The organism is Enterococcus sp. LX10, assembly GCF_023539285.1.
GTDB lineage: Bacteria > Bacillota > Bacilli > Lactobacillales > Enterococcaceae > Enterococcus > Enterococcus faecalis.
This window is the reverse complement of the sequence record NZ_CP092784.1, coordinates 2,071,274-2,186,616: the sequence shown is the minus strand read 5'-3', so window position 1 is coordinate 2,186,616 and position 115,343 is coordinate 2,071,274. Positions and strand designations below refer to the sequence as shown.

The window sequence follows — 115,343 nt, the reverse complement described above, 5'->3', positions numbered from 1 at the left end:
TTTCTTAGGTGTACATACCGGACACTTGGGTTTCTATACAGATTGGCGTGATTATGAATTAAAAGAACTAGTTGAAAGTTTATGTATTCATCGTGAAAAAAGTACAAGTTATCCATTATTAGATGTGCGGATTCGGTTTAGAGATGGGAAACCAGATAAACATTTTTTAGCATTAAATGAATCGACAATTAAACGAGGAAACCGGACGATGGTAGGCGATGTGTTTATTAAAGACGAACTGTTTGAACGATTTCGTGGTGACGGGTTGTCGATTTCGACCCCAACCGGCTCTACTGCGTATAATAAAAGTATTGGTGGAGCTGTTTTGCATCCTAGCATTAATGCGTTTCAGTTAACCGAAATCGCCTCCTTAAACAATCGTGTCTTTCGAACATTGGGTTCACCGATTGTAATCGCACATACGGAGTGGCTGGAGATTAAATTACAGGAAAGTGATGATTATTTTGTCACGGTGGACCAATTAGATATTTATCAAGAAAATATCGCTTCTGTCTGCTATCGAATTGCAGACGAACGGATTCATTTTGCCTCTTATCGGCACATGCATTTCTGGCATCGAGTGAAAGATGCCTTTATTGGTGAGGATTAATTAAACGATGGAATTTCAATGGACATATGACAAAGAAACAACACAACAAGTGAAATATTTTTTAAAGGAACAAGGCGTTTCAAAAGGGTTATTAGCTAAGGTGAAATTTCAAGGTGGTAAAATCCAAGTGAATGGGACCGTTCAAAATGCCATCTATCCTTTACAAACTGGCGATGTCGTTAAAATGACGATTCCAGATGAAGCGGAACATGAGACATTATTAACAGATGATGAACCGATTGAAATTGTGTTTGAAGATGATCATTTTTTAGTAGTTAATAAGCCCGCTGGCATTGCCTCGATACCTGCTCAGTATCATCCTTCAGGAACGATGGCGAATCGTGTTAAGGGCTATTACAAGCGTCAAAATTACGTGAATCAAGTTATTCATGTCGTGACTCGTTTAGATCGAGATACTTCTGGGCTGATGTTATTTGCGAAACACGGCTTTGCTCATGCTTTAATTGATCAAGAATTACGAGAAAAAAAGGTGACAAAAATTTATTATGCTCTTGTTGGTGGAGCGATTGAGCAGTTAAACGAGCATCAATTGATTGAAAAGCCAATTGGGCGCGACTTGTCCTCTTTATTAAAACGTCAAGTTATCGAAACGGGTCAATTTGCTAGTACAGAATATTGGCTCGCAAAAAGAGGAGCCCAAGCAGCAGCTGTGCGCATTCAGCTTCATACAGGACGAACACACCAAATTCGGGTACATTTTGAAGCAATTGGCTGTTCATTATTAGGGGATGAGATGTATCATGGAGAGATGGATCAAGGAATTGAGCGGCAAGCGTTGCATTGCATGGAACTAATTTTTACTCATCCTTTTACCAAAGAAACGGTTCATCTGATTTCCCCACTAGCGGAGGATATGAAAAGTGTAGATGATACGTTATAATAATAAAGAGGCAGGAGGGGAAAGTGTAAGATGAATGAAGGCCAAGAAATGGAAGAGCAATTTGCCCTTCTTTTAGAAACGCTAAAAAATCAACAAATGAACGAATTTCGTGAGCTATTTTTAGCGTTACACATTTATGAACAAGGACAATTTTACCAATCGTTAGATGAAAAAGACCGACAACATTTATACAATTACCTATCTCCGAAAGAACTAGCGGATATGTTTGATGTTATCGAAGAAGATAATGAGAATATGAAAGATTATTTAGCTGAAATGCGCCCAAGTTATGCAGCAGATATGTTAGCTGAGATGTATACCGATAATGCGGTGGATTTACTAAATATGTTAGATAAAAGTCAAAAGGCGAAATATCTTAGTTTGTTAAGTAGTGAAGAAGCAGGCGAAATTAAAGAGTTACTTCATTACGAAGATGAAACTGCTGGGGCGATTATGACCACCGAATTTGTTTCGATTGTGGCGAATCAAACAGTGCGTTCTGCGATGTACGTCTTAAAGAATCAAGCGGACATGGCGGAAACAATCTATTACGTTTACGTAGTCGACCAAGAAAATCATTTAGTCGGCGTTATTTCGTTGCGGGATTTAATTGTTAATGATGATGATACCTTGATTGCTGATATTTTGAATGAACGGGTTATTTCAGTTCATGTTGGCGATGACCAAGAAGATGTCGCGCAAACAATTCGTGACTATGACTTCTTGGCTGTGCCAGTTACAGATTATGATGATCATTTGTTGGGGATTGTAACAGTTGATGATATTATTGATGTTATTGATGATGAGGCCGCTAGCGACTACTCTGGTTTAGCCGGGGTCGACGTTGAGGAAGTTAGTGAGAACCCTTTAAAAGCCGCTTCTAAACGATTACCTTGGTTAATTACGCTGCTGTTTTTAGGGATGTCTACGGCCTCGTTAATCAGTAATTATGAGTCTTTAGTTAGCGAAGCGAGTATTTTAGCCGTTTTTATTTCTTTAATTACCGGAACAGCCGGCAATGCCGGGACACAATCATTGGCGGTCGCGGTACGCCGTTTGGCTATGAAAGATGAAAAGGATAGTAATTTTGGTCGCTTAATCTTAAGTGAAGTGCTCACGGGACTAGTGACGGGGGCTGTGACAGGTTTAACCATTATGATTGTGGTTGGCGTGTGGCAACATAATCTTCCGCTTGGATTTGTGATTGGGATGGCAATGCTCTGTGCAATTACTGTGGCGAATTTAGCAGGGAGTTTAATCCCAATGTTAATGGATAAATTAGGGTTTGATCCCGCAGTTGCCAGTGGCCCGTTTATTACTACCTTAAGTGATTTAACCAGTGTATTAATTTATTTCAATATTGCCAGCATGTTTATGCGTTATTTTGTTTAAAAAATTGCACTTATTTATCATGAGACTGAGGTAAAAGGATTCGTTGGTTTGCTTGAAATCAAAAAAGTGAGATAGCCGTTGCTACGACGGCTACCTCACTTTTTTAGATACAAGAAATTAAACAATTTTTGTGCCATGGACTTCTGTGACTTTTAAAGTGTCCATCACAGTTTGAACGTTTTCTGTGGAAATGCCGCCACCTGGTAAAATAAGAATCCGTTGATCTGCGTAGGCAATTAATTCTTTTAAATGATCAAAGTTGTCTTCGATAGGGGTACCAGCTGGCCCACCATGAGTTAAAATACGCGTCACACCACGCTCAGCTAACCAGTCGATCGCCTTAAATTGGTTTTCTTTCGACAAGGCATCAAAAGCCATATGGAAAGTGATTTGCAAGCCTTCAGCTGTTTCAATGAATAAGTCCAAAGCTTCTTCATCTAACCAACCGTCCTCAGTTAAACAGCCAATAACAATGCCGTCGGTTCCTAATTTCTTTGCTTCGATTAAATCGGTATGCATAATTTTTAATTCAATATCATTATAGACAAAATTGCCGCCACGAGGACGAATGATTGTCATCACTGGTACAGAATGTTCGCCAGCGTATGCTAAGACTTCTTCAATAACACCAGTACTTGGCGTCGTTCCACCTACGGCTAAGTTATCGCATAATTCGATGCGATTCGCACCTTTTTGAATGGCTTGGGGAATCTTAGTGAAATTTTCGGCACAGAATTCTTTAATCATTTCTTATCGCTCCTTGCTTTTTCTTCACAGGCATTGTACCATAATTCTGCTTACTACCATAGCCCTGAAAAAAAGAGTGCAACTTTTTATAAGAGAAAATGTTCATTTGATGAACGTAAGGAGTTTTAAATGTTAAAGAAAATTGAACGAGCACAACAATTATTGAAAAAAGAAGCAGCCGTATTTCGCTGTCCAACTTGTCATGAACCAATGCATGTAGAAGGGGTTGGTCTGATTTGTCAACAGAGGCATCAATTTGATTTATCCAAGAAAGGCACGCTATACTTTCTAAATCATGGCGTTCAGACAGAATATAATAAAAAAATGTTTACTTCTCGAGGAAAAATGATTCAAAGTGGCATGTACGCGTCTGTTTTAAACAAAATTATGCACTATCTTCCTCAAAATAAAACAGTAGTCGATGTTGGTTGTGGTGAAGGGAGTTTTCTAGCTGAGTTAAGTCAAGCAGGCTTATCTGGACTGAAAATCGGGTTTGATTTATCAAAGGAAGGAATCTATTTAGCAAGTAATCAGCCAATTGATGCGTTTTGGTGTGTGGCGGATTTAACGAATTTGCCATTTGCGAATGAAGGGCTTGATACGATTTTAAATATTTTTTCTCCTTCACATTATCAAGAATTTCGGCGAGTACTAAAATCTGACGGGACTGTGATTAAAATTATTCCTGAAGAGAATTATTTAAAGGAATTACGAGCGGCTTTTTATCCCAATGACGAAAAGAAACAAAGTTATTCCAATCAAAAAGTAGTCCAACGTTTTGCAGAGGAATTAGCTGTGGAAGTAGATGAACGAATAACTTATTGCTTTGACATTCCCGAGGAAAGACGGTTGGATTTATTAGAAATGTCGCCATTAGAGTGGCAAGTTTCTCAAGAAGTTAAAGCCGAGCTACAACAGCGACCATTGGAAAAAATCACGATTGACGTCCGCTTGTTAGTAGGTCGTAAAAGATAGACTTTTTTGTGAAGAAAATCCTAAAAAAGTCTTGCAATAAAGTGACATTGGTGTTATATTACTTACAAGTTGTTTTTTCATTGGTTTTTATCAGGGTCCTGTTCTGATAAAAGTTAGTGAAGAGACCTTCACTAACGTAACGACTCGCCGTGCTAGACACCGAGACGGTACGTTTTTTTTATTGGTTAGAATAGCTGCCGCCTGACATCATCGCGTCATGCGGTTTTTTTTTGAAAATAAGTATTGTGGGCGCTATTTATTTTGAATTTATGCTAAAATGAACACGATTGATATTTGAGGAGCTGAAGATAGTTGACGAACCATATTGTTTTATTTGAACCACAAATTCCAGCAAATACTGGAAATATTGCACGGACATGTGCAGCGACGAATACACCGTTGCATTTAATTGAACCTTTAGGATTTTCAACAGATGATAAACACTTAAAACGTGCCGGATTAGATTATTGGAATGATGTAAATATTACGTATCATAAAGATTTGGCTGCCTTTTTAGCCCATGTGGCAGGCAAACACTTGCATTTAGTAACCAAATTTGCTCACCAAACATACAGTGAGGTCAATTATAATGATGGCGAGGACCATTATTTCCTTTTTGGAAAAGAAACAACGGGCTTACCAGAAACGTTTATGCGAGAAAACGAAGAAAAGTGTATCCGAATTCCTATGAATGATGAACATGTGCGCTCACTGAATCTTTCTAACACTGCCGCACTAATTGTTTATGAAGCCTTACGTCAGCAAAATTTTCCGAACTTAGAACTGACGCATCATTATGAAAATGATAAATTGGATTAAAAAAAGTTAAGACAGTAACGCTTTTTTTCAAAAATGTCAGAAGAAAGTGGTTTTATTTATACTGTTGCCCAATTTTCAAGCCTAGAACAAAAAACAATTTAGATTTTTGTTCTAGGCTTATTTTGCTTGGATTACTAGAAACTTCCATGGATATTTTCGCAGGGAAGTGATAAACTAGAAAGACATATGAAGAGATAAAGAAGTTTGGAGAAGTTACATGAAATTATATTTTACACGACATGGAAAAACTGAATGGAATCAACAGAAACGATTTCAAGGAATGACAGGAGATTCGCCGTTATTATCAACTAGTTATGACGAAATTAAACAATTAGGCCAATATTTACAAGATATTCCGTTTGAAAAAATTTATTCTAGTCCGCTATTACGTGCCAAAAATACTGCGCGGGGAATTCAACAAGAATTGACTCATCCAGTTGAAATTGTTTATACAGATACCTTAAAAGAATTAGGTTTAGGGCGTCTAGAAGGACAATATATTGAAGAAATGCGTAATTTTTATGGAGAAGAATTAGATCATTTACGGCATCGTTTAGATTTGTATGATCCAACAATTTTTGATGGTGAACCAATCGAGCAAGCGATTCAACGGATTTCAGATACAGTTGCTGAAGCGGCGAAGCAGCACGAAGGTCCAGTTCTATTTGTCGGACACGGAGCAGCCTTGACAGCGGCAATCCAAGCGATGGCTGGTAAACCATTATCAGAATTACGGACAATGGGCGGGCTGTTAAACAATAGCCTTTCAATCCTTGAAACCAAAGAGGCATCAAGGAACATGCCGTACGACTTAACGTTATGGAATGATACGTCTTTTTTAGCTAAAGAAAAAGCACAATAAGCGCACAACAGAAAGGAGGGCTTGTAGTGGTAACACTTTTTGGTGAGGACGAAGAAAAAGCCTTTATTGTTGGGACTGTACAAGCAATCTTTTTTGAAAATCCCAGTAATTTTTATAAAGTTGTTCTTGTAAATGTGACCGATACAAATACAGATTATTTAGAAAAAGAAATTGTAGTAACTGGAAGTTTTGGCCAAGTTCAAGAAGAGGAACCCTATCGTTTCTTTGGTCATTTTGTGGACCATCCTCGTTATGGCAGACAGTTTCAGGTGGATAGTTATCAGCAAGAAAGACCGACTTCGGCTAGTGGGGTGGTTAACTATTTATCAAGTGACAAATTTCCTGGCATTGGTAAACGAACAGCTGAAAAAATTGTTGAAGTATTAGGGGAAAGTGCGATTGACCGAATTATTGATGACCCGAGTGTTTTGGAAGAAGTTACTGTTTTAAATGAAAAAAAACGTCAAGTAATCGTCGAAACAATTCGCTTGAATCACGGGATGGAGCAAGTGATTGTGGGACTAAATCGATACGGCTTCGGTAGTCAGTTAGCTTTTTCAATTTATCAAACGTATCAAGAAGAAACCCTTTCTGTGATTCAAGAAAATCCTTATCAGTTAGTTGAAGATATTGAGGGAGTCGGATTTAAACGAGCGGACAATATTGCTGAACAAATCGGCATTCAGGCGGATTCTGCTGTTCGAATTCGAGCGGCGATTTTACATGAAGTGTTTGAACACTCTATTCGTTCAGGCAATACGTATGTTCAAGCAGATGTTTTATTAGAAGAAGCGATTCGGACCTTGGAAGCAAGTCGCCCAGTGGAAATTTCACCTGATCAAGTGGCCAATGAAATCATTACGTTAGTCGAACATGGAAAAATCCAACAAGAAGAGACTAAACTTTTTGAGAACAGTCTCTATTTTTCTGAATGGGGCATTGGTACTTCGATTCAGCGTTTACTTTCTCGTAAAAAAGAAATTCATTACGAGGAAGAAGAAGTCCAAAAAAATATCCGAATGATTGAGAAACGTTTAAATATTCAGTATGGCGACTCGCAACAAGCAGCGATTGAAGAAGCGATTAAATCGCCGTTATTTATTTTAACTGGAGGGCCCGGAACAGGGAAAACAACTGTTATTAATGGGATTGTCTCGTTGTTTGCGGAGCTAAATGGTCTTTCATTAGATCTCAAAGACTACACGCAGGAGATGTTTCCAATCTTGCTAGCGGCGCCAACTGGGCGAGCAGCGAAACGTATGAACGAAACGACAGGTTTACCTGCAAGTACCATCCATCGTTTGTTAGGCTTGACAGGTCGTGAAAAAAATCCGAGTTTAACCGCCAAAGAATTAGAAGGTGGTTTGCTAATTGTAGATGAAATGTCAATGGTGGATACTTGGTTAGCCAATACGTTATTAAAAGCTATTCCGACAAACATGCAAGTGATTTTTGTTGGTGATAAGGACCAGCTACCGTCTGTCGGTCCAGGTCAAGTCTTACATGACTTATTGCAAATTAACGAAATTCCCAAATGTGAGCTAAACGAAATTTATCGTCAAGGAGACGGTTCAAGTATTATTCCTCTTGCCCATGAAATTAAAGAAGGAAAGTTGCCTGCTGATTTTCAAAAAAATCAAAAGGATCGCTCGTTCTTTGCAAGTGATATTGGTCATATCGAAGAATACATTCGACAAATCGTCACAAAGGCAAAAGCAAAAGGGTTTACGCCACAAGATATCCAAGTTTTAGCGCCAATGTATCGTGGCGCAGCCGGCATTGATGCCTTGAATAAGATGATGCAAGAAATCTTCAATCCAAATGATGGTAAGAAAAAAGAAGTCAAATGGAATGACACCGTCTATCGGATTGGGGACAAAGTTTTGCAACTAGTCAATACGCCAGAATTAAATGTGTTCAATGGAGATATGGGAGAAATCGTCGGAATTACTTTAGCCAAAGACTCAGAGGACAAAGTGGACGAGTTGGTTTTACAGTTTGATAATAATGAAGTAACGTATAAAAGAAATGAATGGAATAAAATTACGTTATCCTATTGTTGTTCGATTCATAAAGCGCAAGGTAGTGAATTCCGCATGGTGTTACTGCCAATGGTTCATCAGTATAGCCGAATGCTGCAACGAAATTTGTTGTATACAGCAGTGACACGTAGTAAAGAATTATTAATTCTATTAGGTGAGGTTTCTGCTTTTGAAACATGTGTCAAAAACGAATCGGCTAGTCGCATGACGATGCTAAAAGAACGAATCGTGAACGCAGAACAAATGACCTTAACGACTAGAACCCAGTTAGAAGCCTATGAAGAAGGTTTAACGGCAGACCATCCATTTACTGAAACGGAAACAAAAGCTGTCTCTTATGAAACTGAACAGCAATCAACGAAAGCCAATCAGATAAAAGAAACAGACGAGCAATTAGTTGACACAACGGTACAAGAAGTTTCACTATTTGCTGATGAAGGGGAAGAGTCAACCCCAGAAACAGCAAATAAAGCGACAAAAGTTGTCGAAGAACCATTACCAAAAGAACCACGACTAACAGTCGAAATTATTCAAACAAATGCTGTTGATCCAATGATTGGAATGAAGGATACGACGCCTTATCAATTTATGTGAGAAGAGGAAAGAGGTCGGGACAGAAGCGTTTAACTCCGAGAAATAAGAAGGAATTTCCGAAAATTGTTCTATAATTTTTGGAGAATTTCGGCTTATTTCCGAAGGAGTTGCTTCTGTTCCCGCCGTTTATCAATTTTTAAGCCTGGGACAAAAATCCAAAGTGATTTTTGTCCCAGGCTCTTTTTCAACCTTAAGGGACTCAGTTAAAACCAAAACAAACGTTTTTGTGTGGTATAAACCATATCAATACTTCGTTTGCCTAAAATCTCGCCATCTGCGTGAATGGTTTGTGGAATCGTCGAAACAATTCGAATTTTACTTGATTGAAAATGATGAAAATGCTTAGATTTCCCTTGTTTTTGACGAAGCAATAGGAAAATAAGCCACAAAATTTTAAAAATATTGATTCGTTCCACGACAACTAAGTCCACGACTGCTTTGCGAGGATTGGCCGTCGGCATAATTGATACGCCCCCGCCAAAATAAGGATGATTTGTGACCGTACATAGGAAAGCACGATTAAATGTGTATTGTTTACCATTCATTTCAACTAAAATTGGAAAGCCTTTTTGTTTAAAAAAGACATGAATGATTGAAGAAATATAGGAAAGCGAGCCAAGCTTAAATTTATTTAAGGCTTTTTTTGATGACGATTCGTTGGTTTTTTCCACGATTGCCGCATCTAATCCTAAGCCAACATTATTGGTGGCTAAGCCGATTTCTTCTTGGTTGGCTTCTACATAATGAATCGTTTGAATTTCTTTTGGTCGTCTGGTGCGCAGGATTTGATGCAATGCTTTATCAATATTTCTTGATAATCCCACCCCTCGTGCAAAATCATTTCCAGAGCCGCATGGAATATAGCTTAAAGGAATAGCTGAATCATATGGAAGTAATGAATTAATGACATTATGTAGTGTGCCATCGCCGCCTAGCACGACTAGGATTGGAAAAGTTGAAACGTCTAAGTCTTCAGACCAAGGAAGTAAAGTTGTTTCTGCAAGTTCCTTCGTCAATTCTTTTTCATGTCCAGCGTAATCAGTGTAAAGAGCCGTATATTTAAGTTCTTGTTGCTTGAGTTGTTGAATCACTTTTCTAGCGACTTTTCGGCCATTGCCGCTACTTGCTTGCTCGTTGATAATAAGATAGTAGTGAATGTTCATTGAGCTCCTCCTTTGAATCGCTATTGTCCATTATACCAGAGGGAGGAACTTCTGCGAATAAAGATTGCTTAAAAAAGTAAAAAATGACTAGAAAAAGGCACGAAACAATGCATGAGAGGTGAAAACTGCAAATAAGTGCAAAGTAAAACAGGGCTTTCATTGACTATTTTGACTTTCCATATTAGAATGTGAACTGTTGCAATTGTAACCAAGGTTCATCAACCATCCCTTGTAAAAAAACTCGGAGAAAGAAGGAAAAAGTATGCAAAATTCGTTTCAAGCCAATCGAAAGCTAAGAACAGTCTTAGCCAATGGTATCATTATGGGCTTATATATTGTCCTCTCTTTATTGGTTCGGCCAGTTTCTTCTGGTATGATTCAATTTAGAATTTCAGAAAGTTTGAATCACCTAGTCGTTTTCAATCGCAAATTGATGTGGGGTGTTTTAGGCGGCGTTATCTTTTTTAACTTATTTTTTGGTTTCGGTGTAATGGATGCTCTGTTTGGTGGAGCGCAAACATTATTTGCGTTGAGCTTAACAGCTTTTTTACAAAAAAAGGTACCAAGTATTCCTGTTAGAATGTGTCTAAATAGTCTATTTTTCACTGTAAGTATGTTTTTTATTGCCTTTATGCTAGTACCAAGTGGCGGTCAAGCATTTTGGACAACTTATGGTTGGTTAGCATTAAGTGAAGCGATTATTATGACGATTTCAGCACCAATCATGTACTTTATCAACAAGTCATTAAAATTTGAAACACGTATTTAATTGAAAAGATGTGGATAGAAATGATTCATCCTTTGAATGGCAGTGAAGAAAAGTGTCGTTGCTATTAGTGAACTAAGTGATAGAATGAACTGTTTCTACCTCGTCTTTTTTACATAAAGAATAAGATCTACATTTTTTCTAAAAATTTTCATGTAAAACTTTACTAGTCTGTTGGAATACACTATGATAGTGTAAGATAAACGGACTATTGGAAAGTCACAGCAGAGGAGTTTGAACATGTACACATTTAAAATCGGTATTCCGGCAGAAGTACACGATACATTTGTTAAAAATCACCCATTATGTAATTTACTACAGTCATCTTCATGGGCAAAAGTCAAGGATAACTGGGGTTCTGAAATTGTTGGGGTTTATGAAAAGGATACATTAGTTGCATCAAGTTTAGTTTTAATCAAACCATTACCAGCCGGTTTTACGATGTTATATACACCAAGAGGTCCAGTAATGGACTATACAAATGAACGTTTGGTCAACTACTTTATGGCTGAATTGAAAAAATTTGGCAAGAAAAAACGAGCTTTATTTATAAAAATGGATCCTGCGGTTCACTATCAAGATTTCCATTTGGGAGAAGAACATCAACCGCATGCTGAAGCGACATCTATTATTGAGACCTTGAAAAAAGCAGGGGCCAAATATCAAGGACTGACAATAGATATGGGGGCCACCATCCAGCCCCGCTTCCAAGCGAATATTTATCGTGAAGATTTTAGTGAGGAACAATTGTCAAAAAGTACCAAGAAAATGATTAAAACAGCTGAAAAAAAAGGGGTAGTTGTGCAGCAAGGGCATGTTGACTTTGTTGATGAATTTGAAAAAGTCATTCAATCAACCATGGAACGCCAACATATTTCTTTGCGGAATAGTGATTACTTTAAGAAGCTGTTGAACATTTACCCAGAAGACTCCTTTATTATGCTGGCGCAAGTCAATTTAAAGGAACGCTTAGATAGCACGCAACAACGCTATGACAAAAATCAAAAAGACTTGAGTAATTTGAAAGAAAATCAAGTGAAAAAGCGCCATAATTTAGAAGAATTAGATGCTTCCTTGACTCGGGAACTAAAAGAATTAGAAGAAAATATCGCAGAAGCTGGTGAAATCGTCACGGTTGCTGGCGCCTTGGCTGTGACATTTGGTCCAACAAGTGAAATCCTTTATGCTGGCTTAGATGATCGTTATAAACGCTACATGCCAACATATGTGACTTGGCGAGATGCCATTGAAGAATGTTTTAACCGTGGCTGCGAAAGCTGTAATATGGGCGGCTTAGAAGGTAGTTTAAATGATGGCTTAATTAAGTTTAAAGCAAACTTCAACCCAACGATTAATGAATTTATTGGGGAATTCGATTTACCAGTTAATAAATTATTATTTAAAGCCAGTGAATATGCCTATAAATTACGAAAACAAAAAAAATAAATAAAAACCACAGGGGCTAAAAATCAAACTTGATTTTTAGCCCCTGTGGTTTTTTCTATAATTTTTGCGTTGCATTCCGTTTCATTAAGCGAAGCAAAACGCTAGCAATTGCTGAAGCAGCTACACCAGCAACAAGAGCTTCTGGCACACCAGAACTGAAAATCGTTGCAATAATGGCTAAGTAAACAGCAGTTCCAGCTTTACCAATAATTTCAGCATAAGCTGAATTAAAAAGAAAATAAATCATGTTCATGACTAAAATGGTATTCGTTGCTGAGCCTAAAACACCAGCCACAAATAAGGAGACAGGTTGCGCTTTTTCCTTCGTTAATTTATTTAGCCATTTGTAAGCGAAATAAGGAACGACTCCAATTAAAATCCGCGGAATGAGCACAATTAAAAGAGCCTTCCAACTACCATGATCGGTACCAATCACAGGAATAAATGGAGAAAAAACAAACGACAAAGGTGTTGGTGCTGTCGTATTTTTAATTAAGCTAATGATCCCAAACGTGCCGCCCAACATACTACCGATTTTTGGCCCTAAAACAATGGAACCAATAATTACAGGAATATGCATCGTGGTCGAATTTAAAGGACCTAATGTGATAAATCCTAGCGGGGTTAAAGCCAGTAAAAGTAAGATAGCTAAGAACATTGCTGTTAACGTAAATTTTTTCGTGTTATTCATAAATTACTCCTTGTTATCAGATGCTAAAATTTTCATCACTGTTTGAAGGATATCTTCAACAGTGGCAAGTGCGCCACGACCATAATCGCCACAAGCTAATAGAGCTTCACGTGGGATTATTTCTTGATAGCCGACTTCTTTTAAAATGCCAATATTTCGTTGGACAATGGGGTTTTGGTACATATACGTATTCATCGCGGGCGCAATAATTTTTGGTGTTTCAGGATAAAGTGCCAAAGCAACTGTTGATAATAAGTCGTCGGCAATCCCATGGGCTAATTTCCCAATTGTATTGGCCGAAGCAGGTGCTACTAAAAATAGATCCGCTTTTTTAGCTAACTCAATGTGATTAATTTTACTGGGATCAATTTCCATCATGACATCCGTATGCACTGGATTCTTAGAAAGTGATTGTAACGTCAGCGGAGTGATGAACGCTGTGCTGCTTTTAGTCATTAAAATTTCCACATTGTAGCCAAGCTTAGCTAGTTGACTTGTAATATCTGCTGCTTTATATGCAGAAATGCTGCCAGAGACGCCTAATAAAATAGTTTTCATTGTTGTTCTCTCCATTTCTTTTCAACATTTTTAACGATCATTGAACCAATCCCTTGTTTTGAACAAGCTTCTTGGACAATGCCCGTTTCGTTAATTAATAATCCTTCGTGTTCTGTTTCATGAACATTCATCAAGTCATTGGCTAAGACAAAGTCACACCGATTTTTAATCAAAGCGGCTTGTGCAACTTGGACAAGTTCTTCTTGTGAAACGTCGACAAGTAATTTAAAGCCCACTAAAACAGTTTGGGGTTGTTTGTCACGAATCATTTGGATGACTTTAGGATTTTTCTTTAGAAAAATTAATAATCGGTCCGTATCAGATGAAATTTTTGTTGCTGTTTGAGGAATATCAGCAATCTGATTCAATGTGTTTTGAACGATAGTTGCCAAGGCTTCTTTGGTCTTTGGCAATGTTTGTTCGCTTAATTGTTGCGCAAAAGAATCAATAAATTGTTCTTCCGTTTGCGCGGTTTCCGTCGTAAAATCACTGACTGCCATTGCGTGAACAATCGCATCAAATTGCTTTTCAGCAAAGAGTTGTTCTAACGTAGTGGCTAATTCAACCGTTGTTTCTATTTCTTTAATTGATAAGTCCAATTGTTGGGTTGGACGTAATGCATGTTTGGTTGTTACGTAGGTTACGGTGTGTCCAGCAGCTAAAAAACTTTCAGCAATTGTTTTTCCTAGTCCGCCAGAAGAATGATTGGTAATCGAACGAACATTATCAATCGGTTCTGACGTTCCGCCAGCAGTAACTAAAACATCCATAATCAAAACGCCTCCTTAAGAAATTCGGACAATGGTCCGTCCAATATGTTGGCCTGCTTGTAATGCTTCAAAAACAGGGGGAAGTTCTTCTAAAGTAATCTCTTGATACACAGCTTTTTCAGTGATGTCTAAATCAGTGGCCAGACGTTGCCAAACTATTTTTCGTTTGTCCATACCAACATTAACCGAATCAATGCCCAATAAATGAACGCCCCGTAAAATAAAGGGTAAAACGGTTGTCTCTAATGTAATTCCAGCAGCGCGGCCACAAATGGCTGAACGGCCATCATAACGAAGTTGTGGTAAAACAGCAGAAGTAATTTCCCCACCAGTGGTATCAATTGCAAAAGCAAAACGCTGTTTCATCAATGCTTTAACAGGAGTTGCTAAGAAATCTTCTACTAATAAGCATTCGCTAACACCTAACTCTTTTAAAAGCTCAAAAGAATCTGGCTTTCTAGTTAATGCAGTGATTGAAGTGTAGCCTAATTGATGCAACATCGCAATAGACAATGTCGCAACACCGCCTGTCGCACCAGTTACAATAATGGGGGCTTCTTTGTCGTCGCGTAAGCCATCGTCTTCTAAAGCTGTGACAGATAATCCTGCCGTAAAGCCAGCAGTTCCGAAGATCATTGCTTCTTTGAGACTCATTTTTTCAGGAAGTGGAACTACCCAATCGCCAGGAACACGCACATATTCAGAATAACCACCAGTATGAGTAACCCCTAATTGATAGCCTGTTACGATCACTTTATCGCCTTCTTTGAAACGAGGATCTTCCGATGTGACAACGGTGCCACTGACATCAATTCCTGGAATCATTGGATAATTGCGAATCACACCGCCGTCTTTTTTTGAAGCTAAAGAGTCTTTAAAGTTAACTGAGGAGTAGGCTGCTTTGATTACTACAGTGCCTTCTGATAAATCGTCTAAAGTAATGGTTTCTAGTTGACCAATAACAGATGTATCTTGTTCTCTTAACGTAAATGCTTGAAATGAATTCATATAAAAACTCTCCTTCCAATTATGTAAAAAAGCAACTCGTCTTATTTTATCATATTCTGATTTTTTCGTATCATTTTTCTTCTTATAAACAGTAAGTTATACAGAAAAGAAAGATTGTGTGACAATTAGACTAGAAAAATAAAGAAAAATGGTTGAAATTTTTCAAAAAGTTCGTATACTAAAAAAGGTAAAACTAAACTGTAAGTTTAGTATTACAAAACTTTTGTTGAAAAGATTAGCTGAAAATAGAAACGAGGTGTGCCATGGAAATTGGTGAGAAGTTGAGAAATTTACGCATTCAGAAAAATTTGACACAAGAAGAATTAGGCGAAAGAACGGATTTATCCAAAGGCTATATTTCCCAATTGGAGCGGGATTTAAGCTCACCATCAATGGAAACATTTTTCTCAATTTTAGAAGTACTAGGCGTGACGCCAGAGCAGTTTTTTAGTCAGCAACCGCTTGAACAGAAAATTGTCTACAATGAAGAAGAAAGTACCCTCTATTATGATGAAGAACATGGATATGAACTAAAATGGTTAATTCCAGCCTCAAATGAAAAAGAAATGGAACCTGTCATTATTACTTTTGATAAAAATGGCGAATACAAAACGTTTGAACCTTCTCTATCGGAAACATTTATTTATGTGATTGATGGCTCCATTCGTTTGACATTAGGGGAAGCCACGTATATTGCTAAAAAAGGTCAAACCATGTATTACCAAGCAACAGAACCTCACCAAATTAGCAACAATGGTCGAGGAAAAAGTCGTGCGTTAATTGTGGCGACAGAATCGTATTTATAAAGGACGAAATGGAGGAGTTTATCCAGTGAGAAACCATGTGATTTCATTTGAAAATGTTGTCAAACAATTTGACGATGAACCAGTATTAAAAAATGTCAGCTTTGAAATTGAAGAAGGAAAATTTTATACCTTATTAGGACCTTCAGGATGTGGCAAAACCACGATTTTGCGTATTATTGCGGGATTCAATGACGTGACTTCTGGTGATGTTTATTTTGATGGTAAAAGAATAAATGATGTACCTGCCAATAAACGCCAAGTCAATACCGTGTTTCAGGATTATGCTTTGTTTCCTCACATGAATGTTTTTGATAATGTTGCATTTGGTTTAAAAATCAAAAAACTATCCAAAGCAGAAATTGAAAAAAAAGTGAAAGAGGCATTACGTTTGGTTCAATTACCGGGCTACGAAACACGTGAAATTAGTGAAATGTCTGGGGGCCAACGTCAGCGGGTCGCAATTGCACGAGCGATTGTCAATGAGCCAAAAGTATTGCTTTTAGATGAGCCGTTATCCGCTTTAGATTTGAAATTACGCACAGCGATGCAATATGAACTACGTGATTTACAACAACGTTTAGGAATTACTTTTATTTTTGTGACCCATGATCAAGAAGAAGCATTAGCGATGAGTGATGAAATTTTTGTCATGAATAAAGGTCATATCGTGCAAAGTGGCACACCAGTCGATATTTATGATGAACCGATTAATCACTTTGTTGCTGACTTTGTAGGGGAAAGTAATATTGTGGATGGCGTGATGCTGGAAGATAATTTAGTTTCATTTGTGGGCAAAAAGTTTGAATGTGTCGATGGCGGCATGCGGAAAAATGAACCTGTAGAAGTCGTTTTACGTCCAGAAGACTTAACGATTACCACGCTTGAAAAAGGCAAGCTAACTGTAACGGTGGACACGCAGTTATTCCGCGGCGTTCATTATGAAATTATTTGTTTTGATGAACAAGGAAACGAATGGATGGTGCATTCCACTCGAAAAGCCAAAGAAGGTGCTCAAGTAGGTCTCTCTTTTGAGCCAGAAGATATTCACGTGATGCGCTTCAATGAATCAGAAGAAGACTTTGATGCCCGTTTAGAAAGTTACGACGAGTAAACGAAAGGGGAAAATAAAATGAAAACAATGCGTCGAATTTATTCGATTCCCTATGTAATGTGGTTACTTTTATTCGTCATTGCGCCAGTGCTAATGATTATTTATCAATCATTTTTCGATATGAATGGCCAGTTTACTTTGGCGAATTACCAAACGTATTTTACATCAGGAACGTACTTAAGTATGACCATTAATTCGGTTTGGTATGCTTTTCTGATTACCATTTTTACGTTATTGGTAAGTTATCCTACGGCTTATTTTTTGACAAAGCTCAAGCATAAACAGTTGTGGTTAATGCTCGTTATTTTACCAACATGGGTGAATTTATTATTAAAAGCTTATGCCTTTATTGGGATTTTCAGTATTCATGGGAGTATCAATCAGTTTATGAGTTTTATGGGTTTGGGCACGCACCAGATTCTGTTTACAGATTTTAGTTTTTTATTTGTCGCAACGTATATAGAAATTCCATTTATGATTATGCCGATTTTTAATGCCTTAGAAGAGATGAATCCTTCATTGATTAGTGCTAGTCGGGACTTAGGAGCTAGCAGTGCGGAAACGTTCCGCCGTGTCATTTTTCCTCTCTCCCTAAACGGTGTGAAAAGTGGCGTTCAAGCTGTCTTTATTCCTTCGCTCTCGCTCTTTATGTTAACGCGTTTAATTGGCGGCAATCGGGTGATTACGTTGGGAACGGCGATTGAGGAACACTTCTTAGTAACGCAAAACTGGGGCATGGGTTCAACAATTGGTGTGATTTTAATTGTTGCCATGTTTATTGTGATGTTGCTGACGGGTGAGAAGAAGAAAGGGCGTGGCAAATAATGCAAAAGAAAAAGTTTAAATGGTCTTATGTGTATTTATTCGTTGTCTTTGCGCTACTGTACGCGCCAATCTTTTATTTGATTTTTTATTCGTTTAACGACACGCAAACGATGAATCAGTTTACTGGTTTTACGTTAGATAATTATCGGAACGTTTTTGAAGACACACGTTTGTTAACCATTGTTCTGAATACGTTTTTGTTAGCTTTCTTATCGGCTTTAATAGCAACCATCATTGGAACATTTGGTGCGATGGGGATTTATTATACAAAACGTCGTAAAAACCGGAACACATTGCTTAGCTTTAATAACATTTTACTCGTTTCACCAGATGTTATTATTGGAGCCAGTTTCTTAATTTTCTTCACGGCAGTAGGGTTTATCAGTTTAGGTTTTACAAGTGTGTTATTGTCGCATATTGCCTTTAGTATTCCGATTGTTGTTTTAATGGTTTTACCAAAACTACAAGAGATGAACGATTCTATGGTAGATGCGGCACGGGATTTAGGGGCCAATAATGTTCAAGTGATTAAAAATATTATTTTGCCTTTTTTAGCGCCAGGAATTATTGCTGGCTACTTTATGGCCTTTACTTATTCGTTGGACGATTTTGCCGTAACATTCTTTGTGACAGGCAATGGTTTTTCAACATTATCTGTTGAAATTTATTCACGAGCACGTCAGGGAATTAGTTTAGAAATCAATGCCTTAAGTGCGTTAGTGTTCCTATTTTCAATGATTCTAGTGGTCGGTTATTACTTTATCAGTAAAGACAATACACCAAAACGTTTAAAGAAAATGCGTCGGGAACAAAGTGAGGTGGCCAAGTTAAAATGAAAAAATTACAGTCACTTTTTATTGGAATTATCGCTATTATTGTCATCTTGTTTTTTGGCGTGCGCCAATTGGAGAAAGCAAGTGGCATGGCAGGAGCAGATACCTTAACCATTTACAATTGGGGAGACTATATAGATCCGGCCTTGATTAAGAAATTTGAAAAAGAAACAGGCTATAAAGTCAATTACGAAACCTTTGATTCTAATGAAGCCATGTATACAAAAATTCAGCAAGGTGGTACAGCCTATGATATTGCCATTCCTTCTGAATATATGATTCAAAAAATGATGAAAGCGAAGATGCTTTTACCACTTGATCACAGCAAATTAAAAGGCTTAGAAAACATTGATGCACGCTTTTTAGATCAATCCTTTGATCCCAAAAATAAGTTTTCCGTTCCGTACTTCTGGGGCACGTTGGGGATTATTTATAATGATAAATTTATTGACGGTCGTCAGATCCAACATTGGGATGATTTATGGCGCCCGGAATTAAAAAATAATGTCATGCTGATTGATGGCGCTCGCGAAGTGTTAGGATTATCTTTGAACAGTTTAGGCTATTCGTTAAACAGTAAAAACGACCAACAATTACGTCAGGCTACCGATAAGTTAAACCGATTAACGAACAATGTCAAAGCAATTGTTGCCGATGAAATCAAAATGTACATGGCTAATGAAGAAAGTGCAGTTGCTGTAACTTTCTCTGGTGAAGCTGCTGAAATGCTAGAAAACAATGAACATCTACATTATGTGATTCCCAGTGAAGGCTCTAATCTCTGGTTTGATAACATTGTGATGCCTAAGACAGCCAAAAATAAAGATGGTGCCTATGCATTTATGAACTTTATGTTACGACCAGAAAATGCAGCACAAAACGCAGAATATATTGGTTATTCCACACCAAATAAAGAAGCTAAAAAACTATTACCAAAAGAAGTTGCCGAAGATAAACAATTTTATCCAGATGATGAAACCATCAAACATTTAGAAGTTTACCAAGACTTAGGTCAAGAATACTTAGGAATTTATAATGATCTGTTCTTGGAGTTTAAGATGTATCGGAAATAAAAAAGTACCTTTGTAACTTTCGAATCGACCCTAAAAGTTAGATTAAAAAATCTAACTTTTAGGGTCGGCTTTTATTCATACAAGCTTCTAATTGAGGCACAAAGAATCCTGTGCTACACTTTGTGTAAAGCATAAAAGGAGTAAATAAAATGAAGAGGAAAACAATCCGAATACTACTAATCAGTAGCGGTCTTATTTTAATCCTGCTGGTTGGTTACCGTTTGTATCTAGAATATCAAACAGATATTCAATTATTTTTGAATCCTAAAGCCAGTAAGACACAATTATTAGAGCGAATTCGTTCACATGGTTTTTCAGCAGCGCTGTGGTTAGTTTTTTTGACAGTAATTATGTGTGCAGTACCAGGGATTCCGACCTCGGTAATCGGTGTGATTGCAGGATTGAGTTTTGGTCCATTTAGTGGCACACTCATTAACGTTTTAGGGAATAGTTTGGGAAATTTAGTTGCAATCTTTTTGATGCATCATATAAAATTTTTAGATAAAAAAACGGAGACCAATCATTGGGTCCAGTCCATTCGACGGATGAAGCATCCAAAAATTGGGATTATGGTGGGCTACATGATTCCAATTATTCCTTCTTCTGTGATTAATTTTGCTGCGGATACTATGCAGTTGTCATTAAAAAATTTAATAGCCGCGATAGTCGTTGGTGTGATTCCTTCCTCAATACTTTACGCATGTGGAGGCGAAGCGCTCTTTCATGGATATAATAAAACGGCAGTATTGTTAATTGTGAGTGTTCTTTTGTTCGTTGGCTTGGTGGTCATTATTGAGAAAGATAGAAAAAGATTTCAAAAAACTGTTCTTTAAGAACAGTTTTTTGTGCATTTGAACAATAAATCCTGTTAAATTTACAATTTTAAAAAGAAAGGACTTTGATAAAATGAAAGCGTAAACAATTTAAGGAGCTGATTTTGAATGCCAGATATTACAATATCTTGGGTTGCTGCAATTTTAGGATTAGTTGTAGCGATAGTATTAATTTTGAAAAAATTTAATCCTGTGTATTCCTTGTTTTTTGGTGCAATTGTTGGTTGTCTTATTGGAGGCGCTTCCCTGTCAGATACAGTCGCTGTTCTATTAAACGGAACACAAAGTATTATGGGAACCGCAATCCGTGTCTTAGCAGCCGGCATGTTGGCGGGTGTGATGATGGAATCCGGTGCGGCAGAATCAATTGCCAACGCCATTGTACAAAAACTTGGCGAGAAAAAAGCTATTTTATCTTTGGCATTATCCACAATGGTAATTACAGCTGTGGGCGTATTCATTCCTGTTGCAGTGTTGATTGTTGCCCCGATTGCTCTATCCGTTGGGAAAAGTACGGGTATCAGTAAGTTATCATTATTGATTGCCTTATCAGGTGGCGGCAAAGCGGGTAATATTATTTCGCCTAATCCAAATACTATTGCAGCGGCGAACGGCTTTGATTTACCTTTAAGTGACGTTATGATTGCTGGATTTATTCCAGCCGTATTTGGTTTAATTACAGCTGTTGTTCTTGCAAATATCATGAGAAGCAAAGGATCAATGGTCAAAGAAACGGATCTTGTAGAGGAACAAACAAAAGAATTATTACCTTTGAAAAAGGCGTTGATCGCGCCAGTGTTAGCGATTGTCTTATTATTACTTAATCCGATTGGCGCCGTTTTAAATATTTCTTTCATCAAAAGTTTGAATATTGATGCTCTGTATATTTTGCCGTTCGCCTCAGTTGTTGGGACAATTGCGATTGGGCAAACAAAACAACTGGCCTTTTATGCATCTTCTGGCTTGAAGAGAGTAACCGATACCGTTTTAATTTTAATTGGTGCAGGCGCAATTGCCGGATTAATTTCTGTTTCTGATTTATCAACACAAATTGTCCACTTAATTTCTGTTATGGGAATTTCTGGAACCTTCTTGGCACCGATTTCTGGTATTTTAATGGGCTTAGCAGTTGGTTCAACATCCACAGCGGTTATTTTAGCGACAGGTTCTTTTGGACCAGCGATTTTAGATATGGGCACAACTTCACTTTCAGCAGCAGTCATGGTGCATACTGGGGCAACTGTGATTGATAGTGTTCCTCAAGGCAATTATTTCCATATTACGGCACAAAGTATGAATATGACGATTAAAGAAAGAATTCGAGTGATTCCTTATGAAATGTGTGTCGGTGGGGTAATGACGATTGTTGCAACCATTTTATATGGCTTTATTTTAAACTAGTTGGAAAGTAGGCGCGAAAAGATGACGAAAAAATTTGTTTTGGCTCCAGACTCATTTAAAGAAAGTATGAGTGCAAAAGAAGCCTGTCTGGCAATGGAAAAAGGGATTTTAGCTGTATTTAAAGATGCAGACATTCAACATGTCCCGATGGCAGATGGCGGGGAAGGAACGGTGGATTCCTTAGTGGATGCAACAGGAGGCACAAGAGTACCAGTGCGTGTGGCAGGACCGCTTCCTGATCAAATCGTTGAAACCTATTACGGCTTATTAGGTGACCAAGAAACGGTGGTCATTGAAATGGCGAAAGCTAACGGAATTGAATTGGTCAAAGCAGAAGAACGTAATCCCTTGATCACTTCTACTTATGGCACAGGAGAAATGATTCAACATGCGCTCAATCATGGGGCAAAAAAAATCATTATCGGCATTGGTGGTAGCGTGACAAATGATGGGGGTGCAGGTATGATTCAGGCACTTGGTGCGCGTTTGTTAGACAAGGAAGGGCAAGAATTGACGGGTGGCGGTGGTGCATTAGATAAACTGGCGCAGATCGATTTAACACAGTTTGATCAACGTATTTTTGCTACCGAAGTTCTAGTAGCAAGTGATGTGAATAACCCACTAACAGGGCCAACAGGGGCGTCTCATGTCTTTGGCCCGCAAAAAGGTGCGACAGAAGAAATGGTGGCTCAATTAGATAAAAACTTAGCCCATTATGCAGCGATCATCAAAAAAGAGATCGGCATTGATGTTGAGATGATGCCAGGTGCAGGAGCTGCTGGTGGTTTGGGTGCAGGGTTACTAGCATTCACAAAAGCTCAGTTACGCCCAGGAATTGATATTGTCGTAGAAGTGAATCAATTAGAAGAAAAAATAAAAGCCGCTGATTATGTCTTTACTGGTGAAGGCGGTATGGATTTTCAAACAAAATTCGGCAAAGCCCCTTATGGCGTCTCACGTTTGGCCAAGAAGTATCAAAAACCGGTTTTCGCTTGTGCTGGCTATATCGGCAAAGATGTGGATGTCCTCTATGAAGAAGGGATGACGGCTATTTTTGGAATTTTGGCCAAAGCCGAACCGTTGGAAGCAGCATTGAAAAATGGACCAGTTAACTTAGAAAGAACCGTTGAAAATATTGCTCGTACATTACAGCTGGTGCCTTGTGACTAAGAACTAACCATGGTATCATCAGTAATGAAAGCTGAAATAAAAATGTTCAGTCGTTGATCTGAAGAATTAAGCGTTTGGGACATAAGTCATTGCGGCTTATGTCCCAAACGCTACTCGCTTTTTAGAAAGTTGGCGATAGCAATGTTAAAATTAGACAAAATCCAAGCAAATAAAATTGTTGAAAAGTTGATGGCAGATATTCCTTATAACATCAATATTATGGATGAACGAGGAAAAATTATTGCGAGTGGAGATTCTGCTCGAATTGGGGAGCGCCATCGTGGCGCAGAAAGAGCCATCAATGAACGAAAAAATATTGAAATTTATAAAGATACTTCTCTAGAGAAAAAAGGCACCAATGAACCGATTATTTTGAATGATCACATTTTAGGTGTCGTAGGCATTTCAGGAGAACCAGACGAGGTGCGCAAATTTACCAAGCTTGTGCGCTCGATTGTTCTTTTACTGACAGAAGAATTAAATACACAACAAGAACGCGAAAAAAAGAAGAAACAAAAAAATCAGTTTATCCAGCACTTAATGCATGTTGATTCTGCTTACTCAGAAGCCTTAAAACTTGAAGCGTTGGAACTATATAACCTTCAATTAGATGACCAGAATCATTGTGTACTGACGAAGGACAAGCGCTTATTATCCAGTTATTATCCTGGCCATGAAATATTTGAATGGGAAAATTGTTATCTGGTGATTACTTCTGAACCACCTCAGATAACAAAGCCAGTAACAGAATACCTTGTGATAAGTTCGGAAAAAGCCACGATTCAACAAATGGTCCAAGAGGCACAAAACACGTATTTACTTCTATCGTTTCTCCAATTAGAAAAGGCTAAGTTTTACCAAGCAGAAGATTTTTTCATTCAAGGAATTTTTAATTTTCCTTTTCATATTGAATTGGATTTTTTTGAAACCATCCAGACGATTTATGATGAATACTATGAAACCGTTATTTTTTTCGCCAATCATAACTTAAACATCAATGAAACCTCACAAGTATTACATATCCATCGAAATACATTGAATTACCGCTTGAAACGAATTCATGAATTGACGGGGATGGATCCAAAAGTTTGGCAAGATTTTTGGAAATTGTTCTATTATTTTGCCTATTGCTTTAAAGAACGTTTTGAAAAGTAGTGAGGAGCAGGAATGCTTGTTTGTTAAGCAAGTGTCAGCATATTTTTCGCCAGAATCAAAAATATCTTTTATAATAATTGTAAGGAATCAAACGATTTAGTTATCAATGAGGAGTGGTGCCAGTGAAAAAAGCAGTTTTAATTGTTAACCCCAGTTCTGGTGGTGAAAAAGCCAAAGAATTTGAAACGTTAGCAGAAGAAAAATTAAAGCAGTTATTTGATGAAGTTATAGTGAAACAAACAGAAAAAGGCGGCGATGCAGAACAATTTGCCCGTGAAGCTGCGGAAAGTCACTTCGACAGTGTTTTCGTAATGGGGGGAGATGGAACTGTTAATGAAGGAATTAGCGGGTTGGCAGAACAAGCTTACCGCCCGAAATTTGGCTTTTTTCCTTTAGGAACGGTGAACGATTTAGCGCGAGCCTTGAATTTACCGATGGACCCTGAAGAAGCGATTCAACAATTAGATTTAGAAAAAACCAGTGCTTTAGACGTGGGGAAAATCAATGACGACTACTTTATGAATGTCGTTGCAATTGGGACGATTCCAGAGTCAATTAACGACGTGGACGTTGAACAAAAAACGAAGTTAGGAAAACTCGCTTATTTTATTTCAGGTGCCAAACATTTAGCGAATGCTCAAACGTATCCTTTTCATTTAAGCTTGGATCAAAAAGAACAAACCATTGAAAGTAGTACCGTTTTAGTTGGCTTAACGAATTCAATCGGTGGGTTTGAAACATTATTACCAGAGGCCCAAGTGGATGATGGCAAACTTCATTTAGTTTATTTAAAAGATCAATCATTGTGGGATGCAGTAAAAGCCGTTCCAGATTTGTTAAAAGGAGTCGATCAGTCCACTGATAATTTAGCTTACCTAACCTTTAAAGAAGGAACAATCTCCTTAGAAAACCAAGAAGAATTAACCACTAATGTGGATGGTGATGAAGGAGCTGCTTTGCCAATTACGCTGAAAATTTTGCCTAAACACTTGACGGTGTATTGCGGTGAAGAACAAACAAAATAGCTGATTTTTTGAGAAAAGCTGGAACATTTCTATTTGTTTAAAAAACAGATAAGTTCTGGCTTTTCAAATCATCTAAAAGAGAATCAATCAGGGGATATGCTATACTTTGTTTCTACATATTGATAGATAAGGGAGTTAATGAGATGAGAAGAAAAAAACATAAAAACAAAAAGAAACAAGAACTTTTTGAAGAGATTGAAAAACAAGAATTAGCAGAACAAGAAACTAAGCAATTGAATGAAGAAATCGAAGACCCAGAATTTCGTTCTTTTTTTCAAGATGTCTTGAAAAAATTTCCACAAAAAACGTCTACGGCCATAATGAATGCTTTCGCAACTTCTAAAGGTAAAGCAGAACAATTAGTGACGAACAGTCAAACACAACTCGACAAAGTATTTGATGAATTTTTGGCTGGTGTTTCACCTGACGTGAAAAAGAAAAGTCATCAAACGATTCATTTTGCTGCATTGTCAGCAGCAATTATTGGGTTTTCGCCAATTCCATTTTCGGATGCTTTTTTACTGGTACCTGTTCAATTAACTATGATGTCACGGCTGCATAAAATTTTTGGTCAGTCTTGGTCTGAAAGCTTAGGGAAAAGTTTAACCAAAGAATTAGTAGTGGTTAGTTTAGGTAAGAGCGCAGTCGGGAATATTCTAAAAGTGATTCCTGTTGTCGGAACTGTGACTGGTGGCATGGTCAATGCTTCAGTTGCGGTAGCAATTACGGAAGCGCTTGGCTGGGTGACCGTCAAAATGTTAAACGATGGTGTTGATATCTTTGATGATGTGATGTCTTTCAAAGGACAATTTTCAACATTATTTAAAGCCATCCAAAATACTAAAAAGAAATAATTACTGTATCGATTAACTAGGATGAGACACATTTAAACTTTTTTAAGTAATTCGTAGCAAATTTCCAAGGTTTTCGTCACAAATTATTCACAGGTTCTCGTTAATATATAAGCATACCAACAAAACACCCAACATAAACACTTTTCATTTTTACTCCTCAAGTAAAAATAACTCCTTTCCACTCAGTCTACCCAACTGAGTGGTTTTTTTTGCGAAAAAAGAGGGCGTTGAACAATTTGTTCAACGCCCTCTTTTAATAGATGGGGAAGTCATTTGTTAAGAATTATTTTTTCCATTCTGCTACTTGGTCTTTATGTGAATCAACCCAATCACGTGCAGCTTCTTGTGGGTCTTTGCCTTCGTTAATTTCTAACATGACAGATTCCATATCCTTAGTTGTCCAATGGAAATTATCTAACACTTTGTAAGCTTCTGGTTGATCTTCTTTTAGGCCTTGGCGAGCCATTGTGTGAATCGCTTCTTCGCCGCCCATAGTGCCTTTTGGATCAGCTAAATATTTTAAATCATATTTTGCAAACATCCAGTGAGGAGACCAGCCAGTAATAACGATGTCTTCGTTGTTTTTAATTGCTTGTCCTAAGGCGACAGTCATGGCACCTGATGAAGAAGTTTCAACAGACCAATCTTTCAAATTAGGATAAGCTTCTTTAGTTTTCTCTGCTGCTGCAACAACACCAGCCCCAGGTTCAATTCCAGTAATCTTTTTCCCAGCTTGATCAGATAAATCTTCGATAGAATCAACATCCATATAAGAAGGGACGACAATTCCTAGCTTCGCGCCTTTAAGGTTTTCACCAAGGTCGTCTAATTTATCTTTATATTGTTTATATTGCTCTGCGTGAGTTCCTGGCAGCCACGCACCAACCATGGCATCTGTTTCACCTTTAGCTACAGATTCCCACATAATTGCGTTATCTAAAGGAGTCGTTTTAACATCATATCCCATATCTTTTAAGACTTCGGCAACCACATGTGTGGAGGCTACTTCGGTATCCCATTCCACATAAGAAAGGGAAATTTGCTTATCATTTGTTGTTGTAAAAATTGAAGCACCAACTAAGCCAGCGACAATTACAACAACCGTTGCAATAATCCCGTATTTTTTCTTTTTAGAGGTGGCACCAGCTGCTTTAGGGGCTGCTTTTTTATTATTTAAATGTTGAGTAAAACGGTCAATGATAATCGCTAAAATAACTAAAGCCACACCATTTACGAAACCGTTCCCGACTTGCGCACGTTGTAAAGCAGAAAGGACGCCACGTCCTAATCCAGGCGCACCAATCATTGAAGCAATAACTACCATTGATAGAGCTAGCATGGTTGTTTGGTTAACACCAGCCATAATCGTGTTTTTGGCTAAAGGTAATTCTAATTTGAATAATTTTTGCCAGCCAGTACTACCGTAAGAATCAGCTGCTTCAACAAGTTCATTTGGTACTTGTCGAATTCCTAAATTCGTAAAGCGCACGGTTGGTGGTAAAGCGAAGATAACAGAGGCGAAGACCCCAGGAACCATACCAATTCCGAAGAATGCAACGGCTGGAATCAAGTAAACGAAACCAGGCATTGTTTGCATGAAGTCCAAAATCGGTGTAATGATACTTTTGGCTTTTTCGCTTTTCGCCATTAAAATCCCCAGTGGCACACCAATGATAATGGAAATAACACTAGAAAGTAAAACTAACGTAACGGTACTCATTAAATCGTTCCATAAGTTTTGATTATAGATAAACATTAAGCCGATAAACGTGAATAAACTTAAGCCGATTTTTTTATTAGAAATAAAGAAAGCAGCAATCGTTAATAGCACGATCAGCACAAGTGGTGGTACGGCTGTTAGTAAGGCAGTAATGTTGTCCATTACACTTTGACCAATTGTTTGTAAAAAGCTGAATAATCCAGCAAATGTTGAAGTTAACCAATCAGTAAAACTTTCAACCCAAGACGCGACAGGTAATTGATACTTATTCATGTTCGTTCACCTCTGTTTCTGCAAGTGCTTCAAGTACGCTACCACGTATGACCACGCCTAATAGTTTGCCGTTATCAGTCACGGCAAGAGGCGTTTGTGCATCATAAATCAGTGGGAAAATATCATTCACTAACATATCTTTGTCGATTGTTTGAATTTCTGGATCCACACATTCTACAAGAGAAGTCCCGTTTTTACGCGCTTCTAAAGCTTTTTCTGCGCGTACCACGCCTTTTAGTTGGCGTTTTTTATCCACGGCAAGTAACATACTCACTTCTTCTTGACGCATCCGTTTTAAAGCAACAGTTGGGCCATCAATTTCAATGTTAGTAGTTAAAGCAGGTACCATAATATTTTGGGCAGTTAAGACTTTTGAACGATCCACATCTTCCACGAAGGTTCGCACATATTCATTGGCTGGGTTGGTTAAAATTTCTTCTCCAGTCCCAATTTGCATAATTTGACCATCTTTCATCAAGGCGATCCGGTCGCCGATTCGTAAAGCTTCATTCAAATCATGTGTGATAAAGATAATGGTTTTTTTGACATTTTCTTGTAAATCTAATAGTTCGTCTTGCATTTCACGACGAATTAACGGATCAAGAGCAGAGAACGCTTCGTCCATTAATAAAATTTCTGGATCGTTAGCCAAGGCACGAGCAAGGCCGACACGTTGTTGCATCCCACCAGATAATTGACTTGGTAATTGGTCTTTAAAAGCAATTAAGCTAGAATTTTCTAAGGCTTTTTCAGCTTTTGCTTGGCGTTCTTCTTTAGGAACACCACGAATTTCTAAACCATATTCCGTATTTTCTAAGATAGTTCGATGGGGGAAAAGACCAAAGTTTTGGAAAACCATGCTCATTTTATTTCGACGTACTTCACGTAATCCTTCTTTATCTAAAGAAGAAATATCTTGTCCATCAATATAAATATTTCCTGAAGTTGGTTCAATCAAACGATTTAATAAACGAATTAATGTTGATTTCCCACTTCCTGATAACCCCATAATAACGAAAATTTCGCCTTCTTCAACTTCGAAATTTACATCATAAACACCGACTGTGGCACCCGTTTTTTCTAAAATTTCTGTTTTGCTTTTGTTGGCACGAATCATTTCAAGTGCCGGTTTGGTTTTCTTACCAAAGATCTTGGTAAGGTGATTTACTTTTACTTTTGGCAAATCATTGTTCCTCCTCATTAAAAAAGTGACTACATCAGACTACTATAAAGTTGTCACTTTGTCAAATTAGATGAAAATCTTTCTGAAAATGAAGAAAAACAGTATTTTAACTAGGTTTTATAGTGGTTTTTTATGAAAAATAGAAATAATAAATAAAAAAAGTGACTATTTACCGCAAGATAAGTAGTCACTTTTTTGTTTAAGGATAAAAGAAATTTTGGACTCGTTGTAACGTTGATTCGTCATGTCCAACAAAATAAAGTGTGTCGTTCAACGAAATCTTTGCATATGGACCAGGTGAGACCAGAAGTTCTTCTTTGTGTTTGATGGCGATAATCGTTGCCGAAGTGTTTTGCCAAAAATTCATTTCGCTAATCGTCGCCTCAAGATAAGCAGCTTCTTCTGTTAAAACTAATGAATAAGGATTCATTGGATTGAAAGAATCAAAACGCTTTGTTTGTTCAACAAGAGTATCTAGAATGCTAGAAAAATGAGTAAGTTCTTCTTTTTGTTTCGCTACGCTATCTAGCAATTCTTCTTTAATTTCAGCAATCGTTTGAACGTCTTGATATTGTGTCACAAAGTCCTGCGCTTTTTCTTTTGATGCCACATAGAAGCCGCTGCCGTGTTTGGCTTTAACGATTTCTAAATCAACTAAAACGATAATGGCTTTGCGGGCTGTTTCTGGCGACACTTGGTATTGGTTAGCTAGGGTGGAACGGGCATGGATTTTATCTCCAACATGTAATTTGCCTTCTGCAATTTTTTCCGCAACATCAACGGCGATTTGTTGATATTTGGGCTTCGTTAAACTGATTTTTTTGGAAGCCATAGTGAATCCCTCCGTTAATTGTTATTTTCCATTTCTTCTAATTCTAAACTGAAATTTTCCCATTGCTCAAGTAGTTCATCTTGTTGCTGACGAGCGTCATCTAATTGTTGGTTTAAAGCCAGCAATTCAACATGATTTTCTAGAATGTCTGGTTGACTCATTTGTGCTTCTAATTGTGCAATTGTCGTATCTAACTGAGCAAGATTTTCTTCGACTTGTGTTATTTTTCTCTGCAAAGTACGGAGTAATTTTTGTTGCTCCTTGTTTTGATAAAAGGTATTTTTGGCTGTAACTGGTTCGGTTTTTTTCGCCGCTTCTTCATTAGCTAAGAGGGCAGCGATTTCTTCTTCCTCTTGTTTCTTTTCTAAATAATAATCATAGTCGCCTAAATAAAGTTTGCTGCCTTTTTCAGAAAGCTCAACAACTTTTGTTGCAATTCGATTGATAAAGTAACGGTCATGGGAAACGAAGAGGATGGTTCCTTCATAATCAATCAGCGCATTTTCTAAAACTTCTTTATTATCGATATCCAAGTGGTTGGTTGGCTCATCGAGAATCAAGAAATTGTCACGATCCATCGCTAATTTTGCTAATGCCACACGTGCTTTTTCACCACCGCTTAATAAAGGAATCGTTTTTTCAACATCATCTCCACTGAAGAGAAAGCCGCCTAAAATACTTCGAATCTCTTTTTCAGGTGTGGTTGGGTGTTCATCCCATAATTCCGCTAAGACCGTTTTATTGCCATGTAAATTGGCTTGCTCTTGGTCATAGTAACCTACAGAAACATTGGTGCCAAAAGTTTTACTTCCTTTAATGAAAGGAATGCGGTCAATAATTGATTTCAAGAGAGTGGATTTACCAATTCCGTTCGGTCCGACTAAGGCAATGGCTTCTTTGCGACGAATATCCAAGTGAATAGGTTCGGATAAAATATGTTCTTGGTCGTAACCAATGGCGGCATCTTCGACTTGTAAAACAACATTTCCCGAGACTTTTTCACTATCGAAAAGAAAATGCGCCGATTTTTCATCTCCTTGAGGTCGGTCTAAACGATCCATTTTTTCTAATACTTTTCGGCGACTTTGTGCACGTTTCGTTGTAGATGCACGAACCAGATTTTTGGCAACAAAATCTTCTAACTTATTGATTTCTTCTTGTTGCTTTTCATACGCTTTCCATTCACTGGCTAATTGTTCTGCTTTTAACTCTAAGTATTTGGAATAGTTTCCTTTGTAGTGAGTCATTTTTTTGCGACTCAGTTCATAAACTTCATTAACTACCTTATCTAAAAAATAACGATCGTGGGAAACAATCAATAGGGCGCCGGCATAGCTTGGCAAATAAGATTCCAGCCAAGAAAGCGTCTCGATATCTAAGTGGTTTGTAGGCTCGTCCAGAATTAAAATGTCTGGTTTTTGTAAAAGCATTCTTGCTAATGCAAGCCGGGTTTTTTGACCACCAGATAAGGTTTGAATATCTTTCGTGTAAAAGGATTCATCAAAGCCAAAGCCGTGAAGGACTGAGCGAATTTCATTTTCATAGCCGTAGCCATTTTTTTCAGAAAACGTATGTTGCAATTGATCGTACTCTTTTAAAATTCCTTCATAAACGGAAGTGGTTGGCTCCATTTCACTAATTTTGGTTTCTAATTCTCGCATACGCTGTTCCATTTCTAGGATGTCAGCAAAGGCTTTTGTCATTTCTTCCCAAACGGTTTTATCTGATTCTAAGCCGGTATTTTGAGCTAAATAACCTAACGTAGCAGTTTTATTTTTGGCAATGGTTCCGCTATCGGGAGCATCAATGCCTGCAATGATTTTTAAAAAAGTCGATTTTCCAGCACCATTACGACCAACTAAGGCAATCCGACTTTTTGTTGCAATTTCTAAATGTATGTTTTCAAACAATGTTTTCGAGCCAAAATGGCGGGCAACTTGATTTGCTTGTAATAAAATCATCAGTAGTCCTCATTTCTAAATTCATTGCCCTTAGTGTAGCATAAAATCTGCTAAAATAGCACGTATCAAAAAATGCTTTGTGAAGGTTTATACCTTTTATCACAAACTTTTGAAGAAAAATGCTATTTTTGAGCCATAGAATTGCTTTTTATTGTGAAAAACTGCTATTATGTTAATGGATAAGATTTAAGTGAAAGTATTGGAGGTCCAATTGTGAAAGATCAAGTTATTCCAAAAGCAACGGCGCGACGCCTTCCTTTATATTATCGCTACTTAAGAATGTTACATGATACAGGAAAAAATAAAGTCTCATCAACTGAATTAAGTGAAGCGGTACAAGTAGACAGTGCGACTATTCGTCGTGACTTTTCATATTTTGGTGAATTAGGTAAACGTGGGTACGGCTATGATGTTGAAAACTTAATGAACTTTTTTGCAAAAACGTTGAATGAAGATGAGTTAACCAATGTCGCATTAATCGGGGTTGGTAATTTAGGAAGTGCTTTATTAAAGTACAAATTCCATCAAAGCAACAGTATTCGTGTAAGTTGCGCATTTGATGTGAATGAAGATATTGTGGGACGCATTGTTGACGGTATTCCGGTTTATCCAATGGAAGATATGATGGAACAAATCCGTGTTCAACAAATCGAAGTAGCTATTTTAACTATTCCAGCTCGCAAAGCGCAAGAAGTTGTAAACAAACTTGCCGAAGCAGGGGTTAAAGGAATTCTAAACTTTACGGCTGCGCGTTTAGTAGCGCCACCTGAAGTATTAATTCAAAATGTTGACTTAACCAACGAATTACAAACATTAATTTATTTCTTACATCATGACAACGAATTGATTGACGAAGAAGAATAAGTAAAAGAAAAGGGCCTAGTCGTTTAGACGAAGGCCCTTTTCTTATTGAATTGCACCATTATGCAAAAGTAGTTGAACAATAATCACAATCGTATTCATGCCGCAATGGGCAATAATTGAGGTCCAAATTTTTCCAGTTTGCTTGTACAAAAGAGCAAAGAAAAATCCCATAAAGAAATAAACAAAAAAGTGACCATCGGCATGTGCGAGTGAAAAAATCGCCGAACTAACAGTAGCCGCAATCCAGAAATTTGTAAAAGGCTGGATTAAATGGATAAATGCATAACGAAAGACGAATTCTTCCATAATCGGACCACCGATAGTAGTTGCCAAAATAAATAAAGGATTTGCCAAAATCACCGCTACAATAGCTTGTGTATTTTGAGAAGTAGCTTGTTCTCCTGTGATGGCTACTTCAATGGCGAAAGTAACGCCTTGAATCAGCATGGCAATGAAAATCCCACTAACACCTAGTAAAAAAATAAAAATAGGTGATTTCAAGGTTGCTGTTTCCTCTAAAGGAGAAGGTTCTGTTGTTTTTAAAAAGATGCCAATCATTACAAGGGCACCAATAATGTAGAGAGCAGTTGTCACATTAATCGCTGCATTGGGAGAAATACCCGAAAAAAGTAACGGCCCGAAAAAAGCGATAATGTATGTGACTAAAATAAATAAACTTGATTTTCTTAAGGTCATGGTTAATCCTTTCTATAATTATTTTTTACGATTATTGCGATATCCTAATAAAAGAAAAACGAATAAGAAAAAGAAAAGAGATTCCCAAAGTGTCGAAACAATTCCTTCTGTGACACTGAAAACAAGATTTCCTAAATTCGCTATCACAAAATAAACGAATGTTGCTATTAGTGCTGTAAGTAAACGTTGTTTCATTTTATTCGCCTCCAATCGTAGTCAATTTATTTTACCATGAATTAAAGGATTGGAAAAACATTCCATGAAAAAAGAATACGCAATAAAAAATGCGTATCTTATAATTGACAAGAAAAAGAGAGAAAAGACTTGCATTTTTAGAGTGAAATGAGTATTATAAATAGTGTGAGTTAGCACTCTTATGTATCGAGTGCTAAAATAAGCGAAAACTTTTTATTTGGAGGGATTTATTGTGTTAAAACCATTAGGCGATCGCGTCGTAATTAGAGTCGCGAAAGAAGAAGAAAAAACTGTTGGAGGAATTGTTCTTGCATCCGTTGCAAAAGAAAAACCACAAACAGGTGAAGTTATCGCAGTAGGTGAAGGTCGTGTGCTTGAAAATGGCACAAAAGTTCCGATGGAAGTAAAAATTGGTGACACAGTAATGTTTGAAAAATATTCAGGAACAGAAGTGAAATACGAAGGCGTAGAATACTTAATTGTATCAGCCAAAGACATTATTGCCACTGTTGAATAATAAACAACTTTTACAGAATAATATAATAGAAGAAAAAAATTATGAGGTGAAGAAATCATGGCAAAAGAGATTAAATTTGCAGAAGATGCACGTGCAGCAATGCTACGCGGAGTAGATGTATTAGCAGATACAGTGAAAGTGACATTAGGCCCTAAAGGTCGTAACGTTGTTTTAGAAAAATCATTTGGTTCACCATTGATTACTAACGATGGGGTAACAATTGCTAAGGAAATTGAATTAGAAGATCATTTTGAAAACATGGGCGCAAAATTAGTTTCAGAAGTTGCTTCTAAAACGAATGATATTGCTGGTGACGGAACAACAACAGCGACTGTTTTGACACAAGCCATTGTTCGTGAAGGCTTAAAAAACGTAACTGCTGGAGCTAACCCATTAGGTATTCGTCGTGGGATTGAATTAGCAACAAAAACAGCAGTAGAAGAATTACACAATATTTCATCTGTAGTTGATTCAAAAGAAGCGATTGCACAGGTCGCTGCTGTTTCATCAGGCTCTGAAAAAGTCGGCCAATTAATTGCTGATGCAATGGAAAAAGTTGGTAACGATGGCGTAATTACCATTGAAGAATCAAAAGGGATTGAAACAGAATTAGATGTGGTTGAAGGAATGCAATTCGACCGCGGTTATTTATCTCAATACATGGTTACTGACAACGATAAAATGGAAGCTGTTTTAGAAAATCCATATATCTTAATTACCGACAAAAAAATCTCAAATATTCAAGATATCTTACCTTTATTAGAACAAATTCTACAACAAAGCCGTCCACTATTGATTATTGCGGATGATGTTGATGGAGAAGCTCTACCAACATTAGTGTTGAACAAAATCCGTGGTACATTTAATGTTGTCGCAGTAAAAGCGCCAGGATTTGGTGACCGCCGCAAAGCGATGCTTGAAGATATTGCTATTTTAACAGGTGGTACAGTAATCACTGACGACTTAGGGTTAGAGTTAAAAGACACAACCATTGAAAACTTAGGAAATGCTAGCAAAGTAGTTGTCGACAAAGATAACACAACAATTGTTGAAGGTGCTGGCTCAAAAGAAGCCATTGATGCCCGCGTTCATTTAATTAAAAACCAAATCGGCGAAACAACGTCTGATTTTGATCGTGAAAAATTACAAGAACGTTTAGCTAAATTAGCTGGCGGGGTTGCTGTCGTTAAAGTCGGTGCTGCAACTGAAACAGAATTAAAAGAATTAAAATTACGAATTGAAGATGCGTTAAACGCAACACGTGCCGCTGTAGAAGAAGGCATGGTTTCAGGTGGTGGTACCGCACTTGTCAATGTAATTGGTAAAGTCGCTGCGTTGGAAGCTGAAGGCGATGTGGCAACAGGGATCAAGATTGTCGTTCGTGCATTAGAAGAACCAATCCGTCAAATCGCTGAAAATGCTGGTTATGAAGGATCAGTGATTGTTGACAAACTAAAAAATGTTGACTTAGGTATCGGATTCAATGCAGCTAACGGTGAATGGGTAAACATGGTTGAAGCCGGTATTGTTGACCCAACAAAAGTAACTCGTTCTGCATTACAAAATGCAGCTTCTGTGTCAGCTTTATTATTAACAACCGAAGCAGTTGTTGCAGACAAACCAGAACCAGCTGCACCAGCTCCTATGATGGATCCATCAATGGGCATGGGCGGTATGATGTAAAAATAAAAAAGTATTCTAAAAGCTTACGATTGAAAAATCGTAAGCTTTTTTTTACATAAAGAATAAATAATCTGAATAATATCTTTGCTTGTAGTGTTTTCTCAAATATTTACTCATTTAACAAAAAAGATGATAATTTAAAGGCTTCGTTTTAGCTAGACAGCCTTGTTTTTATTCGATAAAATTTAGTAATAACAATCATTTTTTGAAAAATTAGTAGTTGGTGATTTTTATTTATTAATAGAATATAAATAAAAATTATTATATTTTGAAGGAGAATATTAGGAAGATTGAGGTAAAAAAATGGAAAAATATACAATTGGTGTCGTCCCTTTGACAATTGAAACAAAAGAATACTGTCAAAATTGGTTTGTTAGTAATCAAGTAGAATGTCAGATCATCCAAGGAACAAATATACTTCTTCATTTGCACCATATTGATGGATTAGTGATTGAAGTTACTGATCACCAGCAAGTAAATACTTGTTGTGAGTTATTAATGACAATTCGCAAGCAGTCAGACTTGCCAATTTGGTTATTTTCTCGGACAGAAGCAATTAGTAAAGTCAATCGAATTATTTATTTACAATTAGGCGCAGATGGCGTTTTTGATCATTCTTATGATCGCCAAGAATGCGTGTTAAGCATGAGTAATTTATTGCAACGTGTAAAAAGACGTTTTTATCCTAAATTAGTTAGTGCAAACGAGGAACAAACCGTTACTAAGAATCTTTCTGAGAGATTGTATTTAATTGCGCCAAATTTGAGTGTTTGCTTGGGAAGTGGAGAAGAAATTCTTTTAACAAAATTGGAATTTTTCACAATAGAGTATTTATACAAACACGCAGGACAAACAATTACATATGAAGAACTCTACAAAAATGTCTGGAAAGATACTGCGAATGAACGAAAATATCGTGTCGCTAATGTGATTTTCCATTTGCGTAAAAAAATTGAACAAGATGTGAACAAACCACAATATATCAAAACAATTCGCTCAAAAGGCTATATGTTAACGGTGTAAAAGGTACGAAGGAGGAGAAACAAATGTGGCAATTTTTGACTAAAAACAATGAAGATGAGGAGTATGAGAAGATGCCGGATTTTGAAAATGAACAATCGGGGAAAGCACAACCAAAGGTAACAGAGGAAGCAATCTTTGATGACGAGGTCGTTTATGCAAAAGAGCAAGCTGCAAAAGTTAAGCAGGTCAAGCAAGAAGTGCCGACTGAACTGTCGGAAGAATCGTTTTCTTTTGCTGAAAAACTAGAAGAAGAAAATCAAATATATCAGCAATCCATAAAAAAACTAACGGAGCAATTATTAATGCAAACCAATGAAGTGGAAGCATTACAAAAACAAGTAGTCGAAAAAGATGTTCAACTTAAAGATGTTAAAGAAACGTTAAGTGATAAAGAAGCAACTATCACTTCTTTACAGAAACAATTGTCTGAAGCAAAGATACAACAGAAACAGACTAGCGAAGAGAACTTAGACACAGCCGTTACGCTTTCTCAAAAAGAAATTGGCGAAGTCTTATTAGAAGCCAAACGTCAAGCAAAAGAAACAATTGCCCAAGCTAACCAACAAGTTGCAACAGTTCATGAAGAGATGGAACAACGTTTAGCAACTTTAACACGCATGAAGCAAGTGGCAAGAGAGTACCAAGCTTATTGTGAACAAATGCTAACCATCAAGAATGAATCAACAGGAATGTACCAACAGATAGAGCAATTATTAGCAGAAATAAAGAGGTAAATGAAGGAGAAATGCGATGAAAAAAAGAAAGGCAAGATATTTGAAGTTGGTATGTCTTGGAGTCTTAGGGACTTATGCGGGCGCCAGTTACTACAATTCGGAACCATTAATCGCTCAAGAGGAGACCGAAACGAGTCACGAAAGCCGACAGCTAGTACTGGAAGAAAAAAGAGCGGACCAAGTCAATCAAGACCAAGGAACTCTTACTTCTTCAACGCTGAACGAAACAGTAATAAGTTCGTCTGAACAACAAGAAAGTTCAATACAAAATGACAGCGGTGACCATCAGGAAAATAATGTGGAACCTTCAGAATCTGAAAATAGTTTACCGCCACAAGAAAAGCCAATTGCTAGTACTAAACCAACCGAATCGTTACAAAGTGAGCAACCAGCGTCTGAAGAGCGTAAAGCACTCACTGAAAAGCCGCCTCATAATCAGGAACCACAAAATTCTACATTAACTGAAAAGACCAAAGAGCCGTTGGTACATTCAGAGATAGACAATAGTCAAGAAAAGGAAAAGCAAGCAGGAATTCAACAACAAGCCGAGGCAAATTTTGTTGTCCAAGAGAATGCTTCTACTTCTGAGTTTATTAGAAAAATCGGTGAAGAAGCACGAGTTATTGGTCAGCGGTATGATCTATACGCTTCTGTCATGATAGCTCAAGCTATTTTAGAAAGTGGCTCGGGCAATAGTGCGTTAGCCGCGCCGCCTAATTATAATTTGTTTGGCATTAAAGGCGCTTATCAAGGTCAAAGTGTCAGCTTTTCCACACAAGAAGATGATGGTAAAGGGAAGATGACCACCATTCATGCCGATTTTCGTCAGTATCCTTCCTATAAAGAGTCATTAACAGACTATAGTAAATTAATCATCAATGGGTTGGCGGGGAATCCGACGTTTTATCACGGCGTTTTGAAAGCAAACACGACGAATTATCAGCAGGCAACAAAATTTTTAACAGGTCGTTATGCAACGGATACATATTACGATAAAAAATTAAACGCGTTGATTGAAACCTATCAATTAACTGAATACGATCAAGAAAAGAAGAAACCAGTAGTGACTAATTTGGCAGAAGAAAAGAAACCTTCGTTTGATAAGGAAGCAGTCAAAGAACAGCTAAAAAAAGAAGCAGTCATCTATGAAGTAAGCAAAGGAGATTCTCTCGCCACCATTAGCCAGACGTTTGGTGTGTCAGCAACAGCCATTTTAAAACAAAATTTAAAGACTCAAGAAATGTTTTATATTGGCCAAAAAATCACGATTCCTCAGCATACAGCGGCGACTTCTCTAGAACCGAAAGAACAAGCGTTACTTCAATCACTAATAATCAGTAAATCGGTGACTAATGCTTTGAAGACAGCAGAGCAATCAAATGGTAAAGCGAATGACTCAAAAACAGCGTCTACTGAGTATTATGAAGTAAAAAGAGGAGAGACACTCGCAAAAATTGCTAAAAAAACGGGCTATTCCTTAAACGCACTCAAGCAGGAAAATGACTTAACGTATTCTGTATTAACCGAAGGACAAACGATAGCACTTCCTAAGCTAAAGGACTAATGCTGATTTAACTTATTGGTCGATGGAGTCATATATTATTAGACGAAGAGAAGAGGAGAAGTTCATCCATGGATGAACTTCTCCTCTTCTCTTACTATGTTTTTCATAAATACCTTAATAAATAGTAAAATTAGCAAGAGAATTGTGTCTTTACACAAAATAGATAGGTTTTCTTGCCGAAGTTTGATAAAATGATTAGTTGAAAGGATGCGTGAAAATTGAAAGAATTATTTCGTAAATACCGAGAAGTACTGGCTTATTTATTTTTTGGTGGTGCAACGACGGTCGTCAACTTAGTTGTGTTTTTTGTTTGTCAAAACGTGTTAGGGCTGGATTACAAGATAAGTAACGCAATTAGTTGGTTTTTATCTGTTCTATTTGCCTTTTTCACGAATAAATATTGGGTATTCGCAAGTAAGCATGAAAGCATAGCTGGTTTTTTTAAAGAAATGGGCTTATTTTATTGGTACCGAATTTTATCTTTTGTGGCTGATATGGGTTTAATGATTCTCCTAATTGATGGCATTCATTTTTCATCGTTTTGGGCGAAAATGATTACACAAGTTGTAGTAGTGATTTTAAATTATTTCTTCAGTAAATTTTTCATTTTTAAAGAAAAAGAGGTCTAAGCAGATTTTAGGCTAAAAAAAATTTTTTTGTTATAATATAAACAAGTTTTTAATACAAAGAATAGAGGTAGAAAACGATGGACTATACATATGCAGATGATAGTTTGACATTGCATACAGATATGTATCAAATCAATATGATGCAAACATACTGGGAATTAGGGAGAGCAGATTTACATGCTGTTTTTGAATGTTACTTTAGAGAGATGCCTTTTAATCATGGCTACGCAATTTTTGCAGGTTTAGAACGTTTAGTCAATTATCTCGAAAATTTAACGTTCACAGAATCTGATATTGCATATCTCCGAGAAGTTGAAGAATATCCAGAAGATTTCTTGACGTATTTAGCAAATTTTGAATTTAAATGTACTGTACGCTCTGCTTTAGAAGGGGATTTGGTTTTTAATAACGAACCGTTAATTCAAATTGAAGGTCCTTTGGCACAATGTCAATTGGTAGAAACTGCCTTGCTAAATATGGTGAATTTCCAAACATTAATTGCGACAAAAGCGGCTCGAATTAAATCTGTGATTGGCGATGATCCTTTATTGGAATTTGGAACACGCCGGGCACAAGAATTAGATGCTGCCATTTGGGGCACAAGAGCCGCCTATATTGGTGGGGCGGACGCGACAAGTAATGTTCGTGCTGGTAAAATTTTTGGTATTCCGGTTAGTGGGACTCATGCCCATTCATTGGTTCAGTCGTATGGAAATGATTATGAGGCATTCATGGCGTATGCCAAAACACATCGGGATTGCGTTTTCCTTGTTGATACGTATGATACTTTGAAAGCGGGAGTGCCAAGCGCAATTAGAGTAGCTCGAGAAATGGGGGATAAAATTAATTTCCTAGGTGTGCGGATTGATAGTGGCGATATGGCTTATATTTCTAAACGAGTTCGTGAACAACTGGACGAAGCTGGCTTTACTGAAGCAAAAATTTATGCATCGAACGATTTAGATGAAAATACGATTTTGAATCTAAAAATGCAAAAATCAAAAATTGATGTATGGGGCGTGGGTACCAAGCTGATTACGGCCTATGATCAACCGGCTTTAGGAGCGGTGTTTAAATTAGTTTCAATTGAAGGTGAAGATGGTCAAATGAAAGATACCATTAAACTATCTAGCAATGCTGAAAAAGTGACAACACCAGGAAAAAAACAAGTTTGGCGTATTACACGTAAATCTGATAAAAAGTCAGAAGGGGACTATGTGACACTTTGGAACGAAGATCCTCGCCAAGAAGAAGAAATTTATATGTTCCATCCCGTTCATACCTTTATTAATAAGTATGTCCGTGATTTTGAAGCACGGCCAGTACTCCAAGATATTTTCGTTGAAGGAAAACGTGTGTACGAATTACCAACTTTAGATGAAATTAAACAATATGCAAAAGAAAATTTAGATTCACTTTGGGAAGAATACAAGCGGGACTTGAATCCGCAAAAATATCCAGTGGACCTTTCAACAGATTGTTGGAACCACAAAATGAATTTATTGGAAAAAGTGCGTAAAGACGTTAAACATTTAACGGAAACGGTGAATAAGGAGGCCTAGAAATGACAACACTTCAAGAAAAAATCATTCAAGAGTTAGGTGTTTTACCGACAATTGATCCAAAAGAAGAAGTTCGTAAAAGTATTGATTTTCTGAAAGCTTATTTAACTAAACATCCTTTTTTAAAAACCTTTGTCTTGGGAATTAGTGGCGGACAAGATTCAACATTAGCTGGACGCTTAGCACAATTAGCGATGACCGAAATGCGCGAAGAAACAGGAGATATGTCGTATCAATTTATTGCGATTCGCCTTCCTTACGGTGAGCAAGCAGATGAAGCTGATGCACAAGCCGCGCTTGCCTTTATCCAGCCAGATGTTTCTTTACGAGTGGATATTAAACCAGCAGTGGATGCAATGGTTGGTTCGCTAGAAAACGCTGGTGTTCAAATTAGCGATTTTAATAAAGGGAACATGAAAGCACGTCAACGTATGATTACACAATATGCAGTAGCTGGCGAAAATGCTGGCGCAGTAATTGGCACAGACCACGCAGCCGAAAATGTGACAGCTTTCTTCACCAAATATGGCGATGGCGGAGCGGATATTTTACCGTTATTTCGTTTAAATAAGCGCCAAGGAAAAGCTTTGCTGAAAGAACTTGGGGCACCAGAAGCTTTGTATCTAAAAATACCAACAGCTGATCTAGAAGATGACAAACCGTTAGTTGCAGATGAAGTTGCCTTAGGTGTCACGTATGATGCCATTGATGATTATTTGGAAGGCAAAAAAGTCTCGGAAGCAGATCAACAAACAATTGAAAACTGGTATAAAAAAGGACAACACAAACGGCATTTACCCATTACAATTTTTGATGATTTTTGGAAATAAAAACACAGACCATCGGCGAATGAACGATGGTCTGTGTTTTTTTTACATAACTACTTTTCAGAAAGTAAACAAGCCTAGAACAAAAATCACTTTGGATTTTTGCTCCAGGCTCAAAACCTGATAAACGGCGAAAACAGAACCAACTCCTTCGGAAATAAGCCGAAATTCTCCAAAAATTAAAGAGCAATTTTCGGAAATTTCTTCTTATTTCTCGGAGCTAAACGGTTCTGTCCCGACCTCTATTCTATGATAATGAAAGTCGTTTTCATTTAGGCGTTTTCACTTTCTTTTTCAAAACAGAAAAGGTACGCTCAATAATGTAAAGTGAATGATAGGAGAGAAAAAGAGATGAAGCATGTAACAAAATTGGGGATTACAATTATAACAGGAGTTTTGGCATTATTATTTGAATTTATTTTACATCAGCCGAATTGGGCGTATGGCATTATTTTAATAACAGGTTCTGTAATGGCGTTAATGATGTTCTGGGAAATGATTCAAACCTTACGTGAAGGAAAATATGGTGTCGATATTTTAGCGATTACCGCTATCGTCGCGACCTTAGCTGTGGGAGAATACTGGGCCAGTTTGATGATTTTAATTATGTTGACTGGTGGTGATTCATTAGAAGACTATGCCGCTGGAAAAGCTAACCAAGAGCTGAAGTCATTATTGGATAACTCGCCACAAAAAGCTCATCGCTTGAATGGCGAAAATTTAGAAGATGTTTCTGTTGAGGAAATCAATGTTGGCGATGAATTAGTAGTAAAACCAGGGGAACTAGTTCCAGTTGATGGCTTGATAAAAACCGGGACATCAACAGTCGATGAATCTTCATTAACAGGAGAATCAAAACCAATTGAAAAAAATCCTGGGGATGAATTAATGTCGGGTTCCGTGAATGGTGATGGCTCTTTGAAAATGGTTGCTGAAAAAACTGTAGCCGACAGTCAATATCAAACGATTGTGAACTTAGTGAAAGAATCTGCGGCACGACCAGCTCATTTTGTACGTTTAGCAGACCGCTATGCGGTACCTTTTACACTAGTTGCCTACCTAATTGCAGGTGTTGCTTGGTTTGTTTCAAAAAGTCCGACACGTTTTGCGGAAGTTTTAGTTGTTGCTTCGCCGTGTCCTTTAATTCTATCTGCCCCAATTGCTTTAGTGGCAGGGATGGGTCGTTCAAGTCGTCATGGGGTCGTTATTAAATCGGGAACGATGGTCGAAAAATTAGCTTCTGCAAAAACGATTGCGTTTGATAAAACAGGCACGATTACGCAAGGACAACTTTCTGTTGATCAAGTCCAACCAATCAATGCTGAAATAACTGCTGCTGAATTAGTGGGATTGGCAGCAAGCGTGGAACAAGAATCAAGTCATATTTTAGCTAGATCAATTGTTGCTTATGCCAGAAAGCAAGATGTTCCATTAAAAAATATTACAGATTTAGCGGAAGTTTCTGGTGCTGGCGTGAAGGCATTTGTGGATGGTGCTGAGATACGGGTAGGTAAAAAGAATTTTGTGACACAAGAGTCTCAAGCAACTGAAAAAATTGATAAAACGACTATTCATATTTCACGTAATGGCACATATTTAGGCCGAATTACTTTTACAGACACTGTACGCCCAGAAGCAAAAGAGACTATGGAAAAATTACACCAATTACATCTTCAACGAATTTTAATGCTGACGGGGGATCAAGAATCCGTCGCAGAAACGATTGCTGCAGAAGTAGGAATTACCGAAGTACATGGGGAATGTTTACCACAAGATAAATTAACTATTCTAAAAGAATTGCCCAAAGAAAACCATCCAGTCATCATGGTAGGAGATGGTGTAAATGATGCACCTTCGCTTGCCGCTGCAGACGTAGGTATTGCTATGGGCGCTCATGGAGCTACTGCGGCTAGTGAAACTGCTGACGTTGTTATTTTAAAAGATGACTTAAGTAAAGTCAGCCAAGCGGTCGAAATTGCCCAAGATACCATGAAAATTGCCAAACAATCTGTATTAATCGGAATTTTTATCTGCGTTTTACTAATGTTAATTGCTAGTACCGGGATCATTCCGGCGCTAATCGGGGCTATGCTACAAGAAGTTGTGGACACTGTGTCAATCTTATCTGCTTTGCGAGCTCGTCGAATTGGCAAGTAAGGTGGAACAATTAATTGCCTGAATGTCCAGCTTAGTGGTAAAATAAAGGTACGTTTTTAATATTAATAAGTTACAGGGGAGAGATTGTGCAATGGAAGGAAACCAAATAGATGGGCAACCAGTCACGGAAGAACAACTATTAAAAGAAGGCTACCGTAAATATACTGGGGAAGGAATTGATATCTTTTATAATAAAGATATTTGTGAACATATTGGTAATTGTGTTCGCGGAAATCCAGAAGTCTTTGAAGTTGGTCGGAAACCATGGATTATTCCAGATAACGGAAGTGTTGAAAATGACATGATTGTGGTAGATTCATGTCCAAGTGGTGCTCTAAAATATATTCGGAAAGCAGGGAACGAATATGCAAATTAAAGAAGAAAACAATCGTTTTGCTCTATATAACGATGAAAACCAAGAAATTGGTGAAATGACTTGGTCAGATGCTGGCGAAAGCATGATGATTATTGATCATACGTTTGTTGATCCAACTTATCGTGGACAAAAATTAGCTGAAAAACTTGTTTTAGCCGGTGTTGAAAAAGCGAGAAAAGAGCATAAAAAAATTATTCCGCTATGTCCATTTGCCAAAAAAGAATTTGATACTAAACCTGAATACGGAGACGTATTGAGAAAATAAAAAATAAGTTAGCAACAGCCGCAAGTAGAAATCTGATTCCTACTTGCGGCTGTTGCTATTAGAGACAAATAAGGAAAGACATTAAATTTCACTGGTGTTTACAGATAAAATATGCTACATTAAAGTAGATGAATTTCGCATATTTGTATAAAAAGGAGAATTAACGCATGTATAATCTAATCTTAACGTTGGTCATCATTTTATCTGTTTTAATCGTCATTACTGTTATGATGCAACCAAGCAAACAAAACAGTGCAGCAAGTGCCTTCACTGGCGGTGCAGATAAATTATTTGGGAAGCAAAAAGCGCGCGGCTTTGAAGCTGTTATGCAACGCTCAACAGCAGTTCTTGGCGCAATTTGGATGATTTTATTATTTGTTTTGGCGTTCTTATCTTCAAAATAAGTACGTAATCTTTTAAAATGACAAGTTTAGAACAGAGAGATGAGTGCGGACACTTATTTTTCTGTTCTTTTTCTTTCTGAAAAAGTCTTTGAAACTTATCATTTCGGAAGGTTTTCTTTTGAGAATATGATAGAATGAAGCTGAGGTGAGCGAAGTGGCAAAAAAAATCAATTTACCGAAGCCGTTATTTTCAGAAAAAGGAAAACGGGCGGTCCTTTTATTACACGCTTATTCTGGCAGCAGTAATGATGTACGGATGTTAAGCAGACGTTTAGAAAAAGAAAATTATACTGTCTATTCGCCTAATTTTTCAGGACATGGCACGCTAGTTCCTGAAGATATTTTAGATCAAACAACGGAACAATGGTGGCAAGATACACAAGAAGCAGTCGCTTTTTTGAGAGAAAGAGGCTACCAAGAAATTGCCATTTTTGGTTTATCAATGGGCGGGATTTTCAGTATGCATGCATTAACGGAACAATTAACAGGATTAATTGGTGGTGGATTTTTCTGTTCACCGATCTACCCTGTCGAAAATAAAGTCCCAGAAAATTTTGTATTATACGCAGAAAATGTGATGAAAATCGCAGAAGTTCCTGCAGAGGAACAACAAAGCCGGTTGCAATCGATTAAGCAACGAGTCAAACAACAATTAGGAGCGATTGAAACGATTGCTAGTCAGACGGCTGACAAACTAAACAAAATCCACGCACCTCTTTTCTTAGCGCAAGCTGGCAAAGATGAAATGATTGAGCCAATGGGCGTCTATCAAACGGCCCAAGCGCTAACACAAGCACGTGTGACCTTACAATGGTACCCAAACAGCGGACATGTCATTACGGTGAGTGGAGAACACAAACAATTAGAGCAAGATGTGGTGCAATTTTTAGCAACACTACCTTGGAATGAGGAGAAATAATGACAAAACAAACAATTAAAGAGCAAATTTTACATTTCATGGAAAGCCAAAAAAAGAAAAGCTTTTCAATGGAAGAAATTGCACAAGGCTTGAATTTAGAAAAAAGTTCAGATTTTAAAATTTTAGTGCAAACCATTGCACAAATGGAACGAGAAAAGTCAGTTAGTTTCAACAAAAAAGGCAAAGTCTTGTTACCAATGAAAGACTTATTAATAGAAGGAACGTTTCGTGCAAATGAACGAGGCTTTGGTTTCGTGACCATCGATCCTGAAGAACCAGATGTTTATATTCCGAAAGAGGCAACGAACTTTGCAATGGATGGGGACACGGTTTTAATCGATGTGATCCAACATGCGGATCCTTTTTCAGATCGCGGCGCAGAAGGTAAAGTCAAAGAAATTAAAGAGCGAGCAGTGAGCCAAGTTGTCGGAGAATTTGTGGCATATAGTGAAGAAGAAATGGCAGAAATGGGACTGTATGGCTACATGATTCCCAAAGATAAGAAATTGAATCAGTATACTGTATCAATTGCACCTGAAGGGATTAAGCCAGTAGATGGCAGCATTGTCATTGCTGAAATTACCTATTATCCAGATCAAGAATATCCAACGAGTATGGAAGGACTAGTCAAACAAGTGATTGGTCATAAAAATGATCCAGGAATGGATATTTTATCAATCGTGGTGGCTCATGGAATTCCCACAGCATTTCCTGATGAAGTTTTAGCTGAAGCGGACCAAGTACCAGAAACTATTGCAGAAAGTGATTTAGTCGGTCGTCGGGATTTACGTGATCAGTTGATTGTGACGATTGATGGAGAAGATGCGAAAGATTTAGATGATGCGGTAACGGTACAAAAGTTAGCAAATGGCAATTTCTTTTTAGGGGTGCATATTGCAGATGTTTCTTATTATGTAACTGAAGGAAGCCAATTGGATATGGAAGCGTATGAACGCGGCACAAGTGTCTATTTGACAGACCGAGTTGTGCCAATGATTCCGCAGCGATTATCAAATGGGATTTGTTCGCTAAACCCACATGTTCCACGTTTAACCATGAGCTGTGAGATGGAAATTACACCAGAAGGAGAAGTTATTTCGCATGAAATTTTTCAAAGTGTAATCCAAACAACGGAGCGAATGACCTATACAGCAGTCAATGAAATTTTAGAAGAGCAAAAACCTGAAACGTTAGAACGCTACAAAGAGCTAGTTCCCATGTTTAAAGAGATGGGCGAGCTGCACCACATATTAGAAGAGATGCGTATGCGCCGTGGTGCGATTTCTTTTGAAGATCGTGAAGCCAAAGTCCTAGTTGATGAAAATGGTCATCCCCAAGATATTCTTTTACGCACGCGTGGCGTGGGTGAACGATTAATTGAATCTTTTATGTTGGCAGCGAATGAAACTGTGGCACGTCATTATCATGACTTAAAACTGCCATTCATTTATCGGATTCATGAACAACCAAAAGAAGAAAAAATGCAACGTTTCTTTGATTTTGCTGCAGTACTTGGCATTCTTGTTAAAGGAACAAAAGAAAACATTTCACCGAAAGATTTACAAAAAGTTTTAGAGCAAGTTGAAAATAAGCCGGAAGAAGTGGTTATTAATACGATGTTGCTAAGAAGTATGCAACAAGCGAAATACTCAGAAGACAACTACGGACACTATGGGTTGGCCGCTGAATATTATACGCATTTTACTTCACCAATACGTCGTTATCCAGATTTAATTGTGCATCGTTTGATTCGCAGCTATAGCCAAGATCAATCTGAAAAAAATCAAGAAAAATGGAACGAAGCATTACCAGAAATTGCCAATCATAGTTCAAGTATGGAACGTCGCGCAGTTGATGCAGAGCGTGAAGTGGACGCTATGAAGAAAGCCGAATTTATGGTAGATAAAGTGGGAGAAACGTATGACGGGATCATCAGCTCTGTCACAAAATTTGGTATCTTTGTGGAACTGCCTAATACAATAGAAGGCTTAATTCACGTGAACAACTTAAAACAAGATTATTTCCACTTTATTGAAAATCATATGGCGTTAGTTGGTGAACGGACGGGAATGACTTTGAAAATTGGTCAGAAAGTTCAAATCCGTGTTGAAAAAGCTGATCCAGAAACAAGAGAAGTTGATTGTGAATTGATTTCAGCTGAAGAAGTTGCGCCAGTCGAAGGACCAAAAGGACGTAAAAAAGGTAAAGCCAATTCTTCAACTCGTTCAAATAATCAACGAAGAAATAAAAAAGATGAATCATTTGATGGTAAGAAAAAGAAAAATAAGAAAAAAGGCAAAGGCAAAAAACAACCTTTTTATAAAGAAGCAATGAAACAAAAAAATAAAAAAGGGAAAAAGAAGAAGTAGAGGAGGTCGCTTATGCCAAAAGGGGAAGGAAAATTAATCGCACAAAACCGCAAAGCTAGACATGATTATTCAATTATCGATACGGTTGAGGCTGGGCTTGTTTTACAAGGAACAGAAATCAAATCTATTCGAAATGGTCGTATCAATTTAAAAGATGGTTTTGCACGAATTCGAAACGGGGAAGCCTTTTTGTATAATGTTCATATTAGTCCATATGAACAGGGCAATATTTTTAATCATGACCCATTACGTACCAGAAAATTATTATTACACAAAAAACAAATTAATAAGTTAATCGGCGAAACCAAAAATACAGGTATCACATTAGTACCTTTGAAGGTCTATATTAAAGACGGCTATGCCAAAGTTTTGATTGGTTTAGCTAAAGGGAAAAAGCAGTACGACAAGCGTGAAGACTTGAAACGTAAGGAAGTTGACCGACAAATCAGCCGAACATTAAAAAATAACCGACGTTAAAAATGTAAATTTATTCTTTTTCGCATATTTGCTTGCCTTTCTTCGGATTAGGTGTAAAATCTGGTAAGTGTTGAGTAAATGAATGTAAATGATTCATTTTTTAATCGCTTCGGAAAGCAGTACCACCCTGCATTAGATTGGTTTATGGAAAAGGTTTTCCAACCAATTTTCAACACATGAAATTTTAAAAGTAAACTATTTGTAAATTATCAACAAGTGGTGGTACGATAGCTTTGCCAGGGATTATCACTCAGGAGTAGGATGAAACTTCTGAAAGATTGTTGGAAAAGAGGTGAATTGATTTGGAAGAGAAGAAATTACTCTTCAATATCGGACCAATTTGGTTTGATGGAACCATTGTTTTGATGGTGCTGTTGACGTGTATCATTGTTTTCGCCTTTGTCTATGCTTGTACGAGAAATATGAAGCTACGACCTAAAGGCAAACAAACGGTCATCGAATGGTTAGTGGATTTTATTCGTGGAATCATTACAGACAATTTACCTCGTAAAGAAGTGAGCAATTTTCATTTAATGGCGTTTACCCTGTTCATGTTTGTGCTTGTTTCAAACATCTTGGGTCTCGTTACAAAAATCGTTGTGGGCGACGATCTCAGCGTTTGGAAAAGTCCAACCGCCGATCCAATCGTAACCTTAACGTTAGCGATGATGATGATTGTCTTAACACACTTCTTTGGTATGAAACGCTTTGGTTTTAAAGGCTATCTAGTTAATAGTTATTTAAGACCCGTTGGTTTCTTACTACCGGTAAAATTAATGGAAGAATTCACGAATCTATTAACATTAGGCTTGCGTTTGTACGGAAACATTTTTGCCGGCGAAGTTCTATTGGGCTTAATTGCTGGAACCGTAGCAAGCGTCGGATTATGGGTTATCCCACTAGCAATTCCGCTAGAAATGATTTGGGTAGCATTCTCAATCTTTATTGGATGTATCCAAGCGTTTATCTTTGTGACACTTTCAATGGTTTATATGTCACACAAAATTGAAACAGAAGAATAATCAAGAAATACGAAGGACAAAAATTATCTTTTAGGAGGATTTTACACAATGGAAGGATTAAATTTTATCGCAGCAGCAATTGCAATTTTCGGTTCAGCTATCGGAGCCGCTATCGGTAACGGACAAGTTATTTCAAAAACAATCGAGTCAATGACTCGTCAACCAGAAATGTCTGGTCAATTAAGAACAACAATGTTTATCGGGGTCGCTTTAATCGAAGCTGTGCCAATTTTAGGTGTCGTTGTTTCTTTATTACTTTTATTCAGATAAGCAATAAAATGGAGGCAGGACGCTGATTATTATCGGGACCGTCACTGCTTTCTTCTATCTTTAGCCTTTTCAATAGCTAGTGATAAAGCAGTTGAAGAAGCTAAATCGATTTTTGCAAGAAAGGAAGTTGAGACTTCATGCTACTTACTATATTGGTAGTCGGTGAAACGGCTCCTAGTACCACACTAGGCACGATGATTGTTGTCAGTGGTGCATTTTTAATCTTGATGCTCTTATTAAAGAAATATGCATGGGGAGCAATCGTAGATATTTTGACACAACGTGAAGAAAAAATTGCCAACGATTTAGACTCTGCAGAACAATCTCGCGTAGCAGCAGCGAAAATGGAAAAAGAACGTCAACAACAATTACTTTCTTCCAGATCAGAAGCAGCTGAAATTATTAAAAACGCGAAAGAAAGTGGAGAACAGACTCGCCAAAAAACATTAAAAGAAACAACTGCGGAAGTTACTCGCTTACGCGAAAAAGCTCGGACAGATATTTCTCAAGAACGTGAAGAAGCATTGTCTTCAGTAAAAAATGAAGTGGCAGATCTTTCTCTTCAAATTGCAGCCAAAATTTTAAATAAAGAATTAACACCAGATGCACATGAAGCATTGATTGATTCTTATATTGAAAGTTTAGGTAAAGCAAATGAAACTAGATAAATATACAGTTGGTAAACGCTACGGCAAGGCTTTGTTTGAGTTGGCAGTTGAAAAGAACCAAGCTGAAGCAATTTATCAAGAATTATTGACGCTTCGCGAAGTCTATCACCAAGTACCTGGTATTGGCGATATTTTAAGTGATGATCGCTTAGAGCCTTATGAAAAAGACAGCATCATGGAAAAACTAGTAACAGGTTTTAGTGAAATGATGCAAAACTTTTTGCGAGTGGTTTACGAATATCGTCGCATGTATGATCTGCTCTTGATGATTGATGAATATGAACGACGTTATGATGAGCACCAAGGACTAATTTTGGGTTCAGTGACAACAGCCATTCCTTTATCAAAAGAACAACATCAAGCAATGGAAGAAAAAGCTGCCCAATTATTAGGGTATGAACAAGCGCATTTAGTCAATTTAATTGACCCGTCAATTGTCGGCGGAGTGGTTATTGAAGCAAACCATCAAGTAATCGATGGCAGCATCCGCAAACAATTAGAACATATGCAGCAGAAGTTATTAAAATAATCTTTAGGACTACAAAGAGGTGAATTGAATGGCTATCAAAGCAGAAGAAATCAGTGCCTTGATTAAAGAACAAATCGAAAACTATCAACAACAGCTTGCTGTTGAAGAAGTTGGAACAGTCACTTACGTCGGTGACGGAATTGCCCGCGCCCACGGTTTAGAAAATGCCATGAGTGGAGAACTTGTTGAGTTTTCAAACGGTTCATACGGAATGGCACAAAACTTAGAAACAAATGATGTAGGGATTATTATCCTTGGCGATTTTGAAACCATTCGTGAAGGAGATAAAGTACAACGCACAGGCAAAATCATGGAAGTACCCGTTGGGGAAGCTTTGATTGGCCGTGTCGTTAATCCATTAGGTCAACCATTAGATGGTTTAGGCGAAATTAAAACAGACAAAACACGTCCTGTGGAAGCAACAGCTCCCGGTGTTATGCAACGTCAATCTGTTGCTGAACCAATGCAAACTGGCTTAAAAGCCATTGATGCCCTAGTACCAATTGGTCGTGGACAACGGGAATTAGTTATTGGAGACCGTAAAACAGGGAAAACATCGATTGCAATTGATACAATTATTAACCAAAAAGGACAAGATGTAATTTGTATTTATGTAGCGATTGGTCAAAAAGAATCTACTGTTCGTAACCAAGTAGAAACACTTCGTAAATTTGGTGCCTTAGATTATACAATCGTTGTGACTGCAGGGGCTTCACAACCAGCACCATTACTTTACATTGCACCATATGCAGGAACTGCAATGGGTGAAGAATTCATGTATAACGGCAAACATGTCTTAATTATTTTTGATGACTTATCAAAACAAGCCGTGGCTTATCGTGAACTTTCTCTACTATTACGCCGTCCACCAGGTCGTGAAGCTTATCCAGGGGATGTCTTCTATTTACACTCACGTTTGTTAGAACGTGCAGCTAAATTAAGTGATGAATTAGGTGGCGGTTCAATGACAGCCTTACCATTCGTTGAAACACAAGCAGGCGATATTTCTGCTTATATTCCAACAAACGTTATTTCAATCACTGATGGACAAATTTTCTTAGAAAGCGACTTGTTCTATGCAGGCACTCGTCCAGCCGTTGATGCTGGGTTATCTGTTTCTCGGGTCGGAGGATCAGCGCAAATCAAAGCAATGAAAAAAGTTGCCGGAACGCTTCGTTTAGACTTAGCTAGTTACCGTGAGTTAGAAGCCTTTACACAATTTGGCTCTGATTTAGATGCGGCAACACAAGCTAAATTAAACCGTGGTCGTCGTACGGTAGAAATTTTAAAACAAAAACTACATGCGCCACTGCCTGTAGAAAAACAAGTCTTAATTTTATATGCGTTAACACACGGCTTTTTAGATAGCGTGAGCGTAGATAAAATTTTACACTTTGAACAAGATTTATTCGATTATTTTGATGGCAAACATGCAGACTTATTGGAAACCATTCGTACAACGAAAGACTTACCAGATACTGATGCATTAGATGCAGCGATTACAGAGTTTTCTGAAATGTTTGCAGCGGCAAACAACAGCGGAGATTCAGCCAAAGAAGCTTTAGAAAAAATCGATAACGCATAAGAGAGGTGAGCAACATTGGGTGCTTCATTAAATGAAATCAAACAACGCATTGCATCAACAAAAAAGACAAGCCAAATTACCAAAGCGATGCAAATGGTTTCTGCAGCCAAATTGACCAAGTCAGAAGGCGCCTCTAAAAGCTTTCAAGAATATTCTTCAAAAATTCGTAGCGTCGTTACGCATTTAGTAGCTGCTCAGTTAAGTGAATTACGTGAAACAGAACAATCTTCTCTTAGTGAAGGGAACTATCATGTGATGTTAGCACAACGACCTGTCAAAAAAACAGGCTATATCGTTATCACTTCTGACAAAGGGTTAGTTGGTGGCTACAATAGCTCAATCTTAAAACAAACCATGAGTATGATTCAAGAAGACCACGATTCTAATAAAGAATATGCCTTAATCGCCATTGGTGGTACAGGGGCGGATTTCTTTAAAGCACGCGGAATCGATGTTTCCTATGAGCTAAGAGGCTTAACGGATCAACCAACGTTTGAAGAAGTCCGTAAGATTGTGACAACGGCAACGACTATGTACCAAAACGAAGTGTTTGATGAATTGTATGTTTGTTATAATCACCACGTTAACTCACTAACGAGTCAGTTTCGTGTGGAAAAAATGTTGCCAATTACTGATTTAGATCCATCAGAGGCGACCTCTTACGAACAAGAATATCTTTTAGAGCCTTCACCTGAAGCAATCTTGGATCAATTATTACCACAATATGCAGAAAGCTTAATTTATGGGGCGATCATTGATGCGAAAACAGCAGAACATGCTGCTGGGATGACCGCCATGAAAACAGCCACTGACAATGCGCAAAATATTATTAGCGATTTAACAATTTCTTATAACCGTGCTCGTCAAGGGGCGATTACCCAAGAAATTACAGAAATTGTTGCTGGTGCAGCTGCACTAGAATAATCTAGTCTTACGTTTGAACGTTTATAAAAACGTTCAAAGCGTGTGACTTTATGAAGACTGGAGGAAAGAAATTATGAGTTCAGGAAAGATTGTTCAAGTAATCGGTCCCGTTGTTGACGTGGAATTTTCATTAGATCAATCCTTACCCGATATTAACAACGCTTTAGTCGTTTATAAAAATGGCGAAGCAAAACAAAAAGTAGTACTTGAAGTCGCTTTAGAACTAGGTGATGGAGTGATTCGTTCTATCGCCATGGAATCGACAGATGGTTTACAACGTGGAATGGAAGTTATCGATACAGGAAAATCAATTTCAGTTCCTGTTGGTAAAGATACATTGGGTCGTGTGTTTAACGTTTTAGGAGACACAATTGACTTAGAAGCGCCATTCCCTGCAGATGCTGAACGTAGTGGGATTCATAAAAAAGCGCCAGCATTTGATGAATTAAGTACCAGTAATGAAATTTTAGAAACAGGGATTAAAGTTATTGACTTATTAGCGCCTTATCTAAAAGGTGGTAAAGTCGGACTTTTCGGTGGTGCCGGTGTTGGTAAAACCGTCTTAATTCAAGAATTAATTCATAATATTGCCCAAGAACATGGAGGGATTTCCGTCTTTACTGGTGTTGGTGAACGGACACGTGAAGGGAACGACCTGTACTATGAAATGAAAGATTCAGGCGTTATTGAAAAAACAGCCATGGTTTTTGGTCAAATGAACGAACCACCAGGTGCACGGATGCGTGTGGCCTTAACTGGGTTAACGATTGCTGAATATTTCCGTGATGTGGAAGGACAAGACGTGCTATTATTTATTGATAACATTTTCCGTTTCACCCAAGCCGGTTCAGAAGTTTCTGCCCTTTTAGGTCGGATGCCGTCAGCCGTAGGTTACCAACCAACCTTAGCGACTGAAATGGGACAATTACAAGAACGGATTACTTCAACGAAAAAAGGATCAATTACCTCTATTCAAGCAATCTATGTTCCAGCCGATGACTATACCGATCCAGCGCCAGCAACAGCGTTTGCCCATTTGGATGCAACAACTAACTTGGAACGTAAATTAACCGAACAAGGGATTTATCCAGCGGTAGATCCGTTAGCTTCATCTTCTAGTGCCTTGGCTCCTGAAATTGTTGGAGAAGAACACTACGAAGTGGCTACCGAAGTGCAACATATTTTACAACGTTACCGTGAATTACAAGATATCATCGCTATTTTAGGGATGGACGAATTATCAGATGACGAAAAAGTACTTGTTGGTCGCGCACGCCGTGTTCAATTCTTCTTATCTCAAAACTTTAACGTTGCTGAACAATTTACAGGTCAACCTGGTTCTTATGTACCAGTTGCGGAAACAGTTCGTGGCTTTAAAGAAATTCTTGAAGGTAAACATGATAATCTGCCAGAAGAAGCCTTCCGTAGTGTCGGTAAAATTGAAGATGCCATCGAAAAAGCGAAACAATTAAACTACTAGAAAGGCGGCAAACACAATGGATAGTCTTACTGTGAATGTAGTAACGCCGAATGGTCTAGTTTATGACCACCATGCAAAAATCGTTGTGGCGAAAACAACAGATGGTGAAATTGGTATTTTACCAAAACATGCGCCAATCATCGTTCCGCTAGCGATTGATGAAGTCCGCATCAAACGGACCGATTCAGATACACATGTTGACTGGGTAGCTGTAAATGGTGGTATCATGGAAGTCCGTGATAATGTCGTTTCTATTATTGCCGATAGTGCCGAACGTGAACGAGATATCGATGTACCTCGTGCTGAACGAGCAAAACAACGAGCAGAACGTTTAATTGAAGAAGCCAAAGCAAAAGACGACCGCGATCAACTACGTCGTGCGACTGTTGCTTTGCATCGTGCAATCAACCGGATCAACGTATCGAAACATGGGTAAAAAAGGCTGAAGGATTCAGTCACTTTTGTAGAGTTTAAGGCGCTTGCTATTGAGTCAGGTGCCTTAAACTCTATTTCTTCGTATTTTTTAATAAATAGTGTCAAATTTTGGCATTTCAAGTGGATTAATTATCGGTTTTTATTATTTTGTGATAAAATGTTCCTACGTTAGAAAAAAGGAGGCTCCTTATGCAACACTATGGAGTAGATGCTATTGTTCGAATCGTTAGTCATCTTATGTTCATTTACATAAGTTTTTGGGCGTTGCAATCATTGCGTATTGAGCAATTTTTCAAAACCCAATTTACACCGCAAATTAGAATGCTGATGGTATTTTTAGCCATCGCTATCGGATACACAGTTAGCTCTTTTGCTTTAGAATTGATTGCGCTTTGTCGAAATCTTTTCATTGTGTATTTTCCTTAAAAATTGAAAAATAAAAAAAGGTACAATTTTTAGTTGAATAATGGTATAATAGTAAAGATTTTGAATAGGAATACCTATTCTCATTTTTTTGGGGGGAACAAAATGGAACAAATTATTGTTCATGGTGGTAATACAAAATTAGAAGGAACTGTAAAAATTGAAGGCGCCAAAAACGCTGTTTTACCAATTTTAGCAGCTACTCTTTTAGCTGAAGAAGGCGTTACTACTTTAAAAAATGTACCAATTTTATCTGATGTATTTACAATGAATCAAGTAATTAAGCATTTGAATGTAGCCATTGATTTTGATGAAGACGCGAATGAAGTAACAATAGACGCAACACAACCTTTAGGGATCGAAGCAAACTATGAGTACGTTAGTAAAATGCGTGCTTCTATCGTTGTAATGGGACCTTTATTGGCTCGTAATGGCCATGCCAAAGTGGCAATGCCAGGTGGCTGTGCCATTGGGAAACGACCAATTGATTTACACTTAAAAGGCTTCCAAGCATTAGGTGCAAAAATCATCCAAAAAAATGGTTATATTGAAGCAATTGCGGATGAACTAATCGGTAACACTATTTACTTAGACTTCCCAAGTGTCGGCGCTACGCAAAACATTATGATGGCTGCTGTTCGTGCGAAAGGAACAACCATCATTGAAAACGTCGCTCGTGAACCTGAAATCGTTGACTTAGCAAACATTTTAAACAAAATGGGTGCCAATGTTATCGGTGCTGGGACAGAAACGATGCGTATCGAAGGCGTCGATAAATTACATGCCGTAGAGCATTCAATCGTTCAAGATCGAATTGAAGCAGGTACGTTCATGGTAGCTGCAGCAATGACTGAGGGCAATGTTTTAATTGAAGAAGCAATTTCTGAACATAATCGTCCGCTAATTTCTAAATTAACTGAAATGGGTGCAATCATTGAAGAAGAAGAAAACGGCATCCGTGTAATTGGACCAAAACATCTAAAACCAACAGATGTTAAGACAATGCCGCATCCTGGTTTCCCAACAGACATGCAAGCGCAAATGACAGCGATCCAAATGTTTGCTGAAGGAACAAGCATCGTGACAGAAACAGTCTTTGAAAATCGTTACCAACACTTAGAGGAAATGCGTCGAATGAACGCTGACTTAAAAATTGACGGCAACATTGCCGTTATTAATGGTGGCAACGAGTTACAAGGAGCAGCAGTTGAAGCCACTGATTTACGGGCAGCTGCCGCATTGATTTTAGTAGGGTTACGTGCAAATGGCATTACACGTGTCTCTAATTTGAAATATTTAGATCGTGGCTATTATGAGTTCCATAAAAAACTTCAAAAATTAGGCGCGAACGTTGAACGTGTCAATGATGAAAAAATTGAAGAAAAACAAGCAACGACAGTAATCTAAAGGAGTCAAACGTATGAGTTCATTTCGTTATATTTTAGTAACATTATTGAAAATTCTAGTGGTCATTTCGTTAGTCATTATCTTATTTGTTGTGGGAACAATGATTGGTTATGGTTTGATTGGAAATGGGAATCCAATGGATGTCTTTGATGAAAAAATTTGGACTCATATTATGAACTTCTTTAAATAAAAACTTATTTTAAGGCGGTGAACAAAAGTCAATTGACAATTGTTCATCGCCTTTTCTTTTTCCTGAATATCTATTTTATTCTATGCTATAATAATAAAAGTAAGATAATGAAGGAGTGGGATGGAAGATGCAAGCAACCGTAACAGAAATAGGCAAACATGCAATCGATGATTCAGAAAAAATGATTATTCTTTTTGGAGAAACTGCGACCGATACCTTGAAGCAACATGCAGTTATTCAATCATTCCCAGAAAAAGACCAAGTTACCTTGGCAGAAGGAGATCATCTGAAAATTGGCGATACAAACTATACAATCACAAAAGTGGGTTCTTTTGCCAATAGTAACTTGCAAAGTATCGCTCACAGCACTTTAATCTTTGCTGATGCACCAACCGATGAGGATGATGTTATCCGAAATGGTGTTTATTTAACGCCCCATCAGTTACCAAAGATAACGATTGGAACAACAATTGATTATTTAGTAAATGGAGCGTGAATCAATGGATAAAAAACAAACGACTGATAAACGCCTGTCTTGGTTTTGGCGTTGGTTTTTAAATAATCAAGTAGTAACAGCCTTACTGATTGTCTTATTGGTGCTGTTAATTATTCTAACTTTTACGAAAGTTTCTTATTTATTTAAGCCCGTCTGGCAGTTTTTTGGCGTTGTCGGCTTACCAGTAATTATGGCGGGGATTTTATATTATTTATTAAATCCGATTGTCGATTATTTAGAGAAAAAACAAATCTCACGTGTCTGGAGTATTATTGGCCTATTTATTTTAATTGTGGCACTACTCATTTGGGGTGGTATTGTAATCGTTCCTAAAATTCGTGAGCAATCTGTCAGCTTTGTAAATCATTTTCCTCAATATATTGATACAATTGATCAAAAATCGCAGGAAATATTAAGTGATCCACTTTTCGCGCAATTTAGAGAACAACTTGAAGCGGCAGGCGATAAAGTTGTCAGTTCGTTAGGTACCATCATTAAAAACGTCTCAACGTTCACAGTACAAGGAATTGGTAATTTCTTTGGGGCGGTGGCTACGATCTTTGTCGCCATCATTACGATGCCGTTTATTCTATTTTATTTACTGAAAGATGGCAAAAACTTAGCGCCATATTTAATGAAATTTTTACCAGTGAAGATGCGGAAACCAACCTTAAAAGTTCTTGCAGAAGTCAATGATCAAGTCTCTTCTTATATTAGAGGACAGTTAACTGTCGCTTTCGCAGTGGCAATTATGTTTATGATTGGTTTTTCTGTCATTGGCTTAGATTATGCAGTCACTTTAGGTATTGCAGCAGGCTTTTTAAATTTAATTCCTTATTTAGGGTCATTTTTAGCCATGATTCCAGCAGTCTTTTTAGGAATTGTCAGTGGGCCAGCTTTGTTAATTAAAGTCTTGATTGTTTTTGCCATTGAGCAAACGGTCGAAGGTCGGTTTATTTCACCACTTGTCCTAGGCAGTCAGTTATCCATTCATCCAGTCACCATTTTGGTTGTTTTATTAACGTCTGGTAAACTATTTGGGATTGTCGGGGTGATTTTAGGAATTCCTGTTTATGCCGCAGCTAAGGTGATAATTACACACATTTTTGAGTGGTACCAAATTGTTTCCGGTTTGTATGATGAAGATAAGCCAGATCAACAAGAATCTACGTAACAAAAGAGACAAGCAGTGAACGAACTGCTTGTCTCTTTTTGATGTAAATCACTCGGAAAATTTAGAATGTTTTACCGTATTCAGTTGCTTTGATCATAGCAGTATTTAAAAGTTCTTCCGCACGATCAGGGAAATGATCGATTCCTTCGATGAATAATCCGTCGACTTGATCAACACCAATAAAGTTTAGAATCGCTTTAATGTATTGAGAAGCAAAATCTTTTCCTTCGTAGAAGCCGCCATTTGATTGGATGTGTAAGGCTTTTTTACCACTTGTTAGAGGTTTTGGTCCTTCTGCAGTATATTGGAATGTTTTTCCAGCAACGTTGATTGTATCTACCCAAGCTTTTAAGCGTGTCGGTACGTTTAAGTTCCACATTGGATTAGCAATTACTACTTTGTCTGCAGATAAAAATTGATCAGTTAATTCATTAAAACGAGCCACTTTTTGTTGTTGGTTTTCGCTTAATGTTTCAAATGCTGCGCCAGCGCGAAGTGCACCCCAAGCAGATAATAATTCTTCATCGATTTCCGGCATGTTTGTTTCTGGTGCATAAACATCTAAAATTTCGATTTCGTCTGATGGATTTGTTTCACGGTATGAAGCTAAAAATGTTTCTAACGCACGAACTGAGCGTGATTCTTCTTTTGTTAATGGATGTGCTTTAACAACTAATAATTTTGACATTGTGTAATCTCCTTAAAATAAATAGTTTAAAAATTCAACATCTCTATTTTACTAATAAAAAGTAAGAGAAAGCAAGTCTTTTTTTTACTTTTAGTAAACTTTTTTTAAAATGGATCAAAAGAGTAAAAAATAAATAAAAATATTTTTTGGAAAGGCTTGCATATTAAAAAAAAGCGTGCTATTATTACTTTGTAAATAAGGATTGTTACTGCTTTGCAGGCAAAACCAGAGTCTTCCATTAACACAATCAGTGGAGGGATTCTGGGCTTTTTTTATAAAAAAGTGAGGTTTCATTCATCATGAGGATTGAAAAAGTTTTAAATAATAATGTCGTGCTTTCAAGAAATGAGCAAGGCGAAGAAATTGTTTATATGGGACGCGGCTTAGCCTTTCAAAAGAAGATTGGAGACACGATCAATCCAGATTATGTTGAAAAGGAATTCGTGTTAAAGGACTCCGCTATGGCAGGGCAATTCCAGCAGCTGTTTGAAGACGTCCCCACCAAAGAAGTAGAAGTCGTCAAACAAATCGTTGATTTAGCAGAAACAACGCTAGCGATTGAGCTTTCATCAAATATTTATTTAACTTTAACGGATCATATTCACTATGCGTTACTTCGAGCCAAAGAAGGAATTGATATTCCGAATCCTCTTGTATTCGAAACACGCAAATTTTATCCTAAAGAATTTGAAATCGCAAAGCAAGCATTAGCGATTATTGCTGAAAAGCTAGGGGTTCAATTTTCAGAAAATGAAGCGGGCTTCATTGCTTTTCATATTGTGAATGCTGAACAAGGAAATGGCAATATGGAAGTTACCATGGAAGCAACCAAGATGGTTCGTGATATTTTAACGATTATTAGTCGCTACTTTGGACAGGTGTTTGATGAAGATTCATTGAACTATCAACGAATTGTTACACATCTTCAATATTTTGCGCAACGTTATTTAAAACAAGAAGCGCATGATGAGGAGGACGAATTTCTTTTTGCATTGGTCCAAGGAAAGTATCCTAAGGCGTTTCAAGCGGTCCAACGTATTAATGAGTATTTATTAAAAAGCTATGATCGACCAATTGATCAAGCGGAAATGATTTATTTAACCATTCATATCCAAAGAGTGGTCAATGATAAAAAAGCATAACAACCAATAATCGCGGATTGTTACTGATAATGCAGGCAAAACCTAGATTGAAAAAAACGATAACGATTTTCGCAGACTGCGCAGCTGTGAAGAGAAGGATCTGGCTCTTTTTCAATGTAGGTTTTTTTGATATTAAAAATTAATGGAAATGAGGATCTAGAGATGAGTAAAAATCAAGAAATTGCAGCACGTGTGTTAAAAGCTGTTGGGGGCGAAGGCAACGTTAATAGTGTTGTTCACTGTGCTACGCGCTTACGTTTTAAATTAAAAGATGAGAATAAAGCAGATACAGCTGCATTGAATGCTGACCCAGATGTTATTCAGGTAGTTCAAAGTGCAGGACAATATCAAGTGGTTATTGGCAGTCACGTTAGTGATGTCTATAAGGATTTGATGGCCAACAGTGGACTAGGTAATGATTCTGATAATAGAGAAAAAGAAAGTGGCGGAAATATTTTTAACCGTTTAATTGATATTATTTCTTCTATTTTTACACCGTTTTTAGGTGCAATGGCCGGCGCTGGGGTTCTAAAAGGCTTCTTAACATTAGCTGTAACTATGGGCTGGTTAGCTGACACTTCAGGCGTATATCTTGTTCTCTTTTCGATTGCAGATGGCTTATTTACTTTCTTACCAATTATGTTAGCGTTTACGGCTGCTAAAAAATTCAATACTAATCCCTTTTTAGCGGTTGCTTTGGCGATGGCCTTAGTTCATCCCAGCATTACTGCTTTAGCAGGCAAAACAATTAGCTTTGCTGGTCTTCCAGTGATTATTGGGCCAAGTGGCTATACTTCTTCGGTTTTACCAATTATTTTGGCTGTTTTTGCACAAAGTTATGTAGAACGTTTCTTCAAAAAAGTAATTCCGAGTTTTCTACAAATTATCTGCGTTCCGTTAGCTGTTTTCCTTATTATGGCACCTGTTACCTTCTTAGCTATTGGTCCTATCGGGACGGTCATCGGCGATTGGTTGGGACAAGGATACAACGCAATTTACGCTTTTAGTCCAATTATCGCAGGGTTATTAATGGGTTCGTTGTGGCAAGTCTTGGTAATGTTTGGTATGCATTGGGGCTTTGTACCAATTATGATGTTAAACTTAACACAAGGTGGCGATACGATGGTACCAATGTTATTACCAGCCGTTATTGCACAAGGCGGGGCTGCTTTAGCTGTCTTTTTCTTAACAAAAAATGTGAAACTAAAAGGTTTGGCTTTGTCTTCAAGTATTACGACTATTTTTGGAATTACTGAACCAACTGTATATGGCGTGACTTTACCATTGAAAAAACCATTTATTGCAGCTTGTATTGGTGGCGGTATCGGTGGAGCATTTGTGGCTATGAATCACGTGAAAAACTTTACGTTTGGCTTGGTTAGTATGTTGAGCTTGCCTGGCTTTATTCCTGCAGAGACAAAAGATACTGCACCGATGATTACTGGTGCAATTGGTGCCGGAACTGCCTTTATCATTGCGTTTGTCTTAACGTTTGTCTTACGTTTTGAAGATCAACCTAATCCAGAAACAGCAACTGAAAAAACAGCAACTGATAAGATGGTGGCACCTGTAAAAACGAATCAAGAAGACAAAATTATTTTAGCAAGTCCACTTCAAGGTGAAATTTTACCGCTAGAAAAAGTACAAGACCCTGTTTTTGCTTCAGGTGCTTTAGGAAAAGGTGTTGCAATTGAGCCGACTGAAGGCAAACTGTATGCACCCGCAGATGGTGAAATCACCACATTATTTCCGACAGGACATGCTGTTGGCTTGACGACAACAGAGGGCGTTGAATTATTAATGCATATTGGCATGGATACAGTCGAATTAGATGGTAAAGGCTTTGAATTATCAGTGAAACAAGGTGATTCTGTTAAAAAAGGAGATTTGCTGGTTACTTTTGATATTGCTGCCATTAAAGAAGCTGGTTATCCAGTAGTTACACCGATTGTGGTAACGAATACGAATGATTATTTAGATGTTTTGGATATGAACCAAACAGACGTGTTACATGGTGAAGACTTTTTAGCCATTATTAAATAAAAGACAATTGGAGGAGGAACAAGTATGACAACAACGACAAAATTTCCAAAAGGATTTTTATGGGGCGGTGCGACCGCAGCCAATCAATTAGAAGGGGCTTACTTAGCCGACGGTAAAGGTTTATCTGTGGCAGATGCGATGCCGGGAGGAAAACAACGTTTCGCTATTTTAGGAGATGAAGCGTTTGATTGGACGATTGACGAAACGAAATATCGCTACCCTAATCATACAGGAATTGATCACTATGATCGCTTTAAAGAGGACATTGCGTTGTTTGCTAAAATGGGCTTCAAATGTTATCGGTTTTCAATTGCGTGGTCGCGTATTTTTCCACAAGGAGATGAAACACAACCGAATGAAGCCGGCTTGAAATTTTATGATGCGGTTATCGATGAATGTTTAAGCTATAACATTGAACCAGTAATTACGATTTCTCATTATGAAATGCCACTGCATTTAGCGAAAGAATACGGCGGGTGGAAAAATCGTCAATTAGTTGACTTTTATGAACGTTTTGCGGAAACTGTTTTAACACGTTACCACCAAAAAGTTAACTATTGGATGACATTCAATGAAATTAATTCAGCTTTTCATTTTCCAGCACTTAGTCAAGGATTGGTAAAAAGCAATGGAGCCAATGATTATCAAAACATTTTCCAAGCATGGCATAATCAATTTGTTGCAAGTAGTAAAGCTGTAAAAATTGGCCATGAATTAAATCCAGAATTAAAAATTGGATGTATGATTATTTATGCAACAACGTATGGCATTGATTCGAATCCAGTCAATCAAGTTGCTACAATGATTGAAAACCAAGAGTTTAATTATTATTGTACAGATGTTCAAGTTCGTGGTGAATATCCAACATACGCAGAACGCATATATCAAAAATATGCTGTGAAAGACTTAGTCATTGAAGAAGGCGATTTAGAATTATTAAAAGAATACCCAGTGGATTACATTGGCTTTAGTTATTATATGTCGACTGCTGTCGATGTTACTGGTACTACCAACGATACAGCAAATGGGAATCTTTTAGGCGGCGTTAAAAATCCCTTCTTAGAAGCAAGTGAATGGGGTTGGCAAATTGATCCCGAAGGCTTACGAATTGCCCTAAATGAATTATATAATCGTTATCAAAAACCTTTATTTATTGTGGAAAACGGCTTAGGTGCAATTGATAAAGTAGACGAAAATTTCTATGTGGCAGACGACTATCGGATTGATTATTTACGTCGTCATATTGAAGCAATGGCAGAAGCAGTTGCAGATGGCGTCGATTTAATGGGCTATACGCCGTGGGGCTGTATTGATTTAGTCAGTGCTTCCACAGGTGAAATGAGTAAACGGTATGGGTTTATTTACGTTGATTTAGACGATGAAGGAAATGGTACTAAAAACCGTTATGAAAAAAAATCGTTTAATTGGTACAAACAAGTTATCGAAACTAATGGACAAAACTTAGACTAGTTATTGTAATTAAACAAAACAAGATAAGCGTAGCAGGTTGTTGCTTCTGTTCCCGCCGTCTATTAATTTTTAAGCTTGGGCCAAAAATCTAAAGTGATTTTTGGCCCAAGCTCTTTTTTGTCAATTTTTCAAAATAGTGCACAATACGTTATAATAGAAACAACTGAGAGGAGCGTTTCTAATGATTAAGCAATTACAACATCCATTTTTTGTTATTATGGGTCCTAGTGGTTCTGGCAAGACCGCAATTACAAGTAAGGTTTTTCCGAAAAACTATAAAGTTATCTCGCATACTACGAGGAAAAAACGGTTGGATGAAGTGGATGGTGTGGATTACTATTTTGAAACAAAAGCAAGTTTTCAAACCTTGATTGAAACCAATCAGTTAGTGGAGTATGATTTTTACCATGGAAACTATTACGGTGTCGGTGTAGCTGCCATCGTTGAAACAACGAAAGAGCATCCAGCCTATAATGCGTTAACTTTTCCAGGCTTTCAAGCGGTCTTTGAGCGTTTTGGTGAGTCCGTCATTCCAGTTTTTTTTGACGTTTCAAAAGAAAATATTTATCAACGTTTAAAGCAACGAGAATCTGATCCTAAAATTATTGAAGAACGTTTAAACCTTTATGATCAAGAAATTCTTATCAAAAACCAATTGGAACAATATCCTAATTATCAACGAATAGATGCCAATGGACCTATAAAAGAGGTCGCTGGCTTGTTACAAGAATGCATCAAACACTATTATTAATCAAGCAACTGGTGAGACAGAATCTAACATCAATTTTGTCTTGCTAGGTGCTTGATTTTTTTTGTAAAAAACTTGCATTCTGAATAGAGAGTGCTATAATGACATGGTGTCATATGACAATGTGTCATAAAAGGGAGGAACACAAATATGCCTACGAATACGTTTTTTCATTTGCCAGAAGAAAAGCAACAACGCTTATTAGATGCTGCGCAAATTGAATTTTCGCGCCATTCTTTACAAGAAGCGTCAATTGCAAATATTGTTAAATTAGCGGAAATTCCTCGCGGTAGCTTTTATCAATATTTTGAGAACAAAGAAGATTTGTATTTTTATTACTTTGCGACATTAAGAAAAAATAGTGAACGAGATTTAGAGAAACAAATTATTGCAGAAAATGGTGATTTAATCGAAGCCATGGATGTCTATTTCTCCAAAATGATTGTCGAAGTGCTAACTGGAGAGAATGCTTCTTTCTATCGGAATTTATTTGTCAACATGGATTATCGTGCTTCACGTCGGGTGACGGATAATTTAGCGACTGGAGAAGAGGAAAAAAATAGGAAACAGCACTGTCATAAGCATAGAGGAAGAAAAGGCCATGCTGCCTATGCAGAACATCTTTATCAAATAATTGATCGTTCGAAATTAACCATTGAAACGCCAAAAGAATTCACATGGTTCATGCAGACGGCGATGCATGCCGTTTTCTCAACAATTGTTGATGGGTATCGTCAACAAAGAGAAAATACTGCCTATGATTCAACTGAAGCAGTCAAACAATTAAAAATGAAATTAAATTGGTTGAAAAATGGCGCTTATAAGTAGCAAAAAGGAGGAGAAGTTAGTTGATTAAACTAGTCAAACGGATGTCGTTATGGTCGGTCTTTGCAGCGGTTTTATTTATGATCGTGCAAATTATCGCAGATTTATATCTGCCCACATTAACATCTAATATCATTAATGACGGTGTTGCTAAAGGAGATATTAACTATATTTGGAGTACAGGAGTTGTCATGTTAGGCTTTTCTTTGATTAGCATTGTCGCTTCTATTGGAAATACCTTTTTTGCCACCAAAGAATCACAAAGTTTAGGTAAAAAATTACGGACCGATATTTATCGAAAAGTTGAAAATTTTTCTAATAATGAATTTGACAAATTTGGGACAGCTTCGCTAATTACACGAACAACCAATGATGTCAATCAGATTCAAATGGTTATGCAAATGTTTTTACGTTTAATGATTAACGCACCTTTAACGTTAATTGGTGCAAGTTTTATGGCGTATAACAAGGACCCACAATTAACGAAAATTTTTCTATATGTTTTACCAATTATGGCTGTTTTAGTGGGCGGTATCATGTTTTTAGCGGTTCCGTTATTTAAAAGCATGCAAAAGAAAACAGACCGTTTAAATTTAGTTTTTCGTGAAGGACTGACAGGGGTTCGTGTGATTCGGGCCTTTGGCAAAGCAAACTATGAAGAACAACGTTTTGATGAAGCTAATAAGGATTATACACAAACGGCGATTAAAGTGAATACGATTGTCGCTTTGATGATTCCTTTAATGACACTCATTATGAGTGGTACCAATATTGCAATCACCTGGTTTGGCGGTCATTATATTGCGGAAATGCAACTAGAAGTAGGGAACTTAATCGCCTTTATGACTTATGCCATGCAAATTCTGATGAGTTTCATGATGTTATCTATGATTTTTGTCATGGTACCGCGGGCGCAAGCTTCTGCTGATCGGATTAATGAGGTGCTAAATACTGATTCAGAAATCAAAGATGTACCCAATCCAGAACTACTCTCTCTAAAAGGCGACAAAGCAACATTGGCATTTGAACATGTTAATTATCGTTACCAGCATGCTGAAAACTTAGCACTGGAAGATATAGATTTTTCAGCAAAATCTGGGGAGACGGTCGCGATTATTGGTGGGACTGGTTCTGGGAAAACAACGCTGGTTAATCTTTTACCACGTTTTTATGATGTTGAATCTGGCAAAATTTTGCTAAATGGTAAAAACATTAAAGATACGTCACAGCATAATTTACGAGAAATGATTGGCTTTGTACCGCAAAAGGCTGTTTTATTTACAGGAACGATTCGTGAAAATATGCAATACGGCGCCCCAAATGCGACCGATGAAGAAATTTGGCAAGCTTTAGAAATCGCGCAGGCGAAGGCGTTTGTTTCAGAATTGGCAGAAGGTTTGGATAGTCATGTCGAACAAGGCGGCGGTAATTTTTCTGGCGGACAACGCCAGCGGTTGGCTATTGCTCGTGCTTTAGTAAAACCAGCAGATGTCTATGTTTTTGATGATTCCTTTTCTGCATTGGATTTCAAAACAGATGCTAATTTAAGAAAAGCCTTAAAAGAGCAGATGACGGATGCAATTGTCGTTTTAGTGGCTCAACGTGTAAGTACGGTTATGGAAGCATCGACAATTTTAGTATTAGACGAAGGGAAATTAGTTGGTAAAGGAACGCATGAAGAGTTATTAGCGAATAACCAAACGTATCAAGAAATTGTACATTCTCAATTGAGAGAGGAGGACCTTGCATGAGTAGTCGACCAAAAGGCGGACCAATGGGCGGTGGACCAGGACGCAACATTGGCGCAAAAGGGCCAAAACCAAAAAATTTCTGGAAAACAGTGAAACGTTTATTTCGATACATGTCTAAACGAATGCTGTCAATTATTGCTGTCTTAGTGTTAGCAATCGCAGCCGTCGTTTTCCAAATCCAAACACCAAAAGTATTAGGACAGGCAACAACTGAAATTTTTAAAGGCGTCATGAAAGGCGCTGCTGAAATGAAACAAGGCTTAAAAATAACTTCTTTCCCAATTGATTTTGACAAAATCGGTCAAATTTTATTAATTGTTATTGCCATGTACCTTATTTCTGCTGTCTTTAATTTCTTACAGCAAGTAATTATGACACGTGTTTCACAGCGAACAGTTTATGAATTACGTCAAGAATTAGAAGCGAAAATGAACAAAGTTCCAATTTCCTATTATGATACTCATAGTAATGGGGACATCATGTCGCGGGCAATTAACGACATGGATAATATTGCGAGTACTTTACAGCAAAACTTAACCCAATTAATTACCAGTATCGTGACATTTGTGGGTGTACTTTGGATGATGCTGACCATTAGCTGGCAGTTAACACTAATTGCTTTAGCAACAGTGCCATTAAGTTTAATTGTTGTGATGGTTGTGGCGCCTCGCTCGCAAAAACATTTTGCGGCTCAACAAAAAAGCTTAGGATTATTGAATAACCAAGTCGAAGAAACCTACGGTGGTCACGTAGTAGTAAAAAGTTTCAACCACGAAGAAAGTGATCAAGAAGTATTTGAAAAAGAAAATGAAAAATTATACCATGCTGGTCGCAAAGCACAATTTATTTCAGCGATCATTATGCCTTTAATGAACTTTATCAAAAATCTAGGCTATGTGTTTGTTGCAGTCCTTGGTGGCGTAAAAGTAGCGAATGGTATGATGGATTTAGGGGATGTCCAAGCATTTCTTCAATATACCAATCAATTTTCACAACCGATTACTCAAATCGCTAATTTAATGAATACAATCCAAGCTACGGTGGCTTCGGCAGAACGTGTCTTTGAAGTATTAGATGAAGAAGAAATGGTTGATGCACCTTCTGGCGTACCAGTGGAAACAGATAGTCCTTATCGTGTTTCTTTTGAACATGTTGCTTTTGGCTATTCACCAGAGAAATTATTAATGAAAGATTTCAATTTAAATGTTAAACCTGGGGAAATGGTCGCAATCGTGGGCCCAACAGGTGCTGGGAAAACAACCCTAATTAACTTATTGGAACGCTTCTATGATATTAGTAGCGGCAGCATCAAATATGATGGCGTAGATACGCGCGATTTGTCTCGCGAAGAGTTGAGAGCACACTTTTCAATGGTTCTTCAAGATACTTGGTTGTTCACTGGAAGTATCTATGACAATATTCATTATGGTAATGACCAAGCGAGCGAAGAAGAAGTGATCCGTGCGGCGAAAGCAGCCCATGTGGATGATTTTGTCAGAAAATTACCAGAAGGCTATCAAACGATTCTAAATGAAGAAGCCAGCAATATTTCTCAAGGTCAACGACAATTAATTACAATTGCTCGAGCATTCTTAGCAAATCCAGACGTTTTAATTTTGGATGAAGCCACCTCAAGTGTGGACACTCGAACAGAAATACTGATTCAAGCAGCAATGAATCGTTTATTGGAGAATCGGACCAGCTTTGTAGTCGCTCATCGCTTGTCGACTATCCGTGATGCCGATACGATTATCGTTATGGCAGAAGGTTCAATTGTAGAAACAGGAACCCACGATGAATTAATGGCGAAAAACGGTTTTTATGCTGATTTATATAACAGTCAGTTTTCAGAAGAAGTAGCCTAAAAGGCGAAGAAAAAAATAGTAATTCATGATGGGGCTGAAGGAGCTATAGTCGTAAAGACTGGTTCCTGAAGCCTTATTTTTTTAACAAAAAGTTAGCGAAATTGAAAAATTTCTATTTTCTTTTGAGAAAAACAGGATATTACTTGATGAAATAGCAAGAGATGTATAAAATGGGAGAGAAGAAAATGGAGGTAACAGAAAAAATGACTGAATTTCAATTAGAAAAAGCTGCGACATTAAAAACAATTGCCATTCGTGCGAAAAAAGTTGGCGAAATGGTCGACTTTTATAAAAAAGTAATGGGTTTTGTTTTAAAGTCAGAAGAAAATAACCTGTCTATCTGGGGTACACGTGAAGCAGGAACGCAATTATTAATTTTAGAAGAAACTAGAAAAGCCGAAGATTTTCATAATGAAGAAAAGCAAATGGCTTATTTTTCAATTAAAGTTCCTACGGAAAAAGAATTTTTACAAATTGCTCAACGAGTGCTTGAACAAGACTATCCAATTGATGAAAGTTTCCAAATTGGCACACGTCAAAGCATGTTCATTACTGATCTTGAAGGCAATCAATTTGAGATTTTTCACCATGAAGCAACAGCAAATTCGACTTCTGAAAAGCAACCGATTGTGCTTAAAGATCTTATCAGTGAGGACTTAGAGCCACATCAAGGGTTAGCCGCGGGCTCATATTTAGCGCATGTGCAATTAAAAACAAACAATCAAAAAGAAATAAAAGCATACTATGAGGAAGTTCTGGGTTTAAAACGCAATGAAAAAGATCAATTTGTTTTAGAAGATGGCAAAGCAACCATTGGATTTCAAAAACCTGAAACAAGTGAAGTGGATCAATTACCTGATCCACACTTAGGTTTAGATTTCTTTACCATTAAGCTCTCTGATCAAGACCATATTTTAGCAATGGAGCAACAATTAACGGCAAAAAATCAAGAGTTCTTTATTGACCAGAAAAAAGCGATTGTCACTGTGTTTGATCCAATTGGCTTGGAATGGTGGTTTGTCTTAAAATAAACGCTTAGACAGACAAAATAAGCTTGTTTTAGCAAGTCTGGAATAAAGTCGGAATAAAAGTTTAACGCTACTTTTGTTCGGGACTTATTCTAGACTTTTCCTTTAATATTAAAAATAGAAGGTGAAAAAATGTACGAAAAAACAAAGTGGAAAATTCAAAAAATGATGAAAAAAGGTGTTTTTTCGGGCGCTAGTTTTTGTTTCATTGAAGGTGAAAAAGAGGAGAGCAATTGTTGGGGACTCGCACAAGTAAAACCCACCAAAGAACAATTAACCTCGGCCATGCTGTTTGATGTGGCTTCTTTAACCAAAGTAGTCGGCACCACCACCGTTATTTTGCAATTAGTGGAAGAAGGAAAAATTATTCTAGATCAATCATTACAAACTTATTATCCCTCTTTTCAAGATTCTAACATTACAATCCGGCATTTGTTGACACATACGGCAGATTTACAAGGCTATATTCCTAATCGTGATCAGCTGAATGCCCAAGAATTAAAAGACGCCTACAATCATTCATTTCACGCAGGCAAAGCAATAGGTAAAAAAGTCGTCTATACAGATGCAGGGACTATTTTATTAGGCTTTATGTTAGAAGAAATGTTCCAGCAATCAATGATAGAAATTTTATCTGAGCGAGTATTGCTTCCTTTAGGGATGAACGAAAGTACGTTTCTACCAAAGAATCCTTTAAACTGTGTGCCAACAGAATTACATGAACAACGAGGGTTGATTCGAGGTACAACCCATGATCCTAAGGCATTTGTTTTACGGGAACATGCAGGGAATGCTGGCTTGTTTAGCAATGTCTATGATTTAACAAAATTTGTTCGAATGTATTTAAATCGAGGCAGTTATCACAATCACCAATTCTTGAAAAAAGAGACAATTGATTTGTTACTAGTTAACCAAGTGCCAACTGCAGATAAACCACGTTCTCTAGGCTGGGATTTTAAATATGATGTAGCTACGCAACGGCCATTATTATTCCATACAGGCTATACAGGCACTTTTTTGCTAATTGATGTGCAACAACAATCAGCGTTTATCTTTTTATCTAATCGAGTCCATCCAGAGGACCACCGGAACACTTATATCGAAGAAAGAGATCAGTTGTTGGCAACCTATTTAAAAGAGAAATCATCAGTTTCAGATGAAATGACTAGTTTTTAGTGATATAATGAGAGCGAATTCAATTTGGGAGGTCACAGTCAATGCAAGAACCATTATTTTTACAACCTGTTTTTCAAGAAAAAATTTGGGGCGGCAATCGTCTACACACGCTATTTGGTTTCGATTTACCGAGCGATAAAATTGGTGAAGATTGGGCCATCAGTGCACATCCACATGGCGTTAGTACTGTTTTAAATGGCGAATTTAAAGGAAAAAAATTAGATGAATTGTGGGCAGACCATCAAGAGCTATTCGGCCATGCAGGTGGTGCTGTCTTTCCATTATTAACGAAAATTTTAGATGCTGAAGATGATTTATCCGTGCAAGTTCATCCCGATGATGCATATGGCCAAAAACATGAAGGCGAGCTAGGCAAAACTGAATGTTGGTACATTATTGATGCAGAACCTGGCGCTGAAATCATTTATGGACATCACGCGAAAACAAAAGAAGAACTTGCAGAAATGATTGAAGAAGGTCGTTGGGACGATCTTTTAAGAAAAGTACCAGTGAAAAAAGGCGATTTTTATTATGTACCAAGCGGCACTATTCATGCCATCGGCTCGGGTATTTTAATTTTAGAAACGCAACAAAGCAGTGATACTACGTATCGGGTTTATGATTATGATCGAACAGATGATCAAGGAAAGACCCGGGAATTGCATATTCAACAATCCATTGATGTGACAACCGTTCCGGCGAAGGATCCTGACCTCTCTATTCAACAAGAAAATCAAGGACAATCAAGCATTGTTACTTATGTAAAAACAGATTTCTTTAATGTCTATGAGTGGCGTGTCAGTGGGATTCTAAAAGTTAAAAAACAAGCACCTTATACATTAGCAACAGTTATTGAAGGTGTTGGTCGATTGATTACAGAAGATGCTGCAAAAGCAGATGTGGCTACTTTTGATTTGAAAAAAGGCGATAGCTTTATCTTTCCAACAGATATTCCGAGCTGGCGTTTTGAAGGTGATCTAACGATTATAGCTTCAGAACCTGGTAGTCGCTAAAAAAAGAGGGGATCATCAACAGATGATTTCCTCTTTTTTTGGCATTAAAACAGTTTATTTTGTTATAAAGGAACGTTTAGGTAAGGCAGCGATAACAGCTGTGACGATGATGACTGATAGTAGACGATCCCCGTAATCTGTTATCAATTGAACCAACAGGACGCTTGCTAACTGATTGAAGCCTAAACCATATAAAAATTGGACAATTATGCTGGAGCCAGCAGAAGTAATTCCACCAAATAAACAAACTGTAATCAAGGAAGAAATCACTGTTCCTGGTATCGTTAACCACAACGTTTTAAATGGTAATTTGGGTACTTTTAACTGCTGATGAAGGAGCAAGCCTGCTAAAATTCCTGTGCAGAGTTGGACAGGTGAATAATACAGAGAAAAGATATCCGTTGTCAATCCAGTTAGTAGACTTGTTAAAATACCTGTCAGTGCGCCAAAGAGTGGGCCTAATAACGCACCTGTAAAAATAGTTCCCGCGCTATCAAGATAAATTGGTAAACGAAGGAGTAACGCAATGGTACTGCCAAGGTAATTTAAAGCAACACTAAAAGCGATAATTGTAATGATTCGTGGTGTTATTTTTTTCATGGTTATCCCATCCTTAAATTTTTGAAATCTCTTTCGATCTCATCTATTTGTACATTTAAAAGAATGGATAGAAACTTCACGAAAAACTGTTGACTATCAACCGTAGTCAAGACATGACAATTAGCTGGTTGCTGCTGGAAATGATACTGATCGATCATTGATTGCCCCATAGCAATGCCGTCAGGAACAATTTGTCCGTAACTGGAAAAGCCTTGGCAGAGCGTAGGATCAATAAAATAAGCAACCGCTAAGGGATCGTTGATAACACACCCTAAAATACGTTCATATTTCCAATGAAAATCAAAATAAAATTGAGTAATCTCGGCGAGGTAATTCCCCATTTTGGGGTTGAGTCGTTGACAATAATTGAGAATTGTTGGTGTAAAAACAATTTCTCGCGTGACATCTAAGCCGACCATCTCGATTTTTGCACCTAATTCCTCAAAAACCCAAGCTGCTGCATCAGGATCACACCAATAATTAAATTCTGCAACAGGAGAGCAATTGCCGTGGCTTTTAAAGGTACCACCCATTGAGACAAAACGTTGAAGATTTCGCCCCAGAAGAGGTTCTTTTTTTAAAGCCAACGCAATATTTGTTAAAGGACCAAGGGCAATGATTGAGCAATCGGTAGCTTGTTGAAAGGTTTGTGCTAAATAGTCAGCAGCGGAAAGCGCTTGTGCTTGGATTTTGCTAGTTCTGGGGAAATAAGTTTCACCTAAACCATCCATGCCATGTGTATCTTGTGCACTAACAAATGGCCGTTTTAAAGGGCTAGCAGCCCCTTGGTAGACAGGAATATCTAAGCGATTAACTTTTTCTAAACATTTAAAAACATTTCCCACGCCAATTTCCACAGGGACATTTCCACAAACAACTGTAATCGCTTGGACATCTAGCTCTGGTGAAGCAAGTGCATACAAGAGAGCAAGCGTGTCATCAATTCCAGGATCACAATCAATAATTACTTTTTGCATTTTTTCCAATCCTCCTTTTTCGTTAACTGCAAATGATAACTCTTGTTAAAAAAGCTATGACTTGAGTTAGTATTGAGAGATACTTAGTTTTTTATTCTGGGAAGTTTCCGAACCAGTCCGAGAAATTCTCGATTTTAAATGCACCTCTTTATCTTACTATATTTTGTAAAGATGTAAATAGTTGTCGGAGAAATGAAAAAGAATCTAGTCCTATATGTAGGAACTAGATTCTTCTTTTATTTATAAAGCGTTTCAGGAATAGCGATCGGTTCACCATATTTTTTCTCTAAAGCGGTCCGAATTAACCGAATCCCTAGATTTTTGTTGCGTGCTAAGATTGGACCGTGGAAGTAGGAGCCAAACACATTTTTATAGACAACGCCTTCGCCATTATCTTGACCGTTATTGCCTTTGCCTTGTTTGACTGTTCCTAAAGGTCGTTCACCTTCGCCTAAAAAAGTCATGCCATTATGATTTTCAAAACCATAATACGTTTCATCAAATTCTTCATTATAAATTTCGATATCACCAATGAAACGATTGTTGTCTTGGCTCAAAGTGTAATGATCTAATGCACCGATTCCTTTAATTTTTTCGCCTTGTGCGCCGACATAGTAATGTCCTAGAAGTTGATAACCACCACAGATAGCTAACAAGACGCCATCATTTTCAATATAAGAAGTCAAAGCTTCTTTTTTATTCTGAATGTCTTCTGAGATGATCAATTGCTCGAAGTCTTGACCGCCACCAACAAAGACTAAATCATATTTTTCGGGATCAAACGGTTCGTAGATACTGATAATTTCTGATCGGAAGGTAACGCCCATTTTTTCGGTTAAATATTTAAGCATCAATAAATTTCCGTTATCTCCGTAAGTATTTAATAAGTTGCCATATAAATGACAAACGACTAATTCTTTAGACACCATTCATTCCCCCTTGAATATACCCTTGGGCTGTTAATGATTTTCTTAATTGCAAAACAGCAGTATAGGTTGCCAAAATATAGACATGATCTGTCGGCAACGTTTTAATTTCTGAAATTACTTGCTCTAAATCAGCAATTTCTAGTAATTTTTCTTCAGGAATACCCGCAACTTTTAAACGCAAGGCCATATCTTCATGGCGATCACCGCCAGCAATTACTTTTGGAATGTCCATATCAGCAAAGGCTTCATGATTACCATCCCAAATCCAACTGACATCAATTCCATCTGCATAATTAGCATTTAATAATGAAACCAGCGAGAAAGAGTAAGGGGCTAAGCCCATCATATCAATGACCTGATTTAAACCAACGGGATTTTTTACTAAAACTAACGTACATTCTTTATCGCCAACTTTAATGGTTTCTTGACGCCCAAAAACTTTTTCATCATAAGCTAAACCTGCTCGGATTTTATCTGGTGCCACCTGATAATATTCTGCTACCGCTGTGGCTGCTAGCGCATTATAAACATTGTACATCCCACCAACAGCAATGCCGTATTCTTCGCCATCAATCACAAAATCAGCAGATGTGTTATCCATCCGGACCATTTCCGTTAACTGTACATCCAATTCAGGGCGTTTGAAGCCACAATTTGGGCAATAGTAATCACCTAAATTAGCATACGTAATCATTTTATAATGAAGAATATGATTACATTTTGGACATAAAACCCCATCTGTATTGTAATGAGCCAATTGCTCTTTCGGTGGTAAATGATTAAATCCATAGTATTTGCGAGGATTTACAGTTTCTTTTGAATTAAAAATTGGCGAATCACCATTGCACAAAATAGTTGCTTCAGGAGCAGCGGCGGCGCCTTCCATAATTAAGCGATAGGTCGTATAAATTTCACCATAGCGATCCATTTGGTCGCGGAAAATATTCGTAAAAACAAATAATTTTGGTTGAATATATTTAGTGACACGGCTTAAACTTGCTTCATCAATTTCTAACACCGCAAATTTCTTTTGTCCTTTTTTCGCCTTGGTATTTAAAAAAGTAGAGACAATTCCTTGCTCCATGTTAGCACCAGTTGGATTTGTTAATACCTCATCAAATTCTTGGCGTAAAATGTTAACAGTTAAAGCAGTTGTCAATGTTTTACCGTTCGTTCCAGTGACTACGACAATTTCATAGTCTTTTGCCAATGTATCTAAAATTTTAGGATCGATTTTTAGGGCTAATTTCCCTGGGTAGCTACTGCCGCCTTTAAAAAATGTTTGTAAAACCCATTGCGAAGTTTTTCCTGCAGCAATTGCTAAATGACTTCGAATCCCCATTTGTTGTCCCCCAATTTCTATATCTTTAATTTTTCGTTATTTTAAATTAAACTCAATCTATCATACCATAACTAAAATAAAAAATTAATTCCTTTTACTTTTTCTTACTATTATTTAAAAAGTCTTTTAGAAAAAGTAGAATAGTGAAGGAAAAAAGAGAATAGACGACTTGTCTTAACAACAAATCGTCCATCGATTTCCATTTTTATTTCGCATCAATATAACTGTATAGCGTATATTTAGAAATATTGAAGAAGTTAGAAACTTTGTCCCCAGATTTAGTGACTAAGAAGGCGCCTTTATTGTTTAAAAATTGAATACACTTGATTTTATCGTCCTTCGTCATTAATGGGACCGGCTTACCAACTAATTTGACTGATTCATGAATTAAATCGTCTAACAACTCATTAACATCCTGAGGAATGTAATCAGGGTCTTTATCTTCTTCAGGTTCTGCAGTGGAAATCAAAGATTTTAAGTTCGACTCTGCAGCAATCAATGTAGTGATGTCGTAGTTAATAGCAAAAATACCATCGAGCTGACCATTCTCATCTTTAAAATACATTGTACTAGATTTTAAAATACGACCATCATGGGTGCGGGTCAGATAGTTAATATGATCATTCAACTCACTAGGGTCTTTTTTTAAGGCTTCTAAGACTACTTGAGAAGGTCCATCGCCCAGATGACGAGAAGAGACATGACCATTTTCAATGGAAACAATAGAATTGTTAATATTGTCTTCATTGATTTGGTGGATAACGACTTCGCAGTTTTCACCAAATTGACCAGCTAAACCTTTAGCAATTTGTGTTAAAAAAGTAAGTTTTTCGTCGGATAACATAAATAAGCTCCTTTCTAATGTGCCTGGCACAAACAGTTTTTATAAGATTGTGTCAAATTTAACATAATATTTTTAAATGGAATAGGCAGGGCTAAATCCTTTAATGTCGTGTACTACCTGTTCTGAAAAATAATGATAGCATGATAAAAATAATAATACAAGATAACGGCTGTCAAAATTCTAAAAAATATTTTTTAGGCAGCATTGTTTTTTTTAAGGTAAGGTGATATACTTTAATCAAGTTAATGAGTTCGTTAGTAAAAAATGCAAGCGCTTCAAATGCTTTTCGTAAGGAATGTAGATTAGCCAAGCTATATTCGTGAATGATTGAGCGATATATTTGTAAGCGTTTGCCGCTTGTGGGGAATAGGTTGAAAAATAGGAGGAGAATACATGTTATTAATTGGAAATGGGCGTTTAATCACTCGGGATGCGCAGAATCATTTTTTTGAAAATGGGTGTGTGGCGATTGATGGTCAAGTTGTGAAACAAGTCGGAACGACAGAAGATTTAAAACAAGCTTATCCAGAAGCGACATTTATTGATGCTAAAGGTGGAGTGATTATGCCAGGCTTTATTAACATGCACAATCATATTTATAGTACCTTTGCACGTGGGTTAAGTTTAACGAATTATCATCCTAAAAATTTCATGGATATTTTGGTAGATCAATGGTGGCGAATTGATCGTGCCTTGACATTAGAAGACACTTATCAAAGTGGTAAGGTTGCTTATTTAGATAGTATTCGCAACGGTGTTACAACTGTCTTTGATCATCATGCTAGTTACGGAGAAATTACAGGGAGTTTAACCCAATTATCTAATGCAGCGGACGAGTTAGGGATTCGGACCTGCCTTTGTTATGAAGTTTCTGATCGCGATGGTGAGCAGAAAATGCGGGAAGCAGTTCAAGAAAATGCCGCCTTTATTAAAGCCAGTTCCTTAAGAAAGGATGATATGCAAAAAGCGATGATGGGTATGCATGCAGCCTTTACTTTATCAGATGCTTCTTTAGAATTATGTGCAGCCAATACGCCAGATGGGATTGGTTATCATATTCATATTGCAGAGGATTTAGCCGATGTTCATGATTCTTTGAAAAAATATGGGAAGCCGATTGTGAACCGATTATTTGATTTAGGAATTTTAGGAAAACAGACAATGGCAGGCCATTGCATCCATATTGGCCCTCATGAGATGGAATTACTAAGAGAAACAGACACAATGGTGGTCACGAATCCAGAGTCGAATATGGGAAATGCGGTCGGCTGCCCACCTGCGATGCGTATGTTTAATGAGTATGGTATTTTGATGGGTCTTGGCACAGATGGTTATACGAATGATATGACGGAATCTTATAAGGTAGGAAATGTTATCCACAAGCATCATTTAGCTGATCCAAATGCTGCTTGGGCAGAAATTCCCGCAATGCTGTTTGATAATAATCCGCAAATGGCTAATCGCTATTTTAAAACAAAGCTAGGCGTTTTAGAACCTGATGCAGCAGCAGACGTCATTATTGTTGATTATCATGGCCCGACACCAATGACAAAAGAGAATTATAACATGCACATTTTATTCGGCATGAATGGTGGGATGGTTACTGACACGGTGATTAATGGAGAAATTCGGATGCGTAATCGTGAAGTTCAAGGAATTGATGAAGAGAAAGTTTGGCATGATGCGCAAACGCAAGCACAATCTTTCTGGAAACGAGTAAATCAATAGCTTTCATTATAAATAAAAGGAGTGACGTTAATGAGTGATATTATGCATCCCATCTCAATTGAGGCTTTATTAAATTGGATTTTTAGTGAGTATCAACAAGATGGCACAATTTTTGGCATTCGTAAATTTTATCATGCGGATCCTACAAAAACGATTTCGTTATTTGGAGAAAAAATGGAAACCCCTTGTGGTCCAGCAGCAGGTCCTCATACACAATTAGCACAAAATATTATTGCGGCCTATTTAACAGGTTCTCGTTTTTTTGAAGTTAAGACAGTCCAGATACTGGATGGAGAAGATTTACCGGTGAGTAAACCATGTATCGCAGCAGCGGATGAATGTTACAACGTTGAGTGGTCCACAGAATTGCGCGTTCCCCAAGCTTATGATGAATACGTCAAAGCATGGTTCGTTTTGAAGTTACTGAGTAAAGAGTTCGAGCTAGGTGACCCGAATGGTTTCATTTTTAACATGAGTGTTGGCTATGATTTGGCAGGGATTCAATCACCAAAAATTGATCGTTATATTAACGAAATGCAGAACGCAGAAGGAACGCCGATTTGGGCGGAATGCCAAGCAGCTGCCAAAAAATATCTATCTTATTTTAAAAAAGTAGATGACTTATATATCGAAGCAATTAGTCCTAAAGTCTGTCATTCTATTACGCTGTCGACTTTACACGGCTGTCCATCAGATGAAATTGAACGAATTGCGGCCTATTTATTAAGTGAAAAAGGGCTCCATTCCTTTATTAAATGTAATCCAACCATGTTAGGTTATGAATATGCGCGTCAAACGATGGATGAGCTAGGGTTTGATTATATGGTTTTTGACGATCACCATTTTAAAGAAGATTTACAATTTGAAGAAGCAGTACCGATGTTACAACGTCTGCAATTATTAGCCAATAGTAAAAATCTAAGCTTCGGAGTTAAAATTACGAACACTTTCCCAGTAACGATTGCGGCAAATGAATTACCTGGTGATGAAATGTACATGTCAGGACGTTCGCTATTTCCTCTTAGTATTTCATTGGCACAAAAATTATCAGAAGCATTTGATGGGAAACTACAAATTTCTTATTCTGGCGGTGCAGATATTTTCAATAGTAAAGAAATATTTGATGCTGGGATTTGGCCAATCACTATGGCAACGACGCTATTGAAACCTGGTGGCTATCAACGAATTAATCAAGTTGCTAATGTATTAAGCGCAGCAGAATATCCTCAGATGGTTCATGTCAACTTGGATAAATTAGCCCAAGTTGTTGAGAAAGCTAAAACACAATCGCGTTACCAAAAATCAATTAAATTACCAGAAAGTACCAAACTAAGAAAAACAGTTCCGTTAACAGATTGTTATATTGCTCCTTGTCGAAGTGACGGTGGTTGTCCAATCAATCAGGATATTCCTGCTTACCTTCGTTATGTAAGTGAAGGCAATTATTTAAAGGCCTTGCAAGTAATTGTCGATAAAAATCCATTGCCTTTTATTACTGGAACCATTTGTGCACATCCTTGTATGACTAAATGTACACGTCAATTTTATGAAGAATCTATTCATATTCGGGAAGTGAAGTTAGAAGCAGCTGAACATGCTTATGATGAATTATTGACGACACTAGAAAAGCCACAGCCAAAAGAAAATGCACCTAAAACAGCTGTTGTGGGTGGAGGTCCTGCAGGGATCTCTGCTGGGTATTTATTAGCACGTGAAGGCATGCCTGTTACTGTGTTTGAAAAATCCGAGACAATTGGGGGCGTTTGTAGCCAGATTGTACCAGAATTTCGAATTTCTATGGAATCTGTTCAAAAAGACGTTCAGTTAGCGAAATTTATGGGAGTTGAATTCCGTACAGGACAAGAGGCGCCATCATTGGCAGAATTGAAAAACCAAGGCTATACGAATGTTATTTATGCCATTGGTGCATGGAAACATGGGGTCCTTCGTTTAGAATCTGGGCGAGCATTGAACTCGTTAGAATTTTTAAAAGCAAACCGAGAAAATCCAACGATTAATCCTTACGGAGAACAAATTATCGTCGTTGGTGGCGGAAATACAGCCATGGACTGTGCTCGTGCAGCCACAACATTACCTGGTGTTAAAAAAGTCTCAGTGGTTTATCGTCGGAATAAACGCAATATGCCAGCAGATGAAGAAGAACTTTATTTAGCCTTAGAAGATGGTGTCGACTTTTTAGAATTACTTTCGCCAATTAAACATGAAAATCAACAATTAACTTGTGAAAAAATGGTCCTAGGTGAACGAGATGCTTCTGGACGCCGTCGTCCGATTGGTACAGGAGAAATGATTGATATTCCTGCTGATACAGTGATTGCCGCTGTTGGTGAAAAAGTAGATACAGAATTTTACCAAGCATTAGGCATTCACACAGACAACTATGGGAAAGTCGTTTCAAATCAAGAAACATTGGAAACAAATATACCAGGCGTCTATGTCATTGGTGACGCTAATTTAGGACCAGCCACAATTGTTGAAGCAATTGCTGATGCAACCAAAGCGGCCAATAATATTTGTCTTGTCCACAATCATCACTATGAAAAAGATAATTTAAATAGTGATGTCGCATTTGTTAGAAACAAACGGGGTATCCTTGTGACAGACGAGATGTCTTGTAGTCAAGCTAGTCGTTGCTTAGAATGCTCCACAATTTGTGAATCTTGTATGGATGTCTGTCCAAACCGAGCAAATATTGTTGTGTACGTCGAAGGAAAACCACAAATTGTCCATGTTGATCGGATGTGTAACGAATGTGGCAACTGTGAAACATTTTGCCCTTATGCAAGTGCCCCTTACAAAGACAAATTTACCTTATTTAACAGTGAATCTGATTTTTATGACAGTACTAATTCAGGTTTCTATGTTCAAAATCCTGTGGATAAAATTTGTTTACTGCGTTTATGGGGAACGGTGTCAACAATTCAATTAACGGATCAAGGATTAGATGTACCAGAAGATTTAATCGCATTAATGGTAACTATGATTGAAGAATATGCTTATTGTATGCAAGCATAAAAGGAAATTTACGACTGGGGGATAAATAGATGTCTATTCTGCTCAAAGGTGGAACCGTCGTATCTGCATATAATCGTCGTCAATTGGATATTCGAATTGACGGCGAGCAAATTGTAGAGATGGGGGCAAATTTACCAGTAGAAAATTCTCAGATTGAGGATGTTACGGGGTGTTATGTATTACCAGGCTTTATTGATGCGCACACGCATCTGGAATTAAATAATGGCAAAGGTTCGTTAAGTACGGCGGATAACTTTACTACTGGAAGCCAAGCGGCGGTGGCCAAAGGTACGACTACGGTTATTGATATGGCTACACCTAATAAAGGTGGCTCATTGAAAGACTGTTTAGCTACTTGGAATCAATTGGCTGAAGGCAAGAGTTCATGTGATTATACTTACCATATGTCCATGATCGAATGGAACCCAACGATAGCTGCTGAAATTCAGGAAATGATTGCTGCAGGTATTACTTCCTTCAAAATGTATATGGCTTATGATAACTTACGGACCACAGATGCGGAAATTTTTGAAGCGATGAAGGAAATAAAAAAAGTTAATGGAATGTTAGGCGTTCATTGTGAAAATGGTGATTTAGTAGATGAATTAATCCAATCATATGTTTCTCAAGGAAAGCTAACCCCGCACTATCATCCGTTATCAAGACCGGCGGCTGTTGAAGCAGAAGCGGTAGCAAGATATTTGATGATAGCGGAAATGGCTGATTTGCCGGTTAATATTGTGCATTTAAGCACAAAGCGATCGTTAGAAGCGGTGGAACGGGCTCGTCAAAGAGGACAATCAGTCTATGTAGAAACTTGCCCTCAATATCTTTTACTAGATGATCACTTGTATGATGCGCCTAATTTTGAAGCAGCAAAATATGTCTGCTCACCGCCACTACGCAAACGAGAGGATCAACAGGCTTTGTGGCAAGGGATTAAAGAGGGGGCAATCAATACAATATCGACAGATCACTGCAGTTTTAATTTTCACGGACAAAAAACAGTTGGCAAAGATGATTTTAGTAAAATTCCAAATGGGATGCCAGGTGTTGAAACGAGACCAGAATTAATTTACACGGAAGGTGTGGCGAAGGGCCGAATCACCTTGGAAAAAATGGTTGCTCTGCTTTCTGAAAATATTGCTAAACAATTCTCGATGTATCCACAAAAAGGTGTGGTGCAAGAAGGCAGTGATGCCGATTTAGTTGTTTGGGATCCTAGAACAACCGGCGTGATTGCTGCGAGAACGCAGTTACAAAATGTCGACTATACGCCGTATGAAGGATTTGAAACACAAGGACAGGCTCGAATGGTTTATTTAAGAGGTCAAAAAGTTGCTGAAGCTGGGCAAGTCATCTTGGCAAATCAAGGAAAATTTGTTTTTCGTAAAGCAACTTAAAAATAGAAGGAGGAGAAGTATTTTTGGAAAAAATTAAATGGACAGCAAATGAAATGCCGAAGACGGAGGATAAGTACTTACCTCTGATGTCTAAGGAAAAAATTGAGAAAGCTTTGGCTTTTCACAAAAGTTTTCCACAGTATTCAGAAACACCATTAGCAGAATTGAATCATATGGCCGCGTATCTGGGGTTAAATGATTTCTTTGTTAAAGATGAATCTTATCGCTTTGGTTTAAATGCTTTTAAAGTATTAGGTGGTTCGTTTGCCATGGCTAACTATATTGCCGAAAAATTAAAGAAAGATGTTTCGGAACTAACATATGATGAATTAACTTCTGATCAATTACGATCAGCTTTTGGACAAGCTACGTTTTTTACAGCAACTGATGGCAACCATGGACGAGGAGTCGCTTGGGCTGCGAATAAATTAGGTCAAAAATCAGTTGTACTCATGCCGAAGGGTTCAACACAGACGAGAAAAGAAAATATTGAAAAAGAAGGCGCAATCGTCACAATTGAAGAAGTTAATTACGATGAATGTGTGCGAATGGCTAATAAAATGGCCGAAGGAACTGAAAACGGTGTCATGGTTCAAGACACCGCTTGGGACGGATACGAAAAAATTCCGACTTGGATTATGCAAGGATACGGAACGATGGCGTTAGAAGCCTCTCAGCAATTAAGAAAATTTGGCTCTGAACGTCCTAGTCATGTTTTTGTTCAAGCTGGTGTCGGCAGTTTAGCTGGTGCAGTGATTGGTTATTTTGCTAATGCTTTTCCAGAAAACCCACCGGTTATGGTCGTAGTTGAGGCACAGGCCGCTGACTGTTTATATCAATCAGCAATTAAAAAAGACGGAGAAATTCGCTTTGTCGATGGTGATTTACAGACAATTATGGCTGGCTTAGCATGCGGAGAACCTAATACGATTTCTTTTGATATTCTAAAAAATCATACATCCTTCTTTGTTTCAGCACCAGATTGGGTTTCTGAAAAAGGAATGCGTATGTTGGGCGCACCATTAAAAGGGGATCCGCAAGTTGTATCAGGCGAATCTGGGGCAGTAGCAATGGGCTTAGTAGCTACAATGATGCAAGATCCCGACTATCAAGAATTACGTGAGGCATTGCAACTGGATGAGACGTCAAACGTTTTAATGTTTTCTACCGAAGGGGACACTGATCCAGACAATTATAAAAAAATTTTATGGAGGTAAAAGGAATGGATTTTAATGCAGTAAATGCAGCAGCAGAAGGTTACAGAGAAGATATGGTCAAATTTTTAAGAGACCTTGTCAAAATTCCAGGAGAAAGTGCAGAAGAAGGCAATAAAATTGCGCGAGCAAAAGCCGAAATGGAAAAATTAGGTTTCGATAAAATTGACATTGATCCTCAAGGGAATTTACTTGGTTATATGGGGTCTGGTGAAAAATTAATTGCTTTTGATGGGCACATGGATACTGTCGGAATTGGTGAAATGAGTAACTGGAAATTTGATCCTTACGATGGCTATGAAACAGAAACTGAGATCGGTGGTCGCGGTACGTCTGACCAAGAAGGCGGGATTGTTTCGGCTATTTATGGCGCTAAAATCATGAAAGATTTAGGTCTATTATCAGAAAAATATACTGCTTTAGTAACAGTCACTGTCCAAGAAGAAGACTGTGACGGCTTATGCTGGCAGTACATTATCAAAGAAGACGGTATCCGTCCAGAATTTGTTGTTTCAACAGAGCCAACAGATGGTGGGATTTATCGTGGTCAACGAGGCCGAATGGAAATTAAAGTTGACGTCAAAGGCGTTTCGTGTCATGGCTCAGCACCAGAACGTGGAGATAATGCCATTTACAAAATGGCGGATATCTTACAAGATGTTCGTGCCTTAAACAACAATGGAGATACAGAAAGCACAGCGATTCGTGGTTTAGTTCGTATGTTAGATCCTAAGTACAATCCAGAGTGGCAAGAAGCCCGTTTCTTAGGACGTGGTACGGTGACTGTTTCGCAAATTTTCCATTCTTCACCAAGTCGGTGTGCTGTTGCGGATGGCTGTACCGTTTCACTAGACCGTCGAATGACTGCTGGAGAAACTTGGGAAAGTTGTTTAGAAGAAATTCGCAATTTACCAGCTGTTAAAAAATACGGAGATGATGTGACGGTTTCAATGTACAACTATGATCGTCCTTCTTATACGGATTTAACTTATGAAATTGAATGTTATTTCCCAACGTGGGTAATTCCAGAAAATCATGATGTAACAAAAGCCTTGATGGAAACGCATAAAAATCTCTATGGAGAAACACGGAAAGGCTCTGTAGAAACAGTGGAAATGCGTGAAGAACGCCCATTGTTAGATAAGTGGACCTTCTCAACAAATGGCGTTTCAATTATGGGACGTAATGGTATTCCTTGTATTGGTTTCGGGCCAGGGGCCGAAGCACAAGCACATGCACCAAATGAAAAAACTTGGAAAGATGATTTGGTTCGTTGTGCAGCCGTTTATGCGGCATTACCAACGGTCTATTGTGGTTAAGTAAAGGATTATTAGACAAGAAAAAAGGAGCAGATGGAATGGAAACGTTTAAAGAATATATTGAGAAATTAGATAAATTAGAATTTGAAAAAATGTACGAAAATGACTTTTTCCTAACTTGGGAAAAAACAAGAGATGAATTAGAAGCTGTTTTCACAGTTGCCGATACATTACGCTATTTAAGAGAAAATAATATTTCAACTAAAATCTTTGATAGTGGCTTGGGGATTTCTTTATTCCGCGACAACTCTACAAGAACACGTTTTAGTTTCGCTTCAGCGTGTAATCTTTTGGGCTTAGAAGTTCAAGATTTAGACGAAGGAAAAAGCCAAATTTCTCACGGAGAAACTGTTCGTGAGACAGCAAACATGATTTCTTTTATGGCTGATATCATTGGTATTCGTGATGACATGTACATTGGTAAAGGCAATGCTTACATGCACGAAGTATCAGAATCTGTCCAAGAAGGATATAAAGATGGGGTATTAGAACAACGCCCAACGTTAGTGAATTTACAATGTGATATTGACCATCCGACGCAAGCAATGGCGGATGCGTTGCATTTAATTCATGAATTTGGTGGTATTGAAAACCTGAAAGGGAAAAAAGTTGCCATGACTTGGGCGTATTCACCATCTTATGGAAAACCATTATCTGTTCCTCAAGGAATTGTTGGTCTAATGACCCGTTTAGGAATGGATGTCGTCTTAGCACATCCAGAAGGTTATGAAATTATGCCAGAAGTAGAAGAAGTTGCGAAGAAAAATGCGGCAGAATTTGGTGGAAACTTTACTAAAACGAATAGTATGGCAGAAGCATTCAAAGATGCGGATGTTGTTTATCCGAAAAGCTGGGCACCTTTTGCGGCAATGGAAAAGCGAACTGAATTATATGGCAATGGTGACCAAGCAGGAATTGATCAATTAGAACAAGAATTACTTTCTCAAAATAAAAAGCACAAAGATTGGGAATGTACAGAAGAATTGATGAAAACAACGAAAGACGGCAAAGCTTTGTATATGCATTGTCTACCAGCTGATATTACTGGTGTAAGTTGTGAAGAAGGTGAAGTGGAAGCTTCTGTTTTCGATCGTTATCGGGTCGAACTTTACAAAGAAGCTAGCTACAAACCGTATGTTATTGCGGCTATGATTTTCTTAAGTAAAGTAAAAAATCCGCAAAAAACCTTAACAGACTTAGCGGATAAAGCGACACCAAGAGAAGTAAAATAATGAATTTGGCATGAAGACAGATGCTTTTTCTTTACACAATGAATCATTAGAAGTTGCCTCTTCAACATGAACAAATAAGACCTTCCCAAGTCTATTCATGAATGTGTGATTGTCTCGAGTCAAGAACGCTTAGTCATGTGCGTTGACTTCATGCAACGACAACAGACAGTTAATACGAAAACTCGTTGTGAAAAAGAAAAAGCATCGTCCTTTTTATAAAACAGAAAATGAGGTGAAGCAATGGGCAAACGCGTCGTAGTAGCTTTAGGTGGCAATGCTTTAGGAAATAATTTGACGGAGCAGATGACTGCCGTAAAACAGACCTCCAAAGCGATTGCAGATTTGATTGAAGCAGGATATGAAGTTATTTTATCTCATGGCAATGGTCCTCAAGTGGGGATGATTCAATTAGCTATGGAAGAATTTTCCTTTAATAATCCACAATATCCAGTTGTTCCGTTATCCATGTGCGTAGCCATGAGTCAAAGTTACATTGGCTATGATTTAGAGAATGCGCTACAAGAAGAGTTACGTCAACGAAATATAAGTAAAGCCGTCACCACCATAGTCACTCAAGTGGTCGTGGATGAAAATGATCCGGCGTTCAAAAAACCAACGAAACCAATTGGCCGCTTCATGACAAAAGAAGAAGCAGAACAATTAGTCAAAGAAAAAAATATACAAGTGATGGAAGATGCTGGCCGTGGTTATCGCCAAGTCGTCGCTTCTCCTAAACCAAAAAATATTGTCGAACTTCTCACGATTCAAACATTGGTTGATGCTGGCCAAACAGTCATTGCTGGCGGCGGTGGTGGCATCCCAGTCATTCAAGAAGGGAACCGACTAAAAGGTGTAAATGCAGTCATCGACAAAGATTTTTGTAGTGAACGACTGGCTGAACAAGTGGATGCTGATCTGCTCGTGATTTTAACAGCAGTTGAAAAAGTTTGTATTAATTTTGGTAAAGAAAATCAAGAAGCCTTAGGGAATGTTTCAACAGAAAAAATGAAACAATATGCGCAAGAAGGTCAGTTTGCTCCAGGTTCAATGTTACCAAAAGTTGAAGCAGCGATTAAGTTTGCTGAATCTAAGCCAGGTCGAAAAACATTGATTACGTTATTAGAAAAAGCCAAAGAAGGATTATCTGGAAAAACAGGGACTTTAATTGAAAATAAAGAATCATAGAATGGAGGAAAACGATGACAAACAAAATGATTAATTCTGCACAGGCACCAGCTGCTGTAGGACCTTATTCACATTCTGTCTTAGCTGGAAATACGTTGTACATTTCTGGACAACTAGGATTAGATCCGCAATCGGGCGAAATGAAGACTACAGTGGAAGAACAAGCAAAACAAGCGTTTATCAATTTAGGTTCGATTTTAAAAGAGGTCGAAATGACCTATGATAATGTTGTGAAAACAACGGTATTTTTACAACATATGTCTGATTTTAGCAAAATTAACGAAATCTATGGGAATTACTTTTCAGAAGTTTTGCCTGCACGTTCTTGTGTAGAAGTAGCCAAGTTGCCTAAAGATGGGTTATTTGAAATTGAAGCAGTTGCTGTCAAAGGATAATTTTTAAGATGTTTCTGAGGGAAAAAGGATTGCATTCTTTACTGATTAAGGGGAACAATCCTTTTAGAATAAAAAGAAGAAGGAAACGATCCTATGAATGAAAAAAAAGAGCAAGCATTATTTGAATATGATGCGAAACTATCAATTTCTGAAGCAATTCCGATGGGATTGCAACACGTTGTCGCAGCAGTAGTAGGGATTGTCACACCGGGAATCATGATTGCCAAAGTTTGCCAATTAAGTCCTAGTGATACGACTATTTTGATTCAAACATCATTGATTTTTTCAGCAGTTGCAACGTTAATTCAACTTTTCCCTATTTTTGGAAAAGTGGGTTCACGGTTACCAGTTATGATGGGGGCAAGTTTTGCGTATGTACCGATTTTGATGGCCATCGGAGCTGATTTTGGGATTGCAGCAATTTTTGGTTCCCAATTAGTTGGCAGTATTCTTGTTATTATTGTTGGTTTGTTCATTAAAAAAATCCGTGTGTTGTTTCCGCCTTTAGTAACGGGAACGGTTATTTTAAGTATTGGACTATCCCTGTTTCCAGTTGCGATTAAGTATATGGCAGGAGGAGCTGGTAGTGCTGATTTTGGTTCAGCCCGGAATTGGTTAGTTGCATTATTAACCTTTGCGATTGTCTTTTACTTCAATTATTTTGCAAAAGGATTTTTGAAGTTATCCGCAATTTTAAACGGAATGGTTATTGGTTATTTGATTTCTTTAGCTTTAGGGATGGTAAGTTTTGAACCAGTTCAAAATGCTAAAATCGTTCAGGTAATTACCCCGTTTCATTTTGGACTGGATTTTCAACTGGTACCTATCTTTACGCTTGTAGTGATGTTTATTGTTGATGCTGTTCAAGCCATCGGTCAATTTACAGCAACAACGGTTGGGGCAATGGATCGGGATGCAACGGATGAAGAATTATCTGGCGGAATTATGGGGAGTGGTTTCACTAACTTTATTGGCAGTTTATTTGGATCAATCCCAGTGGCAACTTTTGGACAAAATGTTGGTCTGGTTACGGTAACAAAAGTGATTAATAAGTATGTTCTGGTTTTCGCTTCAGTTATATTATTAATTGCTGGTTTTGTTCCGAAAGTAGCTGCGTTATTAACTACGATTCCTTACGCGGTAATTGGTGGTGCAACGATTTCAGTTTTTGCTTCTATTTCTATGACAGGTATTCGGATGATTGCTTCGCAGGAAATGACTCCTCGAAATACTGGGGTTGTAGGAACAGCTCTAGCATTTGGAATTGGTGTCACATTGTCTACTGGAAGCTTAGCTGGTTTTCCAACTTGGGTAACAACGATTTTCGGTAATTCGGAAGTTATCTTAACCACTTTGGTAGCAGTCCTTTTAAATGTCATTTTAAAACCAAAAAAGCGCGTAGCACTTGAGTGAAGATTGCTTTTTTTGATACGAAAGTGAGTAAGCTTTCGTATCCTTTTTCCCTTACGTTATCTATAAAAAAATGAACGAATAAAGGAGGAGAAGATGTTTACGTATTCCCTAAACTTAAAATTAAAAACAGATCGGAACTTTTTTGGTCCTGGCGTTGTCGAAGTTTTACAAAAAATTCAGCAAACTGGGTCACTAAACTTAGCGGCAAAAGAGATGAAAATGTCTTATAATAAGGCATGGCGGATTGTGCGGGTAGCTGAAGAAGAGTTATCTTTTCCATTAATTATCAAAAGTGTTGGTGGTTGTAATGGTGGCGGGTCAATTGTTACGGACCAAGGAAAAGAATTGATTGATCAATATCTTTTATTTGAGAAAAAAGTGTATCAACAGGTAGAGGCATGCTTTGAAGAAATATTTAAAGAACAGGATGTAGTATCGGAGGAACTGAAATGAGAGAAGTATTTCAGCGTTTGAAACAGGCAATATTGGAAAAGCAAGACACGATGTTATTAACGATTGGTACAAGTTCAGGATCCACACCACGAAGTCAAGGGGCTAGAATGCTGGTTTCCGCCGAAGGTAGAATAGCCGGAACTGTTGGTGGTGGCGCGGTTGAATTTCAGGCTGAACAAGTGGCAAAAAAGCTACTTATTGAGAAAGAAAATGCACAACGTCAATTTATTTTAGCACCGAATAATATTGCTGATTTAGGTATGGTCTGTGGCGGAAATGTCACGATTTTTTTCCATTATCTTTCATGGGAAACGCCATTTTTAAAAGAGTTGTGTGAGTCCATAGAAACGCATTTTCAAAATAATCAACAAGGTTGGTTAATGACTGAACTAGATCAAAACAATTTAGGAAAAGTATCCTTTTATAGTGAAACAGGCGAATTGATTGGTTCCACTTCTTGGGAGGGGGAATTAAGTTTGCTACCTAAAGGTATCCATTGTGTGCAAAAAGAGGAAACAACTTTTTTAACAGAAGCAATCCTCCAAGTAGGGAAAGTATATATTTTTGGAAGTGGTCATGTCGCACGCGCATTGGTACCTATTTTAAACTATTTATCGTTTTATTGCGTTGTAGTGGACGATCGTCCAGAATTTTTGACGGCACAAGCTTTTCCACAAGCTGAGGAACTACGGGTTATTCCTTTAGAAAATTTAGCTGCGTTTATTGAAATAACGGCGGACGATTATGGTATAGTAATTACCAGAGGACACAATTTTGATTTCATCGTTGCCAAACAGTTATTGGAAACACCAGCCAAATATATTGGTGTGATGGGGAGCAAACACAAAATTGCTTCACAAGTTCGACGGTTAAAAGAGGTCGGTTATACAATGAATGAAATTGAAAGAATTTTCATGCCAATTGGCTTAGACATTGCAGCCGAAACACCAGAAGAGTTAGCGATTAGCATCGCGGGAGAATTAATTCAACAGCGCTATCAATAATGAGGACCTTTAAGTTGAATAAAAAAGTTTTTTGCTAAAAAATAATTTTTAGAAAGAAGATTTGTGGTATAATCTAGGTGATTGAACACTAAACTATATCAGAAATCGAGGTGCAAGAAATGTATTCAATTATTGTAAATGGTCAAAGTGAAACCTGTGAAACAAACAAAAAATTAATGGACTTTTTGCGGGAGAATCTGGGCCTAACTGGAACAAAAGATGGTTGTAACCAAGGCTCTTGCGGCGCATGTACGGTGCTAGTAAATGGAAAGGCTTCCAAAGCGTGTTTGTTTACTTTAGAAAAATTAGCTGGTAAAGAAGTCACGACAATCGAAGGTTTAAGCCAACGGCAAAAAGATGTCTACGCCTATGCGTTTGCAAAAACGGGTGCAGTTCAGTGCGGATATTGCATCCCTGGGATGGTTATTTCGGCACAAGGATTATTGAACAAGAAACCCGAACCCACAAAAGAAGACATTCAGAAAGCTTTACGCGGGAACATTTGTCGTTGTACAGGATATGTGAAAATAATAGAAGCCATTCAGTTAGCTGCTAAAATGTTTTGTGAAGAAACGAGCATTCCGGAAGAACATTCAAATGGTAAATTAGGGGAAGACTTCCAACGGGTCGATGCAGTGGAGAAAACCTTAGGAACAGGGATTTATGTAGATGACATTGACATAGAAGGAATGCTTCATGCATCTGCTTTGCGGAGTGCCTATCCTCGCGCAAAAGTTCTATCAATCGATAGTACCCAAGCATTGGCGCATCCTGACTGTGTGGCTGTGTTCACAGCTAAAGACGTTCCAGGAAATAATAAAATTGGTCATTTAGAATTTATTTCCGATTGGGATGTAATGATTCCAGAAGGAGAAATAACACGGTATGTTGGGGATGCAGTAGCACTCGTTGTTTCAAAAAGAAAAGAAACCTTACCAGAGATAAAAAATTTAGTGGAAGTTGATTACGAAGAAATGATACCGCTTACTTCTTGTGAAGCTGCTTTAGCAGAAGGTGCACCAGCTATTCATGAAAAGGGCAATATCTTGTCTCATGAACACTTGGTACGTGGCAACGCAGATGAAGTATTAGCAAATTCTGCGTTTGTAGTGACAGAACATTATTCCGTACCAATTAACGAACATGCCTTTATGGAACCCGAGTGTGCGATTGCACAGCCTGAAGGTGAGGGCATTTTACTCTTTAGTGCGGGTCAAAGTATCTATGATGAACAACGGGAAGTGGCTCGGATGTTAGGACTGGATAAGGAAAAAATTCATGTTCAATCAAAACTTGTTGGTGGCGGTTTTGGTGGGAAAGAAGACATGAGTGTTCAGCATCATGCATCCTTAGCCGCTTGGTTATTGAAGAAACCAGTAAAAGTACTGCTAAGCCGTGAAGAAAGTTTGATGGTTCATCCCAAACGCCATGGCATGGAAATGGACTTTACGACCGGCTGTGATGAAGAAGGCAATTTAACTGCAATGAAAGCAGTGATTTATGCGGATACTGGGGCCTATGCTTCTTTAGGAGGACCAGTATTGCAACGGGCTTGTACACATGCGGCAGGTCCTTACAAGTATCAAACGATTGATGTGGAAGGGTTTGCTGTATATACTAATAATCCGCCAGCAGGTGCATTTCGTGGATTTGGTGTTTGCCAAACGGCTTTTGCAATTGAAAGTAATTTAAACTTGTTAGCAGAAAAAGTCGGACTATCACCATGGGAAATACGCTTTAAAAATGCCGTCGCCCCAGGAGATACTTTACCGAATGGACAATTGGTCTCAAAAAATGCGGCGTTAAAAGAAGCCTTGTTAGCGGTTAAAGACGTCTATGAACAAGCGGAAGTTGCTGGAATTTCTAGTTTCTTTAAAAATAGTGGTGTGGGTGTAGGGCTACCTGATACAGGGCGTTGTATTATTTCTGTTGAAGAAGGAAAAATACATGTCCGCACAAGTGCTGCTTGTATCGGTCAAGGGATGGCGACCGTTACGACGCAAATTGCCTGTGAAACATTAAATTTACCACCAGAAATGATTGTTGCGGAAGCCCCTGATACGAGAAGAACACCGAATTCAGGAACGACAACGGCTTCGAGGCAGTCACTCTTCACAGGAGAAGCAACTAGAAGAGCGGCAATGCAATTACGGTATGAACTTGATATGGGACGTGCTTTAAGTGATTTGGAAGGTGAAGAATTTTATGGGGAATATTCAGCGAAAACGGATCCATTAATTAATGATAAAAAAAGTCCAGTTAGTCATGCTGGTTATGGTTATGCTGCTGAAGTAGCTATTCTAGATGACAAAGGAAAAGTAGCTAAATTTGTGGCTGCGTATGATATGGGGCAAGTGGTGAATCCACGAGCTGCTGAAGGTCAAATTGAAGGTGGGATTGCAATGGGCATGGGGTATGCTTTAACTGAAAAATTTGCCTTAGAAGAAGGTTATGTTAAAGCAAAATATGCAACGCTAGGATTAGTGAACGCCACTCAAGTACCACCAATCGAAACAATTTTGGTTCATGCTGACAATCTTCACGAAGGTTTAGCCTATGGAATTAAAGGCGTAGGTGAGTTAGCAACGATCCCTACCGCACCAGCTTTAGCAGGCGCATATTTCGCCTTGGATGGTCAGCTCCGACCAAGTCTGCCTTTAGAAAATACCCCTTATCAAAAGAAAAAAAGATAAAAGGAGACAACTCATGTCACTCGTTAGTGTCATTATTCTAGCATCGGGCAATTCACAACGGATGGGCCAAAATAAATTGTTCTTAAAATATCAAGGAAAAACATTTTTAGAGCACACGTTAACCTTAGTGAACCAATTAGACGTATTAGAACGGATTTTAGTTGTTTCGCCTGAGAATCAGCCAGCGTTTCCTTTACCTAAGAACATTCAGTTGATTCTCAATCATCAATGGCAAGAAGGGCAAAGTAGCAGTATTCGTTTAGGAACTGAACAAGCTCGGGGAGCTGGCTATTTATACTTACCTAGTGATCAACCATTGTTAACACCTAAAATGCTACAACCCGTGTTAGATAAATGTCAGAGAAATAAAATTATAGTGCCATTACAAAAAGATGGTTGTCCTAGTAGTCCAGTATTATTCGGTAATCAATTTCGACAAGAACTATTAACATTGACTGGTGAAACAGGCGGACGCATGATTTGTGAACGCTTTCCAGAAGCAGTTCAGATGTTGAAAATAGCGACTCCTGGCCGTTTAAAAGATATCGATACGCCAGAAGAGTACAGAAAATTAATTCAAGAAACCAATAGTTAGAGAGGAAAAGCGTATGAAGGACTTGGTTTATTTAAATTATGCAGCGACTTCCTATAAAAAATTTCCAGCAACCATTGAGGCTTTGACTGCCTATTTAGCAGAAAATCAGTTCATGAATTACGGAAGAAATGCCCCTTTGCTTAGAGAGGGGCTTCCTCTTTTAGAGACACGTCAATTGTTAGCAGACTTTTTTCAGGCACCCAGTGCGGCTCAGATTACGTTTACGAATAACGCAACAACTTCCTTAAATCTTGCATTAGCGGGGATTTTACAACCTGGCGATCATGTGATTACGACCATGTTAGAACATCATGCAGTAGCTAGACCTCTTCACTTACTTGAGAAAGAACGAGGCATTTCAGTGACGTATGTTGCTTGTCAAAAAACGGGCCTGTTAGATGTAGAAGATATTCAGCGAGCCTGGCGAACGAATACAAAAGCATTGGTGATGACACACGCGTCGAATGTCTTAGGCACCATTTTACCCATTGAAGAATGTTTTCAATGGGCCCAACAGAAAGGATTATTAACCGTTTTGGATGCGGCTCAAACGGCGGGCTTTCTACCAATAAAAATGACCCAGATGGCCATTGATGTGTTAGCCTTTACTGGACATAAAAGCTTATATGGATTAGCAGGTATTGGTGGGTTAGCTTTTAGTGAACGAGGGGCTGAAGCGGTCAAACCACTGATAACGGGAGGTACAGGTAGCCGTTCTAATTCTTTTGATCAACCCCCTTTTTTACCAGATAAATTTGAAGCTGGTACGTTAAACAGTTTAGGTATTTTAAGCTTAAATAGTTCTATTAAAGAGTTGAATAAAATTGGTTTAGCAGCGATTCAAAAGCACGAACGAACCTTAATGCAGAATTTTTTAGATGGTTTATCAGGGTTACCTGTCACAATTTTGGGAACCAAGGACGTGGCACAAACTGTCCCTGTTGTTTCTATCACACTGTGGAATCAGGAAGAAACAGTGGTGGCACAGCAACTAGCAGAACAATATGGCATTATGACGCGCGCAGGTTTGCATTGTGCACCATTAGCCCATGAAACAGCTGGGACTTTAGCAACTGGCACCTTACGTTTTAGCTTTGGTTGGCAGACAACGCCTGAAGAAATTACTTGGACAATTCACGCTTTACAAGAACTACTAATTTGAGAAGGAGCGGACAGCATGGATTTTTTATCACAATGTACATCAGGTGGCTGCGGGGCAAAAATTGAATCCCGTGTACTGAATCAATTGTTGCAACACTTACCCGAAACACCGGCAAATGAGCGGCTACTCGTCGGATTTGAACATGCCGACGACGCCGCGGTTTACCAAATAACGCCTGAAAAAGCTTTGATTTCAACGGTAGATTTTTTTTCACCAATGGTCAATGATCCGTTATCATTTGGAAAAATTGCGGTCGCTAATGCTTTAAGTGATGTTTATGCCATGGGCGGAACAGTCCTTTATGCGCTAAATCTTGTTTGTTTTCCACAAAAGATGTCAAAAGAATGGTTGGAACAAATGCTCTTAGGTGGCAGTTTAAAATTAAAGGAAGCGGGTGCTTTACTGGCAGGAGGCCATTCGATTTATGACCATGAACCCAAGTATGGTCTAGCGGTAACTGGAGAAGTTCATCCAGAAAATTTGTGGCATAATAATACGCCACAGGTGGGGGATGTCTTGATTTTAACTAAAGCATTAGGTGTAGGAATTATTCAAGCGGCTGTTCGGGGGCAATTGGCGAAGCAGACGGAACAAAAAATCGCACAAGATTCGATGGAACGTTTAAATAAATATGCCGCTGCGAATGCTCGATCCTACGCAGTACATGCTTGTACTGACGTGACTGGGTTTGGTCTATTAATTCATGCAAAAGAAATGGCTGATAATCAGGTAACATTACTGATTGATACAGAAGCATTACCAACCATTACAGGAGCGTTGGCCTACGCCGCAGAATGTTTAGTCACTGCAGCTGGGCAAAGAAACCGACAAACAATCGGAACGACAATCGATTATTCAAAAATTTCTATGGAAATGCAAGAACTTTTGTTTGATCCACAAACATCTGGCGGACTGTTAATTAGTGTCGCTGCTGACGAAGCGGCAGCCTGTTTAGCAGCTATTCAAAAAGAGGACCCTGTTGCCAAAATTATTGGCGAGGTTCTGCCAAAAGAACAACAAGCAGTAGTACTTTTATAGAAAGAAGGGCCAAATATGAAATTAGTAGATGCATTGGGGAAACCTTGCCCAATACCTGTGATTGAAACAAAAAAAGCTTTGGCGGAGTTAGGTTTAGCTGGAGGCACTATCGAGGTTTTAGTCGATAACGAAGTAGCTGTTGAAAATTTGAAAAAATTAGCTGCTAAAAAACAGGCCACTTTGACTGCGAAGCAGATAGAAGCCACGGTTTTCTCTGTCAAAATTACGGTACCTGAAGAAGCGACGCAACAAACAAGTCAGTCAGCAACAGATTTAGTAATTACGATTGGCTCCGATCAATTAGGTACTGGAGACGAGCAGCTAGGACGACTATTAATGAAAAGTTATCTTCAATCATTATCAGAAGCAGAAACTGTTCCTACACAGCTATTATTCTTTAATCGAGGAGCGTTTTTAACGAATCAAGCAGCGAATACCTTAGCTGATTTGCAACAATTAGCGGAGAAGGGAACCACGATTCAAACGTGTGGGGCCTGTTTAGATTTTTATCATTTAACAGACACCTTAGCTATCGGCTCTATTACTAATATGTACGAAATTGTTGAAACAATGAATCAAGCGGCTAAAGTAATTACGCTTTAACAAAAAAAGAAGGTGAAAAGATGGAGTATTTGCTAACCTTTCCGAATACACATTATGCTGTTCAGGCGGAACAAGTACTGTTGGCAAGAAAGGTGGCTGTTCGCGTCTTTACTTTGCCACCATCATTGACGGATGGCTGTGGGATCGGTTTACTCATTAATGAAGCAGAAATAACTCACAGTGTATGTTTTTTAGAAGAAGCAAAAGTACGCGTAGCCTCTATTTTTTCTGTGAAAAATGATCTTGGGGAAAGGAGGCACCAACTGTGGAGTCCTTAAAAAAGTGTTTTGATTTACAAGGAAAGGAGATTGTGTCGATTGTTGGTAGCGGTGGGAAAACAAGCTTAATGTGGGCGCTAGCAAAAACATATCGGAAGGAAGCTGTTCTGGTTAGTACAACTACAAAAATTGGGTTTCCCCAACGTCAATTGTATGATTATTTTTATACAAACCATTTTGAAAAAATAAAGCCGAATATCTGCGGAATCACTTTAGCAGGAACCGCTATCAACAACCAAACAAAACTAACGATGCCTGCAATGACCTCGTTTCAAACATTGTTTCAGCACTTCACGAAAGTTTTTTTAGAAGCGGATGGGTCCAAACAACGACCTTTGAAAGGCTGGTCCTCTTATGAACCCGTGATATTAAAGGAAACAACCACCACAATTGGTGTGCTTCCGATTTCTGTGATTGGTCAAAAGATAGATGAAACGACCATTCATCGGTTGCCGCTTTTTTTGGAATTAACCGATGCGCAACAACAAGAACCAATCACAGAAACATTGTTAGCTCAACTCATTGCTCATCCAAAAGGATTGTTTAAAGAGAGCCAAGGCAAACGAATTTTGTGTTTAAATCAAACCCATACGCGAAGAGAGTTCGTTCAAGCGATGAATGTCTGTCTTCAGTTACCCAAAAGCTGTTTTGAAAAATTAGACAAAATTATTGCTTGCAATATGGAATTAGAGAAAGGACTTATTTTATGGGAGAAATCAGTCAAAACATCCAAGAAAAATTAGTGATTGTTCGCGGAGGGGGCGATCTAGCGACAGGCGTTATCCAAAAATTATGGCACGTTGGCTTTAAAATACTAGTATTAGAAACAGAATGTCCTCTGGCCATTCGGCGGACTGTTTCAGTTTGTGATGCTATTTTCCAGAAAGAACAAAGAGTGGAAGATTTGGTTGCTGTTCGAATTACTTCATTAAAGGATTGCGCGAAATGTTGGCAGCAAAATAAGCTGCCTGTTTTTGTCGATCAAACAGCAAGTGCTATTCAACAATTGAAACCACTGATTGTTATCGATGCGATTTTGGCTAAGAAAAATTTAGGTACGCATCGAGGAATGGCACCGATTATGATTGCTTTAGGACCAGGCTTTTCAGCACCGCAAGATGTCGATGTTGTGATTGAGACAATGCGTGGACATAGGTTGGGACGTTTATACTTTGAAGGAACAGCTTTACCTAATACAGGTATTCCAGGTGAAATTGGCGGAAAAAGTGCGGAACGAGTTGTCCATGCCCCTGCTTCAGGACAAGTTACCCACCTTAAAAACATAGGGGATTTTGTGTTGAAAGGGGAAGCATTATTTTTTATCGATCAGGTTCCAGTTTATTCGCCTCTGACAGGGACTTTGAGAGGATTGATTTCAGAAAAGGTAACCTGTTATCAAGGGTTGAAGTGTGCAGATGTAGATCCTCGACCAGTTGAGAAAGTCGATTGCTTGACGATCTCCGACAAAGCTCGTGCATTAGGGGGAGCGGTTTTAGAAGCAATTTTTATGATTGGAAGAAGGAAAAATGTTTTATAAAAAAGAACCTAAATAATATTTTTTTTACCTTAAAAATATTGTTAAAACAGTTTGGAATGTGGTATAGTAAAGACGTAGTAAAAAATACTCTATCTCGAAAGGGGAAGAGTACATACTTAGTTAGATTAGTTTGTGAATAAAATCATTTGTAAAAGTTATTTTTTTAGGAATTAATGTAAGGGATTACAATTGCATTTGAATGCATTGAAATATTTAGGAAAAAAGAAAGGAAATGAATGAAGATGGCACTAGTAAAAATTGTTTATGCAAGTATGACTGGAAACACAGAAGAAATTTCCGAGATTTTGGAAGAACAGTTTCAAGAAGCTGGAGTTGAAGTAGAACGTGAAGAATGTTCAGAAGTTGATGTAGACTTCTTTGATGATGCAGATGCTTGTATTATCGCAACGTATACTTATGGTGATGGGGAACTGCCTTTTGAATTTGAAGATTTCTTTGATGAATTAACTGAAAAGGATTTAGCAGGTAAGCCATTTGGCGTTGTTGGTTCCGGTGATCGTGAATATGGTGAATTTTTCTGTAAATCAGCGCATGATTTTGTAGGAGCTTTTGAAAAAGCTGGTGCTAAAAAAGTAGCTGAAACAGTTGAAATTGAAAACAATGCAGAAGAAGAAGACATCGAAATGCTAAAAACATTTGTTAAAAGTGTCGCCACAACTTTATCTGATAGCGTTGCCTAAGGATTTAAGAAAGTAGGAGTCAGAATGAAAAGGAATGATGAAGGTAGGTATTTCAATGTTTAATATTCTTCAGTCGACTCAATTATCTAGTAATACATTTGATTTTTGGCTGGAAGCGCCAAGAATAGCGACACATGCCCAGGCTGGACAGTTTGTTATTTTAAGAATTGACGAAAAAGGAGAGCGGATCCCTTTAACGATTGCGGAGACAAATCCACAAGCAGGCAGTCTTCGAATTATTTTCCAAGTAATCGGTAAGACAACAGCTGCACTTTCCCAACTTAAAACTTCCGACTCTTTGTTAGATATAACTGGACCTTTAGGTATGCCCACAGAAGTGAAGCAATATGGAACGGTGATGGTTATCGGTGGTGGAGTTGGCATCGCGGCTATTTATCCAATTATCAAGGCTTTAAAAGAAGCAGGCAACCGAGTGATTACGATTTTGGGGGCACGAACAGCTGAGTTAGTTCTGTTACAAGAAGAATGCCGTCGTTATTCGGATGAACTAATCATTACAACGGATGATGGTTCATTAGGTAAAAAGGGCTTAGTAACAGAAGCGATGGAAGAAGTTATTGCACGTGAATCTGTAGCGTGCAGTTGGGCGATTGGGCCCAGCATCATGATGAAATTTTGTACCTTGACAGCTGAAAAACATCAATTACCAATTTATGTTTCCTTGAATCCTATTATGATTGACGGAACAGGTATGTGTGGTGGTTGTCGGGTCACTGTTGATGGCACCATGAAATTTGCCTGTGTTGATGGACCTGAGTTTAAAGGCAATGAAGTAAATTGGGATGAATTCATTAATCGAATGAAGCAATATCAGGAAGAAGAAGCAGTTTGCTTTACAGATCGTTTGAAAGAGCAGGTGGAGAAAAATGGCTAGAAAAAGTCGTATAAAAACACCGATTGCGGAACAAGCACCTACTATCAGAAAGAGTAATTTTGAAGAGGTTTGCTTAGGCTATACATTAGCAGAAGGGCAAGAAGAAGCGGTTCGTTGTTTACAATGTAAAAATGCACCTTGTATTGCTAAATGCCCCGTGATGATTGATATTCCTGGATTTATTTTAGCTATTCGTGAAGGAAACATGGAACAAGCAGCCGATATTTTAAGTAAATATACGAATTTACCTGCTATTTGTGGACGCGTTTGTCCGCAAGAGAAACAATGTGAACAAGTTTGTAAATTAGGGAAAGCCAAAAACTTTGAACCAGTGGCAATTGGCAAATTAGAACGTTTAGTTGCCGATTGGGCATTAGAAAATCACATGTTTCCTAAAAAAACAGCGGAACCAACAAAAGGGAAAATCGCAGTGGTCGGTTCTGGTCCTTCTGGGTTAACAGTTGCGGGGGATTTGGCAAAGCTCGGTTACGAAGTAATTATTTTTGAAGCGCTTCATGAAGCTGGCGGTGTATTAACCTATGGTATACCTGAATTTCGATTACCGAAAAAAATTGTTAAACAGGAAATTGAGAGTATTGAAGCCTTAGGTGTAACAATAGAAACCAATGTGGTAGTAGGTAAAACGATTACGATGGAAGAAATAATGTCAGAGTTTGATGCCTGTTATTTATCGGTTGGTGCAGGGGCACCAAACTTTATGGGAATCCCAGGAACTAGTTTAAATGGGGTTTATTCTTCTAGTGAATTTTTAACACGAATCAATTTAATGCATAGCTATGAGTTTCCAGAATATGATACACCGATTAAACGTGCTAAAAATGTCGTTGTGATTGGCGGCGGGAATGTTGCAATGGATGCCGCTCGTTCAGCCAAACGATTAGGCGCTGAAAATGTGAATATTGTGTATCGTCGTTCGTTAGAAGAATTACCAGCAAGAATTGAAGAATACCACCATTCCCTTGAAGAAGGAATTAACTATTATTGGTTGACGAATCCAATTGCTTATTTAGATGACCAACAAGGAAATCTAGCCGGTGTTGAATGTGTCAAAATGGTTTTAGGTGAACCAGATGCGTCTGGAAGACGACGTCCAGAACCAATTCCAAACAGCACGTTTACCATTCCTGCTGATGCAGTAATCGAGGCAATTGGCCAAGGAGCAAATCGAGTCTTGCTATCAACATATCCAGAAATAGAACTAAACCAATGGGGGTACATTCAGGCCGATCCTAAAACAGGAGCAACCTCAATACCTGGCGTTTTTGCTGGGGGCGATATAGTTACAGGTGCTGCCACCGTTATTTTAGCGATGGGCGCTGGGAAAATCGCAGCTAATGCAATTGATCAGTATGTCAAAACACAAAAAACAACAGTCACAAGCAATGTTTAGGAAAGATAAAAGGTGAAAAAATGAAAAAAACAATGGATGGAAACACCGCAGCGGCTTATATTTCATATGCGTTTACAGAAGTTGCCGCTATTTATCCTATCACACCAAGTTCAACAATGGCTGAGTTGGTAGATGAATGGGCGGAAAGTGGTTTAAAAAATATTTATGGTCAAAAAGTTCAAGTTATTGAAATGCAATCAGAAGCTGGGGCAGCGGGAGTAGTTCATGGTTCGTTAAAAACAGGTGCGTTAACCACTACTTATACTGCTTCACAAGGTTTACTGTTGATGATTCCCAATATGTATAAAATCGCAGGAGAATTGCTACCTTCTGTGTTCCACGTGGCGGCTCGGGCAGTAACGACAAGTGCGTTGAGTATTTTTGGTGACCATGGCGATGTGATGGCTACCCGCCAAACAGGTTTTTGTATGTTAGCAGAATCGAGTGTCCAAGAAGTAATGGATTTGTCGGCAGTTGCTCATTTAGCTAGCTTAGAAGGTAGTTTACCTTTTGTAAACTTTTTTGATGGTTTTAGAACGAGCCATGAACTACAAAAAATCGAAGTGATTGATTATGATGACCTGAAAGAAATGGTGAATCAGGAAGCTGTAACTCGTTTTAGAATGGGAGGCATGAATCCTAATCATCCCACTGTTTCAGGGACCGCTCAAAATCCTGACATTCATTTTCAACAAAGAGAAACAGTCAATAAAAATTACGAAGAAATGCCAAAAATTGTTCAAAAATACATGAAAAAAATTAACAATCTTCGTGGAACAACGTATGATTTAACCGATTATTACGGGGTTGAAGATGCAACAGAAGTCATTATTTCAATGGGGTCGGCTTCGCCAGTAATCAAACAAACAGTCGACTACCTCAATCAACAAGGACGCAAAGTTGGTTTTATCAATATTCATTTATATCGTCCATTTCCTACCGAAAACCTTCTTGAAAAATTACCAGCTACAGTAGAAAAGGTTGCGGTTTTAGATCGAACAAAAGAATCAGGAGCCGAAGGAGAACCGTTATTGTTAGATGTTCAAAGCGCTCTTTGTCAACATGAAAATCGACCAATTGTGATTGGTGGACGTTATGGGTTAGGCTCTAAAGACGTAGCGCCTAATCAAATTAAAGCGATCTATGATCATTTGTTATTGCCATTTAAAGAATTAAAGCAACGCTTTACGGTGGGGATCGTTGATGATGTAACTTATCAATCATTGCCAGAAGAACCTACTTTAGATTTAACGCCAGATACTACCTTCCAAGCAAAATTTTTGGGCTTTGGTTCTGACGGAACTGTGGGAGCAAACAAGCAAGCGATTAAAATTATCGGAGATCATACCGACCTTTATGCACAAGCTTACTTTAGTTATGATTCTAAAAAATCAGGCGGTTTAACCGTTTCGCATCTGCGTTTTGGTAAAGAGCCAATTACTTCCACGTATTTAATTGAACAAGCAGATTTCATCGCTTGTCATAATGCGTCCTATTTGCATAAATACGACCTGTTAAAAGGTTTAAAAGATGGCGGAACGTTTTTACTGAATACTATTTGGGATCAAGAAAAGGTTCACCGTTTATTACCGGCTAAGTTAAAAAAATATATTGGGGAGCACCAAATCAAATTTTACATTATCAATGCGGTTGAGTTAGCTCGCAAAGTAGGCTTAGGTCGTCGGATCAATACAGTGATGTCTACTGCCTTTTTTGAAGTAACAGATATTTTAACGAAAGAGCAATATTTACCGTTACTTAAAGAAGAAGTGAAAAAGACTTATGGAAAAAAATCAATGGAAATTGTTGAAAAAAATTACCAAGCGATTGATGCTACCTTTGAATCGCTGCAAGAAATTGTAGTCCCAGAAGATTGGGCCACCATTGTTTTAGAACCAGAAAATCAAGAGTCGGAAGTTCCAGCTTTTGTGACAAACATTTTAGAACCAATCAATCGTCAAGAAGGGGATCAGCTGACCGTTTCAGATTTGATTGAAAACGGAATGAAGGGCGGTGCCATTCCTATGGGCACTGCGGCTTATGAAAAACGTGGCATTGCGTTAGAAGTGCCTGAGTGGCAAATGGATAAGTGTACGATGTGTAATGAATGTGCCTTTGTTTGTCCACACGCGGCTATTCGACCGTTTTTAGCGGATGAAGAAGAACTGAAAGAAGCACCTGCAGGTTTTGCCATGCGCGAAATGCGTGGCACAGATGGATTGATGTATCGTATCCAAGTTTCTTTAGAAGATTGTACAGGTTGTGGTCTTTGTGTTCAGGCTTGCCCTGTGAAAGACAAGGCGATTTTAATGAAACCTTATGAAACTCAAAAAGAGCAAGCGATGAATTGGGCCTTTGCGATGACTCTTAAACAAAAAGCCAACCCAATCAAAAAACTTTCTGTTAAAGGTTCCCAATTTAATCAGCCATTGATGGAATTTTCAGGTGCTTGTGAAGGCTGTGGCGAAACACCTTATATTAAGTTGTTGACACAATTATTTGGTGATCGAATGATGATTGCTAACGCAACAGGCTGTTCATCAATTTGGGGTGGTTCGTCACCAGTGACACCTTATACAACGAACGAATGTGGCCAAGGACCAGCTTGGAGTAATTCGCTGTTTGAAGATAATGCGGAATATGGTTATGGTATGTATATTGCCAATCGAACGAAACGTCAACATTTAGCTAATCTGGTTGAAGAAAGTCTTGCTAAAAATGTCGGATCAGATTCACTACAAGCCTTGTTAAAAGATTGGTTAGAACACATGGCTGAAGGGGAAGGAACACAACAGCGAGCCACCAAACTAGCGGCAGCATTAAGTGAAGAAGCCGATGAAGATCCACTTTTAACAAAAATTTACGAACAAAAAGATTTACTAGTGAAAACGAGTCAATGGATTGTCGGCGGCGATGGTTGGGCCTATGATATCGGGTTTAGCGGCATTGATCATGTTCTTGCTAGTGGAGAAGATGTTAATATTTTTGTTATGGATAACGAAGTATATGCCAACACAGGCGGGCAAACATCCAAAGCTACTCCAGCTTCAGCCATTGCCAAATTCTCAGCGGGTGGGAAACATACCTCTAAAAAAGATTTAGGGATGATGGCAATCACTTATGGGAATGTCTACGTTGCACAAGTAGCTTTAGGCGCAAACTCAATGCAAACGATTAAAGCAATTGACGAAGCGGAGCGGTACCCAGGCCCGTCAATTATCATCGGTTATACCCCATGTATTAATCACGGGGTCAAAGGCGGAATGGTTCGGACGTTAGATCAAGCCAAAGAAGCCGTTGAATCTGGCTATTGGCCACTTTATCGCTATAATCCAGAGTTAGTTAAGAAAGGCAAAGATCCGATGGTCATTGACTACAAGAAAACAGATTTTGATAAAATGCGTGATTTTCTTGAAAAACAAACACGTTACTCTGCGTTGCATACAATTAAAGAAAATCAAGAAGTAGTCGAACATTTACTTGATAAAACTAAAGAAGATGCAATTGAACGCTCTGAAAGTTATAACAAACTAGCCACACATATGAAAAAATAAAAAACAAAGCCTCTTACTTGAGAGGCTTTGTTTTTTTATCCAATAATAATTTTTTCTGAAGGATATTCGTAGCCTAAGTCACGTGTTTCTTTTGGTACAAAAATCATTAAGGTATAAAGCATACCAATACGTCCAATAAACATTAATAAGGCAATCATTAATTTACCTACTGTTGTTAAATCGTCTGTAATGCCCAAAGAAAGACCGGTTGTTCCAAAGGCAGAAGCGACTTCCACAATGATTGAAATCAAGGGCAGATTTTCAGTGGCTGACAAAAAGACGACAGCGAAAAAGCACATAATCAAAGATAACATGAAGACGACAATCGATTTTTTGACATCATCGTCATCTATTTTACGGCTAAAGATGCTAATATCATCTTCACTTTTTAAAAAGGCTAACAAATACAAGCCAATAATCGCAACAGTCGTTGTTCGAACACCACCACCAACAGAGCTAGGACTACAACCAATAAACATTAACACAGAAAAAATAATCAACGTTGTAATTTGGAAGTCCCCTAAATCATTAATTTGGAGGCCAGCGTTTCGTGTAGTCATCGAATAAAACATCGAACTTACCCAACGGCCACTTTCATTCATTGTCAAAAATAGGTGATCTTTTTCTAATAAGTAAATCAAAATAGTCCCACCAATAAACAGAACAATAAACGCTAGCAAAGCAATTTTACTAAACAATGAAAAGCGGAAAGGCAAGCCTCGTTTCTTCTTGCGAAAGTTCTTTTTCTTAAAATGTAACCACTCATGAATTTCCAGTAAAACGGGAAATCCAATTCCGCCGATAAAAATTAAGAACATAATTGCCAGTAAAAAGAGATAATCATGAGCAAAAGGAATAATTGAATCACCTGAAATATCAAAGCCTGAATTAGTCACTGCAGAAATAGCTTGATAAAATCCATAGAATATCGCATCTCGCCAGTTTGTATAATAACCACTTATATAAAAATAAAGCGAAAAGAGCGAGCCGAAGATTACTTGGAACCAAATTAAAATCAAAAAAGTGGTGCGGATCAGTCGAACAATTCCGCTCAGTCGCGGCTGATTCATGTCAGTCATAATTAACTGACGTTGCTTTAATGTGATTCGCCGTTTTGATAAAATAAAAAAGACCGTTGAAATCATCATAATCCCTAAGCCACCAACTTGGAAAAGAACCTCCAATAAGACAATCCCACGATCATTAAAAACCGAATTAATATCGACTGTGGTGAGTCCAGTAACACTGACTGTACTGATTGCTAAGAAAAATAAATCAATAAAAGGAACATGCGAGTCAGGTTCTCTGAAAATAGGGAGGCAAAACAATAAATAAGAAATAACCGTCATTAATATGTAATAAGCGACGATGATTTGAATAGATGAAAAATTTTTGCGAATAAATCGATCGCTTTTTCGCTGTGCTAGCCACAGCAAACGTGTATGGTTCACTAGATAACCTCCCAATTCTAATTAAACTAAGTATACCAAAACTTTTCGCCTCAAACGAATAATTCTGCCAGAAAATCCTTGAAATGACAAATAAAAATAAGAAATTCGTTAGAAATAATTGGAAAACATCCACAAACAAGCGAGAACATGATACTTTATGAAAGAATAGAAAAATAGGTTGTTCCCCAAACAACTTATTAATAATTGGTCAGTTTGTCTAACGATACAACTTTAAAAAGTAGTGGTAGCTTTTTTATTTCGGTTGATATGTGAATGTGTTCACTTTATGTAACAAACTGTTATTTTTATTCAAATGAAAAATAAGAAATTGTGTTGGTAGAAATCAATAGTTTATAAGGTGGGAAAACAATGAAAAAAGTGTTAATGGGAGTTCTTTCCCTAGGGTTATTATTAGGTGCAGCAACAGGTTGTACAAGCGATCAAGAAAAAGCTGCTGGTAAAACAAAAGCATCTTCTGAAAAAACAGAAGCAACATCTGGTGCCTCTGCTAATGGTTATACAGATCCAAGTGAACTAAAAGACAGTTATGATGTTGTTATTGTTGGTTCAGGTGGTGCAGGGATGACCGCTGCATTACAAGCCAAAGAAGCTGGCATGAATCCAGTTATTTTAGAAAAAATGCCTGTTGCAGGTGGGAATACAATTAAATCGTCTTCAGGAATGAATGCTTCACAAACAAAATTCCAAGAAAAAGAAGGCATTAAAGATAGCAACGATAAATTCTTTGAAGAAACACTAAAAGGCGGTAAAGGAACCAACGATCAAGAATTACTACGTTATTTTGTTGATCATTCAGCTGAAGCAATTGATTGGTTAGATACAAAAGGAATTACATTGAGCAATTTAACTATTACAGGTGGAATGAGCGAAAAACGCACACACCGACCTGCTGACGGATCAGCAATTGGGGGCTATCTAGTTGACGGGTTAGTACGTAACGTTCGCGAAGAAAAAATTCCATTGTTTGTTGATGCTGACGTGACAGACTTAGTTGAAGAAAACGGTCAAATCGATGGCGTAAAAGTGAAAATGAAAGATGATAAAGAAAAAACAGTTAAAGCAAAAGCAGTCGTTGTCACAACAGGTGGTTTCGGTGCCAACGAAAAATTAATTACACAATACAAACCAGAATTGAAAAACTATGTTACAACGAACCAAGAAGGAACAACAGGTGACGGTATCCAAATGATTCAAAAAGTTGGTGGTGCGTTAGTGGATATGAAAGAAATTCAAATTCACCCAACTGTTCAACAAAGCGATGCTTTCTTAATTGGTGAAGCAGTTCGTGGAGAAGGCGCAATCTTGGCTTCTCAAAAAGGAGAACGTTTTGTTAATGAGTTAGATACACGCGACAAAGTTTCCGCAGCAATCAATGCCTTACCAGAAAAATCAGCTTATTTAGTCTTTGACCAAGGCGTACGCGACCGTGCAAAAGCCATTGATTTCTATGATCAAAAAGGCTTCGTGGAAAAAGGTGAAACGATTGAAGAATTAGCTGAAAAAATTGGCATGCCTGCCAATACATTGAAAGCAACGATTGATACTTGGAACCAAGATGTTAATGCCAAAGATGACAAACAATTTGGCCGGACAACTGGAATGGAAGCTGACTTAAGCACAGCGCCTTACTACGCAATTAAAATTGCACCAGGGATTCACCACACAATGGGTGGCGTGAAAATCAACACGAAAACAGAAGTTTTACGTGAAGATGGCACACCAATTAAAGGTCTATATGCTGCTGGTGAATTAACAGGTGGCTTACATGGTCAAAACCGTATCGGAGGCAATGCCATCGCCGATATTATCATTTATGGTCGTCAAGCAGGTACGCAATCAGCAGAATTTGCCTCTGCTCAAAAATAACTAGCATTAAAAAGTCTGAAATTGTAGTCAAATAACTACAATTTCGGGCTTTTTTATTGCATACTAGCAGGATCATTAGTTGGAGTATAAACAGCCCTGCTAAAATGACTTTGGCGTAGATTCTGTTTTTTTCAGAAAAATGCACGACCATTTTAGCTAAAAATACTGCTTTTTTGCTGAAAATATAGTAAAATACGTAAGGAACTAACGGAAAGGTGTAGTGAACATGGCTCAATTATTTTTCAAGTATGGCGCAATGAACAGTGGTAAAACCATTGAAATCTTAAAAGTAGCACACAATTACGAAGAACAAGACAAACCAGTTGTTTTGATGACCAGTGGACTAGATACACGTGATGGTGTTGGGAAAGTATCCAGTCGCATCGGATTACGCAGAGATGCTATTCCAATTTTTGAAGAAACCAATGTCTTTGACTTGATTAATGATTTGTCTTACAAACCTTTTTGCGTATTAGTCGATGAATGTCAATTTTTAAACAAGCATCATGTCATTGAATTTGCACGAATTGTTGACGAATTAGATATTCCAGTAATGGCATTTGGGCTAAAGAATGATTTTAGAAATGAATTATTTGAAGGCTCAAAGTATTTACTTTTATATGCAGACAAATTAGAAGAATTAAAAACGATTTGCTGGTTCTGTCATAAAAAAGCAACTATGAACTTGCACTATATTGATGGCAAACCCGTTTATGAAGGGGATCAAGTCCAAATTGGTGGGAATGAAGCCTACTATCCTGTTTGTCGCAAACATTATTTTCATCCAAAAACAGTGAATGAAGAACAGTAAGGAGAGACACTATGTACGATCAATTACAATCTATTGAAGATCGCTATGAGGAATTGGGCGAATTATTAAGTGACCCAGCAGTCATTAGCGATACAAAACGTTTCATGGAATTATCGAAAGAAGAAGCTAATACACGTGAGACGGTTGAGGTTTATCGCCGATATAAACAAGTTGTTGAAGGGATTAGCGATGCCGAAGAACTTTTAAGTGAAAACTTAGATGCGGAAATGGCCGAAATGGCGAAAGAAGAACTTTCTGATTTGAAAAAAGAAAAAGAAGTGTTAGAAGACCGCATTAAAATTTTATTATTACCAAAAGACCCAAATGATGATAAAAATATCATCATGGAAATCCGTGGTGCAGCAGGTGGCGATGAAGCCGCACTTTTTGCTGGCGACTTATTTAATATGTACCAAAAATATGCAGAAGCACAAGGGTGGAAAGCGGAAGTTTTAGAAGCGAACGTCACTGGAATCGGTGGATATAAAGAAGTAATTATGATGATTTCAGGAGATAACGTCTTTTCAAAATTAAAATATGAAAGTGGCGCTCACCGCGTGCAACGAGTTCCTTCAACAGAATCACAAGGACGGATTCATACATCGACAGCAACCGTTGTAGTTATGCCGGAAGCCGAAGAAGTCGAAATCGAATTAGCTGATAAAGATATCCGTGTCGATATTTATCATGCAAGTGGCGCTGGTGGACAGCACGTCAATAAAACCGCTTCGGCTGTTCGATTAACCCATTTACCAACAGGAATCGTAGTCGCAATGCAAGATGAACGTTCACAGCTAAAAAACCGTGAAAAAGCAATGAAAGTTTTGCGTGCTCGTGTGTATGACCAAATTCAACAAGAAGCACAAAGTGAATATGATGCTAACCGTAAATCGGCGGTGGGGACCGGAGATCGTTCAGAACGAATCAGAACGTATAACTTCCCACAAAATCGAGTAACGGATCATCGTATCGGTTTAACCATCCAAAAACTAGACCAGATTCTTGCTGGCAAATTAGATGAAATCATTGATGCATTAGTCTTATATGATCAAACATCGAAATTAGAAGAGATGCAAAATGGCTAAACGTTACTTTGAAGTCCTTAACTGGGCTTCTTCTTTTTTAGAGGCGCAAGGCAAAGAAGGCTATGCTATTCACTATGTTTTTTTAGAACGTAAAGGTTGGGATAAAACGCAGTGGCTCCTGCATATGCAAGAAGAAATGCCCCAAGAAGAAGAGGAACAATTAAAAACGGATTTAGCCCAATTATTGACAGATTACCCAGCACAATATTTGCTAGGACAAGCTGAATTTTATGGACATTCCTTTATTGTTAATGAACATACTTTGATTCCTAGGCCAGAAACAGAAGAATTAGTCGAGCGTTGCTTAAAAGCCAATCCAGATACTCCTTTGACGGTCGTAGATGTCGGAACAGGGACAGGCGCCATTGCGATTAGCTTGAAACTGGCACGGCCCAACTGGCGAGTTATTGCCATTGATCTTTCAGAGGAAGCGTTGACTGTCGCTAAACAAAACGCGCAAGCATTAGGTGCTGGCATCGAATTTTATCATGGGAATGGCTTACAGCCAGTTACTTCTGAAAAAATTGATCTGCTTATTTCTAATCCGCCCTATATTAGTGAACAAGAATGGCATTTAATGGATGCAAGTGTCCGAACGTATGAACCTAAAACCGCTTTATTCGCTGAAAATAACGGTTTGGCCTTATACCAACAATTAATTCATGAAAGTCAAACGATGCTTAAAGCAGACGGTAAAATTTATTTTGAAATAGGGTTTCAACAAGGCGCGGCCCTCCAAGAATTATTGAGCGCCGCTTATCCACAAAAAACAATTAAAATTGAAAAAGATTTATCTGGCAACGATCGCCTCGCGATAGCCGAGTAACTAAGGTTCTTCGTCGCCACTTTTCTAGAAGGAGCGATTTGCAATGGAAACAAAAAAATTAACCAAACAAGAAATAGCCCAAGCAGCAGCAGCCATTCAAGCAGGCGAGCTAGTGGCTTTTCCAACAGAAACTGTTTATGGCTTAGGTGCCGATGCCTTAAATGAAGCGGCAGTAAAAAAAGTTTACCAAGTAAAAGGCCGCCCCAGTGATAATCCATTGATTGTTCATGTGAACAACGTTGAAATGGTCAAAAAATACGTGGCGACCTTACCAGAAGTCGCTACAAAATTGGTGTCTGCCTTTTGGCCGGGACCATTAACTTTAATTTTTAATGTGCCTAGGGATACATTTTCTAAAACAGTAACAGGTGGTTTAGAGACAGTCGCTTTTCGTATGCCAGATAACCAAGCGACCTTAGCTTTGATTGAACAAGCCAATGTTCCATTGGTCGGACCAAGTGCGAACACTTCTGGCAAGCCTAGTCCAACATCTGCAGAGCATGTTTATCATGATTTGCAGGGGAAAATTGCTGCCATATTAGATGATGGCCCAACGCAGATTGGGGTGGAGTCAACGGTCTTAGATTTAACGGCGGAAGATGGTGTGCCAGTTATTTTACGACCAGGAGCAATTACCAAAGAGCAGTTGGAAAGCATTATTCCCCGAGTGAAAATCGATACACATTTGATTAGTGAAACTGCAGCACCCAAAGCGCCAGGGATGAAATACAAACACTATTCTCCTGATGCGGAAGTTTGGATTATAAGCGGTCAAACAGCAGAATGGCAAGCGGCGATTCAGCAAGCAAAAGAACAACAGGAAAAAATCGGCTTATTTTTAAGTGATGAACAGGCAGCACAACTAGATACAGAAAATGCGTTTGTTTATTCTTATGGTGCAGAAACGGTTAAAAATGCCACAAAAGAACTATTTGCAGGGTTAAGAGCGTTAGATGAGCAAGGAGCTACCACGATTTTTGCACAAGGATTTGCAGAAACTGGTTTAGGCACTGCTTACATGAATCGCTTGAAAAAATCAGCCAATCAAAAATTTTTTGAAAAATAAGAGGTATTTGTAACGAAGCTGACACAGAAGTATGATACAATCAGACAAAAGAAAACAAAATGGAGTGTTGTTTGAATGGATTACAAAACGTATGACCCAGATTTATGGAATGCAATTGCAAGAGAAGAAGAGCGTCAAGAAAATAACTTGGAACTAATCGCATCTGAGAATGTCGTGTCAAAAGCAGTTATGGCTGCCCAAGGAAGTATTTTAACGAATAAATACGCAGAAGGTTACCCTGGCAAACGGTACTATGGTGGTTGTGAATTTATCGATATCGTAGAAAATTTAGCTATTGATCGTGCCAAAGAATTATTTGGTGCAAAATTCGCGAATGTACAAGCCCATTCAGGTTCTCAAGCCAATACAGCGGCATACCTTTCATTGGTTGAACCAGGTGATACCATTTTTGGGATGGATTTATCAGCTGGTGGTCACTTAACACATGGTTCGCCCGTTAACTTTAGTGGAAAAACCTATAATTTTGTCAGTTATGGAGTGGATCCTTCAACAGAAGTAATCGATTACGATGTCGTGCGAATTTTAGCAAGAGAACATCGTCCAAAATTAATTGTTGCTGGCGCAAGTGCGTATTCACGAACGATTGACTTCAAACGTTTCCGTGAAATCGCTGATGAAGTAGATGCCAAGTTAATGGTTGATA

General features: G+C 38.1%; 107 protein-coding genes and 1 riboswitch (2 of these 108 running past the window's edge). Of the genes, 88 read left to right on the top strand and 19 right to left on the bottom strand.

What is annotated here, in order from left to right; translation table 11 throughout:
* The 3 genes in view from MKZ30_RS10245 to mgtE are tightly spaced (at most 30 nt apart) and all read left to right on the top strand, a layout consistent with a single transcriptional unit that may run on beyond the window.
* A protein-coding gene (locus MKZ30_RS10245) for an NAD kinase (RefSeq protein ID WP_002356486.1) crosses the window boundary here: on the top strand, positions 1 to 610 show its 3' portion. The gene continues 188 nt to the left of window position 1, outside the view; only the last 610 of its 798 coding nucleotides appear in the window; the start codon falls outside the window, past its left edge; the stop codon is at positions 608 to 610.
* Positions 611 to 617: 7 nt separating this feature from the next.
* Positions 618 to 1,511 carry an RluA family pseudouridine synthase gene (locus tag MKZ30_RS10240; RefSeq protein ID WP_002362547.1) on the top strand — a complete coding sequence of 298 codons (894 nt, stop codon included), beginning with the start codon at positions 618 to 620 and terminating at the stop codon, positions 1,509 to 1,511.
* Positions 1,512 to 1,541: 30 nt separating this feature from the next.
* A complete protein-coding gene (gene mgtE, locus MKZ30_RS10235; RefSeq protein WP_002362548.1) occupies positions 1,542 to 2,903 on the top strand; it encodes a magnesium transporter in 1,362 nt (453 codons plus the stop codon).
* Positions 2,904 to 3,020: 117 nt separating this feature from the next.
* On the opposite strand, the gene cutC is transcribed toward mgtE, so the two are convergent.
* Positions 3,021 to 3,650, bottom strand: coding sequence for a copper homeostasis protein CutC (gene cutC / locus MKZ30_RS10230; RefSeq protein WP_002359565.1), 630 nt, complete (start codon positions 3,648 to 3,650; stop codon positions 3,021 to 3,023).
* 129 nt (positions 3,651 to 3,779) lie between these two features.
* Here cutC and MKZ30_RS10225 point away from each other — a divergent pair, with 129 nt between their 5' ends.
* The 4 genes from MKZ30_RS10225 to recD2 all read left to right on the top strand — a co-directional run bounded on the left by MKZ30_RS10225 (position 3,780) and on the right by recD2 (position 8,942).
* Positions 3,780 to 4,625: a methyltransferase domain-containing protein gene (locus MKZ30_RS10225; RefSeq protein WP_002419464.1), complete on the top strand. Its 846-nt coding sequence runs from the start codon at positions 3,780 to 3,782 to the stop codon at positions 4,623 to 4,625.
* A gap of 312 nt (positions 4,626 to 4,937) precedes the next feature.
* Positions 4,938 to 5,444: a tRNA (uridine(34)/cytosine(34)/5-carboxymethylaminomethyluridine(34)-2'-O)-methyltransferase TrmL gene (trmL, locus tag MKZ30_RS10220; protein WP_002356493.1), complete on the top strand. Its 507-nt coding sequence runs from the start codon at positions 4,938 to 4,940 to the stop codon at positions 5,442 to 5,444.
* Between the two features lie 217 nt (positions 5,445 to 5,661).
* Positions 5,662 to 6,306 (top strand): histidine phosphatase family protein, encoded by a 645-nt coding sequence (locus MKZ30_RS10215; protein WP_033601135.1) that lies wholly within the window; start codon positions 5,662 to 5,664, stop codon positions 6,304 to 6,306.
* A gap of 26 nt (positions 6,307 to 6,332) precedes the next feature.
* On the top strand, positions 6,333 to 8,942 hold the full coding sequence (recD2, locus tag MKZ30_RS10210; RefSeq protein WP_010816710.1) for an SF1B family DNA helicase RecD2: 2,610 nt from the start codon (positions 6,333 to 6,335) through the stop codon (positions 8,940 to 8,942).
* A gap of 203 nt (positions 8,943 to 9,145) precedes the next feature.
* Here the strand turns inward: recD2 and MKZ30_RS10205 are convergent, their stop codons facing one another.
* Positions 9,146 to 10,105 carry a diacylglycerol/lipid kinase family protein gene (locus MKZ30_RS10205; RefSeq protein ID WP_002356498.1) on the bottom strand — a complete coding sequence of 320 codons (960 nt, stop codon included), beginning with the start codon at positions 10,103 to 10,105 and terminating at the stop codon, positions 9,146 to 9,148.
* Positions 10,106 to 10,367: 262 nt separating this feature from the next.
* On the opposite strand from MKZ30_RS10205, the gene MKZ30_RS10200 reads away from it, so the two are divergent.
* Together MKZ30_RS10200 and MKZ30_RS10195 are read left to right on the top strand one after the other, a co-directional pair.
* A complete protein-coding gene (locus MKZ30_RS10200; protein WP_002356499.1) occupies positions 10,368 to 10,874 on the top strand; it encodes a QueT transporter family protein in 507 nt (168 codons plus the stop codon).
* A gap of 237 nt (positions 10,875 to 11,111) precedes the next feature.
* The gene (locus MKZ30_RS10195) at positions 11,112 to 12,317 is read left to right on the top strand and encodes an aminoacyltransferase (protein WP_033600537.1); all 1,206 of its coding nucleotides are present in this window, start codon (positions 11,112 to 11,114) and stop codon (positions 12,315 to 12,317) included.
* Between the two features lie 55 nt (positions 12,318 to 12,372).
* On the opposite strand, the gene MKZ30_RS10190 is transcribed toward MKZ30_RS10195, so the two are convergent.
* The 4 genes from MKZ30_RS10190 to MKZ30_RS10175 are packed head-to-tail and all read right to left on the bottom strand — an operon-like array spanning position 12,373 to position 15,344.
* Entirely contained in the window at positions 12,373 to 13,008 is a 636-nt protein-coding gene (locus tag MKZ30_RS10190) for an ECF transporter S component (protein ID WP_002356501.1), read from the bottom strand.
* Between the two features lie 3 nt (positions 13,009 to 13,011).
* Entirely contained in the window at positions 13,012 to 13,566 is a 555-nt protein-coding gene (gene coaC, locus MKZ30_RS10185; protein ID WP_002359573.1) for a phosphopantothenoylcysteine decarboxylase, read from the bottom strand.
* Positions 13,563 to 14,336 (bottom strand): phosphopantothenate--cysteine ligase, encoded by a 774-nt coding sequence (gene coaB, locus MKZ30_RS10180; protein WP_033600536.1) that lies wholly within the window; start codon positions 14,334 to 14,336, stop codon positions 13,563 to 13,565. Before coaB ends, coaC begins: the two co-directional genes overlap by 4 nt.
* A gap of 15 nt (positions 14,337 to 14,351) precedes the next feature.
* Positions 14,352 to 15,344 carry a YhdH/YhfP family quinone oxidoreductase gene (locus tag MKZ30_RS10175; protein ID WP_002382628.1) on the bottom strand — a complete coding sequence of 331 codons (993 nt, stop codon included), beginning with the start codon at positions 15,342 to 15,344 and terminating at the stop codon, positions 14,352 to 14,354.
* A gap of 263 nt (positions 15,345 to 15,607) precedes the next feature.
* On the opposite strand from MKZ30_RS10175, the gene MKZ30_RS10170 reads away from it, so the two are divergent.
* The 11 genes from MKZ30_RS10170 (at position 15,608) to MKZ30_RS10120 (ending at position 26,430) form a co-directional block, all read left to right on the top strand.
* Positions 15,608 to 16,150 carry a helix-turn-helix domain-containing protein gene (locus tag MKZ30_RS10170; protein WP_002356507.1) on the top strand — a complete coding sequence of 181 codons (543 nt, stop codon included), beginning with the start codon at positions 15,608 to 15,610 and terminating at the stop codon, positions 16,148 to 16,150.
* Positions 16,151 to 16,175: 25 nt separating this feature from the next.
* Complete coding sequence (locus tag MKZ30_RS10165) at positions 16,176 to 17,261, top strand: ABC transporter ATP-binding protein (RefSeq protein WP_002356508.1); 1,086 nt, start codon at positions 16,176 to 16,178, stop codon at positions 17,259 to 17,261.
* A gap of 18 nt (positions 17,262 to 17,279) precedes the next feature.
* A complete protein-coding gene (locus tag MKZ30_RS10160; protein ID WP_002356510.1) occupies positions 17,280 to 18,086 on the top strand; it encodes an ABC transporter permease in 807 nt (268 codons plus the stop codon).
* Complete coding sequence (locus MKZ30_RS10155; protein WP_002356512.1) at positions 18,086 to 18,922, top strand: ABC transporter permease; 837 nt, start codon at positions 18,086 to 18,088, stop codon at positions 18,920 to 18,922. Before MKZ30_RS10160 ends, MKZ30_RS10155 begins: the two co-directional genes overlap by 1 nt.
* Positions 18,919 to 19,992, top strand: coding sequence for an ABC transporter substrate-binding protein (locus tag MKZ30_RS10150; protein ID WP_002359578.1), 1,074 nt, complete (start codon positions 18,919 to 18,921; stop codon positions 19,990 to 19,992). The genes MKZ30_RS10155 and MKZ30_RS10150 overlap by 4 nt, the downstream gene beginning before the upstream one ends.
* A gap of 149 nt (positions 19,993 to 20,141) precedes the next feature.
* On the top strand, positions 20,142 to 20,825 hold the full coding sequence (locus tag MKZ30_RS10145) for a TVP38/TMEM64 family protein (protein ID WP_002382632.1): 684 nt from the start codon (positions 20,142 to 20,144) through the stop codon (positions 20,823 to 20,825).
* A gap of 108 nt (positions 20,826 to 20,933) precedes the next feature.
* A complete protein-coding gene (locus MKZ30_RS10140) occupies positions 20,934 to 22,226 on the top strand; it encodes a GntP family permease (RefSeq protein ID WP_033600535.1) in 1,293 nt (430 codons plus the stop codon).
* 21 nt (positions 22,227 to 22,247) lie between these two features.
* On the top strand, positions 22,248 to 23,396 hold the full coding sequence (locus MKZ30_RS10135) for a glycerate kinase (protein WP_129226019.1): 1,149 nt from the start codon (positions 22,248 to 22,250) through the stop codon (positions 23,394 to 23,396).
* A gap of 141 nt (positions 23,397 to 23,537) precedes the next feature.
* On the top strand, positions 23,538 to 24,551 hold the full coding sequence (locus MKZ30_RS10130; protein WP_002356518.1) for a CdaR family transcriptional regulator: 1,014 nt from the start codon (positions 23,538 to 23,540) through the stop codon (positions 24,549 to 24,551).
* A gap of 122 nt (positions 24,552 to 24,673) precedes the next feature.
* Positions 24,674 to 25,576: a diacylglycerol/lipid kinase family protein gene (locus tag MKZ30_RS10125; protein ID WP_033600533.1), complete on the top strand. Its 903-nt coding sequence runs from the start codon at positions 24,674 to 24,676 to the stop codon at positions 25,574 to 25,576.
* A gap of 119 nt (positions 25,577 to 25,695) precedes the next feature.
* A complete protein-coding gene (locus MKZ30_RS10120) occupies positions 25,696 to 26,430 on the top strand; it encodes a YcjF family protein (protein WP_016614371.1) in 735 nt (244 codons plus the stop codon).
* Positions 26,431 to 26,713: 283 nt separating this feature from the next.
* On the opposite strand, the gene MKZ30_RS10115 is transcribed toward MKZ30_RS10120, so the two are convergent.
* From MKZ30_RS10115 to abc-f, 4 genes are all read right to left on the bottom strand, one after another.
* Entirely contained in the window at positions 26,714 to 28,423 is a 1,710-nt protein-coding gene (locus MKZ30_RS10115; RefSeq protein ID WP_002419475.1) for an ABC transporter permease/substrate binding protein, read from the bottom strand.
* On the bottom strand, positions 28,416 to 29,606 hold the full coding sequence (locus MKZ30_RS10110; protein ID WP_002388977.1) for a quaternary amine ABC transporter ATP-binding protein: 1,191 nt from the start codon (positions 29,604 to 29,606) through the stop codon (positions 28,416 to 28,418). Before MKZ30_RS10110 ends, MKZ30_RS10115 begins: the two co-directional genes overlap by 8 nt.
* Positions 29,607 to 29,805: 199 nt before the next feature.
* Positions 29,806 to 30,438, bottom strand: a complete 633-nt coding sequence (locus MKZ30_RS10105; protein WP_002356525.1) for a GntR family transcriptional regulator — start codon at positions 30,436 to 30,438, stop codon at positions 29,806 to 29,808.
* A 14-nt stretch (positions 30,439 to 30,452) separates the two neighbouring features.
* Positions 30,453 to 32,399 carry a ribosomal protection-like ABC-F family protein gene (abc-f, locus tag MKZ30_RS10100; protein WP_033600532.1) on the bottom strand — a complete coding sequence of 649 codons (1,947 nt, stop codon included), beginning with the start codon at positions 32,397 to 32,399 and terminating at the stop codon, positions 30,453 to 30,455.
* A gap of 213 nt (positions 32,400 to 32,612) precedes the next feature.
* Between abc-f and MKZ30_RS10095 the strand changes: the two genes are divergently transcribed.
* The gene (locus MKZ30_RS10095) at positions 32,613 to 33,263 is read left to right on the top strand and encodes a redox-sensing transcriptional repressor Rex (RefSeq protein WP_002356528.1); all 651 of its coding nucleotides are present in this window, start codon (positions 32,613 to 32,615) and stop codon (positions 33,261 to 33,263) included.
* Positions 33,264 to 33,305: 42 nt separating this feature from the next.
* On the opposite strand, the gene MKZ30_RS10090 is transcribed toward MKZ30_RS10095, so the two are convergent.
* Both MKZ30_RS10090 and MKZ30_RS10085 read right to left on the bottom strand, forming a co-directional pair.
* Positions 33,306 to 33,959: a CPBP family intramembrane glutamic endopeptidase gene (locus MKZ30_RS10090; RefSeq protein WP_002356529.1), complete on the bottom strand. Its 654-nt coding sequence runs from the start codon at positions 33,957 to 33,959 to the stop codon at positions 33,306 to 33,308.
* A gap of 18 nt (positions 33,960 to 33,977) precedes the next feature.
* The gene (locus MKZ30_RS10085) at positions 33,978 to 34,154 is read right to left on the bottom strand and encodes a hypothetical protein (protein ID WP_002356530.1); all 177 of its coding nucleotides are present in this window, start codon (positions 34,152 to 34,154) and stop codon (positions 33,978 to 33,980) included.
* A gap of 232 nt (positions 34,155 to 34,386) precedes the next feature.
* Here MKZ30_RS10085 and groES point away from each other — a divergent pair, with 232 nt between their 5' ends.
* From groES to MKZ30_RS09945, 28 genes are all read left to right on the top strand, one after another.
* Positions 34,387 to 34,671, top strand: a complete 285-nt coding sequence (gene groES, locus MKZ30_RS10080) for a co-chaperone GroES (protein WP_002356531.1) — start codon at positions 34,387 to 34,389, stop codon at positions 34,669 to 34,671.
* Positions 34,672 to 34,728: 57 nt separating this feature from the next.
* Positions 34,729 to 36,354, top strand: coding sequence for a chaperonin GroEL (groL, locus tag MKZ30_RS10075; protein WP_002362559.1), 1,626 nt, complete (start codon positions 34,729 to 34,731; stop codon positions 36,352 to 36,354).
* Positions 36,355 to 36,657: 303 nt separating this feature from the next.
* A complete protein-coding gene (locus MKZ30_RS10070) occupies positions 36,658 to 37,377 on the top strand; it encodes a response regulator transcription factor (RefSeq protein ID WP_033600531.1) in 720 nt (239 codons plus the stop codon).
* 23 nt (positions 37,378 to 37,400) lie between these two features.
* On the top strand, positions 37,401 to 38,111 hold the full coding sequence (locus tag MKZ30_RS10065; RefSeq protein WP_002419477.1) for a hypothetical protein: 711 nt from the start codon (positions 37,401 to 37,403) through the stop codon (positions 38,109 to 38,111).
* A 16-nt stretch (positions 38,112 to 38,127) separates the two neighbouring features.
* Complete coding sequence (locus MKZ30_RS10060; RefSeq protein ID WP_033600529.1) at positions 38,128 to 39,675, top strand: glucosaminidase domain-containing protein; 1,548 nt, start codon at positions 38,128 to 38,130, stop codon at positions 39,673 to 39,675.
* 218 nt (positions 39,676 to 39,893) lie between these two features.
* Positions 39,894 to 40,304 carry a GtrA family protein gene (locus MKZ30_RS10055; protein WP_002367164.1) on the top strand — a complete coding sequence of 137 codons (411 nt, stop codon included), beginning with the start codon at positions 39,894 to 39,896 and terminating at the stop codon, positions 40,302 to 40,304.
* A 77-nt stretch (positions 40,305 to 40,381) separates the two neighbouring features.
* Positions 40,382 to 41,866, top strand: a complete 1,485-nt coding sequence (locus MKZ30_RS10050) for a nicotinate phosphoribosyltransferase (protein ID WP_002356538.1) — start codon at positions 40,382 to 40,384, stop codon at positions 41,864 to 41,866.
* Positions 41,867 to 41,868: 2 nt separating this feature from the next.
* Complete coding sequence (gene nadE / locus MKZ30_RS10045; RefSeq protein ID WP_002367161.1) at positions 41,869 to 42,696, top strand: NAD(+) synthase; 828 nt, start codon at positions 41,869 to 41,871, stop codon at positions 42,694 to 42,696.
* Positions 42,697 to 43,020: 324 nt separating this feature from the next.
* On the top strand, positions 43,021 to 44,850 hold the full coding sequence (locus MKZ30_RS10040) for a heavy metal translocating P-type ATPase (protein WP_016614366.1): 1,830 nt from the start codon (positions 43,021 to 43,023) through the stop codon (positions 44,848 to 44,850).
* Between the two features lie 91 nt (positions 44,851 to 44,941).
* Positions 44,942 to 45,226, top strand: a complete 285-nt coding sequence (locus MKZ30_RS10035) for a (4Fe-4S)-binding protein (protein ID WP_002382645.1) — start codon at positions 44,942 to 44,944, stop codon at positions 45,224 to 45,226.
* Positions 45,216 to 45,491: a GNAT family N-acetyltransferase gene (locus MKZ30_RS10030; protein WP_002356545.1), complete on the top strand. Its 276-nt coding sequence runs from the start codon at positions 45,216 to 45,218 to the stop codon at positions 45,489 to 45,491. Before MKZ30_RS10035 ends, MKZ30_RS10030 begins: the two co-directional genes overlap by 11 nt.
* A gap of 167 nt (positions 45,492 to 45,658) precedes the next feature.
* On the top strand, positions 45,659 to 45,895 hold the full coding sequence (gene secG, locus MKZ30_RS10025) for a preprotein translocase subunit SecG (protein ID WP_002356546.1): 237 nt from the start codon (positions 45,659 to 45,661) through the stop codon (positions 45,893 to 45,895).
* Between the two features lie 145 nt (positions 45,896 to 46,040).
* On the top strand, positions 46,041 to 46,814 hold the full coding sequence (locus tag MKZ30_RS10020) for an alpha/beta hydrolase (protein WP_002382646.1): 774 nt from the start codon (positions 46,041 to 46,043) through the stop codon (positions 46,812 to 46,814).
* Complete coding sequence (rnr, locus tag MKZ30_RS10015) at positions 46,814 to 49,183, top strand: ribonuclease R (RefSeq protein WP_249958761.1); 2,370 nt, start codon at positions 46,814 to 46,816, stop codon at positions 49,181 to 49,183. Before MKZ30_RS10020 ends, rnr begins: the two co-directional genes overlap by 1 nt.
* Positions 49,184 to 49,195: 12 nt before the next feature.
* Positions 49,196 to 49,660: an SsrA-binding protein SmpB gene (gene smpB / locus MKZ30_RS10010; protein WP_002356550.1), complete on the top strand. Its 465-nt coding sequence runs from the start codon at positions 49,196 to 49,198 to the stop codon at positions 49,658 to 49,660.
* Positions 49,661 to 49,962: 302 nt separating this feature from the next.
* Positions 49,963 to 50,682: a F0F1 ATP synthase subunit A gene (gene atpB / locus MKZ30_RS10005; RefSeq protein ID WP_002356551.1), complete on the top strand. Its 720-nt coding sequence runs from the start codon at positions 49,963 to 49,965 to the stop codon at positions 50,680 to 50,682.
* A 48-nt stretch (positions 50,683 to 50,730) separates the two neighbouring features.
* Positions 50,731 to 50,952: an ATP synthase F0 subunit C gene (gene atpE / locus MKZ30_RS10000; protein ID WP_002356552.1), complete on the top strand. Its 222-nt coding sequence runs from the start codon at positions 50,731 to 50,733 to the stop codon at positions 50,950 to 50,952.
* Between the two features lie 137 nt (positions 50,953 to 51,089).
* Positions 51,090 to 51,620 carry a F0F1 ATP synthase subunit B gene (gene atpF, locus MKZ30_RS09995; protein WP_002362573.1) on the top strand — a complete coding sequence of 177 codons (531 nt, stop codon included), beginning with the start codon at positions 51,090 to 51,092 and terminating at the stop codon, positions 51,618 to 51,620.
* Positions 51,607 to 52,149, top strand: a complete 543-nt coding sequence (gene atpH / locus MKZ30_RS09990) for an ATP synthase F1 subunit delta (RefSeq protein WP_002356554.1) — start codon at positions 51,607 to 51,609, stop codon at positions 52,147 to 52,149. Before atpF ends, atpH begins: the two co-directional genes overlap by 14 nt.
* A 28-nt stretch (positions 52,150 to 52,177) precedes the next feature.
* Positions 52,178 to 53,734, top strand: a complete 1,557-nt coding sequence (atpA, locus tag MKZ30_RS09985) for a F0F1 ATP synthase subunit alpha (protein ID WP_002356555.1) — start codon at positions 52,178 to 52,180, stop codon at positions 53,732 to 53,734.
* 15 nt (positions 53,735 to 53,749) lie between these two features.
* Positions 53,750 to 54,658, top strand: coding sequence for a F0F1 ATP synthase subunit gamma (locus MKZ30_RS09980; protein WP_002359606.1), 909 nt, complete (start codon positions 53,750 to 53,752; stop codon positions 54,656 to 54,658).
* A gap of 73 nt (positions 54,659 to 54,731) precedes the next feature.
* Positions 54,732 to 56,138 carry a F0F1 ATP synthase subunit beta gene (gene atpD / locus MKZ30_RS09975; RefSeq protein ID WP_002356558.1) on the top strand — a complete coding sequence of 469 codons (1,407 nt, stop codon included), beginning with the start codon at positions 54,732 to 54,734 and terminating at the stop codon, positions 56,136 to 56,138.
* Between the two features lie 16 nt (positions 56,139 to 56,154).
* Positions 56,155 to 56,574 (top strand): F0F1 ATP synthase subunit epsilon, encoded by a 420-nt coding sequence (locus MKZ30_RS09970; RefSeq protein WP_002356559.1) that lies wholly within the window; start codon positions 56,155 to 56,157, stop codon positions 56,572 to 56,574.
* 188 nt (positions 56,575 to 56,762) lie between these two features.
* The gene (locus tag MKZ30_RS09965) at positions 56,763 to 56,999 is read left to right on the top strand and encodes a DUF1146 family protein (protein ID WP_033600890.1); all 237 of its coding nucleotides are present in this window, start codon (positions 56,763 to 56,765) and stop codon (positions 56,997 to 56,999) included.
* A gap of 102 nt (positions 57,000 to 57,101) precedes the next feature.
* Positions 57,102 to 58,403, top strand: coding sequence for a UDP-N-acetylglucosamine 1-carboxyvinyltransferase (gene murA, locus MKZ30_RS09960; RefSeq protein WP_002356562.1), 1,302 nt, complete (start codon positions 57,102 to 57,104; stop codon positions 58,401 to 58,403).
* 13 nt (positions 58,404 to 58,416) lie between these two features.
* Positions 58,417 to 58,593, top strand: a complete 177-nt coding sequence (locus MKZ30_RS09955; RefSeq protein ID WP_002356564.1) for a DNA-directed RNA polymerase subunit beta — start codon at positions 58,417 to 58,419, stop codon at positions 58,591 to 58,593.
* Positions 58,594 to 58,720: 127 nt separating this feature from the next.
* Positions 58,721 to 59,089 carry a PTS glucitol/sorbitol transporter subunit IIA gene (locus MKZ30_RS09950; protein ID WP_002356567.1) on the top strand — a complete coding sequence of 123 codons (369 nt, stop codon included), beginning with the start codon at positions 58,721 to 58,723 and terminating at the stop codon, positions 59,087 to 59,089.
* Positions 59,090 to 59,093: 4 nt separating this feature from the next.
* On the top strand, positions 59,094 to 60,263 hold the full coding sequence (locus MKZ30_RS09945) for an AI-2E family transporter (RefSeq protein ID WP_002381494.1): 1,170 nt from the start codon (positions 59,094 to 59,096) through the stop codon (positions 60,261 to 60,263).
* A 61-nt stretch (positions 60,264 to 60,324) separates the two neighbouring features.
* Here the strand turns inward: MKZ30_RS09945 and MKZ30_RS09940 are convergent, their stop codons facing one another.
* The gene (locus MKZ30_RS09940) at positions 60,325 to 60,951 is read right to left on the bottom strand and encodes an FMN-dependent NADH-azoreductase (protein ID WP_033600892.1); all 627 of its coding nucleotides are present in this window, start codon (positions 60,949 to 60,951) and stop codon (positions 60,325 to 60,327) included.
* A gap of 299 nt (positions 60,952 to 61,250) precedes the next feature.
* On the opposite strand from MKZ30_RS09940, the gene licT reads away from it, so the two are divergent.
* From licT to manA, 10 genes are all read left to right on the top strand, one after another.
* Positions 61,251 to 62,093, top strand: a complete 843-nt coding sequence (licT, locus tag MKZ30_RS09935; protein ID WP_002359608.1) for a BglG family transcription antiterminator LicT — start codon at positions 61,251 to 61,253, stop codon at positions 62,091 to 62,093.
* Positions 62,094 to 62,255: 162 nt separating this feature from the next.
* Entirely contained in the window at positions 62,256 to 64,136 is a 1,881-nt protein-coding gene (locus MKZ30_RS09930; protein WP_033600894.1) for a beta-glucoside-specific PTS transporter subunit IIABC, read from the top strand.
* 24 nt (positions 64,137 to 64,160) lie between these two features.
* The gene (locus tag MKZ30_RS09925) at positions 64,161 to 65,606 is read left to right on the top strand and encodes a glycoside hydrolase family 1 protein (protein WP_033600895.1); all 1,446 of its coding nucleotides are present in this window, start codon (positions 64,161 to 64,163) and stop codon (positions 65,604 to 65,606) included.
* Positions 65,607 to 65,787: 181 nt separating this feature from the next.
* Positions 65,788 to 66,357, top strand: a complete 570-nt coding sequence (locus tag MKZ30_RS09920; protein WP_002367148.1) for a guanylate kinase — start codon at positions 65,788 to 65,790, stop codon at positions 66,355 to 66,357.
* Between the two features lie 147 nt (positions 66,358 to 66,504).
* Entirely contained in the window at positions 66,505 to 67,182 is a 678-nt protein-coding gene (locus MKZ30_RS09915; RefSeq protein WP_002367146.1) for a TetR/AcrR family transcriptional regulator, read from the top strand.
* Positions 67,183 to 67,202: 20 nt separating this feature from the next.
* Positions 67,203 to 68,930: an ABC transporter ATP-binding protein gene (locus MKZ30_RS09910; protein WP_002356575.1), complete on the top strand. Its 1,728-nt coding sequence runs from the start codon at positions 67,203 to 67,205 to the stop codon at positions 68,928 to 68,930.
* On the top strand, positions 68,927 to 70,795 hold the full coding sequence (locus MKZ30_RS09905) for an ABC transporter ATP-binding protein (RefSeq protein WP_033600896.1): 1,869 nt from the start codon (positions 68,927 to 68,929) through the stop codon (positions 70,793 to 70,795). Before MKZ30_RS09910 ends, MKZ30_RS09905 begins: the two co-directional genes overlap by 4 nt.
* Positions 70,796 to 70,956: 161 nt before the next feature.
* Positions 70,957 to 71,826, top strand: a complete 870-nt coding sequence (locus MKZ30_RS09900) for a VOC family protein (RefSeq protein ID WP_033600897.1) — start codon at positions 70,957 to 70,959, stop codon at positions 71,824 to 71,826.
* A 129-nt stretch (positions 71,827 to 71,955) separates the two neighbouring features.
* Positions 71,956 to 72,999 carry a serine hydrolase domain-containing protein gene (locus MKZ30_RS09895; protein ID WP_033600898.1) on the top strand — a complete coding sequence of 348 codons (1,044 nt, stop codon included), beginning with the start codon at positions 71,956 to 71,958 and terminating at the stop codon, positions 72,997 to 72,999.
* A gap of 41 nt (positions 73,000 to 73,040) precedes the next feature.
* Positions 73,041 to 74,012 (top strand): mannose-6-phosphate isomerase, class I, encoded by a 972-nt coding sequence (gene manA, locus MKZ30_RS09890; RefSeq protein ID WP_002356580.1) that lies wholly within the window; start codon positions 73,041 to 73,043, stop codon positions 74,010 to 74,012.
* Positions 74,013 to 74,066: 54 nt separating this feature from the next.
* Here manA and MKZ30_RS09885 read toward each other — a convergent pair whose 3' ends face one another.
* The 5 genes from MKZ30_RS09885 to MKZ30_RS09865 all read right to left on the bottom strand — a co-directional run bounded on the left by MKZ30_RS09885 (position 74,067) and on the right by MKZ30_RS09865 (position 78,704).
* On the bottom strand, positions 74,067 to 74,612 hold the full coding sequence (locus MKZ30_RS09885) for an ECF transporter S component (protein WP_033600899.1): 546 nt from the start codon (positions 74,610 to 74,612) through the stop codon (positions 74,067 to 74,069).
* 2 nt (positions 74,613 to 74,614) lie between these two features.
* Positions 74,615 to 75,589: a nucleoside hydrolase gene (locus MKZ30_RS09880; protein ID WP_002367139.1), complete on the bottom strand. Its 975-nt coding sequence runs from the start codon at positions 75,587 to 75,589 to the stop codon at positions 74,615 to 74,617.
* A 77-nt stretch (positions 75,590 to 75,666) separates the two neighbouring features.
* A riboswitch (PreQ1 riboswitch) is annotated at positions 75,667 to 75,711 on the bottom strand.
* 114 nt (positions 75,712 to 75,825) lie between these two features.
* Positions 75,826 to 76,518, bottom strand: coding sequence for a type 1 glutamine amidotransferase (locus MKZ30_RS09875; protein ID WP_002356583.1), 693 nt, complete (start codon positions 76,516 to 76,518; stop codon positions 75,826 to 75,828).
* Complete coding sequence (locus tag MKZ30_RS09870; protein ID WP_033600900.1) at positions 76,508 to 77,860, bottom strand: Mur ligase family protein; 1,353 nt, start codon at positions 77,858 to 77,860, stop codon at positions 76,508 to 76,510. The genes MKZ30_RS09875 and MKZ30_RS09870 overlap by 11 nt, the downstream gene beginning before the upstream one ends.
* 205 nt (positions 77,861 to 78,065) lie before the next feature.
* Complete coding sequence (locus tag MKZ30_RS09865) at positions 78,066 to 78,704, bottom strand: helix-turn-helix transcriptional regulator (RefSeq protein ID WP_002381503.1); 639 nt, start codon at positions 78,702 to 78,704, stop codon at positions 78,066 to 78,068.
* A gap of 393 nt (positions 78,705 to 79,097) precedes the next feature.
* Here MKZ30_RS09865 and ssnA point away from each other — a divergent pair, with 393 nt between their 5' ends.
* The 23 genes from ssnA (at position 79,098) to nifJ (ending at position 107,553) form a co-directional block, all read left to right on the top strand.
* Positions 79,098 to 80,432, top strand: coding sequence for a putative aminohydrolase SsnA (gene ssnA / locus MKZ30_RS09860; RefSeq protein WP_010816685.1), 1,335 nt, complete (start codon positions 79,098 to 79,100; stop codon positions 80,430 to 80,432).
* Between the two features lie 30 nt (positions 80,433 to 80,462).
* Complete coding sequence (gene ygfK, locus MKZ30_RS09855; RefSeq protein ID WP_033600901.1) at positions 80,463 to 83,468, top strand: putative selenate reductase subunit YgfK; 3,006 nt, start codon at positions 80,463 to 80,465, stop codon at positions 83,466 to 83,468.
* 29 nt (positions 83,469 to 83,497) lie between these two features.
* The gene (gene hydA, locus MKZ30_RS09850) at positions 83,498 to 84,871 is read left to right on the top strand and encodes a dihydropyrimidinase (protein ID WP_002382662.1); all 1,374 of its coding nucleotides are present in this window, start codon (positions 83,498 to 83,500) and stop codon (positions 84,869 to 84,871) included.
* A 23-nt stretch (positions 84,872 to 84,894) separates the two neighbouring features.
* The gene (gene dpaL, locus MKZ30_RS09845; protein WP_033600902.1) at positions 84,895 to 86,088 is read left to right on the top strand and encodes a diaminopropionate ammonia-lyase; all 1,194 of its coding nucleotides are present in this window, start codon (positions 84,895 to 84,897) and stop codon (positions 86,086 to 86,088) included.
* The gene (locus MKZ30_RS09840) at positions 86,079 to 87,404 is read left to right on the top strand and encodes a YgeY family selenium metabolism-linked hydrolase (RefSeq protein WP_002362247.1); all 1,326 of its coding nucleotides are present in this window, start codon (positions 86,079 to 86,081) and stop codon (positions 87,402 to 87,404) included. The genes dpaL and MKZ30_RS09840 overlap by 10 nt, the downstream gene beginning before the upstream one ends.
* 38 nt (positions 87,405 to 87,442) lie before the next feature.
* On the top strand, positions 87,443 to 88,636 hold the full coding sequence (gene ygeW, locus MKZ30_RS09835) for a knotted carbamoyltransferase YgeW (RefSeq protein WP_002359643.1): 1,194 nt from the start codon (positions 87,443 to 87,445) through the stop codon (positions 88,634 to 88,636).
* Positions 88,637 to 88,876: 240 nt separating this feature from the next.
* A complete protein-coding gene (arcC, locus tag MKZ30_RS09830; protein ID WP_002362589.1) occupies positions 88,877 to 89,821 on the top strand; it encodes a carbamate kinase in 945 nt (314 codons plus the stop codon).
* Between the two features lie 14 nt (positions 89,822 to 89,835).
* Complete coding sequence (locus tag MKZ30_RS09825; RefSeq protein ID WP_002362244.1) at positions 89,836 to 90,216, top strand: RidA family protein; 381 nt, start codon at positions 89,836 to 89,838, stop codon at positions 90,214 to 90,216.
* A gap of 93 nt (positions 90,217 to 90,309) precedes the next feature.
* Positions 90,310 to 91,629 (top strand): nucleobase:cation symporter-2 family protein, encoded by a 1,320-nt coding sequence (locus MKZ30_RS09820; RefSeq protein ID WP_002356594.1) that lies wholly within the window; start codon positions 90,310 to 90,312, stop codon positions 91,627 to 91,629.
* A 93-nt stretch (positions 91,630 to 91,722) separates the two neighbouring features.
* On the top strand, positions 91,723 to 92,082 hold the full coding sequence (locus MKZ30_RS09815; protein ID WP_002356595.1) for a winged helix-turn-helix domain-containing protein: 360 nt from the start codon (positions 91,723 to 91,725) through the stop codon (positions 92,080 to 92,082).
* Positions 92,079 to 93,086: an XdhC family protein gene (locus MKZ30_RS09810; protein WP_010707244.1), complete on the top strand. Its 1,008-nt coding sequence runs from the start codon at positions 92,079 to 92,081 to the stop codon at positions 93,084 to 93,086. Before MKZ30_RS09815 ends, MKZ30_RS09810 begins: the two co-directional genes overlap by 4 nt.
* 119 nt (positions 93,087 to 93,205) lie before the next feature.
* Positions 93,206 to 95,779 carry a selenium-dependent xanthine dehydrogenase gene (xdh, locus tag MKZ30_RS09805; RefSeq protein ID WP_033600904.1) on the top strand — a complete coding sequence of 858 codons (2,574 nt, stop codon included), beginning with the start codon at positions 93,206 to 93,208 and terminating at the stop codon, positions 95,777 to 95,779.
* A 13-nt stretch (positions 95,780 to 95,792) separates the two neighbouring features.
* Positions 95,793 to 96,374 carry a molybdenum cofactor cytidylyltransferase gene (mocA, locus tag MKZ30_RS09800; protein ID WP_002419486.1) on the top strand — a complete coding sequence of 194 codons (582 nt, stop codon included), beginning with the start codon at positions 95,793 to 95,795 and terminating at the stop codon, positions 96,372 to 96,374.
* A 13-nt stretch (positions 96,375 to 96,387) separates the two neighbouring features.
* Complete coding sequence (gene sclA / locus MKZ30_RS09795; protein ID WP_010816680.1) at positions 96,388 to 97,536, top strand: selenocysteine lyase SclA; 1,149 nt, start codon at positions 96,388 to 96,390, stop codon at positions 97,534 to 97,536.
* Between the two features lie 15 nt (positions 97,537 to 97,551).
* Positions 97,552 to 98,574: a selenide, water dikinase SelD gene (selD, locus tag MKZ30_RS09790; RefSeq protein ID WP_002362241.1), complete on the top strand. Its 1,023-nt coding sequence runs from the start codon at positions 97,552 to 97,554 to the stop codon at positions 98,572 to 98,574.
* A gap of 15 nt (positions 98,575 to 98,589) precedes the next feature.
* Positions 98,590 to 99,177: a sulfurtransferase-like selenium metabolism protein YedF gene (gene yedF / locus MKZ30_RS09785; protein ID WP_002367122.1), complete on the top strand. Its 588-nt coding sequence runs from the start codon at positions 98,590 to 98,592 to the stop codon at positions 99,175 to 99,177.
* A gap of 20 nt (positions 99,178 to 99,197) precedes the next feature.
* On the top strand, positions 99,198 to 99,455 hold the full coding sequence (locus MKZ30_RS09780; protein WP_033600906.1) for a putative Se/S carrier protein: 258 nt from the start codon (positions 99,198 to 99,200) through the stop codon (positions 99,453 to 99,455).
* Positions 99,443 to 100,198 (top strand): selenium cofactor biosynthesis protein YqeC, encoded by a 756-nt coding sequence (gene yqeC, locus MKZ30_RS09775; RefSeq protein WP_033600907.1) that lies wholly within the window; start codon positions 99,443 to 99,445, stop codon positions 100,196 to 100,198. Before MKZ30_RS09780 ends, yqeC begins: the two co-directional genes overlap by 13 nt.
* Complete coding sequence (yqeB, locus tag MKZ30_RS09770; RefSeq protein WP_002419489.1) at positions 100,162 to 100,992, top strand: selenium-dependent molybdenum cofactor biosynthesis protein YqeB; 831 nt, start codon at positions 100,162 to 100,164, stop codon at positions 100,990 to 100,992. Before yqeC ends, yqeB begins: the two co-directional genes overlap by 37 nt.
* Before the next feature lie 236 nt (positions 100,993 to 101,228).
* Positions 101,229 to 101,693, top strand: a complete 465-nt coding sequence (locus tag MKZ30_RS09765; protein WP_002382673.1) for a flavodoxin — start codon at positions 101,229 to 101,231, stop codon at positions 101,691 to 101,693.
* Between the two features lie 37 nt (positions 101,694 to 101,730).
* Complete coding sequence (locus MKZ30_RS09760; protein WP_161633694.1) at positions 101,731 to 102,588, top strand: sulfide/dihydroorotate dehydrogenase-like FAD/NAD-binding protein; 858 nt, start codon at positions 101,731 to 101,733, stop codon at positions 102,586 to 102,588.
* On the top strand, positions 102,581 to 103,999 hold the full coding sequence (gene gltA / locus MKZ30_RS09755) for an NADPH-dependent glutamate synthase (RefSeq protein WP_033600909.1): 1,419 nt from the start codon (positions 102,581 to 102,583) through the stop codon (positions 103,997 to 103,999). The genes MKZ30_RS09760 and gltA overlap by 8 nt, the downstream gene beginning before the upstream one ends.
* Positions 104,000 to 104,019: 20 nt before the next feature.
* The gene (nifJ, locus tag MKZ30_RS09750; protein ID WP_033600910.1) at positions 104,020 to 107,553 is read left to right on the top strand and encodes a pyruvate:ferredoxin (flavodoxin) oxidoreductase; all 3,534 of its coding nucleotides are present in this window, start codon (positions 104,020 to 104,022) and stop codon (positions 107,551 to 107,553) included.
* A 35-nt stretch (positions 107,554 to 107,588) separates the two neighbouring features.
* Here the strand turns inward: nifJ and MKZ30_RS09745 are convergent, their stop codons facing one another.
* Positions 107,589 to 109,004, bottom strand: coding sequence for a TrkH family potassium uptake protein (locus MKZ30_RS09745; RefSeq protein ID WP_010715390.1), 1,416 nt, complete (start codon positions 109,002 to 109,004; stop codon positions 107,589 to 107,591).
* A gap of 369 nt (positions 109,005 to 109,373) precedes the next feature.
* On the opposite strand from MKZ30_RS09745, the gene MKZ30_RS09740 reads away from it, so the two are divergent.
* The 6 genes from MKZ30_RS09740 to glyA form a co-directional block, all read left to right on the top strand.
* Positions 109,374 to 110,891, top strand: coding sequence for a flavocytochrome c (locus MKZ30_RS09740; protein WP_033600911.1), 1,518 nt, complete (start codon positions 109,374 to 109,376; stop codon positions 110,889 to 110,891).
* Positions 110,892 to 111,117: 226 nt separating this feature from the next.
* A complete protein-coding gene (locus MKZ30_RS09735) occupies positions 111,118 to 111,702 on the top strand; it encodes a thymidine kinase (protein ID WP_002356618.1) in 585 nt (194 codons plus the stop codon).
* Positions 111,703 to 111,713: 11 nt separating this feature from the next.
* A complete protein-coding gene (gene prfA / locus MKZ30_RS09730) occupies positions 111,714 to 112,787 on the top strand; it encodes a peptide chain release factor 1 (protein ID WP_002356619.1) in 1,074 nt (357 codons plus the stop codon).
* Complete coding sequence (prmC, locus tag MKZ30_RS09725) at positions 112,780 to 113,613, top strand: peptide chain release factor N(5)-glutamine methyltransferase (RefSeq protein ID WP_033600912.1); 834 nt, start codon at positions 112,780 to 112,782, stop codon at positions 113,611 to 113,613. The genes prfA and prmC overlap by 8 nt, the downstream gene beginning before the upstream one ends.
* A gap of 43 nt (positions 113,614 to 113,656) precedes the next feature.
* Positions 113,657 to 114,679: an L-threonylcarbamoyladenylate synthase gene (locus MKZ30_RS09720; RefSeq protein WP_002382682.1), complete on the top strand. Its 1,023-nt coding sequence runs from the start codon at positions 113,657 to 113,659 to the stop codon at positions 114,677 to 114,679.
* 75 nt (positions 114,680 to 114,754) lie between these two features.
* Positions 114,755 to 115,343: the start of a serine hydroxymethyltransferase gene (gene glyA, locus MKZ30_RS09715; RefSeq protein WP_249958760.1), read on the top strand. 650 nt of this gene lie beyond the right edge of the window; 589 of the gene's 1,239 nt are visible here — the first part of the coding sequence; it begins with the start codon at positions 114,755 to 114,757; its stop codon lies beyond the right edge, outside the window.

What these genes read in the sequence shown, in the direction of transcription:
- MKZ30_RS10240 (WP_002362547.1), top strand. Translation starts at nt 618, where the DNA reads ATGGAATTTCAATGGACATATGACAAAGAAACAACACAACAAGTGAAA.
- mgtE (WP_002362548.1), top strand. Translation starts at nt 1,542, where the DNA reads ATGAATGAAGGCCAAGAAATGGAAGAGCAATTTGCCCTTCTTTTAGAA.
- cutC (WP_002359565.1), bottom strand. Translation starts at nt 3,650, where the DNA reads ATGATTAAAGAATTCTGTGCCGAAAATTTCACTAAGATTCCCCAAGCC.
- MKZ30_RS10225 (WP_002419464.1), top strand. Translation starts at nt 3,780, where the DNA reads ATGTTAAAGAAAATTGAACGAGCACAACAATTATTGAAAAAAGAAGCA.
- MKZ30_RS10215 (WP_033601135.1), top strand. Translation starts at nt 5,662, where the DNA reads ATGAAATTATATTTTACACGACATGGAAAAACTGAATGGAATCAACAG.
- MKZ30_RS10205 (WP_002356498.1), bottom strand. Translation starts at nt 10,105, where the DNA reads ATGAACATTCACTACTATCTTATTATCAACGAGCAAGCAAGTAGCGGC.
- MKZ30_RS10200 (WP_002356499.1), top strand. Translation starts at nt 10,368, where the DNA reads ATGCAAAATTCGTTTCAAGCCAATCGAAAGCTAAGAACAGTCTTAGCC.
- MKZ30_RS10195 (WP_033600537.1), top strand. Translation starts at nt 11,112, where the DNA reads ATGTACACATTTAAAATCGGTATTCCGGCAGAAGTACACGATACATTT.
- MKZ30_RS10190 (WP_002356501.1), bottom strand. Translation starts at nt 13,008, where the DNA reads ATGAATAACACGAAAAAATTTACGTTAACAGCAATGTTCTTAGCTATC.
- coaC (WP_002359573.1), bottom strand. Translation starts at nt 13,566, where the DNA reads ATGAAAACTATTTTATTAGGCGTCTCTGGCAGCATTTCTGCATATAAA.
- coaB (WP_033600536.1), bottom strand. Translation starts at nt 14,336, where the DNA reads ATGGATGTTTTAGTTACTGCTGGCGGAACGTCAGAACCGATTGATAAT.
- MKZ30_RS10175 (WP_002382628.1), bottom strand. Translation starts at nt 15,344, where the DNA reads ATGAATTCATTTCAAGCATTTACGTTAAGAGAACAAGATACATCTGTT.
- MKZ30_RS10170 (WP_002356507.1), top strand. Translation starts at nt 15,608, where the DNA reads ATGGAAATTGGTGAGAAGTTGAGAAATTTACGCATTCAGAAAAATTTG.
- MKZ30_RS10160 (WP_002356510.1), top strand. Translation starts at nt 17,280, where the DNA reads ATGAAAACAATGCGTCGAATTTATTCGATTCCCTATGTAATGTGGTTA.
- MKZ30_RS10155 (WP_002356512.1), top strand. Translation starts at nt 18,086, where the DNA reads ATGCAAAAGAAAAAGTTTAAATGGTCTTATGTGTATTTATTCGTTGTC.
- MKZ30_RS10150 (WP_002359578.1), top strand. Translation starts at nt 18,919, where the DNA reads ATGAAAAAATTACAGTCACTTTTTATTGGAATTATCGCTATTATTGTC.
- MKZ30_RS10145 (WP_002382632.1), top strand. Translation starts at nt 20,142, where the DNA reads ATGAAGAGGAAAACAATCCGAATACTACTAATCAGTAGCGGTCTTATT.
- MKZ30_RS10140 (WP_033600535.1), top strand. Translation starts at nt 20,934, where the DNA reads ATGCCAGATATTACAATATCTTGGGTTGCTGCAATTTTAGGATTAGTT.
- MKZ30_RS10135 (WP_129226019.1), top strand. Translation starts at nt 22,248, where the DNA reads ATGACGAAAAAATTTGTTTTGGCTCCAGACTCATTTAAAGAAAGTATG.
- MKZ30_RS10130 (WP_002356518.1), top strand. Translation starts at nt 23,538, where the DNA reads ATGTTAAAATTAGACAAAATCCAAGCAAATAAAATTGTTGAAAAGTTG.
- MKZ30_RS10115 (WP_002419475.1), bottom strand. Translation starts at nt 28,423, where the DNA reads ATGAATAAGTATCAATTACCTGTCGCGTCTTGGGTTGAAAGTTTTACT.
- MKZ30_RS10105 (WP_002356525.1), bottom strand. Translation starts at nt 30,438, where the DNA reads ATGGCTTCCAAAAAAATCAGTTTAACGAAGCCCAAATATCAACAAATC.
- abc-f (WP_033600532.1), bottom strand. Translation starts at nt 32,399, where the DNA reads ATGATTTTATTACAAGCAAATCAAGTTGCCCGCCATTTTGGCTCGAAA.
- MKZ30_RS10090 (WP_002356529.1), bottom strand. Translation starts at nt 33,959, where the DNA reads ATGACCTTAAGAAAATCAAGTTTATTTATTTTAGTCACATACATTATC.
- MKZ30_RS10085 (WP_002356530.1), bottom strand. Translation starts at nt 34,154, where the DNA reads ATGAAACAACGTTTACTTACAGCACTAATAGCAACATTCGTTTATTTT.
- groL (WP_002362559.1), top strand. Translation starts at nt 34,729, where the DNA reads ATGGCAAAAGAGATTAAATTTGCAGAAGATGCACGTGCAGCAATGCTA.
- MKZ30_RS10070 (WP_033600531.1), top strand. Translation starts at nt 36,658, where the DNA reads ATGGAAAAATATACAATTGGTGTCGTCCCTTTGACAATTGAAACAAAA.
- MKZ30_RS10065 (WP_002419477.1), top strand. Translation starts at nt 37,401, where the DNA reads ATGTGGCAATTTTTGACTAAAAACAATGAAGATGAGGAGTATGAGAAG.
- MKZ30_RS10060 (WP_033600529.1), top strand. Translation starts at nt 38,128, where the DNA reads ATGAAAAAAAGAAAGGCAAGATATTTGAAGTTGGTATGTCTTGGAGTC.
- MKZ30_RS10050 (WP_002356538.1), top strand. Translation starts at nt 40,382, where the DNA reads ATGGACTATACATATGCAGATGATAGTTTGACATTGCATACAGATATG.
- nadE (WP_002367161.1), top strand. Translation starts at nt 41,869, where the DNA reads ATGACAACACTTCAAGAAAAAATCATTCAAGAGTTAGGTGTTTTACCG.
- MKZ30_RS10035 (WP_002382645.1), top strand. Translation starts at nt 44,942, where the DNA reads ATGGAAGGAAACCAAATAGATGGGCAACCAGTCACGGAAGAACAACTA.
- MKZ30_RS10030 (WP_002356545.1), top strand. Translation starts at nt 45,216, where the DNA reads ATGCAAATTAAAGAAGAAAACAATCGTTTTGCTCTATATAACGATGAA.
- secG (WP_002356546.1), top strand. Translation starts at nt 45,659, where the DNA reads ATGTATAATCTAATCTTAACGTTGGTCATCATTTTATCTGTTTTAATC.
- rnr (WP_249958761.1), top strand. Translation starts at nt 46,814, where the DNA reads ATGACAAAACAAACAATTAAAGAGCAAATTTTACATTTCATGGAAAGC.
- smpB (WP_002356550.1), top strand. Translation starts at nt 49,196, where the DNA reads ATGCCAAAAGGGGAAGGAAAATTAATCGCACAAAACCGCAAAGCTAGA.
- atpE (WP_002356552.1), top strand. Translation starts at nt 50,731, where the DNA reads ATGGAAGGATTAAATTTTATCGCAGCAGCAATTGCAATTTTCGGTTCA.
- atpF (WP_002362573.1), top strand. Translation starts at nt 51,090, where the DNA reads ATGCTACTTACTATATTGGTAGTCGGTGAAACGGCTCCTAGTACCACA.
- atpH (WP_002356554.1), top strand. Translation starts at nt 51,607, where the DNA reads ATGAAACTAGATAAATATACAGTTGGTAAACGCTACGGCAAGGCTTTG.
- atpA (WP_002356555.1), top strand. Translation starts at nt 52,178, where the DNA reads ATGGCTATCAAAGCAGAAGAAATCAGTGCCTTGATTAAAGAACAAATC.
- atpD (WP_002356558.1), top strand. Translation starts at nt 54,732, where the DNA reads ATGAGTTCAGGAAAGATTGTTCAAGTAATCGGTCCCGTTGTTGACGTG.
- MKZ30_RS09970 (WP_002356559.1), top strand. Translation starts at nt 56,155, where the DNA reads ATGGATAGTCTTACTGTGAATGTAGTAACGCCGAATGGTCTAGTTTAT.
- MKZ30_RS09965 (WP_033600890.1), top strand. Translation starts at nt 56,763, where the DNA reads ATGCAACACTATGGAGTAGATGCTATTGTTCGAATCGTTAGTCATCTT.
- murA (WP_002356562.1), top strand. Translation starts at nt 57,102, where the DNA reads ATGGAACAAATTATTGTTCATGGTGGTAATACAAAATTAGAAGGAACT.
- MKZ30_RS09955 (WP_002356564.1), top strand. Translation starts at nt 58,417, where the DNA reads ATGAGTTCATTTCGTTATATTTTAGTAACATTATTGAAAATTCTAGTG.
- MKZ30_RS09950 (WP_002356567.1), top strand. Translation starts at nt 58,721, where the DNA reads ATGCAAGCAACCGTAACAGAAATAGGCAAACATGCAATCGATGATTCA.
- MKZ30_RS09945 (WP_002381494.1), top strand. Translation starts at nt 59,094, where the DNA reads ATGGATAAAAAACAAACGACTGATAAACGCCTGTCTTGGTTTTGGCGT.
- MKZ30_RS09940 (WP_033600892.1), bottom strand. Translation starts at nt 60,951, where the DNA reads ATGTCAAAATTATTAGTTGTTAAAGCACATCCATTAACAAAAGAAGAA.
- licT (WP_002359608.1), top strand. Translation starts at nt 61,251, where the DNA reads ATGAGGATTGAAAAAGTTTTAAATAATAATGTCGTGCTTTCAAGAAAT.
- MKZ30_RS09930 (WP_033600894.1), top strand. Translation starts at nt 62,256, where the DNA reads ATGAGTAAAAATCAAGAAATTGCAGCACGTGTGTTAAAAGCTGTTGGG.
- MKZ30_RS09925 (WP_033600895.1), top strand. Translation starts at nt 64,161, where the DNA reads ATGACAACAACGACAAAATTTCCAAAAGGATTTTTATGGGGCGGTGCG.
- MKZ30_RS09920 (WP_002367148.1), top strand. Translation starts at nt 65,788, where the DNA reads ATGATTAAGCAATTACAACATCCATTTTTTGTTATTATGGGTCCTAGT.
- MKZ30_RS09915 (WP_002367146.1), top strand. Translation starts at nt 66,505, where the DNA reads ATGCCTACGAATACGTTTTTTCATTTGCCAGAAGAAAAGCAACAACGC.
- MKZ30_RS09905 (WP_033600896.1), top strand. Translation starts at nt 68,927, where the DNA reads ATGAGTAGTCGACCAAAAGGCGGACCAATGGGCGGTGGACCAGGACGC.
- MKZ30_RS09900 (WP_033600897.1), top strand. Translation starts at nt 70,957, where the DNA reads ATGTATAAAATGGGAGAGAAGAAAATGGAGGTAACAGAAAAAATGACT.
- MKZ30_RS09895 (WP_033600898.1), top strand. Translation starts at nt 71,956, where the DNA reads ATGTACGAAAAAACAAAGTGGAAAATTCAAAAAATGATGAAAAAAGGT.
- manA (WP_002356580.1), top strand. Translation starts at nt 73,041, where the DNA reads ATGCAAGAACCATTATTTTTACAACCTGTTTTTCAAGAAAAAATTTGG.
- MKZ30_RS09885 (WP_033600899.1), bottom strand. Translation starts at nt 74,612, where the DNA reads ATGAAAAAAATAACACCACGAATCATTACAATTATCGCTTTTAGTGTT.
- MKZ30_RS09880 (WP_002367139.1), bottom strand. Translation starts at nt 75,589, where the DNA reads ATGCAAAAAGTAATTATTGATTGTGATCCTGGAATTGATGACACGCTT.
- MKZ30_RS09875 (WP_002356583.1), bottom strand. Translation starts at nt 76,518, where the DNA reads ATGGTGTCTAAAGAATTAGTCGTTTGTCATTTATATGGCAACTTATTA.
- MKZ30_RS09870 (WP_033600900.1), bottom strand. Translation starts at nt 77,860, where the DNA reads ATGGGGATTCGAAGTCATTTAGCAATTGCTGCAGGAAAAACTTCGCAA.
- MKZ30_RS09865 (WP_002381503.1), bottom strand. Translation starts at nt 78,704, where the DNA reads ATGTTATCCGACGAAAAACTTACTTTTTTAACACAAATTGCTAAAGGT.
- ssnA (WP_010816685.1), top strand. Translation starts at nt 79,098, where the DNA reads ATGTTATTAATTGGAAATGGGCGTTTAATCACTCGGGATGCGCAGAAT.
- ygfK (WP_033600901.1), top strand. Translation starts at nt 80,463, where the DNA reads ATGAGTGATATTATGCATCCCATCTCAATTGAGGCTTTATTAAATTGG.
- hydA (WP_002382662.1), top strand. Translation starts at nt 83,498, where the DNA reads ATGTCTATTCTGCTCAAAGGTGGAACCGTCGTATCTGCATATAATCGT.
- MKZ30_RS09840 (WP_002362247.1), top strand. Translation starts at nt 86,079, where the DNA reads ATGGAGGTAAAAGGAATGGATTTTAATGCAGTAAATGCAGCAGCAGAA.
- ygeW (WP_002359643.1), top strand. Translation starts at nt 87,443, where the DNA reads ATGGAAACGTTTAAAGAATATATTGAGAAATTAGATAAATTAGAATTT.
- arcC (WP_002362589.1), top strand. Translation starts at nt 88,877, where the DNA reads ATGGGCAAACGCGTCGTAGTAGCTTTAGGTGGCAATGCTTTAGGAAAT.
- MKZ30_RS09825 (WP_002362244.1), top strand. Translation starts at nt 89,836, where the DNA reads ATGACAAACAAAATGATTAATTCTGCACAGGCACCAGCTGCTGTAGGA.
- MKZ30_RS09820 (WP_002356594.1), top strand. Translation starts at nt 90,310, where the DNA reads ATGAATGAAAAAAAAGAGCAAGCATTATTTGAATATGATGCGAAACTA.
- MKZ30_RS09815 (WP_002356595.1), top strand. Translation starts at nt 91,723, where the DNA reads ATGTTTACGTATTCCCTAAACTTAAAATTAAAAACAGATCGGAACTTT.
- MKZ30_RS09810 (WP_010707244.1), top strand. Translation starts at nt 92,079, where the DNA reads ATGAGAGAAGTATTTCAGCGTTTGAAACAGGCAATATTGGAAAAGCAA.
- xdh (WP_033600904.1), top strand. Translation starts at nt 93,206, where the DNA reads ATGTATTCAATTATTGTAAATGGTCAAAGTGAAACCTGTGAAACAAAC.
- mocA (WP_002419486.1), top strand. Translation starts at nt 95,793, where the DNA reads ATGTCACTCGTTAGTGTCATTATTCTAGCATCGGGCAATTCACAACGG.
- sclA (WP_010816680.1), top strand. Translation starts at nt 96,388, where the DNA reads ATGAAGGACTTGGTTTATTTAAATTATGCAGCGACTTCCTATAAAAAA.
- selD (WP_002362241.1), top strand. Translation starts at nt 97,552, where the DNA reads ATGGATTTTTTATCACAATGTACATCAGGTGGCTGCGGGGCAAAAATT.
- yedF (WP_002367122.1), top strand. Translation starts at nt 98,590, where the DNA reads ATGAAATTAGTAGATGCATTGGGGAAACCTTGCCCAATACCTGTGATT.
- MKZ30_RS09780 (WP_033600906.1), top strand. Translation starts at nt 99,198, where the DNA reads ATGGAGTATTTGCTAACCTTTCCGAATACACATTATGCTGTTCAGGCG.
- yqeB (WP_002419489.1), top strand. Translation starts at nt 100,162, where the DNA reads ATGGGAGAAATCAGTCAAAACATCCAAGAAAAATTAGTGATTGTTCGC.
- MKZ30_RS09765 (WP_002382673.1), top strand. Translation starts at nt 101,229, where the DNA reads ATGAAGATGGCACTAGTAAAAATTGTTTATGCAAGTATGACTGGAAAC.
- MKZ30_RS09760 (WP_161633694.1), top strand. Translation starts at nt 101,731, where the DNA reads ATGAAGGTAGGTATTTCAATGTTTAATATTCTTCAGTCGACTCAATTA.
- gltA (WP_033600909.1), top strand. Translation starts at nt 102,581, where the DNA reads ATGGCTAGAAAAAGTCGTATAAAAACACCGATTGCGGAACAAGCACCT.
- nifJ (WP_033600910.1), top strand. Translation starts at nt 104,020, where the DNA reads ATGAAAAAAACAATGGATGGAAACACCGCAGCGGCTTATATTTCATAT.
- MKZ30_RS09740 (WP_033600911.1), top strand. Translation starts at nt 109,374, where the DNA reads ATGAAAAAAGTGTTAATGGGAGTTCTTTCCCTAGGGTTATTATTAGGT.
- MKZ30_RS09735 (WP_002356618.1), top strand. Translation starts at nt 111,118, where the DNA reads ATGGCTCAATTATTTTTCAAGTATGGCGCAATGAACAGTGGTAAAACC.
- prfA (WP_002356619.1), top strand. Translation starts at nt 111,714, where the DNA reads ATGTACGATCAATTACAATCTATTGAAGATCGCTATGAGGAATTGGGC.
- prmC (WP_033600912.1), top strand. Translation starts at nt 112,780, where the DNA reads ATGGCTAAACGTTACTTTGAAGTCCTTAACTGGGCTTCTTCTTTTTTA.
- MKZ30_RS09720 (WP_002382682.1), top strand. Translation starts at nt 113,657, where the DNA reads ATGGAAACAAAAAAATTAACCAAACAAGAAATAGCCCAAGCAGCAGCA.